Here is a 112357-nt window from a genome sequence, read left to right as displayed (position 1 = left end):
CGGCTGCGCGACCGCGATGCCGGCCTGGAAGACGGGCAGGAACTCCTGCCGGCTGTAGAGCCGCTCCCCGGTGGAGACCGGGGTGGTGGTCGACCGGACGAAGTCGCCGATCAGGTGGGAGTTCTCCGGGACGACCGGTTCCTCCAGGAACAGCGGCCGGTACGGCTCCAGCAGCGGCGCCACCCGGCGGGCGTTGGCCAGGGTGAACCGGCCGTGGAAGTCGACGGCCACGTCGCGGTGGTCGCCGAGCACCTCGCGGGCCGCGGCCACCCGGGCGACCACGCCGTCGAGCTCGGCCACCGAGGCGATCGGGCTCATCCGGCCGGAGGCGTTCATCTTGACCGCGGTCAGCCCCGCCTCGACCTGGGCGGCGATGTGGTCGCGGACCTCGCTCGGCTCGTCGCCGCCGACCCAGCCGTACACCCGGATCCGGTCCCGGACCGGGCCGCCGAGCAGCTGGTGCACCGGCGCCCCGAAATGCTTGCCGGCGATGTCCCACAGCGCCTGATCGAGGCCGGACACGGCGCTGGCCAGGATCGGGCCGCCCCGGTAGAACGAGCCCTTCGTCATGACCTGCCAGTGGTCCTCGATCCGCAGCGCGTCCCGGCCGACCAGCAGCTCGCCGAGCTGCTCGACCGCGGTCCGGACGGTCTCGGAGCGCCCCTCGCAGGTGGCCTCGCCCCAGCCGACGATCCCCGAGGAGGTCTCCACGCGGACGAAGAGCCAGCGGGGTGCGACGAGGAAGGTCTCGATGCGTGCGATGGTCGTCATGTTCAGCCCTTCGTCGCGCCGGCGGTGAGCCCGGAGACCACGTACTTCTGCACGAACAGGGCGATCAGCATGATCGGCAGGGTGACCACGGTGGCGGCGGCCATCAGCCCGCCCCAGTCGATGCTCGCGTAGCCGACGAAGTCGAAGATCGCCACGGGCAGGGTCTTGGTGTCGGCGCCGGAGAGCACCAGGGCGAACATGAAGTTGTTCCAGGAGAAGATGAAGGAGAGGATCCCGGCGGTGGCGACGCCCGGCACGGAGAGCGGCAGGGTGATCCGCCGGAACGCGCCGATGTGGGTCAGCCCGTCGACCAGCGCCGCCTCCTCCAGCTCCTCCGGCAGGCCGTCGAAGTAGCCCATCATGATGTAGACCACCAGCGGCAGCGAGACGAACATGTGGCTGAGGATCAGCACGCCGAAGCCGCCGACCATCTTCAGGTTGGAGAAGACGTAGTACCAGGGCACCAGCAGCGAGACGCCGGGGATGACCCGGGCCATCAGCACCACCAGCGCGGACTTCCGCATGTTGAACCGGCTCATCGAGTACGCGGCCGGCACGCCCAGGATCAGCGACGCCACGGTCGCGGCGAAGGCCACCCAGAGGCTGTTGCCGATGAACTGGACGTAGTTCGCCCGCTTGAGCACGGTGGCGTAGTTGTCCATCGTGGGCGAGAAGACCAGCGCCTTGCCGGTGTCGTAGATGTCGACGTTGGTCTTGAACGACGCCGCGACCATCCAGAGCAGCGGCGCGAGCAGCGCCAGCACCACGACGGCGAGCGCCACCACCCGGAACACCCGGTACGCGGGACGGGGCTTCATCGCTTGGCCTCCTTGCGGCGGGCGGTCAGCGCCCACATCGACCCGATGATGATCAGGAAGAAGATGATGAGGACGGTCGAGGAGACGCCGTACTCGTTGTAGTCGAAGCTGAGGCCGTAGGCGTACACGTTGAGGGTCTCCACCTCGTGGAACGATCCGCCGCCGCGACCCTTGGTGGCGTAGAGGATGTCGAAGGTCTTCAGCGCGTCGATGCCGCGCAGCAGGATCGCCACGATCACCGTGGGCATCAGCAGCGGCAGGGTGACGTGCCGGAAGCGCTGCCAGGTGCTCGCGCCGTCGATCCGGGCGGCCTCCTGCGGCTCCTCCGACAGCGAGGTGAGCCCGGCGAGCAGGATCAGCACCACCATCGGCGTCCACTGCCACACGTCGATGAAGATGGTGGTGGGCAGCGCCGAGTGCTGGCCGGCGAGCCACGGCTGGGGGCCGATGCCGACCCAGCCGAGCACCTGGTTGGCCAGGCCGATGTTCGGGTCGAAGATGAGCCGCCACATCATGCCGACGGCGACCGGGGTGGCGACCAGCGGCATCAGGATGGCCACCCGGACCCATTTCTGGCCGCGGAACGGCCGCCACAGCAGCAGCGCGACCGCCATGCCGAGGACGACCTCGAAGAGCAGCGCGACGACGGTGAACGCCGCGGTCCGCCCGACGGCCGGCCAGAACCGCTCGGTGTCCGACAGCACGTCGACGTAGTTCCGGAAGCCGACGAACTCACTCTCGGCGCGGACGGAACCCTCGGCGTCGGTGAGGCTGAGGTAGCCGGTCCAGGCCAGCGGGAAGACGATCAGCGCCGCGACGAAGATCATCGCCGGCGCGGCGAAGAGCCACTTGCGGTGCTCGTTGGCCCAGCGCGCCCAACCGGGCGTGTCGGGCATTTCCGAGGCGCCGCCGGGCGCTCGGGCGGGAGTGGTGACTGTTGCCATGGGATCTCCGGGGGTGGGCGGGGCCGGCGGGGAGACGCGGGTGGCGGGGCCGACCGGCCCCGCCACCCGCGCGCGGCTTACTTGGCCTCGTCGTCCAGGAACTTCTGGAACGCGGTGTTCGCCGTGTCGGCCGCGGCCGCGGCGTCCTTGCCGGCGATCGCGTCGACGATCGGCTGGCCGACGATCTCGCGGGCCTCGGCGACCTTCACGACCAGCGGCCGGTCGTGGCCCACGCCGACCTTGGTGCTGGCGGCGATGGCCTCGACCAGGTCCTTCGGGTAGGTCGCGGTGCCCTCCGGGTTGGCCCAGACCGAGGTACGGGCGCTCGGCACGCCGGCCTTCTGCTGGACGAGCGTCTGCTGCTTGCCGGTGGCCCACTCGATGAACTTCCAGGCGTTGCTCTTGTTCTTCGAGCTGTCGTTGACGCCCAGCGCCCAGGAGGGGATGTTGTACGGCTTCGAGCCGGCCGGGCCGGCCGGGAACGGCGCGAAGCCGACGGTGTCGGCCACCTTGGACTTGGCCGGGTCGGTGGCGTTCTTGTAGAGCGAGTCGGCCTCGGTGTAGAAGGCCGCCTTGCCCTGGGTGAAGATGGCCATCGCCTCGGGCCAGCTCATGTCGGTGCTGACGTTCGCCGGGCCGGAGTCCTTGATCAGCCCGCCGTAGTAGGCGTACGCCTGCTTGGCGGCGTCGCTGCTGACGCCGGCCTTGCCGCTGTCGTCGACGAAGTCACCGCCGAAGCTGTACAGGAAGCTGGAGAACTGGGTGACGGCCGGCGACTTGCCGGTCCGGGCGACGAAGCCGGCGACGCCCGGCTCGGCGGCCTTGACCTTGGCGGCGGCGGCCTTGAGCTCGTCGAGGGTCTTCGGCGGGGCGCTCAGGCCGGCCTTGGCGAGCAGGTCCTTGCGGTAGTAGAGGACCTCCTGCTCGGTGATGATCGGGACGCCGACCGGCTTGCCCTCGTACGAGGTGGCCTCCACCGGGCCGGCCTGGAAGTCGGCGAAGTCCCAGTCCTTGTTGGACTTCACCTGCTCCGACAGGTCGGCGAGGTACTTGTTCTTGGCGAAGAGCTTCCCCTCCTGCAGGGGGCGGTACATCATCACGTCGATGTCGGACGAGCCGGCGTTGAGCTTGACGTTGTACTGGTCGGAGAGCTGGTCCTCGCCGAGCTGGGTGATCTCGACCTTGAGGCCGCTCTGCTTCTCGAACTCGGGCAGGGCCTGCTTGATGTTCTCCGTCCACACGTGGTTCGCCAGGGTCACCCGGACCGTCTTGGACGCGCTGCTGTCGTCGCCACCGCCGCCGCACGCGGAGAGGCCCATGGCGACAGCCACAGCCAGAGAAGTACCGAATATCGATCGACGCCGCACGTCCATCTCTCCTTCTGTCGTGGCCGCCGCCCGGGGGGAGGGGCGCCACATCGTTGTAACGTCCGCTTAACGACCGGATGCTAGGCCCAAAAAGCTGACTTATTCAAGAGGTGATCTCTAACTGATATGCTCCGAGCCGTGGATCAGTCCTCCTCAGGGGTCGCACCCGCCCAGCACGCCCCTGCCGAGGCCGGGCTGCACGCCCGCGTTCTCGACCACCTCGGCACCGCCATCTGCGGCGGCGAGGTGGTCGCCGGCTCCGTCCTCAACATCGACGACCTGGTCGAGCGGTACGCGGTCTCCCGCTCGGTGATCCGCGAGGTCCTGCGGGTGCTCGCATCCATGGGACTCATCGAGACCCGGCGCCGGGTCGGGGTGATGATCCGACCGGCCGAGGTGTGGAACGTCTTCGATCCGCAGGTGATCCGCTGGCGACTGGCGTCGGCCGGGCGGATGGCCCAGATGCGCTCGATCACCGAGCTGCGGACCGCGGTCGAGCCGCACGCCGCCTGGCTGGCCGCCGGCCGGGTCGACCACGACGAGGCGAGCGACCTGGTCGGCCTCGCCGCCAAGATGTGGGCCGCCGGCAAGGCCGGCGACGAGGAGCGCTTCCTCAGCCTGGACATCGAGTTCCACCGGCGGGTGCTCGCCGCCTCCGGCAACGAGATGTTCATGAAGCTCCAGGAGCTGGTCGCCGAGGTGCTCACCGGCCGGCACCACTACCACCTGATGCCGCACTACCCCGACGAGCAGGCCCTGCAACTGCACGCCGACGTCGCCCAGGCGATCCAGCGGCGGGACGGCGAGCGCGCCCGGGAGGCCATGGTGCGGATCATGGAGCAGGCGTTCGACGAGATGAAGTCGATGTGGGAGCAGACCGGCGAGCCCGGCCGGTGAGCCTCAGCCGAAGGCCACCCGCTTGAGCCAGAAGTCGAGCAGCTGGCCGTCGCCGAGCATCTCGACGTCGGCGGTCTCCGGTCACCGCCGCCCGTAGACGAGCAGCAGCAGCTCGGTCAGCGGCCCGCGTACGGCCACCGCGCCGGCCAGCTCCGCCGCTCCCTCGACCAGCCAAGGGCCGACCCCTGCCGGATCCTCCCGAGTTAAGGCCGACAGGTCGCGGAAGTGCGTCGGAGGGCGGCCTCGCGGCCCGGGTCCGCACCGCCTCCGCCGCCCAACGCCGACCCCGCCGAGGTCAGGACTGCCTCCCGGTCAGGCCCCGCGCGGGACCGGCTCGGCCAGGGCGCGGATCTGCGCGGGCAGCTCCGACATGGCGTCCCAGAACTCCCGGTGCGCGACCACGCGGTGCAGGGTCTGCAGGACGGCCCGGGCGCCCCGCTCGGCGACGTCGTCCGCCACCCCCGCGCGCGCCGCCACCCGGCGCAGGAACTCGTCGTACGCGAACACCTGCGGCTCCTCCGGACGGGCCCTGGCCAGGAACGGGCGCAGCTGGTGCGCCACGTGGTCGGCCAGGTCCGCCGCCTGGCCGCCACTGATCCGCTCCGCGAGGGTGCGCAGGGTGGCCTCGGTCAGGGATTGCGCCGTCTCCGGCGGTACGCCCGCCCGGGCGGCCACCTTTTCGAAGAACTCCAGCTCAGCCATGCTCCGTCCTTCCCGTCCCGGAGACCGCGTGGCTACCCGCCGCCACCGGCCGCAAACGATCGGCGGCCTCTCGTTGCCCCGACGCCGCAGGGCGACGGGCGCCCGCGGTCGAGACGTGCCGGCGCGAGCGGAATGACCGGAAACCTGCGTCTCCGCGCGCGGGATTGGCCATGATCGAGGCGTGAGTGCCAGGATGCCGGGTCTCGTGCCGCCGATGCTGGCGTCCAGTGGCGCGCTGCCCGGCGGGCCCGGCTGGGCGTACGAGTTCAAGTGGGACGGCGTGCGCGCGATCGCCTACGTCGACGACGGGTTACGGCTGCTCAGCCGCAACGACCGCGACGTCACCCGGGCGTATCCGGAGCTGGACGAGCTCACGCAGCTCCTGGCCGGGCGGCGGGCGGTGCTCGACGGGGAGATCGTCGCGCTCGACGCCAACGGCCGGCCCAGCTTCTCGGCACTGCAACACCGGATGCACGTACGCGCGCCGAGCGCCGCGCTGGTCGACGCCACGCCGGTCCGGCTGTACCTGTTCGACCTGCTGCACCTCGACGGGCGGGACCTCACCCGCCTGCCGTACGCCGAACGCCGCACGGCGCTGCAGGAGCTGGGGCTCAGCGGGCAGAGCGTCGACACGCCGCCCCATTGGACCGGCGACGCCGGTCGGGACCTGTCCACCGCGGCGGCGGACCTCGGCCTCGAAGGGGTCGTGGCCAAGCAGATCCGCTCGCCGTACGAACCGGGTCGCCGCTCGCCGGCGTGGGTCAAGGTGCCGCTCAACGACACCGTCGAGGTCATCGTGGGCGGCTACAAGCCGGGCGCCGGCCGGCGGGCCGGCACCATCGGCTCCCTGCTGCTCGGCATGTACGACGAGCAGGACAGGTTGGCCTACATCGGACACGTCGGCACGGGCTTCACCCAGACCGTGCTGCGCGACCTGCAGCAACGCCTGGAGCCGCTGCGCCGGCCGGACCCGCCGTTCGCCTCGCCGGTGCCCCGCGAACACGCCCGCCATGCCGTCTGGGTCGACCCGGTCCTGGTCGGGGACGTCGCCTTCCGGTCCTGGACGCCCGACCGCCGGCTGCGCCACCCCTCCTGGAAGGGGCTGCGCAGCGACCGCGAACCCGCCGAGGTCCGGCTGCGGGCGTGACGCGGCCGGGCCTACGTGCCGATCCGGCGGGGTTCGAGCCGGGTGGCCGCCGGCCCCGTCAGCTGCCAGAACTCCTTCGGCAACTGGGCGATGGAGTCCTGGTACTCCTTCTCGCTGACCGCGTCCCGCAGCGTGTCCAGCACGGCGCGCACCCCGTCGGTCGCCGTCTGGAACTCCACCGCGGCGCGTTGCTGCACCCGCTCGAAGAACTCGGGAAGCTCGAACGGTTCGGCCTCCTCGTCGGGCTTGCGTAGGTCTCCCCGCAGCCCCTCGGGGAGCTGCGCGGCGAGATCCCGTGCCTGGCCGCCGCTGAGCCGCTCCGCCAACGTCGCGAGCGTGGCACGGGTGATCGGCTCGGCCAGCGTCGGTGACATCTTCGGTCGCGTCGCCACCGACTGGATGAACTCCGCGTACTTCACCTCGAACCCCCTCCTGCCGCGAATGCTGCGTCTACCCGCGCGCCCGGGGGTGAAACGGCGCCCGTCGCGTCAGCGGCCGGGGGCCTCCGCGGCGCGTGCCGCCGCGACGATGGCGCGCACCCCGATCCCGGCCTGGTCCATCAGCTGGGTCGGGGTACCGGAGGTGGGTAGGCCGCGTACCGCCAGGTGCGTCACCCGCACCGGCTCGGCGAGGTTGGCCAGGGACTCGAGGACCGCCGACCCCACACCACCCTCCGGGTAGTGGTCCTCGACCACCAGCAGCCGACCGCCGGTGGCCCGGACGGCGTCGAGCAACCGGTCCCGGTCCAGCGGCTTGACCGAGTACAGGTCGATGACCCGGGCCTTGATCCCCTCGCGCGCCAACTCGTCGGCGGCAGCCAGGCAGTTGTGCACCGTCACCCCGGCGCCGATCAGCGCGACGTCGTCGTCGTCGCCGCCACGGAGCAGTTTGCTGCCGCCCACCGGGAAGGTGTCCTCGTTGTCGTAGAGCACCGGGTACTTGCCTCGGGTGGTGCGCAGGTAGTTGACGCCCTTGCGGTCGACCATCTGCGCGACGAGGGCCGCGCAGGACACGGCGTCGCTGGGATACAGCACCGTCGACCCCTGCACGGCGCGCATGGCCGCCAGGTCCTCCAGCCCCATCTGCGAGGGACCGTCCGCCCCGATCTCCACCCCGGAGTGCGACCCGGACAGGGCGATGTCGGCCCGGGAGATGCCGGCCATCCGGATGAAGTCGTAGGCGCGGGAGAGGAACGCCGCAAAGGTCGCGGCGAAGGGCCGATAGCCGCGTACCTGCAGCCCGACCGCGGCGGCGACCAGTTGCTGTTCGGAGATGAACATCTCGAAGAACCGGTCCGGGTACGCCTCGCCGAACTTGTCGGCGCGGGTGGAGTCGCTGACCTCACCGTCCAGGGCGACCACGTCCGGCCGCGAGCCCAGCGCGCGCAGCGCGTCGCCGTACGCGTTCCGGGTGGCCACGTTCGCCCCCTTGTCGTACCGGGGCATGGTGGGTGGCTCGCCGGCGGGGGCGCCGGCGGGCGGGGCGGGCTCGGGCCGCGGCCCGGTGACGCGGATCTGGCGTACCCCGCCGAGAGTCTCCACGGCACGCTCGGCCATGTCGGGTTTCAGCGGCTTGCCGTGCCACCCCGGCTGGTTCTCGACCTCCGACACCCCCTTGCCCTTGAGCGTGCGGGCGAGCACCACGGTCGGACCCGTCGCCTGCCGGGCCCGGCCGAACGCCTCGTCGATCGCGACCAGGTCGTGGCCGTCGATGACGAGCGCCTGGCAGCCGAACGCCTCGACCCGGCGGCGGTAGGTGTCCAGGTCCCATTCCAGCTCGGTCGGGCCGCGCTGCCCGAACCGGTTGATGTCGACGATCGCGGTGAGGTTGTGCAGGCCGTAGTGGCCGGCCTTGTCCAGCGCCTCCCAGATGGAGCCCTCGGCCATCTCGCTGTCGCCGCACAGCGCCCAGACGTGGAACGGCAGATGATCGAGGTAGCGGCCGGCGAGCGCGATCCCGACGCCGGCGGGCAGGCCCTGACCGAGCGAACCGGTGGCGACGTCGACCCAGGGCAGGGCCGGCGTGGGGTGCCCCTGCAGGCGCGACCCGAACTGGCGGTAGGTCTCGACCAGCTCCTGGTCGGTGATGGCGCCCACGGCCTTGAAGACCGCGTACAGCAGCGGCGAGGCGTGACCCTTGGAGAAGATCAGGTGGTCGTTGGCGCGCCCGCGCGGGTCCGTCCAGTCGTAGCGCAGGTGCCGGGAGATCAGCACCGCGAGCAGGTCGGCGGCGGAGAGGCTGGAGGTCGGGTGCCCGGACCCGGCCCGGGTGCTGCACCGGATCGCGTCGACCCGGAGCTGGGCGGCGAGCTCACCCAGCCCGGCGAGGTCCTCCGCGCGCAGCGTGCGCTCTGCTTCCATCGTCACCGGCATCGCCTCCGCACCTACCGTAATCAGGAAAGAAACGGCCTTACCCGGTAACCACCGATTTGCCGGGCGCCGGCGCGTCCCGCCACGACCGGGAGCCGACCAGCCAGCCCGCCACCGCCAGGTACGGCAGGGCGGCCAGCGCGAAGGCGATCCCGTTGCCGGCCGCGCCGGCCACGACGGCGTACCCGCCGTAGAACGCGACGATGGTCAGGTCGGTCGCCATCCCGGCCACCGAGGCGACCGTCGCCCGGCCCGGGCCGGTGATCCGGGCCTGCAGGCGCACGTCCGCGAGCACCGTGGCGAGCTGGAACGCGGCGAAGGCGACCGCGAGCGGCAGGAAGCCCACCGGGCTGCCGACCAGGGCGCCCACCGCCAGCGCCGACGCGGCGAGCACCAGCAGGCCCGCGTACCCGCGGATGGTCAGCCGCTCCCCCGCCGGGGCGAGCAGCCCGCCGGCGGTCATCCCGGCCCAGAGCAGCAGGAGCAGCAGCGGCACGGTCGCGTCGGCGACGCCGGTCTCCCGGGCCAGCAGCGCGGTGTACTCGTCGAGCCCGCCCCAGATCGCGGTCACCGCCGGGACGAGCAGCACGGCGGCGCGTACCGTGCGGTCGGCCCGGGCCTCGGCCAGCCCGACGCGCAGGGTGGCCAGCCACCCCAGCTCGTCGCCGCCGTCCGGCTGGTCCCGCCGCTCGGCCGTGGCCGGTCCGGGAACCGCCGCGGGCTCGACGGGCCGGCCCGGTCGGTGCTCGGGCAACCGGGTCGCGGCGGCCGCGGCGAGCAGGCAGGCGAGGATGCTGGCCGCGCCCACCGCCGGGTAGCCGCCGACGGCGAGGACCGGCCCGGCCAGCGCCCCGGAGCCGGCCGCACCCAGCACCCCGGCGGTGTGCGCCCGGCCCATCAGGCGGGCGTACCGGTCGGTGGCGCCGAGCCGGTCGAGTTCGGTGAAGACCAGCGCCTCCAGCGCCCCGGAGCGCAGTGCCCCGCCGGCGCCCCAGAGCAGGAACCCCACCGCGAACGCCGGGTAGGACGGGGCGAGCACCCAGCAGGCGAAGCCGGCGGCGGGCAGCAGCGGCGCCAGGACGAGCAGCAGCCGCCGGGAGACGGCGTCGGCCCACGCCCCGGAGGGGACCTCCAGGACGATGCCGGTCGCCGACCAGATCACGAAGAGCGAGGAGATCTGCCCGACCGACAGGCCGTTGTCGCTGAACAGCAGCACGTACACCGGGTAGAGCAGGACGAGGTCGGTGAGGAACGCGTAGCCGTAGAGCGCGCCCGCCAGCCGGCGGGCCGCGGGTACGCGCGCAGGAGAGATGATCATGAGGCCTTCCCACGGGGACGGAACGGACGCCGGACGTACGGCGTCCGCGGCGGCCCGCGGCCACGGCCTCTAAGGCAGGATCAACATCGCCAGGTCATGAAGCCGATGCTAACGCTCGTCGAGTCTGCCCGGAACACACGTCGGGGTGGGACCCGGCTGGGCCCCACCCCGGTGCGCGTGCGGACGGTCAGCGGCGGAACTTCTCCACGTCCGCCTGCGGGATGACCATCGTGGACTCGTTGTCCACCGCCTGCTCGGCGGTGGGCTGCCGCGGCGTGGTCGGCTGGGTGCGCTCCGACTCGCCGTACGGCGGGACCGGCTGGGTGGGCTCCGCCGCGCCGTACGGGGCGACCGGCTGGGTGGGCTCCGCGCCGCCGTACGGGGCGACCGGCTGGGTGCGGTCGGCGTCGGTGTCCCGGGCGACCGGCTGGGTCAGCTCGGCCTCCGCGTACGGGCTGACCGGCTGGCTCAGCCGGGCCTCGACGTCGCGCCGGCCCGCCTGGTACGCCCGGGCGTGCGTGGCGATGGCCCGCGACTCCTGCTCGGCGCGGGTCAGCCAGTTCTCCCAGCGGCTCTGCATCGGCCGGACCAGCCCGCCGCCGACGCCCACGACGAGGATGCCGCCGACGGTCGCGAGCACCGCGATCAGCACCGGGGTGGTCACCGCGGTGGCGACGCCGATCTGGTTCAGGGCGGCGATGACGCCCAGGCCGAGGATGAAGATCGAGGCGATGTTGGCCAGCACCCGGCCGTACGACAGGCCACCGAGGGCGCTGGAGATGATGTCCTTGACCGCCTTGGCGATCGCGGCGGCCACCACCACGATGACGATGGCGACGAACGCGCGGGGCAGCCAGGCGATGACCCCGGCGATCAGGTCGGAGATCGGGTTCGGGCCCCAGATGCCGAAGGCGAGCTGGAGGGTCACCAGCAGCACCCCGTAGTAGGCCAGCTTCGCCACGATGTCGCTGGCGTCGTACTTGGACCGGGCCAGGGCGGTCTTGATGCCGCCGCGCTCGACCGCCTTGTCGAAGTGCACCCGCTCCAGGACCGTGTCCACGAGCTTCAGCACGGCCTTGGCGATCAGCCAGCCGACCACCAGGATCGCGATGAAGGCGACGGCCTTGGGCAGGAACAGCATCACCGAACGGAACGCGTCGCCCACCGCGTTCCCGAAGTTGTCTTTCATCGAAGGGCCTCCACACACGGATTCAGGTCGGTCCGCGGGGGACCTACCCGAACGCGGTGCGCGGGAAACGCGGTCAGCCCCGCCGGCAGCGGTAGCTGACCTCGGTGCCGGCCTGCACCGGCGACGGCTCGATGATGTTGACGGTGGCCGTCTCCTTCGTCGTGCCGACGCCGCTGAAGCTCCACCTGAGGGTCAGCAGGACGGTCCGCTGGCCCCGGCCGACCCGCTCGCTGAGCAGGCTGCCGGGCGCGGCGTCCGAGCGGAGCCACTGGTAACGGAGCACGCCGCCCCGGCCGTTGGTCCGTACGGTCGCCACCACGTCGACGGTGACGTCGCACCGGTCGCCGGCCGGCTGCGGCACGGCCACCGTCACGCCCTCGACCTCCAGCGGGCTGATCCGCTGCCACAGGTAGAACCCGACCGCCACCAGCAGGACGACGGTGAGCAGGGTGGAGAGCACCGAGACGACCCGGCGCCACAGCGGGCGCGGCCGGCGCGCCGTGGCCGCCGCGGGCCAGGCGGGGGCGGCCGGCGGGGTGGCCGGCACGCCCGGCCCGAAGCGGACCTCGCCGCCGGGCGCCGGCTGGGACCGGCCGGTCGCGGCCCGGGCGTCGCCCGCCACCCCCGGGTACGCGGGGCTCGCCCCCGCCGCGGGGTACGTCGAGGTGGCCGGGCCGGTCGCGGTGGGTTCGGTCCCGCCGCTCGCCGGGAAGTGGACCGTCGGCTCGGTGCCGCCGGTGGTGGCCGCAGCGCCGGCCAGGTGCACGGTCGCGTCGGTGGCCCCGAGGCGGGTCGTCGCGTCCGGCCCACCCAGGTGCACGGTGGCGTCCGGGGACCCGAGGTACACGGTGTCAGCGCCCAACCGCACTGTCGAATCGGGCGGACCGAGGTGGACGGTGGCGTCCGTGTCCCCAAGGTGCACGGTCGCATCAGTGCCGCCGAGGTGCATCGTGGAGTCGGTGGCATTCAGGTGCACGGTGCTGTCGGTGGCGCCGAGCGTCCGGGTGCGGTCCGGATCGACGGGTGCGGCCGGCAGCGGCACCGCCCGGGTGGGCAGTGCCTCGGTGGGCTCCTCCGGCCGGGTCACCCGAACCGTCCCGTGATGGAACTGTCGAACGAAGGCACGTCGCGCTCCTATCCGGGGGTGCAGTAGTTGTAGAGCGTCACGTACACCGGTGACGTCGAGCTGGTCGAGTTGCCGGCGGCGTCGACGGCGGTGACGAAGATCGGGATGCGGCTGCTCTGCTTCGGCGCGGTCAGCGGCCCGAGCGTGCCCTGGAACCGGCCACGCCCGACGGAGGTCATCTGCACCGTCGCGGTGGCCCCCTCCAGGGTGTAGCGGAAGCTGACCTTCAGGGCGTCCGCGCCGGTGCGATCGTCGGTGACGGTGGCGGTGACGGTGCTGGACTTGTACCCGTACGGGCAGCCCTTCGGCTCCAGCTCACCGGGGTTGACGCTGACCCCGCCGAGGGACGGGGCGGTGACGTCGGGCGGTGGCGGCGGAGAGGTGCTGGTGGACGGCCGGGGCGCCGGGGCGGTGGTGCGTACCGGGGAACGGTTCGGCGTGGCGGACGGCGACCGGCTCGGGGTCGCCGACGCGGCGGCGGCGGGCGTCGGGGTGGCCGGCGGGGTCGGCGTGGCGCTCGGCGGCTCCGCCGGGGTCGCGGCGGGTGTACCGGTGGGATCGGCGCCGGGCGGGTCGACGCCGGGCGGGCTGGCCGCGACGGCGGGCTCGCTGCGGGAGGCGTAGCTGTACCCGGCCCCGCCGACCAGCAGCGCCGCGACCAGTGCCCCACCGGCGAGCACCGCGGTCCGCCGGCGGCCCTGCCGGAACACCGACCGGCGCACCGGAACCGTCCCGCCGAGGACGGTGCTGGCCAGGCTGGTGGCGCCGCCGGACCCGTCGGGGAACGGCCAGAGGGCGGCGAGCAGGGCCGCGCGGCGGGCCAGCTCCCGCAGCCCGCGCTCCTCCCACTCCTCGCCGTACGCCCCGGCGGCCACCTGCTCCAGCACCTCGATGAAGACCTGGGCGGGTTGCGGCCGGTCGGCGGGCTGCTTGGCCATGCCGTGGCGCAGCAGCTCGTGCACCGGCGCGGGCGCCGGGTCGGTCGGGATCGGCGCGGTGGCGTGCTGCTGGCGCAGGGTGAGCAGGTCCCGTCCGTCGTACGGGGGGCGGCCGGTGAGGCACTCGAAGAAGGTGGCGGTGGCGGCGTAGATGTCGCAGGCGGGGCTGGCCGGCGCGCCGGTCCACTGCTCCGGCGCCATATAACGGGGGGTGCCGGTGACGGTGCTGTCGGCACCCTCGCCGATCGGCATCGCGATGCCGAAGTCGGCGAGCTTGCTGAGACCCTCGCCGGTGACCAGCACGTTCTCCGGCTTGTAGTCGCGGTGCACGACGCCGCGAGCGTGCGCGGCGGCGAGCCCGGCCAGCGATCCCTTGAGGACGCAGAGCGCCGACTCCGGGGTGGTCGGGCCGTGGGCGCGCAGCATCTGCCGCAGCGACACCCCGTTGACCAGCTCCATGACGATGGCGGCGCCGGCGGGCGACTCGACGTACTCGTAGAGCCGGGAGACGTGCGGGTCGTCGATCTCGCCCAGCAGCCGCGCCTCGGCCTGAAACGCGGTGCGGAACGACGGGTCCTCGCCGACGCTCTTGATCAGGTACTTGATGGCGACCGGGGTGCCGGTCCCGTCGTGGGTGGCGAGCATGACGCTGCCCGACGCGCCGGCGCCGAGCCGACGGACCGGCGTGTAGCCGGAGAGTTGCCAGCTCGCGCTCATGCGACGGACTCCACCGCGATCCAGGGGCGGCCGTCGGTCACCGCCACGCTGATCATTGTGGTCCCGCCGGGGCCGGCGTCCATCGGCGCAACGGCTGCTTCCGTCGCCCGGATGTCGCGCCGCGACCGGTCGTGGCGGCCGTGCGTGCCGCCGCCGCGGGGCCGGCCGGGCGAGGTGGACGAAGCATGGTCGGTTACGGACACGTCGCCACTGTTAGCAGACCCAGGCAAGCGGACGACGCTCCGGCGTCAGATCGCTGTCGCCTTGACGACCTTCCATTCCCCGTGGACCGGGACCATGGTGAGCACGACCCGGTTCTGGTCGACCTTCTCCCCCGCCGTGCTGACGTTGCGCCGGTACTGGTTGAGGTAGACGAGCAGTTCCACCCGGTCGGTGCCGGCGGTGACCACCCCGGTCGCGGAGACCTCGGCCAGGACCACCGCCTGCTGTCTGGTCGCGGTCTGCTTGAGACTGGCGGTGGTCCGGGCGTACTCGTCGGCGAAGTCGCCGGTGGCGAAGGTGCGTCCGTTGGCGACGCTGTCGTCGAAGGTGCGGTAGTCGTACGAGAAGATCGCCTTCGCGGCGGCGGGCGCGGCGGCCAGGGCCTGGCGGACGGCGCGGTCGCGCTGGCCGGCGCGGTGGTCGCCGGACCAGCCGGCGGCGGCGACGGCCGCCGCGACCAGGAGCGCGACGACGAGCGTCGGCAGCAGCGGGGGACGTCCGGGCCGTCGGCGCAGGACTGTGGGGACACGCATGGGACTCCTCCTCGGGTCAGCCGACGAACTGCAGGCGGGACACCAGCCAGTCGCCGGAGTCCTTGTCGCGGACCAGGTCCACCTGGATGCGGTAGTGCGACGGGCGGCCGTCGGGTGCCTTGACGTTTCGGACGGTGGCGTCGACGGCGACGAGCACGACGGCGTGCCGGCGGTCCCCGGAGACCAGCCCGGCGCGCAGCACCGACCCCTGCGACTGGACCTTGTTCTCCACCACCGCCGTGCGCACCTGCGCCTGGCCGCGGGTGAACTCGTCCCGGAAGTCACCGGTGGCGCCGGCGACGATGCGTTGCAGGTCCCGGTCGACGCTGGCGGCGCTGACCGAGACGAAGTTGACGCTGGCCTGCCGGGCGGCGGCCACGGCGTCCCGCCGGGCCTGGTCGGTGGCCCGGTCGACGTACCAGCGGTGCCCGTACACCCCGGCCGCCGCGAGGGCGGCGGCGAGCAGCACCGCGAGCAGGCCGGCCAGCGCCCGTCGGCGACCCGGCGGACCGGCGTCGTGGTCGGCGGCCTCGGCGGTCCGTGCCTTCGTCCCCGTTGGAGCTTCGTCGGGGTCCGGCAAGTCCTCGACCTCCGCCGGGTCGCCGAGCGCGGTCAGGTCACCGGGCTCGGTCGGGTCGTCGACCGGTTCCCGGTCGAGGCGTTCGAGCACCTCCTCGATCGGCTCGGCCGGTCGGGGCACCGGACGGGTGACGAGGCGGCGTCGGGTGGGCGTCGGCCCGCCGGACTTCGCTCCCTTGATCACTTTCAGGGTGGTGTTCCTGCGGTTGGGCACCGCCACCTCCTCCGGTACGCCGGTCACGGGGTCACCCCGGCGAGCAGCAACTGCTTCCATGACTGGTCACCCGCGGTCCGGTACTGCCCGCCGGTCCCGCCGAACTGCAACGGTCGCCCGTCCGGGCCGAGCACCAGGCCGGTCGCCGGGTCGTACCCGCCCGGGCCGGCCTGGTTCGACGGGGCGGGAGCGGGCTCGCGTCCGGACGGTCGCGGCGCATTCTGCGCCCCGCGTACGCCGGCGCCGGCGGCTCGCTCCTGGGCGCTGCACCGGGTGCCGCCGCCGCGATAGACGCAGGAGGGCGGGTCGTTCACGTTGACGACGAGGCCGAGGTGAGCGGTGCCGTCGCCCGGGGTGACGGTGAAGCCGCCGGCCACCGCGACCGGGTAGACCACCAGCAGCTGCTCGATGCCGGGCAGCCGGCGGGCGGCGATCCCGTTGACGGTGACCAGGTTGCCGAGCAGCGTGCCGATGCTGGGTTCCAGCCCGCGCAGCAGGGCCTGCAGCTCGGCGCCGGCCGGCGGGCCGGTGGCGAGCAGCCGGCGCAGGTCGGGATCGGCGGCGCGGACGGTGGCGGCGAGCTGCGCCAGGCCGGCGGACCAGCGGCGCAGCGCCTCGGCGGACTCCGCCTGGGTGGTGAGCACGGTGCGCCCGTCGCGGATCAGCGTCAGCGTCTCGGGCAGCCGGGCGTCGGCCTCGGCGAGCAGCGCGTCGCCGGCGTCGAGGATCCGCGCGAGGGCCCGCTCGTTGCCCTCGAACGCGGTGCCCAGCTCGCTGATCAGCACGGTCAGGTCGTCCGGGTCGATCGAACGGACCAGGGCGTCGAGGTTGGTCAGCAGCGTCTCCGGGGCGAGCGGGACGCCGGTGCGGTCGACCGGAATGACGGCGCCAGCGGCGAGGAAGGGGCCACCGTCGCGTTCGGGTCGCAGGTCGAGGTACTGCTCGCCGACGGCGGAGCGCTGGGTGACCACGGCCCGCAGGGCGTCCGGCACCCGTACGCCCCGGTCGATCCGCAGGTCGGCGCGGACGCCGTCGGCGCGCAGGGCGACGGCGGTGACCCGGCCGACGGGGACCCCGCGGTAGGTGACCGGGGCGTTGGCGAAGATGCCGCCGGCCCGGGCCAGGTCGACGTGGACGACGTAGCCGCCGCCGAAGAGCCGGTCGCCGAGGCCGACGTAGCGGAATCCGACGTAGCCGATGCCCAGCACGCTCACCAGCACGAAGGCGATGACCTGGAGCTTCGCGGTGCGTCCGATCACGGGATCAGCCCTCCTCCCAGGACGTCCGGCAGGCCGCCGACCTGCCCGGTGATCGCCCCGGTCACCGGCAGCACGCACTCGGCGGTCAGCACGGTGCCCGACGGCAGTTCGGTGCCGGCCGGGAAGACCGTGCCCGGCGGCACGAGCCCCTTGGGCAGCAGCAGGCCGCCGAGGGGCACCGCCGAGCCGGGCTTGAGCAGCACGCAGCCCTCGGGCAGCCCGCACTCCTTCGGCGGCGTCCAGCGGTCCGGGAAGTCCTTCGGGTCGGGCAGGCACTGCGTCAGCGGCAGGTCGGGGAGGCCGGTGCCGCCGGGCAGGCCGCCGGGCGAGGGCTTCGTGCCGCCCGCGGCGGGCGGCCGGGGCGCGGCGGGGGCGTTCGGCCGGGTGGCCGGCCGGGCCGGGGCCGGGGCGGCGGCCACCAGGTTGGCCAGGATGCTGGCGGCGTCGAGGTCGGCGGTGACGGAGAGGTTGACGAAGTCGCCGACGATCGCGCCGGTGACGTTGGGCGGGAACGGGTACGACAGCATGAAGTCCAGCGACTTCGGCAGGTCGTCGCCGGCCCGGGCGAGCTGCTCCAGGATCGGTTGCAGCGCCTTTACGCTGGCCAGGGTGTCGTCGCGGCTGCGGTCGACCACCCGGCTGCCGACCTCGCCGAGTTCGCCGAGGGCGGTCAGCGCCCCGGTGAGCTGGGCGCGTTGCTGGGCCAGCACGGTCAGGCCGGGGGCGAGGGAGTCCAGCGCGTCGCCGACGACCTGCCGCTGCCGGTCGAGCCGGCCGGTCAGCCGGTCGAGCGCGTCGATGGCGCGGACGATGTCGGTCTTCTGGCGGTCGAGTCCGCCGATGAAGGTGTCGAGCTGCCGCAGGGTGTCCCGGACGTCGGGTTCGCGGCCGTCGAGGGCCTTGCCGAGCTCCTGGTTGATGGTCCGCAGCTGGGCCAGGCCGCCGCCGTTGAGCAGCAGCCCGAGGGCGGCGAGCACCTCCTCCACCTCGGCGCCCCGGGTGGTGCGGGAGAGCGGGATGACATCGCCGTCGCCGAGGCGCCCGCTGGCCGGCCCGGTGGGCGGCGCCGCCACCGTCACGTACTTCTCCCCGAGCAGGCTGCTCTGGCGTACGGCGGCGGTGGCGTTCGCGGGCAGCCGCACCGCGCGGTCGATGCGCAGCCGGACCCGGGCGTGCCAGCCGGCGAGGGAGATCTTCTCCACGGTGCCGACGGTCACGTCGTCGACCTTGACGGCGGCCCGGGGCACCAGGTCGAGCACGTCGCCGAACTCGGCGGTGACGGTGTAGCCGTCGCCGGCCGGCGCCCCGCCGGGCAGCGGCAGGTCGGCGAGCTCGGGCAGCCCGCAGCCGGCGGGCAGCAGCGCCGCCACGACGACGCCGGCCAGCATCCGCAGCGCCCGGGCGGTCATGCCGGGCCCCGCAGGATGCCGCCGAGCGTCGGGTCGCTGGTGCTGGTGGAGCCGCCCGGCGCCTGGTCGGCGGTCGGCGCACCGGGGGAGCTGATGGAACCCGGTGGGGACCCGCCGGCCGCCGGGGCGCCGGGCGGCAGCTTGAGCAGCTTGCGCAGCTGGTCGGTCAGGGGCAGGCCGCGGGAGCGCAGGGTCTGCGCCAGCGCGGTGCACTTCGCCGGCACCTGGCCGGCGGGGAGCTGGTCCACCATCAGCGAGCAGACGAAGGTGGCCGGGTCGTAGGGGCCGAGGGCGTTGTCGCGGGTGTCGAGGGTGCCCGAGCGGGGGTTGTAGGCGAGGCTGAGGTTGTTCACCGCCAGCGGCGTCACGTCGAGGATGTCGATGACCGCCTGCTGCTGGCGGACCAGCACGCCGGTGATGTCGGTCAGCGCGGCCACGTTCGAGGCCAGCGCGGTGCGGTTCTGCCGCACGAAGGTGGTGACCTCGGCCAGCGCGGCGGAGAGGTTGCGCAGCGCGGCGGCCAGCTCCTCCTTCTCGCCGGCGAGCTGCTCGGCCACGTCGGCGAGCTGCTGGTTGAAGCCGCGTACCTGCTGGTCGCTGCGGGCCAGCGCGGTGGTGAAGCGTTGCAGGTTGGCCACCGAGCCGAAGAGGTCCTGCCGCCCGTCGGCGAGGGTGGTCAGCGCGCGGGACAGCCCGTCGAGAGTGTCGTGCAGGTTGCCGCCGTTGCCCTCCAGGTTGGCCCGGCCGGTGGCCACCAGGTCGGAGAGGGCGCCGTCGGCGTTGGCGCCCTGCGGGCCGAGGGTGCGGTTGAACTCGTCGAGCGCCTGGTAGATGTCGTCGATCTCCATCGGGGCGGCGGTCCGCTCGACCGGGATCTGGGCGCCGTCGGCCAGCGCCGACCCGCCGGTGAACGCCGGGGTGAGCTGGACGTACCGGTCGCTGACCACGCTGGGCGGGACGATCAGCGCCTGGGCGTCGGCGGGGACGTCCACGGTGGGGTCGTAGCGCATCTCGACGCGGACGGTGCGGCCCTGCGGGGTGACCGCCTCGACCTCGCCGACCCGGACCCCGAGCACCCGCACGTCCGAGCCGGGGTAGACCCCGACCGCCTTGGTGAAGTACGCGACCACCCGCCGCTGCGGTGGCTCGTGGCGCCACAGCACCACCCCGGCGGCGACGGCGGTCAGCAGCACGGTCGCGGCGGCCAGGGGGCGGCGCCAGCGCTGGATCGGGCCGGGCATCAGCGTCCTCCCGTCGTGGGCAGGTACGGCTGGAGCAGGCCGTCGACGTACGAGTCGAACCAGCGGCCGTTGCCGACCACGTTGGCGAACGCGGTGACGAACGGGGCCATCCGCCGGACGGTCTGCTCCAGGTCGTCGCGGTTGCGTTGCAGGATCGCCACCACGTCGTGCAGCTTGCGCAGCGCCGGTTCGAGCTGGGCGCGGTTGTCGGCGACCAGTCCGGAGAGCTGGACGCTGAGGTCGTTGGTGCCGACGAGCAGCCGGTGGATGGCGTCGCGGCGGCGGCTGACCTCGGCGAGCAGCTTCTCGCCGTCGGTGACGAGCTTGCGGAACTCCTCGTCGCGTTCGGCGAGCACGCCGGTGACGTCCCGGGTCCGGGCGAGCAGGGTCCGCAGCTCGGCGTCGCGGCTCGCGACGGTCCGGGACAGCCGGGACAGCCCGGTCAGCGAGGTGGTGACGCTGGCCGGGGTGTCGGCGAAGGTCCGGGAGAGGGTGTCGAACGCCTGGGCGAGCTGGTCGGTGTCGACCTTGTCGAGGGTGTCGGCGAGCCCGGTGACCGCCTGCACCACGTCGAACGGGGCGGCGGTGCGGGCGAGCGGGATCTGCCCGTCCTCGGGCAGCTTTCCCGGTCCGGCCGGGGACAGGGCGAGGTACTTCTGCCCGAGCACGGTCTTGATCCGGATGGTGGCGCCGGTGTCGCGGCCGAGCCGTACGCCGTCGTCGTCGACCCGGAACCGGACCCGCACGTACGGCTGGGCGCCGGGGGCCAGCTCCACCCCGGTCACCGCGCCGACCCGGACCCCCGCGACCCGGACCTCGTTGCCGGTGGCGAGGCCGCTGGCGTCGTGGAACGCGGCCTGGTACGTGCGGCCGGTGAGGGCGGCCAGCCGGTCGAGCTGGAAGGCGCCGAGCAGGGCGGCGAGGATCAGCGTCAGCGCGGTCGCGCCGACGACGACCGGGTTGCGTTCGCGGAAGGGTTTCACTGGCTGCCTCCGGTGGCGCAGCGGGCGGCGGGGGCGCTGAAGGTGGCCGGGTTCAGCGGGGCCCGGCCGGCGACGGCGACCCGCCCGTCGAAGTCGCAGAGGTAGAAGTTGAACCAGGAGCCGTAGGAGGCGACCCGGGTGAGCGACTCGTAGCGCTGCGGCAGCCGGCCCAGGGTGCCGTCGATGACGGCGGAGTTGCGGTTCAGGGTGCCGGCGAGGTCGTCGAGGGCGCGGACGTCGGCGGCCAGCGGCGGTCGCACCTGACCCAGCAGCGAGGAGGTCGTGGTGGTCAGCTCGCCCAGGTTGACCAGGGCGTCGCCGATGGCGGTGCGGTCGGCGGCCAGTCCGGAGACGAACTGCTGCAGCTGGGCGATGCTCTGGTCCAGCTCCCGGTCCCGGGTGGCCAGGGTCGCCAGGACCCGGTTGAGGTTGGTGACCACCCGGCCGATCACCGCGTCGCGGTCGGCGAGGGTGTTGGTCAGCGACGCGGTGCGGTGCAGCAGGCTGGCGACGGTGCCGCCCTCGCCCTGGAGGACCTGGATGATCTCGTACGCCAGCTTGTTGACGTCGTCGGGGTCCAGCGCGGTGAACAGCGGCCGGAACCCGTTGAACAGCACGGTCAGGTCCAGCGCGGGCGTGGTCTGGGTGAGCGGGATCAGCCCGTCGGCGCGCAGCGGCCGCCCCTCCCCCGGGCCCTCGCTCAGCGCCACGTACCGCTGGCCGACCAGGTTCCGGTAGCGGATCTTCGCGCGGACGCTGGTGGCCACCGGCACGTCGCGGTCGACGGTGAAGGCCACCTCGGCGACCGTGTCGTCGACCACCGCGATGTCGCTGACCTTGCCCACCCGCACCCCGGCGATCCGCACGTCGTCGCCGGGCAGCAGCCCGGTCACGTCGGTGAACCGGGCCCGGTAGGTGACGCCGTCGGGCGGGAACGCGCCGAGGGTCTGGGCGAGCAGCGCGGTGGCGAGCAGGGTCACCACGGCGAAGACCACGAGCTTGACCAGCGAACCGGTCGTCTTCCCGGTCATCGGGCGTTCACCACCGCTCCGCGCAGCAGCGGCCCCCAGAGCAGCACCGCGATGTCGGGCACCTCCGCCGCGGGCGTGCCGGTGAGCCCGCCGACGAGCGGTTTGACCAGGGCGCTCTCCTCGCCGGTGCCGGCCCGCCCCATCGCGGGGCCGGCGGCGGGGGCGGCCGGGCCGGCCGGCGTGCCGACCGGCAGGAGTGACCGGGTACGGGTGCCGCCGTGGTCGTAGCCGTCGGCGACCGGCACCTCGGGTGCGGGCACCTTCGGGTCGGGCAGGCCCCGGCAGTCGGGGCCGTCGTGGGCGGCGTAGACCGGCTCGTCGCGGCCCCGCTCGTACGGGCCGCCGTCGCGGGTCACCTCCAGGGTGATGTGCATCCGCCCGCCGGCGAAGACCTCCTCGACCCGGGGTTGCAGGGCGACCAGGCCGTGGGCCAGGCACGGGTACTCGGGGGCATAGGTGGCGAGCAGTTCCAGCACCGGGCGGCTGACGTGGCCGAGCCGGATGAGCTGGTCGCCGTGCCGGTCGAGGAAGCCCCGGGTGGTGTCGGCGGTGTCGGTGGTGTCGGCGAGGAACGCGGCGAGCTGCGTGCGCTGGTCGGTGACCGTGGCTGCGGTGACGGTGACGTCGCGCAGCAGGGCGAGCAGGTCCGGCAGCGCGGCGTCGTAGCCGTCCAGCGCGACGGCGAGCTGGCGGACGTCCTCGGCGATGGTGGGCAGCTCCGGGTTGAGCTGCCGCAGGTACGCGTCGAGCCGGGTCAGGTTCGCCCCGAGCTGGTCGCCGCGCCCCTCCAGGGCGGTGGAGATGGCGCCGAGGGTGGCGGCGAGCTGGTCGGGCCGGATGGACTGCAGCAGCGGCAGCGCCCGGTCGAGGACCCGTTCCAGCTCGACGGCGGTGCGGCTGCGGTCCTGGGTGATGACCGCGCCGTCGCGGATCGGCCCGGCGGTGCTGGTGGGCGGGGGGACCAGCTCCACGTACCGCTCGCCGAAGAGGGTCTTGGGCAGCAGCCGGGCGGTCACGTCGGCGGGGATCCGGTCGGTGGTGGCCGGGTCGAGCGCCAGCCCGATGACGGCCCCGCCGCCGTCGCTGCGTACCGAGCGGACGTCGCCGACGACGACGCCGCGGACCTTGACGTCGGCGCCGTCGAGCAGTTGCAGGCCGGCGCGGTCCGCGTGCAGGGTGACCCGCTCGACCGGGGTGAACGCCTTGCGGTACTGCAGCACGGAGGCGGTCAGCGCCGCGGTCAGCACGGCGATGAAGACGATGCCGAGGACGCGATGTCTCATGTTCACCCCGCGATCCGGACGGTGGTCGTGGCGCCCCAGATGGCCAGGGACAGGAAGAAGTCGACGACATTGACCGCGACGATGGCGGTGCGGACGGCCCGCCCGACGGCGACGCCCACCCCGGCCGGCCCGCCCTTGGCGGTGTAGCCGTACCAGCAGTGCACCAGCACCACGATCACGCTGAAGACCAGCACCTTGCCGAAGGACCAGAGCACGTCCCCGGGCGGCAGGAAGAGGTGGAAGTAGTAGTCGTAGGTGCCGGCGGACTGTCCGAAGTAGCCGACGGCGATGGTGCGGGTGGCCAGGTAGCTGGCGAGCAGGCCCACCACGTACAGCGGGACGACCGCGACGAAGCCGGCGATCATCCGGGTGGTGACCAGGAACGGCAGCGACGGCACGCCCATCACCTCCAGCGCGTCGACCTCCTCGGAGATCCGCATCGCGCCGAGCTGGGCGGTGAACCCGCAGCCGACGGTGGCCGAGAGCGCCAGCGCCGCCACCAGCGGCGAGATCTCCCGGGTGTTGAAGTAGGCCGAGACGAAGCCGGTGAAGGCGCTGCTGCCGATCTGGTCGAGCGCCTGGTAGCCCTGCAGGCCGACCTCGGTGCCGGTGAAGAAGGTGAGGAAGCAGATCACGCCGACGGTGCCGCCGAGCACGGCGAGCGCGCCGGAGCCGAAGCTGACCTCGGCCAGCAGCCGGACCACCTCGCGCTTGTAGCGGCGCAGGGTGCGCGGCGTCCAGGCGAAGGCGCGCAGGTAGAAGGCGAGCTGTCCGCCCAGGTCGTCGAGGTAGCGCAGCACCGCCACGTCAGCTCCCCTTCTGCGGTACGACCTGGAAGTACACGGCCGTGACGACGAAGTTCAGCGCGAACAGCAGCATGAAGGTGATGACGACGCTCTGGTTGACGGCGTCGCCGACGCCCTTGGGGCCGCCCTTGGCGTTCATCCCCTGGTAGCAGGCGACGAGCGCGGCGGTGGCGCCGAAGAGCGCCGCCTTGACCTCGCCGACCAGCAGGTCGGGCAGCTGCCCGAGGGCCTGGAAGCTGGCCAGGTACGCCCCGGGGGTGCCGCCCTGCAGCACCACGTTGAAGGTGTAGCCGCCGGTCACCCCGACCACGCTGACCAGCCCGTTGAGCAGCACGGCGACCAGCACCGAGGCGAGCACCCGGGGCACCACGAGGCGCTGGATCGGGTCGATGCCCAGGACCTGCATCGCGTCCAGCTCCTCGCGGATCTTGCGGGAGCCCAGGTCGGCGCAGATCGCCGAGCCGCCCGCGCCGGCGATGATCAGCGCGGTGACGATCGGGCCGGCCTCGCGGACGACGGCGAGCACCGACGCGGCGCCGGTGAACGACTGCGCGCCGAGCTGCCGGACCAGGGAGCCGAGCTGCAGGGCGATGACCGCGCCGAACGGGATGGAGACCAGCGCGGCCGGCAGGATCGACACCGAGCTGATGAACCACGCCTGCTGGACGAACTCGCGGACCTGCACCGGCCGGCGGCCCAGGCCGCGCAGCGTGTCCAGGCAGAACGCGAAGAACTCGCCGGAGCGGCGCAGCGCGGCCACCGGGGCGCTCATCCGGCCACCTCCCGGTGGTTGCGCAGGTCCACGCCGTCCAGCTCGACGGTGGGGCGCTCCGCGTCGTGCCGGCCCGCGAACGAACCGGGCGGCGGGGTGACGCCGTGCTCCCGGCACCACTGGCCGGGTGGGCGCTCGGCCCGCCGGGGCAGCCCGTCGGAGGGCGGGAGCTGCACGGGGATGGGCGGCAGCGGCGGCAGCTCGACGCCGGCCTGCGCCTCGGCCTCGAGCTCCTCGGCGTCCTTCTCCTCGGCCATGCCGATCGGCCCGACCCGTTGGGCGTTGAGGAACTGCCGCACCACCGGTTCGGTGCTGGACAGCAGCATCTCCCGGGGGCCGAACATGGCCAGGTGACCGTGGTAGATCAGGCCGATGTTGTCCGGCACGGTCCGGGCGGTGTTGATGTCGTGGGTCACGATCAGGAACGTCGCCTCGGTGCGCTGGTTGAGGTCGATGATGAGCTGGTTGAGGTACGCGGTGCGCACCGGGTCCAGCCCCGAGTCCGGCTCGTCGAAGAGGATGATCTGCGGGTCGAGGACGAGGGCCCGGGCCAGCCCGGCCCGCTTGCGCATGCCGCCGGAGATCTCGCCGGGCAGCTTCTTCTCGGCGCCGACCAGGCCGACCATGTCGAGCTTCTCGGTGACCACGGCGCGGATCTGCGACTCGGACTTGCGGGTGTGCTCGCGCAGCGGGAACGCCACGTTGTCGTAGATGTTCATCGAGCCGAACAGCGCGCCGTCCTGGAACAGCACGCCGAAGAGCTTGCGCACCTCGTACAGCGCCCGCTCGGAGAGGCGGGGCAGGTCCCGCCCCTCGATCACGATGGAACCCCGGTCGGGGCGGAGCAGGCCGACCAGCGTCTTGAGGAAGACCGACTTGCCGGTGCCGGACGGTCCGAGCAGAACGGAGATCTCCCCCGCCGGCAGGGTGAGGGAGACGTCCGACCACACGGGCTGCCCGCCGAAGGACTTGGTCAGCCCCTGCACGGTCACCTCGACACCCATCGACCCCTCCCTCCGTCGTCATCTGGGACATCGCGGGAGCGGCCGCCGGCGCAACACCTTTCTTTGCGTCAACCCTCCGTCACCCTCGGCGAACTAGGCAAAACGGGGGTGGGCTCGATAGCGTGCCGGTAACCGGCCGGTAATGAAGGTGCCTCGCAAACGCCATGACCAGAGTGATCGAGCCAGAGCTAGTCCGTCGGGCCGCCGCGGGCGACCGGGCGGCCACGTCGGCGCTGCTCACCGAGGTACGCCCCGGCCTCGTCCGCTACTGCCGGGCCCGCCTGGGTCGCATCGGCGGCGCGTACGCCACCGCCGACGACGTCGCCCAGGAGGTCTGTCTCGCGGTGCTGCGGGCGCTGCCCCGCTACCGCGACCAGGGCTCGCCCTTTGCCGCCTTCGTCTACGGCATCGCCGCGCACAAGGTGGCCGACGCGCAACGCGCGGCGATCCGCGACTCCGCCGTCACCCCCACCGACGCTCCGCTGGAGCAGCCCGACGCCGCTCCCGGGCCGGAGCAGCAGGCGGTCGCCACCGACCTGGCCCGACGGCTGTCGGTGCTGCTGAAGAAGCTGCCGGAGGCGCAGCGGGAGATCATCCTGCTGCGGGTCGCGGTGGGGCTCTCCGCCGATGAGGTGGGCGCGATCGTCGGGATGACCGCGGCCGCGGTGCGGGTGGCCCAGTCCCGGGCCCTGGCCCGGCTCCGTACCCTTGCCGGGGACGCACTGGACGAGGTGGCGGCATGAGTGAGCGCACGCCCGGCGGCGAGGACGCGATGGATCTCGAGCTCATCGCCCGCGACGATCTGCTGCTCGACGCGCTCGGCCGGGGTGCGGAGGCGCCGGCCGACGACGACGTCGCCGCCATGCTCGCCGCGTGGCACGCCGACGTCGCCGCCGACGCACCCGAGCCGGCGGAGGTGCGGCCCCCCACCCCGACCGGGGACGGCGGGACGCCCGAGCCGCCGGTTCCCCTGCGTCCGGCCGCCCGCTCCCGCCGGTCCCGCCCCTGGGCGCTGCGCCTGGCCGCCGCGGTGGTCGTGCTGCTCGCCCTGGTGTCGGGGCTCGCGATCGGCAGCCGCAACGCCGGGCCGAGCAGCCCGCTGTGGACCCTGACCAAGCTGCTCTATCCGCAGCAGGCCGAGGTGCGCGGCGTCGAGGAGACCATCGCGCAGGCCCGCGCGGCGCTGGTCGCCGGCCGCCTCGACGAGGCCCAGCGCCTCGTCGACCAGGCCCGCCGGGAGCTGACCGCGATCACCGACCCGGCCACCGTGGACCGGCTCCGCGCGCAACTCGACGCGCTGGCCCGCCAGCTCGTCGCCGCCCGGGCCGACGCCGTGCCGCCGGCCACCGCACCGGTCTCGCCCGCGCCCTCGGCGCCGCGGCCCGGCCCCACCGGAAGCGCCGCGACGCGCGCCCCGGCGCCGCCGCCGGAGCCGACGGAGCCGGGCACCGGACCGGCGCCGGGCACCTCTCCGACCGGCGACGGTGACGACCCGGTGCTGCCGCTGCCCCGGCTGCCGCTGCCGCCGGCCCCCAGCCCGTCGCTGCTGTCGCCGCTGCCCGGCCTGCCCCTGCCCCTGCCCACCAGCGGACTGCTCGGCTGAGCGCCCGCGCCCCCGACCCGCCGACCGAGCGTAGGTTAAGTGCTCCGACGACCCCGCTGTCGGCGGCGACGATCACCGGCGGGACTGCGGCTCCCGAGCCCGGCGCACCGAGGAGAGCGCGGCGGGCCGGACGGCCGGACCCGCGACGACGCCGCACGCCAGTCCCACGACGGCGCGCCCGCTCTCGGTTAGGGTGCTGCCGATGAGCAGCGCGACGACGGCGGGCCGGAGCCCCGGCGATGGCCGGCCCATGCGGATGACGACAAGCCGCTGGCTGAGCGTGATGATGCTGACGATGACCTTGCTGGTGCTGACCGGCGGCGCGGTCGGCGCGGCGGCCCTGTCGCACACCGCGGCGGTGTCCAACCGGCTGGCGGACCGGGTCGGCCCGGCCCGCACCGCGGTCGGCCGGCTGGAGAGCGGCCTGCTGGAGCAGGTGGCGGCCGTGCGGGGGTACGTCATCACCGGCAATCCGGAGCTGCTGCGCCCGTACGAGGAGGGGGTGGCGACCGAGCGCGCCACGGTGGACCGGGCGCGCGGCCTGCTCGCCGACGAGCCGGACGCGCTGCGCGAACTGGACGGCGCGATCCGGCTGGCCGACCGGTGGCGGACGGAGTTCGCCACCCGGCTGATCGGGGCGCGGCGGGCCGGGACGCCGCCGGAGCAGCTGGCCCCGGTGGTGGAGCGCGGCCGGCTCGCCTTCGACGCCGCCGGCGCCGCGCTGACCACCCTGGAGGCCCGGCTCGACCGGGTGCAGGCGGCCGGGCGCAGGAATCTGGACGATGCCCGGAGCGCGCGCGACGTGCTCTTCGTGGCGATCCTGGCGATGCTGCTGCTGTTCAGCATCGTCATCTCGGTGCTGGTCCGCACCACGGTGCTGCGCCCGCTTGGCCGGCTGGGCGCCTCGGTGCGGCAGGTCGCCGGCGGCGAGTTCGACCACCGGCTCCGGCCGGAGGGCCCGGCGGACATCGCCCGACTCACCGCGGACGTGGAGACCATGCGGCAGCGGGTGGTCGACGCGCTGATGACGAGCCGGGGGGACCGGGACGCGCTGGAGCAGCAGGCCGCCGAGCTGCGCCGCTCCAACGAGGACCTGGAGCAGTTCGCCTACGTCGCCTCGCACGACCTGCAGGAGCCGCTGCGCAAGGTGGCGTCGTTCTGCCAGATGCTCCAGCGCCGGTACGACGACCAGCTCGACGACCGGGCCCGGCAGTACATCAGCTACGCGGTCGACGGGGCGACCCGGATGCAGGAACTGATCAACGACCTGCTGGCGTTCTCCCGGATCGGGCGGGTCTACAGCGACGACCGGGAGGTGGACCTCGCGGAGGTCTTCGCCCGGGCCGAGTCGAACCTGTCCGGCCCGATCGCCGAGGCGGACGCCGAGATCGTGGCCGATCCGCTGCCGGTGGTGCACGGCGATCCGACCCTGCTCACCATGCTCTGGCAGAACCTGCTCGGCAACGCGGTGAAGTTCCGCAGCCCCGACCGGGTGCCCCGGATCCGGGTCACGGTGGCCGAGGACGCGACCGGGTGGACGTTCGGCGTGGCGGACAACGGCATCGGCATCGACCCGCGGTACGCGGACAAGATCTTCCTCATCTTCCAGCGGCTGCATCCGCGCGGCGGCTACGACGGCACCGGCATCGGGCTGGCCATCTGCAAGAAGATCGTCGAATACCACGGCGGCACGCTGCTGCTGGACGACACCTACGCCGAGGGCGCCCGGTTCACCTTCACGCTGCCGAAGCCGGCCGCCGCGGTCGTACCGGAGCAGGCGGGCGAGCGGGCGCCGGCGGTCCCGGCCTGAGCGCGGGACCGCCGGCGGCGGCTCAGGCCGCGGGTCGCTCCCGGTCGGCGTCGCGGCCGAGGGCGACCATCCGCAGCGTCTCCTCCCGGCGGCGGACGAGCAGCACCCCGGCGAGGAACGTCACCGCCGGCACGAGCACCAGCATCGCCCATTGCGCCGGTACGAGCGGAATGGCGTGCCCCATGTGCACGGTGGACACCGCCCAACCGGCCAGCGCGCTGTCGATCACCAGGGCCAGCGCGGCGACCGGCGCCAGCATGACGGCGACCCGCCGCCGGATCTCCGGGGCGAGGCCGGCCAGGCTGACCAGAACCACCAGGGCGGCGACGGCGAGCCCGGCGACGTAGAGCCAGATCACCAACTCGCTGCTGGCCTCCAGGTCGTACAGGACGTACACGGTGTACCCGGTGCTCGAGGTGACGGTGAAGGCCGGTCTGGCCAGTCGGTTGACCTCCAGGATCGATACCGCCGCGAGGGCCGCCAGCACGAGCGTCACCAGTGGGCGTACGCCCAGCACCGCGACGGCTCGGCGGCGCGGCGCGGGCACGGTGAGGGCGGCGGCCGCCACCACGGCGAGCGCGAGCTGCGGCAGGGTGTCCACCACGTACGTCGGCTGGTCGGCGATTCCCGGCGCGACCAGCACCACCCACGCGGCGACCCCGGCCCAGGCGAGCCCGGCGGCGACCCACCGCAGCCCGACCAGGGCGGTGACGATGACGCCCGCCCAGCCCATCACCCGCAGCCAGTCGACCGCGTTGGGACCGACGGGTCGCATCGGCGGTGGCACGGACGGGTCCGCCACGAGCTGGTCGAGCAGCGTCTTCCCGGCCAGGGCGAACAGGGCCAGCGCGACGAGCAGGCCCGTCACCGCGGCGGCGTCGGCCCAGGCCGGCTCGGTGAACCCCCGTGCGCTCACCCGCAGCCGGGCCCGCAGGCCGGCGCCGATCAGGTTGGCCGTGTCCGCGGCGGTGGGCCGGCGCTGCCCCGGTCGGGCGTCGGCGAGGAGGACCGCGAGCATCTCCTCCTCGTACGCCCGGCGGTGTTCCCAGGGGTAGACGGCGAGCAGCCGGCGGTAGCGGCGCTCCAGCTCCGCGTCGCTCACGCCGCTCCCCCCTCGGGGAGCAGGCCGGCGCGGCGCAGGCGGAGCCCGGCGGCCTCGGCGTTGCGGCGCAGCCGGGCGGCCTCGTCGGCGAGCCGGGTCGCGCCCAGCGCGGTGAGCCGGTAGTAGCGGCGCAGCCGGGACTGCACCACCTCCTCCCGCTCCACCTCGATCAGGCCGTCGGTGCGCAGCCGGTCCAGGACGGCGTAGAGGGTGCCGGCCCGCAGCCGCACCCGCCCGTCGGAGATGCGCAGGACGTCCTCGATGACGGCGTAGCCGTGCTGGGGTGTCTCGGCCAGCGCGGTGAGGACCAGGAACGTCGGTTCCCGGAGCGGGCTGTCGGTCATGTCGAGGAGCATATACCGCTTGTCGGTATATGCAGTGGCCTGTCAGTGCGGCGGTTCCTGCCGACCGCGGTGGCCGTCGCCCTCGGCTGCGGCGGCCACGTTCTCGGTGACCGGGCCGAGCACCGGCCCGACCGGCGTGGCCTGCTCCTTCGGCCCCGGCCGACCGGGAGCCGCCTGCTCACGGGCGCCCCGGGGGAACTCGCTGAAGAAGCGCAGCAGCTCCACCGGGATCGGCATGACCAGAGTGCTGTTCTTCTCCGCCGCGACTTCCACCACCGTCTGCAGCAACCGCAGCTGGTACGCCCCCGGCGTGTTCGCCATCGCCTGGGAGGCGTCGGCGAGGCGGCGGGACGCCTGGAACTCGCCGTCGGCGGCGATCACCCGGGCGCGGCGTTCCCGCTCGGCCTCGGCCTGGCGGGACATCGACCGCTTCATCCCCTCGGGCAGCGACACGTCCTTCACCTCGACCCGTTCGATGAGCAGCCCCCACGGCTTCTCGGTGGGCGCGTCGATCACCGCCTTCAACTCGGCGTTGATCCGGTCCCGGTCACGCAGCAGGGTGTCGAGGTCGGCCTTGCCGATCACCGACCGCAGCGCCGTCTGGGCCACCTGGAGCACCGCCGATGGGTAGTCCCGCACGTTGACCAGCACCTTCACCGGGTCGACCACCCGGTAGTAGACGACCGCGTCGACAGTGAGGGTGACGTTGTCCCGGGTGATGACGCCCTGCGCGGGCACCCCGATCACCGTGGTCTGCATGCTGACCCGGACCATCCGGTCGGCAACCGGAATGATCAGGTGGAAACCGGGCTGCCGGATGCGATCCAGCACCCGCCCGAAGCGGAACACGACACCGCGCTGGTACTGCTGCACCAGCCGAACGCTGAGCGCCAGCACGAGCACCGCGATCGCGATGACGATGACCAGGCCAACGACGACGGCGGCTCCCATTGTCCCCCTCGATCCCGGAGGCGCCCGCCTCCCGGCGCCGCGCCTACCCGTTCCCGAGCCGTTCACTCCCCCGACCCTGGCCGAGCGGAAGCGCGCCGTCACGGTCCGCACCCCGCGGGGCGGGAGACGGTGGTGGTGAACGTGCTGGCGCCGTGGGCGGTCGCGGGCTGGCGGAGAACAGCGGGCTGCTGGTCACCGCGTCCGGCGTCGGGGTGACCCTGGTGGCGCCCGGCCGGGTCGACACCCCGTTCCGGGCGGGCCGGGGCGACAGCGGCCCGCCGACCGACTCGACTCTCACCCCCGACGACGTCGCCCGGACCATCGGCTGGGCGCCGGCCCGGCCGTCCGGCGTGGACGGACGCCGAGCGGGGCGCCCGACGAGGAGCGAGTCCCCCGCATTCCCAACTACCGCCTGGCCATCTAGCGGTCCTGCCGAAGTCGATGGTCAGAACCGGCGAAGCGGCGGTATGTCATGGGTCTGCCGGCCCGGCAGGAGCCACGCCGGGTTGCTCACCCCCAGGAGCGCGCCATCCCTCCCCCTGACCTGGGTGCGGACGTAGGTGCCGTCGCCCGGTGTGATCCGCAGGTCGTACCAGCCCTGCCGAAGCTGCCGCCTGGAGATCCGGGTGGTCCGGGTGGCCGGGTTCAGGTCGCGGACGCCGGCCAGGTCGACCGTCCCGACGACCGCCTCCAGGGACGCGCCGGACGGCAGGTCGGTGGCGAGCAGTCGTACCGTCAGCTCCGGCGCGTCGGTGGCGGCGACCGCGCCCATCGCCGTACGGCCGTCGACCTCGATGTCCAGCGCGCCCCGGTAGCGGGCCAGGTCGGTGAACCAGGCCTGGCCGGCGCGCAGCGCGGCCACCAGGTCGTCCCGGGCGGTGGAGGACGCCCAGACGTACGTGATGTGCCGGTCGCCGCGTCCCCGCCAGTCGGTGCCGTCGTGGTCGTCGGTGACCCCGACGGCGGTGAAGAAGACGGCGTTGCGGGCGGCGACGTCGAGCGCCCAGAGGTGGTCGTCGAGGGGGCCGCGACCGATCTCGACCAGGTCGGCGCCGAGGTTGTTCCGCTCCACCATCAGCCGGGCCAGCGACTCCCGGCTCTCCACGTCGAGCGGGTGGTTCCAGCAGACCACGCCACCGTGCGAGTGCAGGAACTCGATCATCCGCTCGGTACGGGTCACGTCGTTGTCCCGGTACGGCGGCGACGGGAACGCCGGCAGGGTCTGGTCCCCACCGAACCAGTTGAGGTGCCGCACCATCGACACCTCGTACGCCCGGTGGTGGGTGACACCCGGGTACGCCCCGTCGTACGCGCGCAGCACCTCGGCCCGGAGCTCCTCGCCGGCCTGGCCTGCGCGACGGGCCCGGTCGAAGGCCAGCCGGTCGACGACGAAGCTGCCGCGCGCCGATCCGGTCACGCTGAGGCCGAGGCGCAGGCCGCGCAGGGAGTTGTCCCCGGCGACCAGGTCGGGCCAGAGCCGCCGGACGTCCGCCACCAGCGGGAGGGTGTGCCGCCGCCACTGCCCGGGCGGGGCGGGCAGGTCGACGGTGCCGACCAGGCCCTCAGTCCGGTGACCGGCGCGCCCGGCGCCGATGCGGTATCGCAGGATGTGCTGGCCGGCGCGGGCGGGATGGTACGAGAGGGCGATCTCGACGAGCAGCAGCGCGTCCGGCCCGGACGTCTCCGGCAGCACGTCGAGGTGGAGCGTGGTGTCCGAGATGTTGCCGGTGTGCGTCCAGTTCCAGGCCTTGCCGGCGTACCAGAGGATGCCCGCGCCGGCGGCCGTCAGGCGCAGGGCCTTCGCCGGGTCGTCGGTGGCGTGCGGGCTGTCCACGAAGTCGGCGGCCGACGCGGTGAGCCGGCCCTCGGTGGACGCCTGCCAGGTCCAGGCCAGCCCGCCCTCCAGCTCCTCCGCACCGTCGAAGTGCACCATCCGGCGGTGGTCGTGCGCGGCGACCCGGAAGTCGTGGTCGGTCCACCAGATCACGTCGACGTCGTTGCGCCGGGCCTGGTCGAGGTGGGCGGCGTAGCTGGCGATGCCCTCGCTGAACGAGGCGTGGATGTGCATGGCCATGCTGATCGGGCGACGGCCGAGGGCTGGGGGTGTCGGCGCCGTGCCGGACGACAGGGCGAGGCCGGCAGGGCCGGCGACACCCACCACCGCCAGGCCACCGGCGGCGGCGAGCACCGTCCGGCGGCGGAAGCGAGGCGGTGGCTGGGACATGACGACTCCAGGAAGGGCGTGCCGCGAGCCTACGGGACCGGACGCAGCGGCGATCGTCAGGATCCCGCTGGTGGGGATGTGGAGTGCCCCGAACCCACCCTCGCCGTCGTGGATCTGCACGTGGTGATGTGCGGTGCGTCGTGCGCCGCCGAGGTCGACGGCGAGGCCGCCGCCCTCGGCCAGGTGACCCGCCCCGAGGCTGAGGATCCTCGTCGGCTGGCGCCACTCGCCCGATCAGTCCGATTGGGGCACTCAGCTCTGCCTCATCGGCTCTTCTGACCGCCGATCTACACGTACCCAACGGCGTCGATCCGGCCCCAACGGCCAGGAATGTCGAGCAGCTCGATTCGACCGAATCTCGCGGGCAGCGCCGGCGCCACCACCAGGTCATCCCCGTACGGCTCCAGGCCGAGCACGGTTCGCAACAACAGGAGTGGCGCACCGGTGGACCGGGCCTGAGGGCTGGCCGCCGTCGGGTACTGGACGGGGTTCCTCGTCAGCTCGCGGTCGTAACCGCCGAAGGCCTCCGGCAGGCGCCCCTCGAAGTAGTGGGCGGCTTCGATGATGCTCTGGGCGATGTGCGCGGCTTCCTGAGCGAAACCGTAGCGGCGGAGTCCCCAGGCGATGAAGGAGTTGTCGAAGGGCCAGACGGTGCCGACGTGAAAGCCGAGCGGGTTGTACCGGGCCTCTCCCTTGGCGAGGGTGCGCACGCCCCAGCCGGAGAAGAGTCGGGGACCGAGGAGGTGTTCGGCGATCTTCGCGGCTCGGGACTCCTCGACGATGCCGCTCCACAGCAGGTGGCCGATGTTTGAGGACAGGGCGTCGACCTGGCCGCCGTCGGCGTCGAGGGCGAGGGCGTAGTACTCGCCGTCCTCGACCCAGAAGTCCCGGTTGAACCGTTCCTTGAGCTCGGCGGCTTCCCGTTCGAGGCGGTCGGCGTACGCCGGGTCGTTCCAGAACTCGCGGGCCAGGCGGGCGCCGCGGATCTTGGCGTCGTAGGCGTAGCCCTGCAGCTCGCAGGTGGCGCGGGGCAGCCCGGGCAGCCTGCCGTCGTGGTAGGAGATCGAGTCCCAGGATTCCTTCCAGCACTGGTTCTCCTCGCCGCTCTGCTCGTTGCGGCGCTGATACCAGACGTAGCCGTTGCCCATGATGTCGCCGTACTCGTCGATCCAGTGCAGGGCCGCCCGCGCCTCGTCCTCGAACTCATGCACCACGGCGGCATCTCCGGTCCACCGCTCGTACTCGTCGAGCAGGATCACGTAGAGCGGGGTGACGTCCGCGCTGCCGTAGTACGGCGACTGCGGGCGTTTTTCGAACGCGACCAGCTCGCCGTAGCGGAACTCGCGCAGGATCTTTCCCGGCTCCTCGTCGCGGAAGTCGTCCAGCACGGAGCCCTGATCGATCCCCAGCATGCGCAACGTGGCCACGGCGAGCTCCGGGGTGAAGGGCATCGCCTGCAGGCTGGTGAGGATGGGGTCACGCCCGGTGACGGTCGCGGACCACGGCAGGCCGGCGGCGGGCATCGCCTCCTTCGGAAGCGTCAGCGGCGAGTATCGCAACGCCGCAAGGTCGACGAGGCTACGCCGATACGTCCTCGTCAGCGGCTCCCAGTCACACGCCAGTTGCGGCGCCTTGTCGAGCCACTGGTCGAGATCCCGCTGGAGTTGCTGCTCGCTTCGCCTGCGGCGGCCGGGATACACATGCTCACGCACATCCTCGCCGTCCGGGCGCAGCACCAGTCCTCGGACCTGCAGTGTCGTGGTCCACTGTCCGTGCGGTCCGATCAGGATCTTGTACGTCAGCCCGCGTTCGTCGATCTGCGCCGGCTCGGTCGTGGAGATGACCGTCTCGCGCCAGAACTTCTCGCGCTCGTAGCCGAGATGCAGGGACCCGTCCTCGACACGCCGGTGGATCCTTCCCACTGGCTGCTCCGGCTGCGCGATCGCGAGCAGAGGCATGAAGTCGGAGTCCGCCTCGACGCGGACGGTGAACTCGGCCGATTCCGCGGAGTGGTTGAGGATGCTCAACCGCTCCTTGAAGCTGCCGGCGACCGACCGTTCACGGATGACCGACACCTTGGCGTCCAGGTAATGGGTCGGAGCGCCCGGAACCAGGAAGAAACGCACTTCGAAATACCGCGAGTCGTCCACCGCCAGCGCGTGCAGCCGCTCACCGTTGACGCTCAGCTGCCAGAGCGACAGGAATCGGGTGTCGAACGAGAAGAATCCGCACGGGACGGTGGGCGTCGCGTCGATGTCGCCACTGTCATAGCTCAACACGAAGATGTTGCCGTCCAGGATCCTGGCGAGCTTCGCACTCATCTACGCCCCCCACGTTCGCGGGCAAAGGCCCGCGGATGGCGCGCGCCGGGCGACTCGCGAAAGAGCCGCTCCAGCAGGACTATGAACCGAAATTTGCCTTCGCTCGTGATCTCGTTCCGCAGCCACGCCGGCAACGGTTTCTCCTCGCCGCGGGCCATGCGGTCGAAGAACGCGTTGTCAGCACGGATGACGCAGTCGGCGTCGCGCTTCTCCCTCGACACCTGAACATCACCATTGATGATGGTGACGAGCCAATGGTCGATCCCGTGATCGTGTTCGAGGTCGAAGCGTATGGTGCCGTTGGTCTTCTTCAGCAGGCGTTCGGACCCGCGGCGGTCGAGTTCGTCGAAGAACTCACTGGTCGCATCCGACATCAGCGCCACCCCTTACAGGTCGACCGGCTCAACAGGCAGCGTCGCTCACCCAGTGGTGCCGCGGCATCACCCGCAGCGGGTGAGATTGGAACACCGGTGTCGACCCGCACCAATCTCATCCGATACGGGTGATGCCGAGGTGCCCCGGCCTGGGTGATGCTGTGCTGGTCAGAACTGACCGAGGGAGTCTGATGTCGGATCCTACGGCGGAGTTCTTCGACGGGCTCGGCCACCGCGGCCACGAACCCCTGCTCCAGGAGGCCACCGGCACCATACGCTTCGATCTCGAGCACGATCACGGGGTCGACCGTTGGTTCGTGGTGATCCAGCAGGGTGATGTCCGCGTTTCGAGAGAGGAGCGCGAGGCCGACTCGGTCGTCCGCGTCGACAAGGGGCTCTTCGACCGGATCGTCAGCGGCGAGGAGAACCTGTACGCGGCGTGGGTGCGTAACGAACTCAGGGCCGAGGGCGAGGTGCGGCTGGCCCGCCTCATTCAGCGAGTCTTTCCGGGGCCGCCCGGCGCGCACGACCCGCGGATGTTCGCCCGGGAGCGGAGACGGCAGGCATGACTGAGGATCTCGTCAGGCTTCTCGACGGCAACACGTTCGTGGTCAGTGACGACACCGGCGACATCGACGCGTCTCCCACCATCCCGACCGGGCTGTTCTCGTTCGATACCCGGTTCCTGTCGAAATGGCTGCTCAGCATCGACGGTGAACGACTCAGCGCGCTCGCGGTCGACGACATCGAGTACTTCGAAGCGCGGTTCTTTCTCGTCCCGCCTGCTCCGACTCCCCTTGTCGACCCCAAGGTTTCGGCGATCCGCGAACGCTCGATCGGTGGCAGCTTCCACGAACGGTTGACTGTGATCAACCACCAAGATGAGCCGGTCGGCCTCCGGATCCGGTTCGAGGTCGGCAGCGACTTCGCCGATCTGTTCGAGATCAAGGACGTGCGGAAGAAGAAGGGAGAGTACTACGCGCGGGCCGAAGACGGGCGCCTGCGCCTCGGCTACAAGCGCAAGCAGTTCCAGCGGGAGACAGTCGTCTCCAGCACCGAGCCGGCCCGGATCGACGAGCACGGGCTGACGTACGACGTCAGGATCGGGCCACGTGCCGAATGGGTAACCGAGCTGCACGTGCAGACATTGGGCCTGGACGGACGTGATATCCGGGAGAGCCTCCAGGGCAGACCCGGTCGGGTCAAGACGGAGATGCGCCGGGACCTGGACCGGTGGCTCGCTGAAAGACCCCGCCTGGCCTGCGACTCCGGGTCACTGACGATGACCTACCGGCGTAGCCTCATCGACCTCGCCGCGCTGCGCTTCACGCCGCTGACGGCCGGCGGACGAACCCTTCCTGCCGCCGGTCTGCCGTGGTTCATGGCCATCTTCGGTCGGGACAGCATCTTCACCAGTCTGCAGGCGCTGCCGTTCGCACCGGATCTCGCCGCTACGACGCTGCGCCTTCTGACGCTGCTGCAGGGCGCCGTGCTGGACGATTTTCGCGAGGAGGAGCCGGGAAAGATCATGCACGAGTTGCGCTACGGGGAGACGGTCGGGTTCGAGGAGCAGCCGCACTCACCGTATTTCGGCAGCGCCGACGCGACGCCCCTGTACGTGATCCTCATCGACGAATATGAGCGGTGGACCGGAGACGCCAATGCGGTGCGGCTTCTCGAGCGCTCTGCGCGGGCCGCCCTCGACTGGATCGACGAGTGCGGCGACATCATGGGCAACGGCTACATCTGGTACCAGCGCCGCAACGAGGTCAATGGCCTGGAAAACCAGTGCTGGAAGGACTCCTGGGACGCGATCTCCTACCACGACGGCAGGCTGCCCGGGCTGCCCCGCGCCACCTGCGAGCTGCAGGGCTACGCCTACGACGCCAAGATCCGCGGCGCCCGCCTGGCCCGCGAGTTCTGGAACGACCCGGCGTACGCCGACCGCCTCGAACGGGAAGCCGCCGAGCTCAAGGAACGGTTCAACCGGGACTTCTGGGTCGAGGACGGCGAGTACTACGCCCTCGCCCTCGACGCCGACGGCGGCCAGGTCGACGCCCTGTCCTCAAACATCGGCCACCTGCTGTGGAGCGGCATCGTCGAGGAGTCCCGAGCCGCGAAGATCGCCGAACACCTCCTCGGTCCCCGACTCTTCTCCGGCTGGGGCGTGCGCACCCTCGCGGCGGGAGAGGCCCGGTACAACCCGCTCGGCTACCACGTCGGCACCGTCTGGCCCTTCGACAACTCCTTCATCGCCTGGGGACTCCGCCGCTACGGCTTCGCCCAGGAAGCCGCGCACATCGCCCAGGGCATCATCGACGCAGCCGAGTTCTTCGACGGTCGACTGCCGGAGGCCTTCGCCGGACATGACCGGGAGCTGACCAGGTATCCGGTGCGATACCCGACGGCCTGCAGTCCGCAGGCATGGTCGACGGGCACCCCCTTGTTGCTGCTGCGGACCATGCTCGGCATGGATCCGCGCGGGGAACACATGGTGACCAGACCAGCGGTGCCCAAAGAGATCGGCCGGATCGAACTGCGGGACATCCCGGGCCGGTGGGGTCGCGCCGACGCCTTCGGACGCGGGCGGATCGGCTGAGAGCCGGCGGCGCTCAAGCGGCGTACCGGGCGGCCAGGTCGACGATGCGGCGGGCGGCGGCCACCATCGCCCGGTCGGCGAACCGGCCGTCGGGCAGCACCACCGTGCCGGAGTCGCGGGCCTGCGCGTCGGCGACCGCGGCGAGGAGTTCCCGGGCCCGGGCCACCTCGCAATCGGCCGGCCGGAACGCCTCGGCGATCACCGGGAGCTGGCGCGGGTGGATGGCCGCCCGGCCGAGGAAGCCGAGCCGCCGGCCGGCCGCGCAGGAGGCGGCCAGCCCGTCGAGGTCGGCGACGTTCGCGTACACCGACATGGCGGGCGGCGGCAGGCCGGCCGCGCGGGCCGCGACCACGACGCGGCCGCGCGCCCAGAGCAGGCCGTCGTCGTCGGCGACGCCCAGGTCCGAGCGCAGGTCGGCCTCGCCGAGCCCGAGCGAGGCCACCGCCGGATGCGCGGTCGCGATCGGGTACGCGGCCTCCAGCCCGGCGGCGGACTCGATCAGCGGGTGCAGCGGCGTGTCGGTCCGGGCGGCGAGCGCGGCGACGGTCGCCGGGAACTCCACCTTGGGCAGTCGCAGCCCGGCCAGCCCCGGCGTGCCGGCGACGGCGGCCAGGTCGGCGTCGACGTCCGGGCCGGTCAGCTCGTTGACCCGGACCTGGACCGGTACCGGGTGCGGCGCGGCGAGGAACTCGGCGACGGCGGCGCGGGCGTACGCCTTGCGACCGGCGACGACGGCGTCCTCCAGGTCGAGGATGACCGCGTCGGCGCCCGAGGCGACCGCCTTGGCGAACCGGTCCGGCCGGTCGCCGGGCACGTAGAGCCAGGTGAGCAGCATCAGATCACCCCCCGCGCGCGCAGCGCGGCCAGTTCGTCGTCGGTGACGCCGAGCGCCCGGAACACCTCGTCGGTGTCCTGGCCGTGCCGCCGGCCCGCGTGCCGGATCTCCCCGGGGGTGGCGGACATCCGGAACGGCACGTTCTGCATCCGCACCTGGCCGAGCTCCTCGTCCGGGACGGTGGCGACGGTGCCGAGCGCCGCGTACTGCGGGTCGGCGAGGATGTCGCGGACGTCGTAGACGGGGGCGACGGCGGCCTGCGCGGCCTCGAACGCGGTGACGACCTCGTCCCGGTCCCGCTTCGCCACCCAGGCGGCGACGGCCGCGTCCAGCTCGTCGGCGTGCGCGGCCCGGCCGCTGCCGGTGGCGAACCAGGGCTCGTCGATCAGCTCGGGGCGGCCGACCAGCCGCAGCACCCGCTCGGCGATGCTCTGCGCGCTGGTCGACACGGCCACCCATCGCCCGTCGGCGCAGCGGTAGGTGTTGCGCGGGGCGTTGTTGTTGGACCGGTTGCCCAGCCGGGGCTGGACGTAGCCGAGCTGGTCGTACCAGGTGATCTGCGGGCCGAGCATCGCCATGATCGGCTCGATGATGGCCAGGTCGACGACCTGGCCCCGGCCGGTGAGGTCGCGGCCGCGCAGGGCCAGCATGACCGCGTACGCGGCGGCGAGCGCGGTCACCGAGTCGGCCAGCCCGAACGGGGGCAGGGTCGGCGGCCCGTCGGGTTCCCCGGTGGCGGCGGCAAAGCCGCTCATCGCCTCGGCCAGGGTGCCGAACCCGGGCCGGGAGGCGTACGGGCCGAGCTGGCCGAAGCCGCTGATCCGGGCGATGACCAGGCGCGGGTTGACCGCGTGCAGCTCGTCGGGGCCGAGCCCCCAGCGTTCCAGGGTGCCGGGGCGGAAGTTCTCCACCAGCACGTCGGCGTCGGCGAGCAGCCGGCGCAGCAGCGCCGCGCCCTGCGGGTCGGAGAGGTTGCAGGTGACGGTCCGCTTGTTGCGGCCGAGCACCTTCCACCACAGGCCGACGCCGTCCTTGGCCGGGCCGTGGCCGCGCGACGGGTCGGGCTTGGCCGGGTGCTCGACCTTGACCACGTCGGCGCCGAAGTCGCCGAGGAACGCGGCGGCGAGCGGACCGGCGAAGAGGGTGGCCAGGTCGACGACCTTGACCCCGTCCAGCGGCGCGGTCATCGGAGCTCCCCCGGCAGGTCGGCGGCGCAGCGGAAGCCGACCGAGTCGGAGCGGGTGAGCCCGGCCCCGGTCAGCAGCAGCTTCACCGACACGTCGGGCGGCTGCGGGCCGCCGTCGAGGTACCAGTCGGAGCCCTCCGCCCGGTACGCGCACCCGCCCTTGAGGATGACGAACCGGGTGCGCCCGTCGGAGTGCTCGCTCTCGGTCAGGTTCCAGACGAGGGGTTCCCGCCTGCTGAGCAGCCCCGCCTCGGCGGCGACCTGCCACTCGTCCTCGGTGGGCAGTCGCAGCCCCGCCCAGTCGGCGTACGCGCGGGCGTCGGCGAGGTCGACGCCGGTGACCGGGGCGTCGGCGGGTCCCCGCCCGGCGGTGAACCGTTCCGGTCGGACCGGTCGGTAGCCGGTGGCGGCGAGGAAGCGCGCGTACTGGCCGTGGGTGACCTCGTGGGTGTCGATGGCGAAGTGGCCGAGCCGGACCGGCCGGCGCAGCGTGCCGGTGTGGTGCAGCCGGGGCGGCAGCGGCTTCCACTCGTCGACGTAGGGCGCCTCCCCGTACAGGCCGGTCTCCCGGACCCGGTGGCGGACGGCCAGGTCGTGACGGCCGCCGTCGACGATGACCATGCCGTCGGGCAGGGCGGCGAGGGGCGCCCACGGGGTGCGGGTCCGCACCGCGGCGCGGGCCGGGAAGGACGGGTCGCCGGTCGGCGGCTCGTGCCGGTCGACGGGCTCGTCGGTGGCGACCACGGCGGCGATCGCGCCGGCCGGGAGCGGGCCGCCGACGGCGACCCGGCCGTCACCGGTCTCGCGGACGGTCAGGTCCGCGCCGGTGACCAGGTCGACGAAGCGCCGGCCCGGTCGGGCGTCGGTGAGCAGCCAGGGCCCGTCGTGGTCGTCGCCCCGGTTCACCACCGTCCACAGGGGTTCGCCCTGGTGGGTCCAGCGGGACGCGTACACCGGACCGGCGCCGGGGTGGTCGGCGAGCGGCACCCAGTCCTCGGCGCGCAGCCAGGCGGCGTGGCTGGCCTGCACCCGGCGCATCGCCCGCAGCACGGCCTTGTCCCGGTCGTTCCAGCCGACCCAGACGCCGAAGACGCTCTCCCAGACCAGCACCCCGCAGCCGTTGAGCCAGGCGGAGTGCAGCTCGTCCAGGTGGCTGCGGTGCCAGCGTCGGGTGTGGTGCAGGATGTGCCGCCGCTCGAACCACTTGGCCCGCAGCACCCCGGGCACCTCGGAGTCGGCGAACCACTGCGCCCAGGACATCGCGTGGTCCTCGACGCGGGCGAGCGGCACCCGGCTCTCCCCCTCCAGCACCAGGCCGGGCCGGACCGCGTCGAGGGCCTTGCGCAGCTCGCCGGCGCCCTCCTTGAGGGTGTCCAGGAAGACCCCGTCGACGCCGAGGGTGGCGGCCAGCGCGGCCACTTCCTCGGCGTCGGTGCCGGGCTCCCGTTTTGTGCCGGTGTCCCAGGGGTTGTAGTCGATGAACACCCGGACGCCGTGCGCCTGGAACGCGCGCACCACCTCGGGCAGCTCGGGCACGTCCCGGTACCAGTCGAACTGGTTGCGGTCGTCCAGCCCGATCACCGGGTACGCGTGCCAGAGCACCACCCCGCCGAAGCCGCCGAAGTCGCGCCGCGCGGACTCCAGGAAGGACTCGACGGTGAAGACCCCCCGCTCGTGGTCGTAGAGGGTCTCGTCCCAGAGCCAGGCGAGGCAGACGCTGAAACAGTCGCCGGTGATCTCGTCGTAGTGGCTGCCGGTGTAGGCGAGGCGGGTCCGGGCGTCGGCCCGCCACCGGGTGAGCTGGTCCCGCCAGGCGGGCCAGTCGGCCGGGTCGGCGGGGGCGGCGAAGATCTTCGCCTCGTCGAGGGTGGTCAGGTCGGCGTGCGCGCCGAGCGGCACGTCGGTCGGCCGGTCGATCGGCCGCGGCACGTAGGCGTTGAAGCTCACGCGGCATCTCCGTAGGTCGCGGCGTACAGGGCGTCGATCGCGGCCCGCCGCGGCAGGGCGGTGGACGCGCCGGGGCGCTGCGCGCAGGCCGCACCGGCGGCGCACGCCCAGCGCAGGACAGCGGGGGCGGTGTCGGCGGTGAGGGCGCCGCCGCGTTCGGCGAGGGCGACGGCGAGCGCGCCGGTGAACGCGTCACCCGCCGCGGTGGTGTCGACCGCGTCGATCTTCGGCGCCGGGACCTCGACGCGGACGTCGTCCCGGTCGGCGTACGCGGCGCCGCGCGCGCCCAGGGTCAGCACCACCCGGGGCACCAGGGTCACCAGGGCGTCGAGCAGCGCGCCCGGCTCTTCGGTGAAGACGCCGCCGACGACCGCCGCCTCGTGTTCGTTGACCACCAGCACGTCGACCAGGTCGAGCAGCTCGGCCGGGAGCGGCCGGGCGGGGGCGGCGTTGAGCACCACGGTGGTGCCGTCGGCGCGGGCCCACTCGGCGGCCTGGGTGACCGCCGCGAGCGGCACCTCGAGCTGGAGCAGCAGCACGTCGGCGGCGGCCACCGCTGTACGGTCGGCGGCATCGAGCGTGGTGAGGGCGGCGTTGGCGCCGGGGGCGACGACGATGAAGTTCTCCGCCGCGCCGTCGACGGCGATCAGCGCGACGCCGGAGGGCCCGTCGACGGTGCGCAGGCCCCGTACGTCGATGCCGGCGGCGATCAGGTTGTCACTCAGCAGCATGCCGAAGTCGTCGGTGCCGACGGCGCCGACGAAGGCGCAGTCCGCGCCGGCCCGGGCGGCGGCCACCGCCTGGTTGGCGCCCTTGCCGCCGGGCACGGTGCGGAAATCGCCGCCGAGCACCGTCTCGCCGGGCCGGGGCAGCTGCGGCGTGGTCACCACCAGGTCCAGGTTGGCGCTGCCGACCACGACCACCCGGGCGCTCACGCCGCACTCCCGGCGGTCAGGGCGAGGGTGCGGTCGGCGAGGGCGTCGAAGCCGACCCCGTCGAAGCCGGCGATGCTGCTGGCCAGCCGGTTGTGCAGCGGCGCGACCCAGCGGTCGGGCAGCCCGGACGCGCCGGTCAGCGCCCCGGTGACCGCGCCGACGGTGGCGCCGGTCGAGTCGGTGTCCCAGCCGCCGCCGACCACGGCGCAGATGGACCGCTCCAGGTCGCCGCGCCCGTACGCGAGGGCCGCCGCGACCAGGGCAGCGTTGTTGCGCACGTGCACCCAGTGCAGGTGGCCGTGCCGCTCGTAGAGGGTGTCCACGATGCTCTCCCAGTCGTCGGTGCCGGCGCCGAGCGCGCGCGCCTCCCGGACGGCGGCGGTGAACCGGCTGCCCGGGGGCAGCACCGACTCACCCGCGTCCAGCACCTCGTCGATGCTCCCGGCGACCGGCGCCGCCGTGGCGAGCGCGGCCACCCAGATCGCCCCGTACGCCCCGGCGCGGACGTGGCTGACGGCGGCGTCCCGCCAGGCCGCCTCGGCGGCCCGGTCGGGGCGGCCGGGGTTGGTCCAGCCGTACACGTCGGTGCGGATCTGCGCGCCGATCCACTCCCGGAACGGGTTGTGCCGGCGGGCGGTCTCCGGCGGGGCGTGGCCGAGCAGCAGGTTGCGGTAGGCGACCCGCTCGGCGGTGAAGACCCGCCCGGCGGGCAGCCAGTCCAGCCAGGCCTGCGCCACGTCGGCGCTGGTGAAGTCCGGGCCGTGGGTCTCCAGGATCCGCAGGGCCAGCAGCGCGAAGTTGAGGTCGTCGTCCTCCGGCATGCCGGCGATGTTCTCGGCCAGGCTGGTGGGGGCGCTGCGCCGGTTCCACGGCCAGCGGGCGGCGACCTCGGCGGGCAGCCCTTCGGCGGTGAAGTACCCGCGCAGGGGCCACCGGCCGGTGGCGGTGAGGATCTCCCGGATCCCGTGCCGGGGGATCTTCTCCACCGGCTTGCCGAGCAGGCAGCCGACGGCCCGGCCGAGCCAGGCGCCGTGCAGCCGGTCCCGCGTGGTGGTGGTCGGCAGGTCCCATGTCGCCGGCCAGCTGGCCCGGACGGCGTCGAGGTCGTCCGGCTCGTCCGCCGCGTGGGGCACGGGGAGGGCGTCGGCGGCGTCGAGCAGCTGGACGGCCAGGGCCCGCAGCTCCGGTGGCGCGGGCGCCGCCGACGCCCCGCCGACCGGGGCCTTGACGTCGCCGCCGGCCGCGGTCCAGCGATCGGCGAGGGCGGTGACGTCGCGGCCCTCGTCCCGGCTGGCCGCCAGCTCGTGCGGCAGCAGGTCCTCCGGCTGCACCCAGGTCAGCCGCGGCCCGCCCGCCGCGCCGGCCCGCGGGGCCGGGCCGCCCGGCCGACCGGCAGCCGTCGGGCCGCCGGTGGCCGGGGCACCCGCAGCGCTCATGCCAGCCCGCCGAACCGCTCGGCGCGGCGGGCGAAGCGCTCCCGGTCGCGCTCGAAGACCTCGGTGGCCACCTCGGCGAGCAGGCGCGCCGGCTCGACCAGGTCGGTGCGGGACGCCCCCGCCACCGTCTCGGCCCACTCGGCGGGCACGGCCGCCGTGCCACCCAGCGCCCCGGCGATCGCGCCGGCCATGGTGGCGGTGGAGTCGGCGTCGCGGCCGTAGTTGACCGAGCCGAGCACCGCCGCCCGGTAGTCGCCGCCGGCCACCACCAGCATGCCCAGCGCCACCGGCAGCTCCTCGATGGCGTGCAGCCGGCTGGGCCGGCGGGCGCCCAGGCCGGGGCTGCGGTACTCCTCCCCCACCGTGTCGTAGGGGGCGACCGCGGCGCGCAGCGCGGGGATGGCCGCCTTCCAGTCGTCGTACCCCCGGGCCTCCTTGACCACCGCGTCGATGGCGGCGCGGGTGCCGTCGCGGGCCAGGTCGAGCGCCGCGGCGAGCACGTCGTCGACGCCCGCGCCGGGGGCCGCGGCGGCGGCGACCGCGGCGGCGAAGACGGCCGCGGCCTCCCGCCCGTAGCTGTGCTGGTGCGCCCCGGCGATCTCCACCGCCTCCGCGTACGCCCCGGCCGGGTCGCCTGCGTTGACGATGCCGACCGGGGCCATGTACATGGCGGCGCCGCAGTTGACGATGTTGCCCACGCCGGCCTCGCGGGGGTCGGCGTGCGCGTGGTGCAGGCGGGTGACCAGCCACCGTTCGGCCGCGGCCAGCCGGTGGAAGGTCACCCCCTCCCGCTCCAGGTCGGGTATGTACACCACCCGCTCGATCAGGTCGGGGACGAGCAGTTCCACCACGTCGTACGCGTCGAGGTGGTCCCGCTTGGCCGCGTACGCCCGGACCAGGGCGTGGGTCATCAACGTGTCGTCGGTGATGTGCCCGTCGCCCTTGTGGTACGGCGCGAGTGGCCGCGCGGTGGCCCAGTCGGCGTGGTACGGGGGCACGATGCCCTCGACCCAGCCGCCGTAGCGGGCGCGGATCTGCTCGGGGAGCGCTGTCTCGGTGGCCCCGCCGAGGGCGTCGCCCACCGCGGCGCCGACCAGGCAGCCGACCGACGTGTCGAGCAAGAGTGACATGGTTACCTCAGAACCTGCTTGCCACCGTCGACCAGCTGCGTGCCGAGCTGGTCCAGGGTGATCTTGTTGGCGAAGTACTGCTGAAGGGCCGGGGTGGCGTACTTGGTCTTCCACTCCGGGTAGCCGTCGACCTTCTGGAACGGGGCGACGGTCAGGTCGGCGGCGCTGTCCGCGGCGACGTCCCAACCCTGCTTGCCGCCGGTGGCCTTGACCAGCTCCGCGTTGGCCTGCTTGCCGGTCGGCACCAGCCAGTCACCCTTGGCGAGGGTGGCCATGTTGGTCGGGTTGAGGAACCACTCCAGGAACCGCGCGGCCTGCTTCTTGTGCTTGCTGTCCTCGGAGACGGAGAGCGTCTGCGGGTTGGCCGCCTGCTTGGTCGACAGCCCCTTGATCGGCGGGAGGGTGACCCAGTCGAAGCCGGCGGGGGCCTGCTCGACCATCTGCTGGCGCAGCGACACCGAGCCGGGCAGCATGGCGTACTTGCCGCCGAAGAAGCCGGGGAGGGTGTCTGCGCCGCTCATGCCGAGCGCCTCCGGGGAGGCCGACTTGCTGGTGTAGATCATGTCGTGGATCCGCTTCGGCACCTCCTTCTCCGCGTCGCCGACCTTGACCTCGGTCCTGCCGCCGTCGGTGTAGAAGAACTTGCCGTCGTAGTTGAGGGCCAGGTTCATCACCCGGTTGGTGGGCGACTTCAGCGCCCAGGCCACGCCGTACTGGCCGGGCTTGGTGAGCTTCTGCGCGTTGGCCTGGAACTCGTCCCAGGCCCAGCCGCCGTCGGCCGGCGGCACGGCGACGCCGGCGGCGTCGAGCAGCTTCTTGTTGGCGATGACGACCTGCGACTCCAGCAGGAACGGCACGCCGGTGACCTTGCCGTCGAAGGTGGCGGTGTCCCAGACGCCCGGGTCGATCTGGCCCTTGAAGTCGTCGCTGAGCAGCTTGGAGACGTCGGCCAGGTAGCCCTGCTTGCTGAACTCGCCGATGGCGGAGGCCTCGTAGTGCACGATGTCGGCGGCGTCGCCGCCCTCGAACGAGGTCAGCAGCTGGTCGTGGACGGAGTTCCAGTCACCCTGGACGTACTCGACCTGGATGTCGGGGTGTTCGCTGTTCCACTTGGCGACCAGGTCCTTGTTGGCCTGGAGCGACTCCTTCTGCCAGGCCAGGCTGAGGAAGCGCAGCTTCACCGGGCCGGACGAGGCCTCGTCCGTGCCGCCGCCGTCACCGCACGCGGTGAGGGCGCCGAGGCCGACGACCGCGACCGCGGCGGCCGCGGCGAGTCGACGGAATCTGCTACGGAGCATGGGGGTTACCTCCTTGGTGGTGGGTGGGGGATGTGGTGCCGCTCGTCAGCCCTTGACGGCGCCGGCGAGCGAGCCGGAGGAGAGCCGGCGTTGCATGAACGCGAAGAAGATCAGGCTGGGCAGGGTGGCGAGCAGGGATCCGGCCGCGAGGGGGCCGAGCCGGGCGGTGCCCTCGATCCCGACGAACCGGGCCAGGGTGACCGGCAGGGTGGCCAGCTCGGGGGTCTTGAGCAGCACGAGGGCGAAGAAGAACTCGTTCCAGGCGGAGATGAACGAGAAGAGCGCGGTGGCGACGATCCCGGGCGCGAGCAGCGGGAAGACCACCCGGCGCAGGATCTGCAGCCGGCTGGCCCCGTCGACGCTGGCCGCTTCCTCCAGCTCGCGGGGGATGTTGCGGACGAAGCCCTGGAGCATCCAGAGCGCGAACGGCAGCGCCCACACCACGTAGATCAGCACCAGCCCGGCGTGGGTGTTGGCCAGCCCGACCTCGCGCAGGATCAGGAAGATCGGGATGATCAGCAGCACGAACGGGAAGAGCTGCGACAGCAGCACCCAGCCCAGCGCCGCGGTGCCGAGCTTCGTGCGGAACCGGGCCAGGGCGTACGAGGCGGGCAGCGCGACCAGGACGGTGAGCGCCGCCGAGGCGAGCGACACCTGCAGGCTGTTCAGCGCGGCCCGGCCGAGCTCCTGCTCGGTGAAGGCCTGCACGAAGTTCTGCACGGTCGGGTTGGTCGGGATCAGCGTGGGGTGCAGCTGGACCAGCTCCCGCGGCGGCTTGAACGCCGTGGAGACCAGCCAGACCAGCGGGAACCCGAGGAAGATCAGGTAACCGGTGAGGGCGACGTACTGCAGCGTCCGCCCGGTGCGGCTCGGCTTTCCGAACATCAGTTGGCCTCCCGGAGCCGGCGCCGCAGGTAGACCGCGAGCAGCGCGACGATGATCACGACCATGACGTTGCCGAGCGCGGCGGCGTAGCCGTAGTTGCCGTAGCGGAACGCCTCCTCGTAGGCGAAGAGCATCGGCAGCATGGTCTTGCCGCCCGGCCCGCCCGCGGTCAGCACGTAGACCAGGCCGAACGAGTTGAAGTTCCAGATGAAGTCCAGCGAGGTGATCGCGACGATCACCGGCGCGAGCGCGGGCAGCGTGACGTTGCGGAACCGGTGCCAGGTGCTCGCGCCGTCCACCGCGGCCGCCTCGTGCAGCTCGCGCGGCACGCCCTGCAACCCCGCCAGCAGTACGACGGTGGTCTGCGGCATGCCGGCCCAGACGCCCACGATGATCACCGCCGGCAGGGCGGTGCTGAAGTCGCCGAGCCAGTTGGTGCGCATCCCGTCCGCGCCGACCTGGTGGAAGAGCTCGTTGAGCAGGCCGGCGTCCGGGTGGTAGACCAGCTTCCACAGGATGCCGACCACCACCGGTGGCATCGCCCAGGGCACCACGGCGAGCACCCGGGCCGCGCCCCGGAAGCGCAGCTGCTGGTTGAGCAGCAGGGCCAGCCCGAGGGCGAGCACGAACTGCAGCACGGTCACCCCGACTGCCCAGAGCAGGCCGATCTTGAACGAGTTCCAGAACAGCTCGTCGCCGAGCAGCTCCCGGTAGTTGGCCAGCCCGGTGAAGCTCACCTCGACGTGGCGGCCGGCGCGGGCGTCGGTGAAGCCGAGGTAGATGCCGCGCAGCAGCGGGAAGACCGAGAGCACCACGATGGGCAGCAGCGACGGCAGGAGCAGCAGGTAGATGCCCATCCGGTCGGAGCGGGACCGGGCGGCCCGCGGGCCCTCGGCGCGCGCGACGTCCGGCCGTTCGGCCACGGTGGTCATGCGGTCACCTCCGGGGTACGCGGTGCGGGCGCCGGGTCCGTCGGCGCGGGTACGAACAGCGGCCCGACGTCGGGCACGGCCGCGCTGGAGGCGCGGACGGCGAGGTGGGGGGCGACCTGCTCGCGGCGGGGCGGCAGGGCCGGATCGGCGATCCGCTGCAGGAGTAGTTCGGCGGCGCGCCGACCACGCTCGGCGGAGCCGAGGGAGACGCTGGAGAGCTGCGGGAACATCATCCGGGCCAGCTCGGTGTCGTCCATGCCGACCAGCGCCACGTCCTCGGGGACCCGGCGGCCGGCGGCGAGCAGGGCGTGCAGCGCCCCGACGGCGATCAGGTCGTTGGCGCAGACCAGCGCGTCCGGGCGGGCCCGGGCGAGCAGCCGTTCGGCGGCGGCGCGGCCGGCGACGTACTGGAAGTCGCCGACCTCGACGAGCCGCTCGTCGAGGTCGATGCCGTGACCGGCGAGGGCGGCCCGGAAGCCGGCGTCGCGGGCGGCGCCGGGGACGGTGTCGAGCGGGCCGTTGACGAAGCCGATCCGCTGGCGTCCGGCGGCGACCAGGTGGTCGACCGCCAGCCCCACGCCGGCACGGGAGTCGGTGCGGACGTTGTCGACCGGGGCGTCGGCGCCGAGCTGACCGACCACCACCACCGGCGCCGGGCTGTCGACCAGCGCGGCCAGGTGGTCGTCGGTGACCCGGATCGGCGAGACGATCATCCCGTCGACGTAGCGGTGGGCGAGCCGGCGCAGCAGCGCCGTCTCGTTGGCGACCTGGCCGCCGGTGGCGTGCACCAGCAGCTGCCGGCCGGAGGCGGCGACCACCGACTCGATGGCCCGCATCATCTCGACGTACACCGGGTTGCCGATGTCCTCGACGGCGAGCGCGATCAGGTCGGTGCGCTGCGACTGGAGCGAGCGGGCGATGGCGTTGGGCACGTAGCCGACCTCGGCCGCCGCCGCGCGGACCTTGCGGATGGTCTCGGGGCTGCCGCCGACCCCGTTGAGCACCCGGGAGGCGGAGGCGATCGAGACGCCGGCCCGGGCGGCGACGGTGTGCACGGTGGGTCGACCGTCTCCCGTCTCCTGTAAACGTTTACGACCCACGCCCGCCACCTCCGCCTGCTTGCTGTAAACGTTTCCGGGAGTCTGCGCCTGAGCCGACGGTCAGGTCAAGGGCTCGTTACGAAAACGTTTCCAACCACGGAGAGCCGGCCCAGGCGCTGCGGGTCGGCGATCACCTCGATCGCCGTGATCCTGTCGGTGGAGATCGTGAAGGTCATGACCGTGACGAGACGTCCACGGGGTGTCACCAGGATTCCCGGCGCACCGCTCACGAGCCCGGTGTGGGCGTGCTCGGCCCGGTGCGAGAACAGCAGTGCCTGCCGGGCGACGGCACGGGCACCGCGCACGTGTGTCGGGCCCGGGGAGGGTGCCGCAAAACCGTCGGCGGAAACGGTGACATCGGGGTGGAGCAGGTTGAGCAGCGCCGCGAAGTCGCCCTTGCGCGCAGCAACCAGGAAGGCATCGACGGCCGCCCGCTGACGGGCCGGATCGGTGTCGGGCAGTTCGGCGGCCCGCACCCGGTGACGGGCGCGACTGGCGAGCATTTTCGTCGCGTCGGTCGAGCGCCCGACGATCGGTGCGATCTCCCGGTAGGGCACGGCGAAGATGTCGTGCAGGACGAGCGCCATCCGTTCCGCCGGCGTCAGCGTGTCCATCACGACCAGCAGGGCGAGCCCGACCGAGTCGGCCAGCACCGCCTCCTGCTCCGGGTCCGAACCGTCCAGGGGAAACGGTGCGGCGAGGGAGACCTCACGACGTGCCGTGCGCGACCGCAGCATGTCCAGGCACACGCGTGTCACCACGGTGGTGAGCCAGGCGCGGGTGTTCCGGACTTCGCCGGTGTCCGCACGGGCCGTCCGCACCCACGCCTCCTGAACCGCGTCGTCGGCCTCAGTTCGCGAGCCGAGCATGCGGTAGGCCACCGCGTGCAGGTGGCGCCGATGCGCCTCGAAATCGTCCACCGTTACCCTTTCGCCGCGCTCTTCGTCTTACCACTGACGGCTGCGAGCACGCACCGGTAACAAGGAGGGGCGATGGCACCACTGGTTTCCACGATCGAGATCGCGCGTCCACCGGACGAGGTCTTCGCCTACGCCACCGATCCTTCGCGGTTCGCCGAGTGGCAGCCCGATGTGGTGCGGGTGCGCCTTCTCGACGGCTCACGGTTCACCACCATCCGGAGGATCAGGGGAGCCGAGCGCACGATGAGCCAGCAGATCACCCAGAACGAGGCGCCGCACAGCTGGGCGGCCCGGGGCATCGACGGGCCCATCCGTCCGCACGCCACGATCACCGTGGAGCCGATCGAGGACGGCACCCGGTCCCGAGTGACGTTCACGCTCGACTTCGAGGGCCGCGGGCTCGGTGTGCCGCTGGTGCCGCTGGTGCGCCGGCAGGCGCGGCACGCCGCACCGACCAGCTACCAGAATCTCAAGCGACTCCTCGAGCGGGGCCACTAGGCGACCTCTCGTGGGTTGCCCCTGCGGTTACGAGGTCGCCGCCTGCCAGTGATAGGTCCACGGCGGGCCGGAGCCGGTGACCGGTTCGCGCACGTACAGGCCGTCGCCCACAACGTCGACCTCGCCCGGATGCAACTCGGCCGGCGGTCCACCGCGCTCGTCGAGCTCGACGGTCGCGGTACGTCCGTCGGCCGGTCCGCCCACGATCGGCACATCAGCTACGTCTCGCATACGTGCAGCATTGCGGTCCCGCAATGCTGTGCGGCCAGAACGCCGAAGTTCGGTCTCTTCGTTCTTCCCGGCGGCCTCTTGGTGACGGCACCCGCCACCGTCCGGGTTGACCACACTGGTTCGCATTCAACCCTCCGACCTGGACGGCGGCGGGCGGACACGGATTGATTCTTGTCGCCGTCGCCCCTAGCGCTTCGCGCATCCGTGGCAATATCCTCCGTCTCACGCGCGGCTTCTGAAGTTCCTTTTCACTGCTGATCCTCGCCCGCCGCGAAGGAGACGACATGCTCTTCAACCACCCCGAGCTGGACCGCCGTACGCTGCTGCGGGCCGGCCTCGGCGCCGCCGCGGTCGCGGTCGTCGGGACCGAACTCGCCTTCCCGGCCGCCGCGCAGGCCGCGCCGGGTGCGGACCTCGACTGGATCATCAGCTGCGACGAGTGGGGAGCCCGCCCGCCGGCGGACCCGCTGTCGATCAGCGCGATCGCCACCAACAAGATCATCGTGCACCACATGGCGTTCCCGAACAGCACCGACTACTCGGAGGAGCACGCCAAGCAGCTCGCCCGCGACTGCCAGGACCTGCACCTGGACGTCAACCACTGGTCGGACACCGGGCAGCACTTCACGGTCAGCCGCGGCGGTCACGTCCTCGAGGGACGGCACGGCAGCCTGGAGCGGCTGCAGGCCGGCGACCGCCAGATGATCTCGGCGCACTGCCCCGGCGAGAACGGCCGGGCGATCGGCATCGAGAACGAGGGCACCTACGTCACCGAGACCCCGCCGGAGCAGCTGCTTGACTCGCTGGTCAAGCTCTGCACCACCGTCTGCGAGCAGTACGGCCTGCACGCCCACGACATCTTCGGCCACTGGGACTTCCGGGCCACCCTCTGCCCGGGCGCGATGTTCTACCGGGAGTTCCCCGCCCTGCGCCGGCGGGTCTTCGCGAAGCTCGGCACCGACCTGGCCGACGTCCCGGCCCGCCGCTGGCCGGACATCTGGCGCTTCGTCGGCGGCCCGGTCGTCCGCGTCGCGCAGTACCTGCTCACCTTCCGCGGCTACACCGTGCCGGTCACCGGTGTCTTCGACGCCGCCACCGTCGCGGCCGTGCAGGACTGGCAGGCCCGCAACGGCATCCCGGTCGACATCGACGCCACGCTCACCGCGCCGACCTGGGAGACCCTCGCGCCGGAGCTGGACAAGGACGCCACCGGCATCCCGGTCAGCGCGGTGCAGTTCATGCTCAACTCCAAGGGCTACGCCGACGTCGCGATCACCGGCGAGTACGACTACGCGACCAAGAAGGCGCTCCAGGACCTGCAGGAGCTGCACGGCCTGGACACCAACGGAAAGGTCAGCACCACCACCTGGTGTGCTCTGGTGGGCGGTGTGGTGCGTCAGTCGTTCCAGGTGGACTGACGGCGCACCGGCGGGGTGCGGTGGGGGCGGCAACGGCGCCGCCCCCACCGCGCCGTTCGGCGCGCCGCCGCCCCGACCTGATTCGGTTGCGATCCGCGAGTCTCGTTGTTCACCCTCGGCCGCTCTGCCACGATGAGCCTGATCAGGACCGAGGAGGATGCTGTGACGTCTCGTCTCAACCCGTACATCAGCTTCACCGACGATGCCCGGCAGGCGATGGAGTTCTACCAGCGGGTGTTCGGCGGCACCTTGACGCTGAACACCTTCGGCGAGTTCGGAAACCCAGATCCCGCCCTCGCCGACCGGGTCATGCACGCGATGCTCGAGACCGACCGCGGGTTCACGCTGATGGCCTCCGACACCCCACCCGGGATGGAGCGCACCGTCGGAAACAACATCGCGATCAGCCTGAGCGGGGACGACGCCGACGAGCTGCGGGGTTACTGGGAGCAGCTGTCCGGCGGCGGCACGGTGCAGATGCCCCTGGAGAAGCAGATGTGGGGCGACGAGTTCGGCATGTGCGTCGACCGGTTCGGCATCGGCTGGCTGGTCAACATCAGTCAGCCCCAGTCCTGATCCGCTGCGACCAGGGGAGAGGTCGCCCGAACGGCGGTATCCACAGTGGCCCTCCCGGCGTTACCGTACGCAGGCTTCCCGCCGAAGCGGACCCCGCCGGAGAGGACCAGAGGCATGGACGGCAGAAGACGCACGCAGCGCCGGCAACTGACCCGGCTGGTCACCGCCGCCCTCGTGGTGGCCAGCCTGGGGCTCCTCGCCCCGCCCGCGCACGCGGAGGCCGGGCCCGAGGTCGCCGTGATGACCCGCAACCTCTACCTGGGCGGGGACCTCACGCCGTCGATCGGCGCGCCGACGCTGCCGGCGTTCCTGGCCGCGAACTCGGCCCTGCTCGGCCACGTGGACCTGGTCGACTTTCCCGCCCGGGCCGCGCTGTTCGCCGAGGAGATCCGCGAGCGCAAGCCTGACCTGGTCGGCCTGCAGGAGGTGGCGCTCTGGCGTACCGGGCGGATCGGTGACCCGGCCCCGGCCACCGAGGTCCGGTACGACTATCTGGCGCTGCTGACGGCCGAACTGGCCGCGTCCGGTCACCCGTACGACGTCGCCGTGGTGCAGGACGAGGCGGATCTGGAAGCCCCGGCCGGCGCGCCGTACAACGTGGATGTCCGGCTCACCATGCGCGACGTCGTCCTGGTCCGCCACGGCGGCCGGGTGAAGGTGACCGACACGTCATCGGGGAACTTCGTCCAGAACCTGGTGTTCCCGCTCGCGGCCACCGGTGGCACCGCCACGAGCACGCGCGGTTGGACGGCGGTGGACGCGGTGCTCGGCACCCGGGCGTTCCGGTTCGTCAACACCCACCTGGAGGCCTTCCACCCCGGCGTCCGGGTGCTGCAGGCGCAGGAGCTGCTCCGGGGCCCGCTGAACGTACCCGGCCGGGTGATCCTCGTCGGGGATCTCAACACCGGTCCCGAGCTGCCCGATCCGAACAACCGGATCGCCTACTTCACCCTGGTGGCCGGCGGACTCGTCGACACCTGGCCGATCCTGCACCCCGGCGAGCCCGGATACACCGCGGGGCTGGGCGACGACCTGACCCAGCCGGCCGACGACGTCGAGCACCGGATCGACATGGTCATGGTCCGTGGCGTGGTCGTACCGGTGGCGAGTGAGGTCTTCGGCACGGAGCGGCAGACCCCCGACGGCCGCTGGGCGTCGGATCATCTGGGTCATCTGGCGGTACTCGCGCTGCCGTAGACCTTCGTCCCGGAACCCGGCGCCTCCCGGCGGCCGGCCGGCGCCCGATCCGGCCCGGGTCCGGGGCGGCGCGCATAAGATCCGCAGGTGACCGGCGCGGAGGACATCAGGGACGAGCGGTTGGCCCGGTCCGCGGGGCGGCGATGACCGGCGGCGCGGTACCGATCGGACCGGCGCTGGTCGCCGCCCTGCTCGGGCTCACCCTCGCGGGCGCCGCGGTGCTCCGGCTGAGCGGCCTGGGCCGGGCCCGCGCGATCCTGGGCGCCGCCGCCCGGGCCACCGTCCAGCTCGGCGTCGTCTCCCTGGTCATCGTCGCCGTGCTGCGCCAGTGGTGGAGCACCGGCGCGTTCATCCTCCTCATGTACGCGGTCGCCAGCGTCACCGCGCGCCGGCGGATCGGGGCCGGCTGCCCGGCCCGGGTCGCCCCGCTGGCGATCGCGGCCGGGGTGGCGCCGAGTCTCGGCGTACTGCTGGCCAGCCGGGCGCTGCCCGCGACGCCGCTGGTGGTGCTGCCGACGGCGGGCATCCTGATCGGCGGCGCGATGACCGCGACGAGCCTGGCGGGCCGGCGGACCCTGGACGAGCTGCGCACCCGGCACGGCGAGTACGAGGCGGGACTGGCCCTGGGGCTGCTCCCCCGCGACGCCGCGCTGGAGATCTGCCGGCCGGCCGCCGGGCAGGCCCTGATCCCGGCGCTGGACCAGACCCGCACGGTCGGGCTGGTCACCCTGCCGGGGGCGTTCGTCGGGGTGCTGCTCGGCGGGGCGGGGCCGATCCAGGCCGGGGCGACCCAGCTGCTGATCCTGCTTTCCCTGCTGGCGGTGGAGGCGGTGGCGATCGCGATCGCCCTCGAGCTGCTCGTCCGCGCCCGGGCCCGCACCGAGCCCTGACGGGCGACCCCCACGATCCGGGTGTACCGGCGCGGCAAAGGGGTACCGGCGCGGGGTGACCGACGGCCGCGTGCGCGATGACCAGGGTCCGTAACCTGCGGGTGCGGCCCGACCTGCTGTACGTGGCGAGCGGGTGGAGCACGCTGGTCACCGACGTGCGGGGCCGGATCACCGGCACCGACCCGCAGGGCTTCTTCGCCCGCAACACCCGGGTGCTCAGCGTCGAACGGATCATTGTCGACGGCCGCGAGCCGGTCCCGTTCAGCACGGCGAACGTGCAGGGACACGCCCAGCTCTCCTACGCCGAGCTGGGCGACGGTGAGACGCTGCCGTCGCGGGCGGCGTACCTGCTGACGGAGCGGTTCGTCGGCGACGGGCTGCGTACCCGGCTCACCGTGGCCAGCTACGCCCCGCAGCCGCTGCGGATGGCGGTGGAGCTCCGCCTCGGCGCCGACTTCGCGGACACCGGCGAGGCGGAGCAGGGCCGCCGGCTGCAGGTCGGCGGCGTCGGCACGAGCTGGGACGCCGCGACCGGGGAGCTGCGGCTGAGCTACCTGCGCGACGACATCGACCGCGCGGTGGCCGTCCGGGTCCGCGCCGACGGCGTCCCCGTCCGGTACGCCGACGGCGCCTTCGCCGTCGAGGTCGTGGTGCCGCCGCGCGGCACCGTCCGGCTGGACGTGGTGGTGGAGCCGGTCTTCGACGGGGAGCGGCTAGTCGCGCCGCCGGCGACGTTCACCGAGCCGGCCGACGCCGCCGGGGCGGCGCGCGCCCGGCTCGCCGGTGAGCTGACCCGGCTGAGCAGCAGCAACTTCGACGTCACGGCCGCCTGGCGGTGCGCGGTGGAGGACCTGTCGGTGCTGCCGCTCGGGGAGCCGGCCGGCCCGACCGCGCCGATCGCGGGGCTGCCGATCTACCAGGAGATCTTCGGGCGGGACACGATGACCGCGTCCTGGCAGGCGCTGCTGGCCGGGCCGACGATGCTGGCCGACAGCCTCCGGCTCAACGCCCGCCACCTCGGGCGGCGGATCGACGACTGGCGGGACGAGGAGCCCGGCAAGCCGCTGCACGAGGCCCGCCGGGGACCGGTCTCCGTGCTGGGGCTGGACCCGTTCGCCGGCTACTACGGCGACTGGTCGACCGCGCCGGACTTCCTGGTCTTCCTCGGGCAGTACCTCGCCTGGACCGGTGACCTGCGCACCGTACGGGAGCTGCTGCCGACGGCGCGGCGCGCCCTGGCCTGGATCGAGCGGTACGGCGACATCGACCGGGACGGCTTCCTCGAGTACCACTGCCGCTCTCGGGCGGGGCTGAAGAACCAGGGGTGGAAGGACTCCGACACCGCCATCGTCGACGAGCACGGGCGGGTGGTGCCCAACCCGATCGCGACCAGCGAGCTCCAGGCCTACTGGTACGCCGCGCTGCGGCACGGCGCCGTGGTGTTCACCGCGGCCGGTCACCCCGCCCGGGGCGCCGCCCTGCTGGCCCGGGCCCACGCCCTGCGCTGCCGCTTCCACCGCGCGTACTGGCTGCCCGAGCGGGGCTGCTACGCGATGGCGCTCGGGCCGGACAAGCGCCCGGTCCGCTCGGTCAACTCCAACGACGGGCACCTGCTCGCCACCGGCATCGTGCCGACGCGGGTCGCCCCGGTGGTCGCCGGCCGGCTGCTCGCGCCGGACATGTTCAGCGGCTGGGGGGTGCGGACGCTGTCGGCCGAGCATCCGGCGTACAACCCGTTCAGCTACCACCGGGGCAGCGTCTGGCCGGTGGAGGCGGGCACGATCGGCCTCGGGCTGGCCCGGTACGGCTGCTGGCCGCACCTGCACCGGCTCGCCGAGGGGATGTTCGCCGCGGCGGCGCTGTTCGAGGAGCACCGCCTGCCCGAGGTGCTCAGCGGCCTGCCCCGCGACGCCGCCCACCCGCACCCCGGCGTGTACCCGAACTCGTGCTCCCCGCAGGCCTGGTCGGCCAGTTCGATCATCGCGCTGGTGCAGGCGCTGCTGGCGCTGCGCCCGGCCGCGTCGCTGCGGACGATCTTCGTGGATCCGCACCTGCCCGAGTGGCTGCCCGACCTCAGGTTGGAGGGTGTGCAGGTCGGTGGGGCCACCGTCGACCTGACGGTGCGGCGCCGCCGCGGCGGGCGGACGTCGATCAGCGCGCGCGGGGATCGGGTGGCGGTGGTCCGCCGCCCGACGCTGCAGGCGTTCGCCACCCGCCACCGGCGCTGACCGGCCCGGGCGGGACGTCGGCATCACCCGCAGGTGTAGTGCCGCCGGGACGGGGAATCCGGCGGCACCTGGGGGGAGACAGGAGTGCTGCCATGGAAAGTCGCGCGAAGGCCATGGGCCACGGGATCCACCCCATTCTGATCGTGTTCCCGCTGGGCCTGCTCGCCACCTCGGTGATCTTCGACATCCTGTACCTGATCACCGACCGGCCGGGTTTCCAGATCTCCGCCGCGTACACGATCGGCGCCGGCATCGTCGGCGGCCTGATCGCCGCGGTGTTCGGCCTGATCGACTGGCGGGCCATCCCCAGCGGTACGCGGGCCAAGCGGGTCGGCGCGGCGCACGGTCTGGGCAACGTGGTGGTCCTGCTGCTGTTCGCGGTGAGCTGGCTGCTGCGGCGCGCCGCCGACAACTGGGATCCGAACGCGCTGGCGTTGATCTGCAGCTTCGCGGGGATCCTGCTCGCCGGGGTGACCGGTTGGCTCGGTGGTGAACTGGTCGAGCGGCTCGGGGTCAGCGTGAGCGACGAGGCGGGCGTCAACGCGCCGAGTTCGCTGTCGCGCCGGTCCACCGGCCGGCCCCGCGCCCGCGGGGTCTGACCCGGGCAGGCGGGTGGCCGGCCCGCTCACGGCGCTACCGCGGAATCCGGGCGCGCAGGGCCCGGATGAACCAGTCGAGCGCCGGCGCCAGACTCTCCGGGGCCGTCCAGCCGTTGATCACCGAGAGCAGTTGGAGGTACCGCTCCCGGCGCGGGTCGTTCGCGGTCTCCAGCAGGGTCGTCAGCCGGCGCCGCACGTCGACGTCGTCGGGACGACCGGAGAGCTGCGCGTACCGCGCCGTGACCGCCGCGACGACCGGATCGGCCTCGGGCGAGGCCGGATCGAGGCCGGCCACCAGGGCGGGGCCGACCAGGTCACGGACCAGCGCGGCGGCGTCGCGGCGCACGACCGGGCCGTCGCCCCGGGCGCGCTCGGCCGCGTGCTGCTCGGCCATCCGTCGCATGCGCGCGCGGAAATCCGGGTCCTGGGACAGTTCGGCCAGCTCGACCCACGCCTCGACCTGCTCGGCCCCGGGGTCGTCGGGCAGTTCGGGGGTCATCGAGCGCCTGATCCCCACGAATCCGGCGTCGGCGTCCAGGCCGCCGAAGACGGTGTCGAGGAACTCGCCGACGAGACGTCGGCGCTCCTCCTCGGAGAGCTTGGCCAGCTGGTGCATGAGATCCATCTCCTCGGGGGTCGACCCGCGCCTGGCCACCGCCGTCAGCACCGCACGCCGCAGCCGCAGCGTGCGGATCTGCACCGCGAGCGCCTCGGCGTGCGCCGCGGCGACCTCGGCGAGCGAGATCTCCCGGTCCACGACCTTCCGGATGGTGGTCAGGTCCAGTCCCAGGTCGCGCAGGGTCCGCACGAGCTCCAGGCGGGCGAGGGCGTCGAGGTCGTAGCGGCGGTACCCGGCCGGGCTGCGGCCGGTCGGCGGCACGATCCCGCGGTCGGAGTAGAAGCGGATGGCCTTGACCGTCAGCCCGGTCCGCCGGGCCAGCTCACCGATCGAGTAGAGCGTGTCGCCGTTCATGCCCCCACCCTCGCGCCTCCCCCTACCGGAGACGCAACCCGTCCGGTTCTGCCGGGTCCGGTCGGTGGCCTCCGCGCCGCCGCTGAGGGTACGGGCTGTTCAGGAGGGTGGGAGCCACCGGTCGAGGTAGCCGACCAGCGCGGTCCAGCCCTCGGCGCCGGATCGGAAACCGATGTGGCCGTCCGGTCGGACCAGGTACAGCGCGGCGGCGTCGGCGCCAAGGCCGAGCCGGTGCAGGGCGCGGCCATCCGGGTCGTGCAGGGTGCCGGGCTCGTCGCCGAGGCCGAGGCGGTGGACCGTGAGACCCCGGCCTCGGCACAGCTGCTCGACCCGTTCGGCGGCCCAGGCCCGACCCGGCCCGCACAGCAGCAGGTGCCAGCCCGGCGGGCCGGTGACCTGGTGCAATGTCGCGGATCGCCCGTCGCGCACCACAGGCCCGTCGGGCAGCCGGTCGCCGGCCCGGGGCCCGCGCCGGGGCGGGCGCGGCCCCTCCACCGACAGGGGGCTGCGCCGGTACCGGATGTCGAGCTCGGCGACCGTGCGAAAGGCGAACGCCCGGCCGGCCCGGGCCCGCGCTGCCAGCGGGATGACGGCGGGGGCGAGGCGGGTACGGGCGAAGCGGACGAGCGGGTTGGTGGAGGTGGCGATGGTGAAGGCCCGGTCGGTGAAGCGCAGCACCATCCGCCCGATCGGGGCGCGTTCGGGTTCGTAGGTGTCCAGCAGCCCGGCCGCGCCGCCGCGGAGGGTGTGGGCGAGCTTCCAGCCGAGGTTGATCGCGTCCTGGATGCCGGTGTTCATCCCCTGGGCCCCGACGGGGCTGTGGATGTGCGCGGCGTCGCCGGCCAGCAGGATCCGCCCGGCCCGGTAGTGCCGGGCGGCGCGGTGGTGCAGCTTGAAGTTGGTCATCCACACCGGGTCGTGCAGCCGCACGGTCCCGCCGGTGTACCCGTCGGCGAGCGTCTGCACCTGGTCGAGGGTCACCGTCGCGTCCGGTGGGGTGGGGTCGGCCGGTGGTCGCATCACCAGCAGCCGCCAGCTGGCCGGCCGGCCGAGCGGGAAGAAGAGCAGCATCCCGGTATCGGAGAGGAACGCGTGCGCCGCCCCGGTGGCGGGACCGTCGGCCTCGACGTCGGCCAGCACGAACGTCTGCGGGTAGGAGCTGCCCTCGAAGGCGATCCCGGCGTCGCGGCGAACGGCGCTGTGCGCGCCGTCGCAGCCGACCACGTACCGGGCGCCGACCGTCTCCTCCCGGCCGTCGCGGTGGCGCAGCTGGCAGGTCACCTGGTCGGTAGTGCTGCGCAGGTCGACCAGCTCCACGCCGCGCTCGACGGTCACGCCCGAGGCCCGCACGTGTTCGGCGAGGACCCGTTCGGTCTCGGCCTGGGACAGGAACAGCAGGTGCGGGTAGGCGGTGTCGGCCAGGCCCAGGTCGAACATCGGCAGGGTCAGCACCCGGTTCCGGACGTGCAGGTGCAGCCGCACCGCCGGGTTGCCCTCGGCGATGAGCTGGTCGGTGACGCCGAACCGCGCCAGCACCTCCAGGCTGCGCGGCTGGATCGCCAGGGCGCGCGACTCGTGGACCCGGTCGAGGCTGCGGTCGATCAGGCGTGGCCGGACGCCGTCCGCGGCGAGTTGCGCGGCCAACGCCAGGCCGGTCGGGCCGGCACCGACGATCAACACATCCACCGCGGCGGTCATGGCGTCAACCTACGGCCTGGTCGGGGTTGGCGGGGGCCACGCCACGGTTCGGCTGCTGCCTCGGGTCGCACCTGCCGCCTGATCAGTACGCGCCGGCCCGCCCCACCTGCGCGGTCACCCGGTCCCGCAGCTCGGTGAGGCCGGGACTGACCGTCGCGGTGAGCGGGGTCGGGTCGGCCAGCCGGCGCGCCGCCTCGGGCAGCCAGGCGAGGTCCGCGTCGAACCGGCGGCGCGCGGCCTGCACCTCACCGGCCGGATCGGCGGCCTCGACGCGAACTCCGCCGCGCATAACCGGCACGAGCAACGGCTCGCGGCCCGCCGGTGGCGGTTCGTCGCGCAGCCCGACCACGTCGCCGCTCGCCCCGGTGGGGTCACGGAAGACCTGCTTGGGGCCGGGCAGGGTGGCCTTGCCGGGCGACAGCTTGAGCACCGGCCGGTCGCCGAAGGCGACGAGTTTGTAGGCGCTGTCCAGGGACGGGGCGTCGAAGGAGACGCCCATCCGGGTGCCGACGCCGTAGGCGTCGATCGGTGCGCCCTGTGCGACGAGGGCCGCGATGAGGTCCTCGTCGAGGCTGCCGCTGGCCACGATCTTCGCCTGGGTGAGCCCGGCGCCGTCCAGGATCGCGCGGGTCTGCTCGGCCAGGTCGGCCAGATCGCCCGAGTCGAGCCGGACACCGAGCGGCCCGGTCACCCCGAGCTCGGTGATGACGTCGACGGCGGCCCGTACGCCGGCGGGCGTGTCGTAGGTGTCGACGAGGAAGATCGGGTTGGCGGGAAAGTCGGCGGCGAACGCGCGGAACGCGGCCCGCTCGTCGGGAAACGCCTCGACGTACGAGTGGGCCATCGTCCCGGACGGTCGCAGGCCGTAGCGTCGGGCGGCCTCGACGTCGCTGGTGGCGGCGAAGCCGGCGATGGCCGACGCCCGCGCCACCCCCGCCCCCGCCTCGAGCCCGTGCGTACGGCGGAAGGCGAAGTCGACCAGCTCCGCGTCCCCGGCGGCGAGCCGGCAGCGGGCGGCCTTGCTGGCCACCGTGGTGTGGAAGGTGATCAGGTTCAGCACGCCGGTCTCCACCAGCTGCGCCTCGGCGATCGGCGCGGTCACCTCCACCAGCGGCTCGTCGGCGAAGACCACGCGTCCCTCCGGCACGGCCCGGACGTCCCCGGTGAAGCGCAGCCCGGCGAGCGCCGCGACGGTCGGCTGGTCGAGACCGACGACGTCGCGCAGGTAGCCCAACTCGTCGTCGTCGAAGGAGAAGGTCTCCAGGAACGCCAGCGCCTCGGCCAGCCCGGCGGCCACCAGGAAGCCGCGCCGGGGCGGCAGCCGGCGGACGAAGAGGCTGAACGTGGCGGCTTCCACCATGTCACGGCGCAGGTAGCTGGCCGCCATCCGCAGCTCGTACAGGTCGGTACGCAACCCGGTCATGCCACCTCCACCCGCTCGGCGCCGCCACCGGCGGACCGGCGACGTCGACCCGATCCCCGCCCGGCCTCGCTCCCACTGTCTGCGATCCGGTGGCGGTGCGTGCGGGAAATGGAACATCGTCGTCGACGCTCGGGGGCGACGTCTCCAGCGGTGGGCGCTCCGCGCCCGTCCGCGGTCTCGTCCCTACGCGGGCCGGCGCCCGTCGAGCCGGACGGTCCACGGCTCGACGGTGTCGACCTCGAGGTGCGAACCGCTCCACGGATCACGCGCGAGCGTCGCGCGCACGGCGCCCTCCGACTCGGCCTCGACGGCGAGCGCCACGCGGCGCTCGTCGGCCAACGGGCCGCCGAGGACGACGAAGCCCGACGCCACGAGCCCGTCCATGAACGCGGCGTGTGCCGACCAGTCGAGCTGCTCCTCCACCGGCCGCGCCGGGTCCCACCGGGGGCCGGACCGCCGGAGCGTGACGAGGTACATCGCCATGCGCCGATCGTAGGACCCCGGCCTCCGCGCGTCGCGGCCCGAGCCGCCCGACCGGCTCGAGGAAGGCCTCCGGCAGTCACCATTTCGGCAGGTCAGCGCAGTACGGCGAGCCCGCCATGCGAACATGTGTTCGTGTCGGGCGACGCCACCATCCTGCACGCCGACCTGGACGCGTTCTACGCGTCGGTCGAGCAGCGGGACGACCCACGGCTGCGCGGCCGGCCGGTGATCGTCGGCGGTGGCGTGGTGCTGGCGTGCAGCTACGAGGCGAAGGCGCTCGGGGTACGCAGCGCGATGGGCGGGCGGCAGGCGCGGCGGCTCTGCCCGGACGCGATCGTCGTGCCGCCGCGGATGGCGGCCTACACGGCGGCGAGCCGGGCCGTGTTCGAGATCTTCCGAGGGACCAGTCCCCTGGTCGAGGGGCTCTCCATCGACGAGGCGTTCCTCGACGTCGGCGGCCTGCGCCGGCTCGCCGGCCCGCCGCGCGACATCGCCGTGCGACTGCGCCGCGAGGTGCGGGAACGGGTCGGCCTGCCGATCACCGTCGGGGTGGCCCGGACGAAGTTCCTGGCGAAGGTGGCCAGCGGGGTGGCGAAGCCGGACGGGCTGCTGGTCGTCGCGCCGGACCGCGAGTTGGAGTTCCTGCACCCGCTGCCGGTGGAGCGGCTCTGGGGCGTCGGCCCGGTCACCGCGGCGAAGCTGCGCGACCGGCGCATCCGTACCGTCGGTCAGGTGGCCCGGTTGGGCGAGGCGACCCTCGTGTCACTGCTCGGCGCGGGCGCCGGTCGGCACCTGCACGCCCTGGCGCACAACCGCGACCCGCGCCCGGTGCAGGTCGGCCGGCGGCGGTCCTCGATGGGCGCGCAGCACGCCCTCGGTCGGGAGCCGCACTCCCCCACGGACCTCGACGCCGTCCTGGCCGGGCTCGTCGACCGGGTGACCCGACGGATGCGCGCCGCCGGGCGGACCGGCCGCACGGTAATGCTGCGACTGCGGTTCGGCGACTACACCCGGGCGACCCGTTCGCACACCCTGGCCAAGGCGACGGCACAGACCGGGCCGCTGCTGGCGGCGGCGCGGGCGCTGCTGCGGACGGCGCTGCCGGAGATCGACGCCCGGGGCGTCACGCTGATCGGGGTGTCGGTCGGCAACCTCGACGACGGGCACGAGCAGCCGCCGCTGCCGTTCGACCGTGATCCCGGCGCCGACCTCGACGCCGCGGTGGACGCGGTCCGGGACCGGTTCGGGTCGGCGGCGCTGACCCGGGCGGTGCTGCTCGGCCGCGACCCGGGCCTGGAGATGCCCCGCCTGCCGGACTGACCCCCCGAGCGGCCGTTGTATGGTCCACGGGTGTCGATGTTCCGCACGCCGCAGGTCATCCTGTTCAGCGAGGACGTCACCCGGGCGGCCGCCTTCTACGCGCGGCTCGGGTTCACCGAGACGTTCCGGGTGCCCACCGAGGGTGAGCCGATCCACGTCGACCTCACCCTCGACGGCTACCGGATCGGCATCGCGTCGGTCGACTCCACCCGCAACGACCACGGCCTCGCCCCCGTCCCGTCGGGTCAGCGCGCGGCGGTCGTCCTGTGGACCGACGACACCGCCGCCGCGTACGAGAAGGTCACCGGCGACGGCGCGCCCGCCCTCGCGGCGCCGCACATCTGGCTCGACCGGCTGCTGATCGCCTGGACCGCCGACCCGGACGGCAACCCGATCCAGCTCGTCCAGCACCTGCCGGCCCGATAACCGGTCGTCGCCACCCACGCCGCTGCCGCACAATCGGCGGTCATGAGTACGCGGCTGCGGGCGATCGCCCGCGACACCCTGGACATCCTCGACGCCGGCCACTACCGCAACGCCGCCGGCGCACGGGTCGACCTCGCGGGCCGGGTGCGTGCCGCCGTCGCCGGCACCCGGCTGCACCTGCCCGCCGACCCGCTGCCCACACCCCCGACCGGCGGTGGCGCGCCGGCCGTCGAGGTGACCGGGGAGAGCACCCTGGTGGCCGCCCGGCGGCTCGCCGAGGACGGGGACGTCGCCGCGCTGGTCTTCGCCTCGGCGAAGAACCCGGGCGGCGGCTTCCGTACCGGGGCGCAGGCTCAGGAGGAGAGCATTGCGCGGGCCTCCGCGCTCTTCCCCTGCCTCACCGCCGTCGGCGCGTTCTACGAGTTCCACCGGGAGCAGCGCGACCTGCTCTACAGCGACCGGGTCATCCACTCGCCCCGGGTGCCGGTGTTCCGCGACGACAAGGGCCGACTGCTCGACGCCGCCCACGAGGTGTCCTTCCTGACCGCCGCCGCGCCGAATCGGGGCGCGGTGCTGCGCAACCAGCCCGCCGACATCGACCGGGTGGCGCCGGTGCTGCGGACCCGGGCGCGCCGGGTCCTCGCGGTCGCCGCGGCGCACGGACACCGGCGGCTGGTGCTCGGCGCGTGGGGCTGCGGAGTGTTCCGCAACGACCCGGCCACCGTGGCGGAGGCGTTCGCGCTGGCCCTGGCCGACGCGGCCGGCTGGTTCGACCAGGTGAGCTTCGCGGTGCTCGACCGGGCCGATGGTCCGGTGTACGCCGCCTTCGCCGCCCGCTTCGGCGCCGCGCCCGCTGGCCCGCATCCTGGTAGCGGACCAGCCTGAGCGTGCCAGTGCGTCGCCGGCCAGCGGCCGACGACAACGGCGATGCATCCGATGCAGGCGCTGGTGTCGACCCCATCCGCGCTGGGGCTTCCGAGCCTGCGTGAGGCGCCGGGTCCACCGGGCCGTACCGGCTGTTGGCATGCAGCATCGATCAGGTTTCCTGGTCGCCGCCGCTGTCCGCAGCGCCGGTGGTGACGATCGGCGGGTATTGCGAGAAGAGGTCCCCCGACCGCCGCCGGTAATCGGCGACGAGGTCGCGCAGCTCCCGACCCCTCGGCCGTCGACCGGGTCGGATGTCGCAGGTCCCGACCTTGCTCTCCTGGATCAGTACATTGGGGTCGAGCGTGATCCCGAACAGGTCGTTGGCCGAGTCGCCTCGGGTGAGGCCCTCATATCCCCAGTGATAGGGCAGCCAGATCTGGTGGATGATCCGGTCGTCGATCCGCAGCGGCGTGAGCCGGTCGGTCACCATGACGCGCGCCTCGATGGCGGCGCGCGCGCTGACCAGGTGGGCCCAGCCCAGGTGGGTCAACCCCCGCTCGACCGCCAACTCCGGCGACACCTCGACGAACATCGCTGGCTGCAGCTCGGCGAGGTGTGTCACCGTCCGGCTCATCCCGCCCGCCGTGTGGTGCTCCGTGAGCCGGCTGACTGTGAAGACGTACGGAAAGATCTCGCTGTGCGGCTGCGGCGGGCTCGGGTTGAGCGAATTGACCGGGTGCACATAGACCTTGCGGGTCGGGTTGGCCTGCTGGCCGTAGAGCGGGTTACTCACCGGCGACTCGGCCGGCTCGTAGTGGGTGGGCAATGGCCCGTCGAGCACCCCGGTCGGCGCGTACAGCCAGCCCTTGCCGTCGCCCTGCATGATGAACGGGTCGTCGCCGGCGAGCCCCTCCACACCAGTGGCTCCCTCGGGCGGCCGATAGGACGGCGGCTTCGTCTTCTCGAAGTCCGGCACGTCGTAGCCGGTCCACTCGCCCTTTCCCTCGTCCCACCAGACGTACTTCTTCCGCTCGCTCCACGGTTTACCATCGGGATCGGCCGAGGCACGGTTGTAGAGGATCCGCCGGTTGGCCGGCCAGGCCCAGCCCCACTCCGGGGCCACCCAGGTCTGCTCCGAGCCGGGCCTGCGGCGGGCAGCCTGGTTGACACCGTCGGCGAACAGCCCGCAGTAGATCCAGCACCCGCCGGCTGTGGAACCGTCGTCCTTCATCTCGGTGAACAGCGACAGGGGCCGGCCGGTGGCCACCTCGTAACCGTTGATCTCGCGCAGCACGTCCTCGGCGCTCGGCTCGGCGTGCGGGCCGTGCGTCGGATAGTTCCAGTTGAGGTCGAGCAGCGCCCGATCGCGCGGCCGGGTCGAGTCCGCCAGCCGCTCGCGGATGATGCGGCCGAGGTGGTAGAAGAACCACAGCTCGGAGCGGCAGTCGCCGGGCGGGTCGAGGGCTTTCTCCCGCCACTGCAGCAGCCGCTGGGTCTGGGTGAACGTGCCCTCCTTCTCGACGTGCGAGGCGGCGGGCAGGAAGAAGACCTCGGTGCGGCACCGCTCGGTCACGAGCTCACCGGTCTCGATCTCAGGGGCGTTCTTCCAGAACGTCGCGCTCTCGATCATGAACAGGTCGCGGACCACCAGCCAGTCCAGGTTGGCCATGCCCAGCCGCTGCGCGCGGCCGTGCGCGGAGCCGACCGCCGGGTTCTGGCCGAGCAGGAAGTGGCCCTTCACCTTGCCGTCGATCATGTTCAGCACCTGCTGGTACGTCCCGTGGTCGCCGGTCATCCGCGGCAGGTAGCCGTAGCAGAAGTCGTTCTCCGGCGTGGCCGCGTCACCCCAGTACGCCTTGAGCAGGTTGACCCCGTATGCCTTCGCGTTGCCCCAGAAGCCCTTCTGGCCCGGATGCTGGATGCTCTCGATCCAGTCGTCGAACGTCGGGTGGTCGGCGTGGTGCGGCATCGGCAGATAGCCGGGCAGCAGGTTGAACAGCGTCGGGATGTCCGTCGAGCCCTGGATGTTGGCGTGTCCCCGCAGGGCCATGATCCCGCCGCCCGGGCGGCCCACGTTACCCAGCAGCAGCTGGATGATCGCGCCGATGCGGATGTACTGCACCCCCACGCTGTGTTGCGTCCAGCCCACCGAATAGACGAGCATGCTGGTCCGGTCCCGGCCGGAGTTCTCCGTCCAGGCGCGCGCCAGCTCCAGGAACTTCTCCGGCGGGATGCCGCAGACCCGCTCGACCATCTCCGGGGTGTAGCGGGCATAGTGGCGCTTGAGGATCTGGTAGACGCAGCGCGGATGCCGCAGCGTCTCGTCCCGCTCGGCCTGCCCGACGATCGGTGCGCCGTGCGACTCGTGCTCCAACCCGGCCGCGGTCTCCCGCTGGGTCTCCGTGTCGCGCACCGCGCCGATGGGCTCGTGCCCCTCGTACAGCCAGCTCGCCTGGTCGTAACTGGCGTTGTTTGGTTTGAAGCCGGAGAACAACCCGTCCAGATCCTCGGTGTCGCGGTAGCCCTCGGTGAGGATCGTCGCCGCGTTGGTGTAGGCGACCACGTAGTCACGGAAGTCCAGTTCGTTGTCCAGGATGTACCGCACCACGCCGCCGAGCAGCGCGATGTCGGTGCCCGCCCGGATCGGCAGGTACGTGTCGGCGAGCGCGCTGGTCCGGGTGAACCGCGGGTCGACGTGGAAGACCTTGGCGCCGCGCTTCTTCGCCTCCATCACCCACTGGAAGCCCACCGGATGCGCCTCGGCCATGTTGGAGCCCTGGATGACGATGACGTCAGAGTTGATCAGGTCCTGCTGGAAGTCCGTCGCGCCGCCACGACCGAAGCTGGTCCCCAGACCGGGGACGGTGGCGGAGTGTCAAATCCGGGCCTGGTTCTCGATCTGGAGCGCCCCCATCGCCGTGAACAGCTTCTTGATGAGGTAGTTCTCCTCGTTGTCCAGCGTCGCCCCGCCCAGGCTGGAGATGCCCAACGTCCGATTCAGCGGCCGACCGGAGTCGTCGACGTCCTCCCAGGTCTCGTCACGGGCGGCGAGGACCCGGTCGGCGATCATGTCGAGCGCCACGTCGAGCTCCAGGTCCTCCCACTCCGTGCCGTACGGCCGGCGGTAGCGGACCTTGGTCTGCCGCAGCGGACTGGTGACCAGGCTCTTGCTGGCCGACCCCTTCGGGCAGAGCCGACCACGGGAGATCGGACTGTCCGGGTCACCCTCGATCTGGGAGACCTGCCCGTCCTTGACGAACACCCGCTGCCCGCAGCCCACCGCGCAGTACGGGCAGACCGAGCGGGCCACCGAATCGGCGGTCTCAGTGCGGGCGGTCAGCGACGTGGAGCGCGCGGACTTGGCCGCGGCGCCCCGGCCAAGCGGATCGGTGCCGGTGAGCTGGCGATAGACCGGCCAGCCCTCGATCCAGGTGCGCACACCCATCTCGGAATCTTTCCGACGAAACGGACTAGAACGCGGACGGTCCGACACTAGATGAGTTGCCAGCCGGGCGCAGCGCGTTGACAACGGCGACCGCTGCCCAGCGGCGCGCGGTCTGACGCAGGGCCGCCACCATGATCTTCGTCGGCCTCCCGGTAGACCTGGCAGAGATCTCGGAGCAGCGCCTCCAGGAACTGGTCGAGCACGCGTGGCGCAACAAGGCACCCAAGCGGCTGGTGGCCGCGCACGACGCCCGGTAGTTTCGCGCACCCGCCGGCCGGGGAGAGAGGCGGGCATGAAGTGGGCCAGTCGTGCCGTACCCGTCGTCTCCGCCGCCGTCGCCGCCCTCGCCGCGCGCGACCTGCTCCAGCGCGACCACGCGCTGCTGCGCAACTTCCCGGTCATCGGCCGGGCCCGCTACCTGCTGGAGGCGATCGGGCCGGAGCTGCGGCAGTACATCGTCGCCGGGAACAACGAGGAGCGGCCGTTCACCCGGGACCAGCGCCGCTGGATCTACGCCTCGGCGAAGAAGGAGAACAACTACTTCGGCTTCGGCACGGACAACGACATCGAGTACACCCCCGGCTATCCGATCATCAAGCACCGGACGTTCGGCCGGGCGGTGCCGCCGTCGACGCCGACCGCCGGGCACGAGGTGGAGCTGCCCTGCGCCAAGGTGCTCGGCGGGCCGCGGGGCCGGGCGAAGGCGTTCCGGCCGGCCTCGGTGGTCAACATCTCCGGGATGAGCTTCGGCTCGCTCTCCGGCCGCGCGGTGGAGGCGCTCAACAAGGGCGCCGCGCTGGCCGGCTGCCTGCAGAACACCGGCGAGGGCGGCCTGTCGCCGTACCACCGCAATGGCGGTGACCTGGTGTTCCAGCTTGGCACCGCGTACTTCGGGTGCCGGGACGAGCGGGGGCGGTTCAGCCTGGACCGGCTCAAGGACCTGGTGGCCGGCGCGCCCGTGCGGGCGTTGGAGGTCAAGCTGAGCCAGGGCGCGAAGCCGAGCCTCGGCGGGCTGCTGCCCGGGGCGAAGGTGTCGGCGGAGATCGCCGCGACCCGGGGCGTCCCGCAGGGCCAGGACTGCGTCAGCCCGTCCCGGCACGCCGAGTTCTCCGACTGCGACAGCCTGCTCGACTGGGTGGAGCTCCTCGCCGCCGAGACCGGACTGCCGGTCGGCGTCAAGTCCGCCGTCGGCGACCTGGGCTTCTGGGACGAGCTGACCACGCTGATGCGGGACACCGGCCGGGGCGTGGACTTCGTGAACGTCGACGGCGGCGAGGGCGGCACCGGCGCCGCGCCGCTGATCTTCACCGACTCGGTGTCGCTCCCGTTCCAGCAGGGCTTCACCCGGGTCTACCGGACCTTCGCGGAGAAGGACCTGCACGAGCGGACGGTCTTCGTCGGCGGCGGCAAGCTGGGCCTGCCCGACAACGCCGTCGTCGCGTTCGCGCTCGGCTGCGACATGGTCAACGTCGGCCGTGAGGCGATGCTGGCGATCGGCTGCATCCAGGCGCAGAAGTGCCACACCGACACCTGCCCGACCGGCGTCGCCACCCAGAATCCCTGGCTGGCCCGGGGCCTCGACCCGACCCTGAAGTCCGTACGCGCCGCCAACTACCTCCGTACGCTGCGCCGCGACCTGGTCAAGGTCGCCGAGGCCTGCGGCGTCGAACATCCCGGCCTGATCGACACCGACGCGGTGGAGATCCTCGACGGCCGGACCGCGTCCACCCCGCTGCGCGAGGTCTACGGCTACCGCCCCGGGTGGGGCCTGCCGTCGGCGGCCGACCGGGCGGAGATCGTCCGGCTGATGACCGCCGAGGCGCCCCGCGGCGGCAGCGCCCCGCCGTCCCCGACCGCGGTCGGCTGAGGCTCACTCCTCGATCGCCCCGCCCACCGTGCGCAGGTGCGCGCGGAAGGTCAGCGCCGGATCCTCGACCCGCCCGGCGAGGTAGGCGGCGAAGCGCACCTGGTCGCGCAGCGCGACGCCGGCGCGGATCCGCTCGGCCTGCCGCCGCTCGGCGTCCCGGATCGACGCGGCGAGGGTGAGCAGCTCACCGGCGCGGCGCGCGGGCACGAAGAGCACACCGTCGTCGTCGCCCAGGGCGACGTCCTCGGCGTCCACCGTCCACTCCCCCACCGCCGCCGACTGCAGCGCCAGCGGCGGACGGGCGTCGAGGCGCTGCGGGCCGGTGGGGATCGCGCCCAGGCTGAACACCGGCAGCCCAACCGCCCGGATGTCGGCGGTGTCCCGGTGCAGCCCCCAGACCACCGCGCCGGCCAGGCCGGCGGCCTGCGCCTCCAGCACCACCAGGTCGCCGACGCAGCTCTCGTCGGTGCGGCCGGCGTTGTCGACGACCAGCACGTCGCCGGGGGCTGCCCGGTCGATCGCCTCCAGGAAGATGTCGACGCTGCCGACGTGCCGGGTGGGCGCGACCCGACCGGCCAGCCGCGCACCGGGCAGGACCGGCCGTACGGCGGCGGGCGCGCAGCGGACCGGGACCGCCGCCCGCAGGCAGGCGTCGGCCACGTGCGCGGCGGTCAGCGACGCGAACCGGGTGCGCAATTCGTGCGGATCGAGGCTCATGGCCCGACCGTAGTCAGCGGGGCCGGATCCGGTGGCGGGCCACTTTCACACTCGTGGCCTGTGCCGGCCCCGGCGTCGGCCGTGGGTCCGGCGGGTCGACCGTCGGTGCCGCCGGGTGCGGGGCGTCCCGGTGTGCGGGCGCGGCCGGTGCAGGTGGGCCCGCGCCGGCGGTCGCACCTCCGCCTGCCCCCGGCCGGCCGCCTCGCGCACCACCCGGTTGGCGTCGTCCGGTTCGTACTCGATCGCCCGGAGCAGTTCGCTGTCCGCCGTCCGCAGGTCGGTGATCAGCGCGTCGCCGTAGGACCGCACCCCCTCGGCCCAGGCCCGGCCGGCGAGCTCGGCGCTCTCCCGGACGAGCCGGCGGGTGCGCTCCGGATCCACGTCCGCCTGGTGGTCCTGGCGCAGCTGCCGTATCGCGTCGCTGAGCCGGGTGACGGCCACCGGCAGCGACGGCGGGATCGGCTCGTCGTACTGCAGCGCGGTGGCGGACCGGCGGGCCACGGACCGGGCGTACAGGATCAGCCGTTCCAGGTGTTCGGCGCCGCGGGCGTACCGGTGGTACCGCGCCCGGCGGTGCCAGCGGGCCGGTGCGAGGGTGACCACCTCACCGGCGCCGCTGAGCGCCTCGTTCAGCCGCCCGACGTCGGCGTCCATTCCGCGAAGCTGGTCCAGGGCGCGGATCGCCGCGTCGGCGTCCCGCGCGGTCAGGGCGTGCGCCACCGCGTCCAGCTGGCCAGTGACGGTGGCGAAGATCGGCGCCGCCGCCCGGTCCAGCACCCGCAGCGGGTTGATCGGCAGCAGCAGGGCCACCACCAGGATGCCGACCAGGGCGCCAACCAGGGCGTCGAAGATCCGGGGCACCTCCAGGCCGGGCTGCATCGGGGCGAGGGTGGAGATCAGGACGGCCGTACCGCCGGCCTGGCCGACCAGGGCGCCGCCCCGGCCGGCGACCAGCAGCGCGGTGGCGATCGCCAGGGCGACGACCAGGCCGGTCTGCCAGGCCCCGGAGCCAAGCATGAAGCGCAGCAGGTCCCCGACGACGATGCCGAGTCCCACGCCGCCGAGCAGCTCGAACGTCCGGCGGGCCCGCTGGCCGATGGCGGTGGCGATCGTGCCGACCGCCGCCGCCGGGGCGAAGACGTGCGCGCCGGGGCCCAACAGCTTCTGGGCGATCAGCGCCGCCAGCGCGGCGGCCAGCCCCGCCTGCACGGCGATCACGATGGTGACCTCCAGCTGGCGCAGCCGGACCCGGCCGGCCTGCCCGCCCTGCCGGCGGGCCTGGGCCACCACCCGGCCGCCCCGCTCGACGACCTCGTCCAGCGGCGACCGGACGGAGTCGGCGGCGGGGCGGTCGTCGGGCATGGCGGCGGTTACCCGGCCGGTGGCGGGTGAATCGTCCCCGGGCGGGTCATCTGCGCCGGGTGGCGGCCCCGCCGGCGGCGGAGGTCAGCGGTGGACCGTGCGGTCGAGCAGGTCGAACAGGGCGTTCCAGTGCCGCTCGGTGGCCTGCTCGTCGTACATGGCGGTGTCGGCCATGGTGAAGCCGTGCGGCGCGCCCGCGTACAGCTCGGAGCGGTAGGTGACCCCGGCGGCGTCGAGCGCCTTCTCCAGAGTGGCGATCTGCTCGGCGGTCATCGACTGGTCGTTGTCGGCGTGGGCGAAGTACACCTCGCCGGTGACCGACCCGACGCCCAGGTGCGGGCTGTCCGGCGCGTCGGTGACGACCCGGCCGGCGTGGAAGCTGGCCAGCGCCGCGATCCGGTCCGGGTACGCCTCGATCGCGCGCAGCGCGTTGGTACCGCCCATGCAGTACCCGGTGATGGCGACCGGCCCGGCCGCGACATCCTCCCGCGCCTCCAGGACGTCCAGGTACGCGCCGGCGTCGCGGGCGACGGCGTCCGGGGTCAGCGCGCCGATGAACGGCATGAGCTGCCCGAAGATCGCGCCCCGCCGCTCCGGGTCGGCGAGCCCGGACAGTTCGACCAGCGGCGCCCGGCCGGCCCGGTAGAACAGGTTGGGCACCAGCACGACGTAGCCCCGGGCGGCGATCCGCTCGGCCATCTCGGCCAGCCGGGGCCGCAGCCCGAACGCGTCCATGAAGACCAGCACCGCCGGGAACGGCCCGTCCCCGTCCGGCCGGACGAGATACGCGTCCGCGACACCGTCGCTGGTCGGCACGTCCACGGTCGTGGTTTCCACCCCGGAGCCTCCTCGCTGATCGTCTCGCCGTGCACGCTACCCGCGGCGCTGCCGGTCCGCCCGGTTCGGCTGGCGGGGCCACCGGCGGGCGCTCACACTGGGTGCGGCCGTCCGTACGACAGTTGGGATTCGGGTGCCGGTGGACGTGGTGTCGGAGGTGGTGATCGACCGCCCGGTCGCCGAGGTGGCCGCGTACGCGGGCGACCCGTCGAACGCGCCGGACTGGTACGTCAACATCAGGTCGGTGCAGTGGCTGACGCCGCCGCCGCTGCGGGTCGGCTCCCGGGTCGCCTTCGTGGCGCACTTCCTCGGCCGGCGGCTCGCCTACACGTACGAGATCGTCGAGCTGGTCGCCGGCGAGCGGCTGGTCATGCGGACGGCCGAGGGTCCGTTCCCGATGGAGACGACCTACCGTTGGGAGCCGGTCGGCGAGGGTCGAACCCGGATGACCCTGCGCAACCGCGGTGAGCCGAGCGGCTTCGCGACGGTCGCCGGGCCGGTGATGGCCGCCGCGATGCGCCGGGCGAACCGCAAGGACCTGGCCCGGCTGAAGGCCCTGCTGGAGGGGCTCGGGGACTGAGCCGCCCGCCGCCGAAAATCGGGCGCGTGCCGCGTCCCGGTGCGCCTATCGTGTCCGCGATGCTGATCAGACGCGAAACCCCCGCCGACGTCGACGCCGTCCGCGCCGTGCACACCGCCGCCTTCGCGAAGGACGACGCCGCGGGCGCCGTACCGGTGGAGGCAACCCTGGTCGACGCGCTCCGCGCGGACGACGACTGGCTGCCCGCGTTCTCCCTCGTCGCCACCGATGCGGGCGGCGAGGTCGTCGGCCACGTGGTCTGCACCCGCGGCACCGTGGCCGGCGCGCCGGTCGCGCTCGGCCTGGGGCCGCTCGGCGTGCTGCCGGCCTGGCAGCGCCGCGGTGTCGGCTCGGCGCTGATGCACGCGGTGCTGGGCGCCGCCGACGCGCGGGACGAGCCCCTGGTGGTGCTGCTCGGGCACCCGGAGTACTACCCGCGGTTCGGCTTCCGGCCGGCGGTGGACCTGGCGGTGACGCCGCCGGGTCCGTGGGGGCCGCGCTTCTTCATGGCCCGCCCACTGAGCGCCTGGCAGCCGACGATCCGGGGCGAATTCGCGTACGCGAAGCCGTTCGCCGCGCTCTAGCCCCGCACAGCAGGCTCGGGCATGCTGGGTGGATGGGAGAGGTGCGACCGATGCCCAGCTTCGGTGACCTGTTCACCGACCTGCGCGGCGAGGACCGGACGATGCGCGTCAGCTACCACCCGGACCGCGGCGCGGTGGTGGTGTCCCTGTGGAGCGGCACGTGGTGCCGGGGCTCCTTCCGGATGCCCGTCGACGACGTGCGGAGGCTGACGACCCTGCTCACCGAGATCGAGGCGTCGGTGGCGGGGCCGTCGGTCGCGCCGGCCGGCGACGGGCCCGCGGCGAGGGCCGCCGTCGCGGTCGAGGCCGCGTCGCCGGAGCCGGCCGTCGACCAGACCGGCGACATCTCGGGTACGACGCACCGCGCGGCCCTGCCGATCCTGCCCACGCCGCGGGTGGCCTAGCTCAGGGGCGGAACTGACGCAGGGACCGCACCTGCCGGAACTCCAGGCGGGCCCTGGTGATCAGGCACGGCCCGCTGGCGCGGTTCTCGAACGTCACGTCGAGGTGCGGGCCCCACAGGTCGTTCTCCTTGTCGGAACCACCGTTGCCGTTGCGCGAACTGCCCGCGATGCCGTCCTTGATGTAGGCGCTCACCCTGGCCACCTTCAGCGCCGGCAGGCGGGCCGCCTCCGACGCCTGGAGTTGCTCCTGCCTGCCGTCGCTCCGTGCCGACTTCCAGGCGGGATACAGGGCGACCGCCGCCACGACGAGGGCGAGCGCGACGACGTCGGCGCCCGGGGTCCGCCACGACCAGTCGGCATCGCGCCGCGCGGCTGGAGGCGGGGTCGGCCTCTTCTTCCTGCCGCGGGCCGGGTTCCTCACGCGGTGCCTCCGATTCGTGACTGGGCGGCATGGGCGTCTCCTATTCGGACCGGGTAACCGCGTGGGAGCGGCTGATCTCCGCCCTCCGGCGGATTGAAGCGGTGCCGGTCTCGGGCCGGGTCGCCGGGGGCGGTGCGGGCCGAGCCCGCCGGTAGCATCGGCGGGATGTCGATCAGGCCGGCGCTGGTCCGGGTGCTCATGCTGGTGGCGGCGGCCCTGTTCCTGGCGGTCGCGCTCACCATCCGGGCCCTTTCCGACGGCCGCCTCGAGCAGTACTCCGGCACCGCCCTCTATGCGTCGATGGTCTACGCCGGGGTGCTGTTCCTGTGGCCAAGGATGTCCCCGCTGCCGGCGGGGGCCGTCGCGGTCGCCTTCTGCTGGGCGGTCGAGTGCGCGCAGCTGACCGGCATCCCGGCCGCGCTGTCGGCGCGCAGCCTGCTGGCCCGGCTGGTGCTGGGCGTCCAGTTCGACCCGACGGACCTGCTCTGGTACCCCGTCGGCGTGGCACCCCTGGTCGCGGCCCACTGGATGCTGGCGGCCCGCCTCCGGCCGGCCGCTCAACGGCTGACGCCGACGTGACGGATCAGTCAGCCGGGAGCGACGGGGCGCCGGCCGCCCACCGGCAGGACGGCGGGGGCTGGCGATCAGCTCTCCTCGGCGGCAGGGCCGCCCGGCTTGCCGGAAGCCAGCCAGGCGAGCACCTCCGCGGTGTGCTCACCGAGCCGGGGCGGTCGCCGGTGGTAGACCGCGGGCGCACCTGACAGCGTGATCGGGTGGGCGACCTGACGCACCGGCTGCGGTCGTTCCGGCCCGGGGATCTCCACGACCGGCGCCAGCCCGAGCTCCGTGGCGAGGCTGAAGGCTCCGGCGAGGTCGTTGACCGGCCCGCACGGCACGCCGAGGCGGCTGAGCGCCGCGGCCAGGTCGTCGGCGGACCGCAGCGCCGTTCGCTCGGACAACGTGGTGATGAGCGTTTCCCGGTGGCGTACCCGGTCGGCGTTGCTGACGTAGCGCGGGTCCTCGGCGACGGCGGGGATGCCGAGTGCCCGGCACAGCGCGCCGAACTGCGCGTCGGTGCCGACCGCCACCGCGAGCGGCCGATCGGCGGTGGGCAGCAGCTCGTACGGCACGATGCTGGGGTGCGCGTTGCCCAGGATGCCCGGGACCACGCCGGCTGCGACGTAGCCGGATGCCTGGTTGACCAGCGCGGACAGCAACGACGAGAGCAGGTTGACCTCCACGTGCTGGCCGGCGCCGGTGACCTGGCGGTGGCGCAGCGCGGCCAGGATGCCGACGGTGGCGTGCAGGCCGGTGATCACGTCGACCACGGCGACCCCGACCTTGACCGGCTCGCCCGGCCGGGTGCCGGTGACGCTCATCAGCCCGCCGACGGCCTGGACGAGCAGGTCGTATCCGGGCCGGTCGGCGCCCGCGCCGGAGCCGAAGCCGGTGATCGAGCAGTAGACGGCACGCGGGTTGGCGACGGCGATGTCGGCGTGACCCAGGCCGTAGCGTTCCATCGTGCCGGGGCGGAAGTTCTGCACGATCACGTCCGCCCGGTGCGCCAGGTCCCGAGCGACGGCCAGATCGTCCGGATCGGTCAGATCCAGCGTCACCGACCGCTTGTTGCGGTTGACGGACAGGTAGTACGTAGCGGTGCCGTCGTGGTCGTACGGCGGACCCCAGGCGCGGGTGTCGTCACCCGCACCGGGACGTTCGACCTTCACCACGTCGGCGCCGAGGTCGGCCAGGAGCATGGTGGCGTACGGCCCGGCGAGAACCCGACTGAAGTCGGCGACGAGCACCCCGTCCAGAGTCCCGGTCATGCGGCCCACTCCTCAACGACTGCGACGTGGTGGCGTCATCGGCGGCGCCGTCCTGGCGCAGTCGCTCACCCTAGTGAGGCCTCCAGGAGATCCCGGAACGGGTCGCCCCGCCGGTGGCGCTCGCGCGCTTTCCCGTTTGAGGTGGCGGTGCGCGGGAAGACGCCGCTGACATCCGAGAGAAAGGCCCTGAAGGTGGACGACAACGAGTTCATCGGCTTGGTGGCGAAGCGCTCAGGGACGTCATCGGAGCAGGCGACCGCGGTCACGCGGGCCACCCTGACGACCCTGGCGGAACGGATCGACGGCGGCGAGGCGCGTGACCTCGCCGGCCAGCTTCCCGAGGGGCTGCGGGCGTACGCCTTCGGCTCGGGCGAGACCGCCGAGCGGTTCGGACTCGACGTGTTCCTGGCACGGGTCAGCGGGCGCGCCGACGTGGACGTGACACAGGCGAAGGACGGGGTGACCACGGTGTTCGACGTCCTCCGCGAGGCCCTCACACCCGAGGGGTACGACGACGTCGTGTCCCAGCTTCCGGCGGAGTTCGGGGAGGTCGCCGACCCGACCGCGCCGTTCGTGCAGCGCACGCGCGGCTAGCACAGGGACGGACGTGCGGGGTCGGCCCGCACCGGTGAGGGCCGGGCCGAGGTACGTTGCTGCGCTGGGAGGACGAGGTGCCGGACTATCCCAAGGCGATCACCCCGGTCGACCACATCGAGCCGGCGCCCCGCCGGATCCGCGCGTTCCTCGCCGGTGAGCAGGTACTGGACACCACCCGTGGCCGGTACGTGTGGGAGTGGCCGTTCTACCCGCAGTACTACATCCCGATCGCCGACGTGGCCCGCGATCTCCTGGTCGATGAGGAGCGCACGGAGGGGTCCGGGCGCGGCACCGCCCGGCTGCACGGGCTGCGGGTCGGCGAGACCTCCCGTCCGTCGTGCGGGCGGTGGTACGGGGACGACGCGCTGCCCGGGTTGAGGGACACGATCCGGTTCGACTGGGCCGCGATGGACCGCTGGTTCGAGGAGGACGAGGAGGTCTTCGTCCACCCCCGCAACCCGTACGCCCGGGTGGACGCGCTGCGCTCCACCCGCACCGTACGGGTGGAGCTCGACGGGACGGTGCTGGCCGAGTCGACGTCGCCCGTGCTGGTCTTCGAGACCGGGCTGCCGATCCGCTACTACCTCAACCGCACCGACGTGAACTTCCGGCACCTCGTGCCGTCGGCGACGACGACCGCCTGCCCGTACAAGGGCCGGACCGGCGCCTACTGGTCCGTGCGGGTCGACGGCACGGACCACCCGGACCTGGCCTGGTCGTACGACTTCCCCACCGGGGCACTCCTGCCGATCGCCGGCCTGATCGCCTTCTACAACGAGAAAGTCGATCTGACCGTCGACGGGGAGCGGCTCGCCCGCCCGAAGACGCACTTCTCCTGATCAACCGTGCCGGCGGGTGGCGCCCGCCGTGGAGCGGGCCTGCGGTCCGATCACCGAAGTTCCGTCCATAGAGGAGGGACCACCTCGGACCGGGGCGGCGAGTTGCGATGTGTCATCAACCGCGATCGCGGCCCGGGGGCTGGTGATACTCGCCAGCAGGCCCCACAGGGCGGTCATGGCCGCGATGGTGGCTTTGCTGGTGACCGACCACGCGGTCAGGGTACGGACGACTCGGTCCGGCGCGGTCCGATCGAGCCGGTAGGTGGCGGGCACCGGGTTGAACACACCCATGCAGGTGATCAGCCCGAGCTCGACGGCCATGACGAGCACGAGCCCGGCAGCGCCGGGGCGGATGAAGGCCAACCCGAGGGACCAGCACCTTCGCAGCGCCCCAGCAGTGACCATGACCTTGCGCTGCCCGAACCGCGCGACAAGTCGGCGGGCCAGTCGTGAGCCGATCAGACCGCCGACGCAGGGCACGGCGAAGGCCAGGCCGTACTGCCAGGGGGCGAACCCGAGGTGGCCGAGCATGAGGACGGCGAGCAGCGGCGAGGTCGCCATGATCAGGCTGCTGACCAGGATCGTGTTGAAGAACAGCGGACGCAACGCCGGGTGGGTGAGGATGTACCGCCACCCGTCGAGCAGGTCGCCGGCTCGGAGCCGTGGCGGTGCGTCGGTTCGCGCGGTGCGCGGTTCCCTGCCGCCGGTCGCACGGATGCCCACTGCTGGGCACAGTGATCACACCGTCGCGTCAACCCAGCGGCAACAACGTCATGAGCCGTAGCACCTAACGGTCCGGGCTGTCGGCGGCAGCCATGACGCGCAGCGCGTTGGGGTCCAGGCCGATCCGGATCGGCGTCTCGCCGTACGGCTCGCCGTCGACCTCGACGCGCGCCGGCGGGTCGGTCTCCAGCCAGAGTTGGCGGACGGCGAGGAACGGGTCGTCGCCGAGCGTGCGACGGTGCCCGGTCGCCGCGTTGCGGGCCGTGTCGCGCAGCAGCTCGCGGCGGCTCGGGCCGCCCACCGGGTACGCGACCAGGAGCCGGTCGTCGGCGTTCGCGTCGGCGGTGATCGGCCGGCCGGCGTGGAAGCCGCCGTTCGCCACGTACAGCTGGTGGGTGACGAACTCGTGCTCCCGCCCCTCGGCGCGCACGGTGGCGCGCAGCGGCCGGTGCCGGCGCAGCAGCGCCAGGGCGGTGACCGGATACGCGAGCCGGCCGGTGACCCGTTTGAGGCGCGGCGGCGCCGTGAGCATCACGTCGGCGGAGAGGCCGATGCCGACGTGGTTGGTGAAGCGCATGTCGCCGACGAGCCCGAGGTCGACGTCGATCACCTTGCCGTCGGTCAGGACCGCGACCGCGGCGTCCAGGTCGAGCGGGATGCCCACCGTACGGGCGAAGTTGTTGGTGGTGCCCAGCGGCAGCAGGCCGAGCGCGATGTCGCGGTGGGCGAGCAGGCGCGCGGCGGTGCCGATCGTGCCGTCGCCGCCCCCCGCGACCAGCAGGTCCGGCCCGAGGTCGGCGGCCTCGGCGAGACTCCGCTCGAGCTCGTCGGGCCGGTCGACCGGGTACGTGCCGAGCAGGGTGAAGCCGGCCGCCGTCAGCCGCGACCGGGCGCCCTCGTAGAGCCGGCGGCCCCGGCGGGAGTGGGCGTTGACGACGAGCGCCGCGCACCGCTCCCGCCGGATCGCCGCCCCCAACTCCTGCTTCGTCCGCACAAGGCCAGACCCTATCGCCGATCAGAGGTCAGGAACCGTCGGTACGTGGACCGTGGCCGCAGGTCGACCACGAAGGCGTCAGATCGATATCGATGGCGGTGCGTTTGACAGTTATCCTTTGCTCCCGCGGACTACCGTCGAATCCTGGCAGTTCGGAAAGGAGGGACGATGATTTCCTTCGCACGACGCACCACTCATCAGCGCCACGGCCGTTCACGTACCGCCCTCGGGGTGGCAGTCCTGGTCGCCACCGGCGGCCTGTTCATCCCCGCCAGTTCGGCGTCGGCCGGCGTCCGCACCACGGCAGAGGTGAGTACGGCTCACGTCGCCGCTCAGACTCTGGCCGCGACAACGTCTCAGCCGGTGCTGCGGCAGGGCTCGCGCGGCACGGCGGTGACGACCCTTCAGCGCCGGCTCGCCGCGCTGCACTACGACGTGGGCCCCATCGACGGGATCTTCGGACCCTCCACGTACCACGGGGTCGTCGCCTTCCAGAAGGTGAACAACCTGGTCCGGGACGGGATCGTGGGGCCGCAGACCTGGGGGGCCCTCGCCCGACCGCTGATCCCGAAGCCGAAGTACACGCACTCCGGCTACTCCATCGAGGCGAACCTGACCAAGCAGGTCCTGTACCTGGCGCGCCAGGGGTCCGTCGTACGGATCCTGGACGCTTCCAGTGGCAAGGCCAGCACGCCGACGCCGACCGGCAACTTCAAGATCCAGCGCCGGATCGACGGTTGGCGGCAGAGTTCGCTCGGCCTGCTGTGGCGGCCGAACTACTTCTACTACGGCTACGCGGTGCACGGCGCCACGTCCGTCCCGACCTACCCGGCCAGTCACGGCTGCGTCCGGGTGCCCATACCGGCCATGAACCGACTGTGGTCGATCATCGGCATCGGCACACCGACGCACATCTACCGCTGACTCCCCCATGACGGTGGCCCCCGGTCCTCCCGGGGGCCATTGTCATGCGGCGTTTACACCCGCAGGAGAATTTCGACAAGATCTGCTGGTGATAAACTTTCGGCATGGCAACGGCCCCCTGGCAGGCAGTGACGGCCCTCGTCGACCAGGTACGACGGGCGCTGTATGACTACGTCCGCAGCCAGGACCACCCGGTGACGCGGGACGAGGCCGCCGAGGCACAGCACATCTCGCGCAACCTGGCGGCCTTTCACCTGGACAAGCTGGTCGGCGCCGGGCTGCTGCAGGCTCGGTACGAGGCGCCGACCGACCAGCCGCGCGGCCGTGGTCGCACGCCGAAGGTGTACGAGGCGGCGCCGGGCTGCATCGCACTGACCATCCCGGAGCGCCGCTACGACCTGATCGGCGAGATCCTCGCCCAGGCCGTCGCCGAGGATCCCACCGATGCCAGGTCGGCGGCGCTACGCCTGGCAGCGCACCGGGGCGTGACCATCGGCCGTCAGGTCGCCGGTGGCGGGCCGGTCGCGGCCGTCCTGGCCGAACTCGGCTTCGAACCGGCCGACGACGACGTGCTGATCCGGCTGCGGAACTGCCCCTTCCACGAACTCGCCGCCCAGCAGACCGAGCTGGTGTGCGGCCTGAACCAGGCCTTCATCGCCGGCCTGCTCGACGGGCTCGGCCGGACGGACCTCCACGCGCGGCTGGCCCCCAGCCCCGGCGCCTGCTGCGTACAGATCCATCCGGCCTGACCCGGCTCGCCGCCGCTTCCCGCTCGGCGGCACGCCCGCTCAGCTCAGCACATCGCCGAGCGGCACCCGCGGGTCGGCAAGCCTGGCCAGGTCGACGGCCCGGCCCCCGTGGCCGGCCCGCACCAGCGTCTGGATCTGGTCGGTCACGTCCCACACGTTGGCGTTCATCCCGGCCAGCACCCGACCGTCGGAGACCCAGAACGCCATGAACTCCGGCGCCCTGCCATCCACCACGGCCGGATCCCCCCGGAACACCACCCGGTCGTAGCCGTCCGGGGCCACCCACCCCGAATACTCCATCCCCAGGTCGTACTGGTCCGAGAAGAAGTACGGCAAGCGGGCGTACTCGACCTGCTGGCCCAGCATGGACCGCGCCGCGGCCGGGCCGCCGTTGAGCGCGTTCGCCCAGTGCTCCACCCGGATGTGTCGGCCCAGCAGCGGGTGGTAGGCGTTGGCCACGTCCCCGGCGGCGTGGATGTGCGGGTCGGAGGTGAGCAGCCGGGCGTCGGTGACGATGCCGTTCTCCACCTTCAGGCCCGCCGCCTCGGCCAACTGCACGTTGGGCTGGATGCCCACGCCGACGACGACGGTGTCGGCGGCCAACTGGGTGCCGTCGGTCAGCACCACCGAGGACACCCGGCCGGTGCCCCCCAGTTGTCGGACCCCGACGCCGAAGTGGAAGGCGACGCCGTGGCGGCGGTGCAGGGCGGCGAAGACCCGGGCGACCTCGTCGCCGAGGACCCGCTGCAACGGCAGGTCGGCGGTCTCCACCACGGTCACGGCGGCGCCGTGCCGGCGGGCGGCGGCGGCGATCTCCAGACCGATCCAGCCGGCACCGATCACCACGAGCTGGGCCTGGTCGGTGAGGGCTTCGGCGATCCGATCGGAATCCGCCAACGAGCGCAGGTACAACACGCCGCCCAGGTCGGCGCCGGGAACGTCCAGGCGGCGGGGCGTCGAGCCGGCGGTCAGCAGCAGCTTGTCGTACCCGAGCCGTTCGCCATCGGCCAGGACGACCTGGCGGTCGTCGCGGTCGATGCCGGTGACCCGGGTCGCGGTACGCAGCTCGACGTGGTTCGCCTCGTACCAGCCGGCGTCGTGCACGTACACGTCGCGCCGCGGCGTGGTTCCCAGCAGCAGGCCCTTGGACAGCGGTGGCCGCTCGTAGGGCCGTTCGGGTTCCTCGCCGAGCAGTACCACTCGGCCGTCGAAGCCCTCCTCGCGCAGGGTCTGGGCGGCCTTGGCGCCGGCGAGGCCGGCCCCGACGATGACGAAGTTCTCCATGCCGCGTCTCCGAATCGTGTCAGTGGGCTCCGGTGAGGGAGAAGAACTCGGCCCGGGAGCGGGCGTCGTCCCGCAGGGTCCCGAGCAGGGTGGAGGTCACGGTGGTGGCGCCGACGGCCCGCACGCCGCGCAACGTCATGCACAGATGCTCCGCCTCGATGACGACACCGACGCCCTTGGGCGCCAGTTCGAGGGCCAGCCAGTCCGCCACCTGCTTGGTCAGCCGCTCCTGAACCTGGGGACGGTGGGCGAAGAGTTCCACGACGCGGGCGAGTTTGGACAGGCCGAGGATCCGGTCGCCCGGCAGGTAGCCGACGTGCGCGACGCCGACGAACGGCAACAGGTGGTGTTCGCACACCGACCGGATCGGGATGGACCGGGCCAGCACCAGTTCGTCGTAGCCCTCGTCGTTGGGGAAGGTGGTCAGGTCGAACGGACGCGCGGTGAGCAGCTCGGCGTACGCCCTGGCCATCCGGCCCGGCGTGTCCCGCAGGCTCTCGGAGTCGAGGTCGATGCCGAGTGCGGCCAGAAACCGGGCGGCGGCCTGTTCGGCGGCGACCAGGTCGCGCGCTGGTTGCTGGTCGACGCGACGTGCGGCCGGTGCGATGGTCACGTCAGGTGCCCTCTCCAATGGTCGTCGCCTTCAGTCGCCATCCTGGGCCTTCAGGTCCGGAATTTCAATAGCGGACGCTGGTGAAATTACACGGGTTATCAGTTCGCGGCGCTGGCGCAGCTGGTCAAGCGTGGTGGATCGGGGTCTCGAGGTCGGCGAGAGGGCGGCCCGAGCCACCCCAGGCCTGGGCGATGATCTCGGCGGCGATCGCCACGGCCGTCTCCTCCGGCGTCCGCGCGCCGAGGTCCAGCCCGATCGGGGAGGAGAGTCGGGCCAGGGCGGCCTCGTCCATACCTGCCTCGCGCAGCCGGCGCAGCCGGTCCTCGTGGGTGCGACGGCTGCCCATCGCGCCGATGTAGCGGGCCGGGGTGCGCAGGGCGACCTCGAGCAGCGGCACGTCGAACTTCGGATCGTGGGTCAGCACGCAGAGCACTGTGCGCTCGTCGACGGCCGTCGACTCCAGGTACTTGTGCGGCCACTGGACGACGAGGTCGTCGGCGTCCGGGAAGCGCTTGCGGGTGGCGAACACCGGGCGGGCGTCGCAGACCGTGACGTGGTAGCCGAGGAACCGGCCGATCCGGGCCACCGCGGCGGCGAAGTCGATCGCACCGAAGACGATCATCCGGGGCGGGGTCACGTATGACTGGACGAAGACGCTCGTCTCGTCGCGCCGCTGCTCCCCGTTCGCACCCAGGTGGACGGTGCCGGTGGTGCCGAGCGCGAGCATGCCGGCCGCCTGCTGCGCCGCCGCGTGGTCCAGGTCGGGGTCGCCGAGGCTGCCCGCGACCCGGCCAGACCAGATCACCAACTGCGCGTCCTCAACCGACGCCGTGGCGACCGGCCGGCCGTCCCGGATCGCGGCGAGCACCTCGTCGGGCTCGGTCATCGCGGCGTCCGGCTGGACCAGGATCTCGATCGTGCCGCCGCAGGTCAGGCCCACATCGAACGCGTCGTCGTCGCTTACGCCGTAGGTCTGGGTCCGGGCCTTACCGGTCTCGATCGACGCCAGGCAGAGCTCGTAGACCGCGCCCTCGACGCAGCCGCCCGAGATGCTGCCCAGGACCTCGCCGTGGGCGGAGACCGCCATGGCCGCGCCCGGCTGCCGGGGCGCCGATCGCCAGGTCCGTACGACGGTCGCCACGGCGAATGCGACGCCGGCGGTGCGCCAAGCCATCAGCCCGTCGACGATGTCCCGCATGGCCGCACGATCCGTGAGCCGCGGCGGCACCGTCAACGCCGACCTAAGCAATTACTTAGGTCGGCGTTGACTTTGGTACGTGCCGGGGCCAGATTTTGCCGGACTGCGGAGGTGCGACATGCAGGTCCCGGCACCGTTCGAGTACGAGCGAGCTACCAGTGTGGATCAGGCCATCGGCCTGATGGAACGGCTGGGCAGCACAGCACGACTGATCGCCGGCGGGCACAGTCTGCTGCCGATGATGAAGCTGCGCCTGGCCAACTTCGACTATCTGATCGACATCAACGACCTGCACGCGGAACTCGGCTACATCGAGCCGGGCCCCGACGAGGTGCGGATCGGCGCGCTCACCCGGCACCGGGAGCTGCTCGAGTCCGCCGGGCTGGCCGCGGCGTTCCCGATCTTCGCCGATGCCGAGCGGGTGATCGCCGACCCGGTCGTGCGGAACCGGGGCACACTGGGCGGCTCGCTCTGCCAGGCGGACCCGTCCGAGGACCTGTCCGCGGTCTGCACGACGCTGGACGCGAGTTGTGTGATCCGCGGGCCCGGCGGCGCCGAGCGTGTCGTGTCCATGGAGGAGTTCCACGTCGGGCCCTACGAGACGACGGTCGGCGACGCGGAAATCCTGATCGAGATCCGGCTGCCGGTGCGGCCGGGCGGCGGCAGCGCGTACGAAAAGGTCGAGCGCCGGGCCGGCGACTGGGCCGTGGTCTCGGCCGGCGCGGCGGTCTGGCTCGACGGCGGCGCGATCGTGGACGCGCGGGTCGGGCTCGCCGCGGTCGGGCCGAACACCACGGGCATCCCGGAGATCTCGGCGGCGCTGCGTGGCCGGGAGCCCACCGAGAGCCTCTTCGAGCAGGCCGGGGCGATCGCGGCGCGCAGCTGCGACCCGGTCACCGACCAGCGCGGCAGCGCGGACTACAAGCGGCATCTGGCCGCCGAGCTGACCAAACGGGCCCTGCGCCGGGCCGTCGAACGGGCGAGGAGTTGAGCATGCAGGTCACGATGACCGTCAACGACGTCGAGGTCACCCGGGAGATCGAGGGTCGGCTGCTGCTGGTGCACTTCCTGCGGGATGTGCTTGCCCTGACTGGCACGCACTGGGGCTGCGACACCAGCAACTGCGGCACCTGTGTCGTCCTGCTGGACGGCGAGCCGGTGAAGTCGTGCACGGTACTCGCCGCGATGGCCGGCGGCCACGCGGTGCGCACGGTCGAGGGCCTGGCCAAGGGCGCCGAGCTCGACCCGATCCAGCAGGGCTTCATGCAGTGTCACGGCCTGCAGTGCGGCTTCTGCACCCCCGGGATGATGATGACCGCTCGGGCGCTGCTCAACACCAACCCGGACCCGACCGAGGCGGAGATCCGCGAGGCGATCTCGGGCCAGATCTGCCGGTGCACGGGCTATGCCACCATCGTGCGCTCGGTCCGCTGGGCCGCCGTGCACGAGGCGGCCGCTGCGGCCCGGGTCACCGAGACCACCGAATCAGCCGAAGCCGGCGAGATCGCGGACGCCGGCCAGCCCGCCGGGAGCGTCGCATGACGACCGTGCACGAGCGCGTGGACACCTTCCACGACAACGACCAGAAGCCGGTCGGGCATGGCCGGATGCTGCGCAAGGAGGACCCGCGGTTCGTCCGCGGTCGCGGCCGGTACGTCGACGACATCCAGCTGCCCGGCATGCTGCACCTCGCCATTCTCCGGGCGCCGGTCGCGCACGCCCGGATCGTCGGCATCGACACGAGCGCCGCCGAGGCCTCGCCCGGGGTCAAGGCGGTCGTGACCGGGGCGATGCTGGCGCAGCAGGGCCTGGCCTGGATGCCGACCCTCTCCAACGACGTGCAGGCCGTGCTCGCCACCGACAAGGTGCGCTTCCAGGGCCAGGAGGTGGCGTTCGTCGTAGCCGAGGACCGATACGCGGCGCGGGACGCGCTCGAGCTGATCGACGTCGAGTACGACATCCTCGACCCGGTCATCGACGCTCGCCGCGCGCTGGAGCCGGACGCCCCGCTGATCCGCGACGACCTCGAGGGCAAGGCGAACAACCACTGCTTCGACTGGGAGACCGGCGACGAGGCGGCCACCGCGGCCGTGTTCGCGCGCGCGGACGTGGTGGTCAGCCAGGACCTCGTTTATCCCCGGGTGCATCCGGCACCGTTGGAGACGTGCGGAGCGGTCGCCGACTTCGACGCGGTCGACGGCAAGCTGCGGCTCTGGTCCACCACCCAGGCGCCGCATGCGCACCGCACCCTCTACGCCATCGTGGCGGGCATCCCCGAGCACAAGATCCAGGTGATCTCGCCGGACATCGGTGGCGGGTTCGGCAACAAGGTGCCGATCTATCCCGGGTACGTCTGCGCGATCGTCGCCTCGATCGTCACCGGCAAGCCGGTCAAGTGGATGGAGGACCGCTCGGAGAACCTCATCAGCACCGGCTTCGCCCGCGACTACATCATGCGCGGCGAGATCGCGGCAACCCGGGACGGCCGGATCCTCGCCATCCGCACCAATGTCCTCGCCGACCACGGCGCGTTCAACGGCACCGCCGCGCCGGTGAAGTACCCGGCCGGCTTTTTCGGCGTGTTCACCGGCAGCTACGACATCGAGGCCGCCTACTGCAAGATGACCGCGGTCTACACCAACAAGGCGCCTGGCGGCGTCGCGTACGCCTGCTCGTTCCGGATCACCGAGGCCGTCTACCTGGTCGAGCGGATCGTCGACTGCCTCGCCGACGAGCTGGGCATGGACCCGGCCGAGCTGCGGTTGAAGAACTTCATCAGACCGGAGCAGTTCCCATACACGACGAAGACCGGCTGGGTGTACGACTCCGGCGACTACGAGCCCACCATGCGGCTGGCGATGGAGATGGCCGGCTACGCCCAGTTGCGCCGCGAGCAGGAGGAGAAGCGGGCCCGAGGCGAGCTGATGGGCATCGGCATCTCGTTCTTCACCGAGGCCGTCGGCGCCGGGCCCCGCAAGGACATGGACATCCTGGGACTGGGTATGGCGGACGGCTGTGAGTTGCGCGTGCATCCGACCGGCAAGGCCGTGGTCCGGCTCAGCGTGCAGTCCCAGGGCCAGGGGCACGAGACGACGTTCGCGCAGATCGTCGCCGAGGAGATCGGGATCCCGCCGGCCGACATCGATGTGGTGCACGGCGACACCGACAACACGCCGTTCGGCCTCGGCACGTACGGCAGTCGCTCGACGCCGGTGTCGGGCGCGGCGGCGGCCCTGGTCGCCCGCAAGGTCCGCGACAAGGCCCGGATCATCGCCTCAGGCATGCTCGAGGTCTCGGTCGCCGACCTGGACTGGGAGAAGGGCGCATTCCACGTCAAGGGCGACCCGGGCAAGTCCGTCACGATCCAGGACATCGCCATGCGCGCGCACGGCGCCGGCGAGCTGCCCGAGGGCGTCGAGGGCGGGCTCGAGGCGCAGATCTGCTACAACCCGTCGAACCTGACCTACCCGCACGGCGCGTACATCTGCGTGGTGGACGTCGATCCCGGCACCGCGCAGGTGAAGGTGCGGCGGTTCATCGCGGTCGACGACTGCGGCACCCGGATCAACCCGATGATCATCGAGGGGCAGGTGCACGGCGGGTTGACCGACGGGGTCGGCATGGCGCTGATGGAGATGATCGCATTCGACGAGGACGGCAACTGCCTCGGCGCGTCGCTGATGGACTATCTGATCCCGACGGCGCTCGAGGTGCCCGACTGGGAGACCGGCTTCACCGTCACCCCGTCGCCGCACCACCCGATCGGCGCGAAGGGCGTGGGTGAGTCGGCCACGGTCGGCTCACCGCCGGCGATCGTCAACGCGGTCGTGGACGCCCTCAAGCCCTTCGGCGTACGGCATGCCGACATGCCGTTGACGCCGTCGCGGGTCTGGGACGCGATGCGCGGTCAAGCGCGCCCGCCGGTCTGAGGGGCCCATCATGACGACTATCGCCGACCGCACCCGCGAGCTGACCGTCTCGCGCGAGCCGTTCGTGCACGCCACCGTGGTCCGCGCCCAGGAGCCGACGTCGGCGCAGCCGGGCGACGCCGCGGTGATCCTGTCTGACGGCTCGATCGAGGGCTTTGTCGGCGGGGTGTGCGCCGAGAGTTCGGTGCGGGCGGCCGCGCTCGACACCCTGCGGGACGGCAACACGCTGCTGCTGCGGGTGCTGCCAGACGGCGCGGCCACGTTCCCCGAGACCTCGGGGGCGCGGGTCGTGGTCAACCCGTGCCACTCGGGCGGCGCGATCGAGATCTTCCTGCGGCCGGTGCTGCCCGCGCCCGTGCTGGGGCTGGCCGGCAGCACGCCGATCAGCGCCGCGGTGGCGACGCTGGCGGCGTTCCTCGACTTCGAGGTCTCCGTATCCGGCGACTACGCGGGCGCGACCGCGGTCGTGGTGGCCGGGCTCGGCAAGGGCGAGCATGACGCGATCCGGGCCGCGCTGGACGCCGGCGTGGGCTTCATCGCGCTGGTCGCCAGCCGCAAGCGCGGCGCGGTCCTGCTCGACGAGTTGGAGCTGACCGACGCCGAACGGGCCCGCATCCACTCGCCGGCCGGGGTGGACATCGGGGCGCGTTCGCCGCAGGAGATCGCCCTGTCGATCATGGGTGAGGTGGTCCGGGCGATCAGGGTGGACGGGCTGGCCGCGTCCTCGGGCGCGCCCGTGGCGCGGCCGCAGCAGGTCGTCGACCCGGTGTGCGGGATGACCGTGCTGGTCGGGCCGGAGACGCCGCACGCGCGAGTCGACGGGCAGGACTCCTGGTTCTGCTGCGCCGGCTGCCTCGCGAGCTTCACGGCGGCGTAGCCGTGTTCGTGACCGGCCTGGTGCTCGCCGCAGGGGCATCCGTGCGCCTCGGCGAGGCCAAACAGCTGCTGCCGTACCGCGGGCGGACACTGCTCGACGCGACCCTGGAGCTGGCCCGCTCGTGCCGCTTCGACCAGCTGCTCGTGACGCTGGGCGGCGCGGCGGACCTGGTCCGCGACCGGGTGGACCTGACCGGGGTCCAGGTCGTCGAAAACGCGGCGTTCAGCACCGGGTGCGGGTCGTCGATCAGCGCGGCGGTGAACGTGGTGGACCCGCGCGCCGACGGGCTCGTCCTGCTCCTCGGCGACCAGCCCGGCGTGCGCGCCGCCGACGTCCGGCGGGTTGCCTCGGCGGCCACCGAGCTGGGCGTGTGTCGGTACTCCGACGGGCTGGGGCATCCGTTCCGGTTCGGCCGCGAGGTGTTTCCCGAGCTGCGCGGCCTGCACGGCGACAAGGCCGTCTGGAAGCTGCTGCACTCCGGCCGCTACCCGGTGACCGAGGTGCCCGCCGAGGGTCCGGTGCCGATCGACGTGGACACCCGCGCGGACTACGAGCGGCTGCTGGCGGGCGAGGCGCGGTGAAGGATCCCCTGGCCGTCCGGCGCCGCCTCGACGCCGTCGACTACCTGGTCGACGACGGCATGGCGATGGCTGTGTTCCTGGCGCTGAAGCTCGGCAAGCCGCTGCTGCTCGAGGGCGAGCCCGGCGTCGGCAAGACCGCGGCTGCCAAGGCCCTGGCCCGGGCGCTGGACACGACGCTGATCCGGCTGCAGTGCTACGAGGGCCTGACCGCCGGCGAGGCGCTCTACGAGTGGAACTACCAGCGGCAACTGCTCGCGATCCGGCTCGCCGAGGCGCAGCACGCGAAACTCACCGACGCCGACCTGTTCAGTGCCGAGTTCCTCCAGGAACGGCCGATCCTGCGGGCCGTACGTCATCAGGGGCCGGTCCCGCCGGTGCTGCTGATCGACGAGATCGACCGCGCCGACGACGAGTTCGAGGCACTGCTGTTCGAGTTCCTCGGCGAGGCCGGCATCACGATCCCCGAACTCGGCACGTTCGCGGCGAGCACGCCGCCGATCGTCGTGCTCACCTCCAATCGCAGCCGGGAGCTGCACGACGCGCTGCGCCGTCGCTGCCTGTACCACTGGATCGACTTCCCGGAGCCGGGCCGGGTCGCCGAGATCGTCCGCCGGGCCGTACCGGGTGCGGCCGAGCCGCTGATCCGCACGGCGACCGATTTCATCGGCGGCGTGCGCGACCTGGAGCTGGACAAGGCGCCCGGCATGGCCGAGACCATCGACTGGGTCGCCGCGCTGCGCGTGCTCGGCGCCACCGACCTCGCCGCCGGCGACGTCCTGCGGACCATCGGCACCATCGCCAAGACGCCCGACGACCGCGCCGCCGTCGCCGCCGCGCTCGGCACCTACCAGGAGAGTCAGCCATGAAGATCACCAACGAGTTCGCGGTCAACACCCCGATCGAGCGGGCCTGGGCTGTCCTCACCGACCTCGAAGGGATCGCGCCGTGCCTGCCGGGCGCCCAGCTGACCGGCGTCGACGGCGACGTCTACCAGGGCAAGGTGAAGGTCAAGGTCGGGCCGGTCATCTCCGAGTTCGCGGGCACCGCGCAGTTCGTCGAGAAGGACGACGCGCGGTACCGCGGAGTGATCGACGCGAAGGGCCGCGATGCCCGGTCGGCGGGCAACGCGGCCGCGCTGGTCGCCGCCCAGCTGCGGCCGGACGGCGACCGGACGCTGGTCAGCGTGGACACCGACCTGAGAATCTCGGGGAGGCTGGCCCAGTTCGGCGGCGGGATGATCAAGGAGGTGTCGGGCAAGCTGCTGGCTCAGTTCGTCATCAACCTCGAGGCCAAGCTGGCGGCCGAGGAGACGGGCAGGGCGGCGCCGGCCGCCGAGCCGGCGGGCACTCCGGCCGTGTCCGCCGCCCGGCCCGAGCCTGAGCCCGTCACGGCTGCATCCGCCGCGGCCGTCGCCACCACGTCCAGCACCACCGCCGTCGAGCCCACGCCCGTCGAATCCCCGGCCACCACCACCCTCGCCGAGCCCGCCGCCGAAGCTGAGGCGCTTGACCTGCTCGGCATTGCCGGTCGCTCGATCTCCAAGCGGCTCGTGCCGGTGCTCGTCGGCCTCGTCGCGGTCGGCGCGGTGATCGCCTGGCTGGTCGCGCGCCGGTGAACTCCGCCGTGCTGCGCGGGATCGACCGAGCCGCGTTCGCCGTGGCTTTCGCCGACCGGCTGCGGCACGCCGGCGTTCCCGCCGGGCTCACCGAGGTCGACGACTTCGTTCGGGCGCTCGCCGCCAGCCCGCTCGTCTCGATGTCCACGCTCTACTGGACCGCCCGGATCAGCCTGGTCCGCCGGCACGCCCATCTCGCCGCGTTCGACCGCGTCTTCGCAGCCGTCTTCGCCGACGCGCCGCCGCTGCCGCTGACCCGGTCCGCGGCCCCGCCGGGTCGCCGTGACGACGTGCACGTGCCGGTGCCCGCGGACACCGACAACGCGGGCCCGGGCGGTGGGCTGCCGTGGGCGACACTGCCACCGGCCGTCGCCGAGGCGCGGGAGTCCAAGGCCTCGATGCGGCTGCCCGAGCGGCGCCCCAGCGCCCTCGCCGTCCTCGCCGACCGGCCGTTCGAGGAGCTCGACGCCGCGCAGGTCGCGCTACTCGGCGACGCCCTGCGCGCGGCCGTCGCCGGCTGGCCGACCCGGCGCACCAGGCGGCACGCCGTCGGCCCGGCCGGACGGCGGGTCGCGCTGCGGGCGACGATCGCCCGGGCCCGCCGCACCGCGTGGGAACCCGTCGAGGTTGTCCGCGAGCGGCCGGTGCGGCGACCGCGCCGGGTCGTGCTGCTCTGCGACGTCAGCGAGTCGATGCGGGCGCAGGCGACCGCTTACCTGCACCTGATGCGGGCGTTCGCGGTGGTCGCCGACGCGGAGGTGTTCGCGTTCGCGACGACGCTGACCCGGCTCACGGTCGCGCTGCGACACACCTCGGCGGCCGCGGCGGTCGCGCAGGCCAGCGCGGCCGTGTCCGACCGGTTCGGCGGCACCCGGATCGCGACGAACCTGCGCGCCCTGCTCGCGTCCCACCACGGTGACGCCGTCCGCGGGGCGGTGGTGGTGATCGGCTCGGACGGCTGGGACAGCGACCTGCCCGGCGAGCTCGCCGCCATGATGGCCCGGCTGCGCCGCCGCGCGTACCGGATAATCTGGTTGAATCCGCGGGCCGGCGCCCCCGGCTTCGTCCCTCGGGTGGCGGGCATGGCCGCCGCGCTGCCCTACTGTGATCGGCTGCTGCCGGCCGGGACGTTCCGGGACCTGGTGGACGCCGCCAGTCAGCTCCAGAGCGTCACGTGCACCGACGGTCTGAAATGGCCCACGCTGACACCCGCGCCGCGCATCATCGCCTGAATCGCCCGCGGCGTCGACGCGAACCGCGACAGCTCGGCCGCGGCCGACGGGGTGCCCGGGTTGGTGAGCACCAGCGAATGCCAGACGGCCTCGAAGGTCGCATGCGGCCCAGCCAGCAGCAGGAGATGGCCCTTGCGGACGTCCGGCGCGACGGTGAACGACAGCGCCGGCGCGACGCCCTTGCCGCGCTTCGCCTCCCCCAGCGCGGCCGCGTGGCTCTGGAAGATCTGCTGCCGGTCGTCGGGCACGGCGAGCCGGCGCAGCATCGCCGGGACCGCGCCCAGGTCGGTGGCCGCCGACGGCCCGAGCAGCCAGGTCTGGTCGCGCAGCTGCCCCGGCGACGCCTGCACGCCGGCCAGCGGATGGTCCGGGCCGACGACGATCACGAGCCGGAAGTTCATCACCGGCCGGCAGGCGATCGCCTTGTCGACGACCGGGGGCTGCGGCCCGATTGCGATATCCGCAGCCCGGGTCAGCAGCAGCGTCTCGAACGATCCCGGGTTGGGCACGCTCAGCTCGACATCGAGGTCGGCGGCGCGCTTCGCGAACAGCTCGATCAGCCCCGGCGCGGCGAGTTCGGCGAACAGGCTGGACGCGGCGACCCGCAGCAACCGGCGGCCGCGTCCCGCGGCGCTCACCTCGAGCACCGTGCGGTCCTGCAGGCCCAACAGCTCGGCCGCGCGGCTGGCCAGCCGCAGCCCGCCAGGGGTGAACGCGAGCCCCGCCGCCGTCCGGGAGAACAGCTGGTCTCCGAACTCCTTGCGCAACTGTCCGATGTGCATCGAGACGGCCGCCTCGGAGACCTCGAGCTGCGCGGCGGCCTGCTTGACGGATCCCAGCCGGACCACCGCGACATATGCGCGCAGCTGCGTCGGGGTCATCGGCGTCGACCCACTTCCCCGCCCCCGATCGGCTGATCCGGAGTTTCCTCGCAATGAACCTCGATCATCCCCGCTCAGCCACTTCGCCGCCAGCGTCAGTTCAAGCCCGGCTGGGGCGCCCGCACCCTGGTAGCCCGGCCCGGCCGGGGCCGGTGAGGCGCCCGCCGCTGTACGGGGTCCCACCGCGGCCCGCAGCGTGATGTGAACTACCGCCTGCCCGCAGTCGGGGCAGGCGGTAGTTCTGCAGGGATTGGGGTCGAATCACGCTCCGACTCGGCGTACCGGATGAAGCAGCTGCCGGATGTCCTTTGGCAGCTCGGATTCCAGGTCCTTGAGTTCTTCGGCGCTCACCGCCTCGCGCAGGGTGGCCAATACCGCGCGGGCTCCCTCAGCGGCCCGCTGGTCATCCATTCCCGTGCGCGCCCGTACCTCATTGAGGAACTCCACGAGATCGAGCCGTTCGCCGAAGTCCACTTCCTTGTGCAGGTACCCTCGGAACTCCTCGGGGAGCTGCGCGGCCAGGTCGCGGGCCTCGCCGCCACTGACCCGTTCCGCCAATGTCGTGAGGGTGGCTCGGATGACGTTCGCCGCCTCCGCCGCTGGCATTCCCGCCCGCTTTCCCACCGCTTCGAGAAACTCGGCGTAGTTCACGGGTTCTCCTTCCGGACCGTGGGTCGCGTCCTCACCGTTGAGGCGACGAGCGCCGCTTACCCGAGCGATGTCTGGCAAAACGGCGCCTGCGGAGGCCGCGCGGCCAGGGTCAGGCGGAGGCGGCCCGACCCATCTCGGCGAGGATCCCGGTGCCCTGCCCCAGCTCGATCAGGTAGCCGTCCGGATCCCGCAGGTAGCACCGGATCTCGACGCCATGATCCTTCGGCTCGGTCAGGAACTCCCCACCCCGTGACCGCCACTGCTCATAGACCGCTCGGACGTCAGTGACCCGGATGTTCATCGCGCCGCTGAGCGTGTTCGGATCCGGCGGCGCCTGTGCCCGTACGCCCGGCTTGTCGTCGGTCGGACCGCCTTCGCTGTTGATCACGATGTAGCTGTTGTGGAACCGCAGGATCGCCGGCTGGCGTTCCCGCACCACCGTCGCTCCCAGCACCCGCCGGTAGAACTCCCGTGAACGGTCCACATCCCGCACGATCAGCAGATGCGTGAGCACCAGCCCACCCTCGGGCTGGAAGTAGTCCGGCGCCTCGATCGCCATCCACGCCTCCCCGGGTCCCAGTCGGCAGGGCGCGTACCCGCTTGCGGCGCCGGCACACCCGCGGAATTGCTGGGCCGGTGTCGCGAGGCCGGGTCAGCGCCGCAGCCGGCGGGTGCGGGGGCCGTCGTGGTCGGGCACGGAGCAGGCAGCGCCGGCCGCCGGGCATCAGCAGGTCGCAGAAGACCCGACGGCGTACGTTCTGGTCGTCCTCGGCGGAGACGGTGGTCTCCGCCCGGTCCGGTGGCGGCTGACGCGGCGGCGCGGCGGAGCATTTTGACAAACGCGTTAGCCACCACTAACGTGTTTTAGGTGATCGACGCGTTGTCTGCCGCTGCTGAGCCCACCCGGCGACGGATCCTGCAGCTGCTCGCGTCGCAGCCCCGCACGGTGAGCAGCATCGCGGCGGAGTTCACGGTCACCCGGTCGGCGATCTCCCAGCATCTGTTGCTACTGGCGGAAGTCGGCCTGGTGGAGGCCGAGAAGGTCGGCCGGGAACGCATCTACCGGGTCGTTCCCGACGGACTCCGTCAGCTGCAGGCCGAGATCGACCGGTTCTGGACCGCCGAGCTCGACCTGTTGGTCGCCGACGCACGCGCCCTGAAATCTCAACGGATCGAGAGAGGTCACTGATGTTCACCAAGACCGTCGTCCTCCCCGTCGACATCGACGAGGCATTCGCCCTCATCACCGAGCCGGAGCGGCTGCGCCGCTGGCAGACCGTGTCGGCCCGCGTCGACCTCCGCGTGGGCGGTGACTACCGCTGGACCATCACCCCCGGCCACGTGGCGGCCGGCACGTTCCGGGAGGTCGAGCCCGGCAAGCGTGTCGTGTTCGGCTGGGGTTGGGAAGGCAACCCGGACCTCGCCCCCGACGCCTCGACCGTCTCGATCACGATCGAGCCGGTCGCCGACGGCACCCGGGTCACCCTCACCCACGAGGGGCTGACCGACGAGCAGGCGGCGATGCACGCCGAGGGCTGGAACCACTACTTCGGCCGCCTCGAGAAGGCCGCGATCGCCGGGGACGCCGGCCCCGACGAGTGGTCCGCCGCTCCCGAGCGGCTCGACGAACTGTCCGCCGCCGACGCCACCCTGGCCGTGCTCCAGACGGTCCTGCGCCAGCTGACCTCCGAGGACCGCCCCAAGCAGACCCCCTGCGCGGACTTCACCTGCCACGACCTCGCCGAGCACCTGTTCGGCTCCATGGTCGCCTTCGGCTCGATGGCCGGCGTCGAGGTCGTGAACCCCGAGACGGGTTCGCTGGAGAACCGGGTCGCCACCATGGGGGCGCAGGCCATCGAGGGATGGCGCGCCCGCGGACTCGACGGCACCGTCCCCGCCCCCGGCGGCGGCGAGATGCCGGCCACGTTCGCGGCGGGCATCATGCCGGTGGAATTCCTGTTGCACGCGTGGGACATGGCCCAGGGCAGCGGCACGCCGCTGGTCGTCAGTGACGAGGTCGTGGCCTACGTCCACAAGCTCGCCGAGCAGCTCGTCCCCGGCGCCCGCGGTTCCTCGTTCGCCGAGGAGGTCGCCGCGCCCAAGGGCGCCGACCCGATGGAGCGGCTGGCCGCTTTCACCGGCCGTCGCCCCGTGGCCGGATGACAGGATCCGACGATGCAGATGCCCAAGCCCACCGACGCTGACAAGCAGTTCTTCCGGTCCGTCATCCCTGACGACCCAGGGGTCGAGGTCAAGCCGATGTTCGGCAATCTCGGCGCGTTCGTCAACGGCAACATGTTCGCCGGGCTGTTCGGCTCGTCGGTCGGGGTGAAGCTCGCCGCCGACGACCTGGCCGAGCTGGCGACGATCGAGGGCGTGGAACCGTTCGGCCCAGCCGAGCGCCCGATGGGTGGATACCTGTCGCTGCCCCCGTCGTTCACCACCGAGCAGGCGACCGGGTGGGTCAACAAAGCTCAGGCGTACGTCGCGACGCTGCCGCCCAAACCCAAGAAGAAGCGGTAGTAAGGGCGCCTGAGTCGGAGGACTCAGGCCCACTCACCCGTGAAGAGCGGAGCGACGGGGCGCTCCCGGCGTCCGATCCGCAGATCCCCGAAAATCGTGCTCCGCTCCGCTCGCTCGACCTCCGCGTCCAGGTCGATCCGCAACTCCTCGGAGGCGTCGTGGGCCGCACCGATGAGCACCATCTCGGTCCCGGGGTGGTCGAGAAAGTCGGGCGGGTCGAGCGGGGCGAAGCGACGATTGTGGAACTTTCCCTGCAGCGCGGCGGGCAGCTTGACCTTTTGGGACCCACGCAGGCCGACTCCGGGCGGGGAGGGTGCCTGCGGATTCTTCACCGTGACGATGTAGCTCGCCTCCGGCTCGATGCCGAGTTCGTGCTGCGCCTCGCCGGGACGCGTGGGCAGTTCGAGTTCGTACGCGAGATGGGTGTGGTCGTCGTGCCGCGCGATCACGTACGCCCCCTCCGCCGCCGGCCGGGCGGGCGGCTGCTCCCGCCTGCCACGGGTCCTCGTCCGGTACTCCCGTGCCTGCAGGGCCTCGTGCAGCTGCTCAGGCCGGTCCACCACCGCGTCGACGAACGCCCAGAAGCGGTCGTGCTCGTCGATCTCGGGCATGCGCTTACGCCCGACCACGAGTAGCCGCAGATGGCGGCCGTGCCACGGGTGCATCACCACCAGCAGCCGCTGGACCTCCTCCAGGGAGTCGACGTGCTCCTCCTCGACCCTGGGACGGTAGAGGAAGTAGATGTCGCCGTCCTCCAGTAGCTCGGCCATTCGCGCCGCGTACCCCGAAACGGGCAGCGGCCAACGCTGCAGCTCATGCGTCTCCGGCGGGGCACCTGTCCGAGCGTCCCGTACTCCTGGCTCCGGGCCTCAGGCGTTTGCTCGCGTACGCCTCGGGCATTCGCGCGACGAAGCACCGTCACACGGGAGGAGCAGGTTATGAAGATCCACGACCCGGCCAGCCAGGCGACGCAGAAGGACTACGAGATTTCCGACATCGAGCGTCTGATGGGCAAACGGGACTGGAAGAACTACGACGAAGTGATCAACTGGCTGAAGAAGGAGGGCGACGCGGACCGACGGTTCACCCCCGGCGAGGTGCAGCACATGATCGACGACCTCTCCCGGGCGCGGGACAAACGAATGGACTTCGTTCGTGATCCTGAGAAACTCCACCGGAATCTCAAGAGCAGCCGGTAGGCCCCCGTCGGGCCTCGACCCGCCGTCGACATGCCCGGGTCGCGCTGAAGGACACCTTCCGCGGCCCGGTCATGCGGAGGCGCCTCGACCCGTCTCGGCGAGGATCCCCGTGCCCTGACCCAGCTCGATCAGGTAGCCATCCGGATCACGCAGGTAGCACCTGGATCTCGACGCCATGATCCTTCGGCTCGGTCAGGAAATCCGAACTCCTGTCGCCGAATGCCGGGCTATCCCCCGGCCATCGCCCCGAGGACGATGAACGGTTCCTCGCCGGCGATGACCTGCTCAGGCAGTGGTGCGTCGGGCGAGTCGTTGGACAGGTCCTCCTCGCACGCGTAGAAGCGGACGAACGCGCGGCGCTTGCCGCTGTGGCGGTCGCGGATCGTGCCGAGCAGCATCGGGTATCGCGCCTCGAGGGTGTCCAACACCAGGCGCTGGGTGACCGGGCCGGTACCCGGATCGGGCAGCTCGAGACGTACCTCGCCGCGGACGTGAGCCAGGTTCTTCAGGTGCGCCGGGAGGACGACCCGGATCACGGCAGCACCTGGACTTCCACGGAGAGCACGGCCGGCAGGTCCCGTACGATGGGCGCCCAGCTGTCGCCTCCGTCCGCCGAGTGGTAGACCTGGCCACCGGTGGTGCCGAAGTAGATCCCACACGGGTCGAGCGTGTCGACCGCCATCGCGTCGCGGTACACATTGACATAGCAGTCGGACTGGGGCAGGCCCTTGGTCAACGGCTCCCAGTGCTCGCCACCGGTGCGGCTGCGGTAGACGCGCAGCTTGCCCTCCGGCGGGAAGTGCTCGGAATCGCTCTTGATCGGCACGACGTAGATGGTCTCCGGCTCGTGCGCGTGCACCGCGATCGGGAACCCGAAGTCCGACGGCAGGTCGCCGCTGACCTCGCGCCAGTTCGCCCCGGCGTCGTCGCTGCGCATGACGTCCCAGTGCTTCTGCATGAACAGCGTGTCCGGCCGGGACGGGTGCTGGGTGATGTGGTGCACGCAGTGGCCGACCTCGGCGTCCTGGTCGGGGATCTCCCCGGACCGCAGGCCCTTGTTGATCGGCAGCCAGCTGGCGCCGGCGTCGTCGCTCCGGAACGCGCCCGCCGCCGAGATGGCGACGTAGATCCGGTCCTTGTTCGCCGGGTCCAGGATGATCGTGTGCAGGCACATGCCGCCGGCGCCAGGCTGCCACGTCGGCCCGGTCGGGTGCGTACGAAGGGCGGTGAGTTCCTTCCACTTCAGACCGCCGTCCGTGGACACGTAGAGGGCGGCGTCCTCCGCACCCGCGTACACGGTGTCGGGGTCGTCGCGGGACGGCTCAAGGTGCCAGATGCGCTTGAACTCCCACGGGCGTGGGGTGCCGTCGTACCACAGGTGCTCGCCGACCTCGCCGGAGTAGGCGAAGTCGTTGCCGACCGGGGTCCAGGTCTTGCCGCCATCGTCCGAGCGCTGGATCAACTGACCGAACCAGCCGCCGGACTGGGACGCGTAGAGCCGGTTCGGGTCGGCCGGCGACCCGGCGAGGTGGAAAATCTCCCAGCCGCCGAAATGAGGTCCGTCGACCATCCAGTCGCCGCGCCTGCCGTCCGACGTCAACGTGAACGCACCCTTGCGCGTGCCTACCAACACCCGTACGCCGCTCATGCCCTCATCCTTCCGTTCTGTCTGACGATCCGCTCCGTTAGACCGTCCACCACGCCGACACTCATCGGTCTCAGTCGGTCGTACTCTCCGGGTACGACGAATCGGCTGCCTGGCGTCGGACACTCGTCGCCCGTCGAGGACCCGGATGGCGGGACAAAGGCGCTGGAGCAGCTCCTCGACGAGTCCGAGCCGACAGGCCATGACGGCCGGGGCGTGCACAAGCCGCCGGATCAGCGCTCCGCTGGGCGGGGCCTGTCGGAGGGGCCGGGTAGCGTCCCGCGCGTGACTGGCCCTGGAGACGTCCCACCCGAGATCCTCGACCGGCTCCGGCCCGTCTGCCTCGGGCTGCCGGAGACCTACGAGGAGCCAGCGTGGGTGGGAACGCGCTGGCGGATCCGCAAACGCACGTTCGCCCACGTGCTCTCGGTCGACCCCGACCACCAGCTGGCCTACGCCCGAGCTGCCGCGACCGACCAGCCGATCTGCGTACTGACGTTCCGGTCGCCCGGCGACGAGATCGCCGGGCTGATCGCCAGCGGCCACCCGTTCTTCAAGCCGGGCTGGGGCGCCGACGTCGTTGGCATGGTGCTCGACGAGGGCGTTGGCTGGGACGAGGTCGCCGAGCTGCTCACGGAAAGCTACTGCGTCCTGGCGCCGAAGAAGCTGACCGCCCTGGTCGACCGGCCGTTCGAGCTCGGATAGCGGAACTACCGGCCCCTGGCCGGAACTCCTCGGCCTCTCGCAGCGAGGATCCGAAAGATTACCGGCGAAGGACCCGGGCCTGGGTAGCCGGTCGGACGGCGGCGAGGAACAGGGCCAGGGCGACGGCCTGGATGCCGGCCACGGTGACGATCACGGCGGTGATCGAGTAGTCGTAGAGGGCGCCGGTGAGCAGCCCACCGACCAGGGTTGCCGCGCCCAATCCGGCGGCGAAGATGCCGTAAGCGGTGCCCCGCCGAGCGGCGGGGACGATGTCGGCGATGGCCGCACGCATGGTGGATTCCTGGATGCCGAGCACGGCGCCCCAGGCCAGGACCCCGGCGACCGCGGTCGCCACGGTGGTGGTGAACGCGGCCAGCGGGATCAGGGCGGTCAGGACGGGTACCGCGACCAGCACCCGGAAGCCGGCCCGGTCGTACAGCCACCCGGAGGCCAGCGCGGCGAACGCGTCGATGCCCATCGCGCCGGCGTACACCACAGGGACCACCGCCAGCGGTACGACGTGCCGCGTGGCGAGGTGGAAGCTGAGCACTCCGAAGGTGGCGTAACCAGCCGTGGTCAGCACCGTGAACGCCAGGTAGGTCCAGAACACGCGGGGCAACCGGCCGCCCGATGGGGCGGGCGCCGCGCCGGGTCGAGGGCCTGGTTCGAAGCGACGCGGGTCGGGTACGCCGGCGCGCAGCCACAGCAGCACGAGCATCCCCGCCACGGCGGGTACGGCCAAGGTGAGGAACGCGGGCCGGTAGTTGTAGGCGGTGGCGGCCAGTACGGCGGCGACCAGCAGCGGCCCGGCAACGCCGCCGGCCTGGTCGAGCGCCTCATGAACGGCGAAGCCCTTGCCACGGCCTACTGCCGCAGCGGCGTGGGAGAGCATGACATCCCTCGCCGGACCGCGGATCGCCTTGCCGGCACGCTCCGCGATGAACAGCGCCGCAGCCAGCCACAGCGCGGTGGTCAGCCCGAGGGCGGGCACGGCGACCATGGTCACGGCGTAGCCGACCAGGACGAGCGGCCAGTAGGCCCGGGTGCGATCGGCGAGGGGTCCGGTGGCCAGCCGCCCGGCCAGGGCGAACGCCTCCCCCACGCCGGTGACGAGCCCGACGAGGGTCGCGGATGCGCCGAGGGTGGCCAGGTAGGGGCCGATGACTGACCGGGCGCCCTCGTACACCACGTCCGACAGCAGGCTGACCACACCGAACGCGGTCACGAACCGCCACGGCGTCCACCTGACGGTGAGCGCGGTGCTTTTCACCCATGCAGTCTGGCCTACCGGCAAGCTGGCCGGGCGTGGATCAGCGCAGCGCCCCGGTGAACCGCCGGGGCTGGTTATGCATCGCGACGGGTGGCGGGCGACAAGCTTCGGCTGTTCGTTGCGCCCGACGACGGCGAGGAAGTCGGCGGCACTGAGCTGTTGGTGTACCGAGGCCTTCTGTCTCGTGCGCCTACCTGCGTGCCGTTCCACGCTGGCGCGCACCCCAAAGGGCTGGCGTACGTCTTAGAACCTTTCGTGAAGCTGCGCCAGCACGGCATCGCGCTTCATCGAGCGATGTCTGGCGAAACGGCGCCTGTGCGGGCCGGGCCGGCCGAGGTCGGGCGCGCCCGCACCGGTCAGGGCCCGGAGGACCCGGTACGACCATTAGGCGGAGACGGCCCGATCAATCTCGGCGAGGATCCCGGTGGCCTGACCGAGCTCGATCAGGTAGCCGTCCGGATCCCGCAGGTAGCACCGGATCTCGACCCCATGATCCTTCGGCTCGGTCAGGAACTCCCCACCCCGACCCTCGGGCTGGAAGTAGTCCGGCGCCTCGATCCCATCCACACCTCCCCGGTCCAGCCGGCAGCGGCGTACCCGCGTGCGGCGCGGGCACACCTGCTGCTGCCTCGACTGTGCGTGCTACCAGCGGAGGTGCCGCCCGCCACCGGCACCCACCGGTTCGATCACCTGCCAGAACTCCTTCGGAAGCTCGGCCACCGTGTCCTCGAACTCATCACGGGTAACAGCCTCACGTAGCGTGGTGAGCGCCGCGCGGACCCCGGCACCGGCGAGCGCAGGGTCGACGCCCGGGCGTTCCGCCACCCGCTGCACGAAATCTTCGAGCCCGAGCAAATACTTGGCCTGTTCGTGTCTAAGCGGTTTGCGCAGGCAGTCGTCAAGCCCTTCCGGAAGCTGATAGGCAAGGTCCTCAGCCTGGCCGGAGCTGATCCGACATGCCAATGTCTCCAACGTCGCGCGGGTGAGTGCCGCCGCCTGATCGGTCGACACCTTTGCCCGCGTGGCCACTGCGTTGATGAAATCCTGGTATTCCACCTGATTCTCCTCTCCGGCCCGATCGCCGTCGAACCACCAGTTACGAGCCCCTGACCTCAATGCGCCGCGGTTCGGTTCGGTGCGCCTTGCCCACGCATACGGTCAACACCCCGCCGGAAAGACCCGCGTCGACGCTGTTGGGGTCGACGTCGCCCGGCAGCGTCACGCCGTGTTCGAACTGGCCGACCCTGCGTTCCCGGCGACGGAGGAAGGATCCCCCTGCGTTCCCGCTCCTTGATTTCACCCGTGATCCTCAACTGGTTGTCGCGCAGCGAACTGGTACCTCGACAGCCTTCCGGGGCGGGGGGTGACCGTGCCTCATCCCGATCGGGCGAATCACGAAGGCGCCCTACGGCGACATCCTCGACATTCCGACGGACCGGGACGGGAGGGCGAGGTGATGGCGAAGCTGCGCCGGCGCGCTACGAGGTCACCCGCGACGACGACGTCATCAACGTGCTCGACGGCAGAGACTTCCGCCCTGAGGCCGGCGGTGGGCCCGTCGCGAATTCCCGCCGCGAATTCTGCTGGGCAGGCATCGCGACGCCGGGTCAGCGGCGCAGCCGGCGGGAGCAGGGGCCCTCGTGGTCGGCGCGGAGCAGGCAGCGCCAGCCGCCGGGCATCAGCAGGTCGCAGAAGACCCGATGCCGTACGTTCTGGTCGTCCTCGGCCGGGACGGTGGTCTCCCCCTGGTCGGTCTGTGGCAGGACGAGCAGCCAGCGGCGACTGTGTCTCACACGCGACCTCTCCGGTACGTGACCTGCTCGACCCTCGCGCCGTAGCGGCCCTGCTCGCGCGTACGGACTTCGCAGCCGACCACGCCCGCGGAATCGACAGTCCGGCATCTGCGCCGCCACCCCGATTGGCACTAGCGCCAATTGGTTTGTTATGGAAATCTGTCGGCATGACTACTGACTCGATGGCCGCGGGGGGCGACCCTCGCCGGCTGCTCGCGCACGTGCGGCACCTCACGCGGCGGGTCCGGGTCGCCCAGCGGGTGACCTGGCTGCCGCTGCTGGTGCTGGCCGTGGTGACGTTCGCGGCGATGCCGGTCCACCGCTACGGCACCCAGGTCTACGGCTGCAAGGCGATCGCCGACGGCGAGGTCTGCGAAGTGCGCAACGTCGCCGCGACCGTCTACTGGACAGTGGGGCTGGCGGTGTCGTACGTGGCGATCGCCTACGGCTACCTGCGGGCCGCCCGGGCACGGGGGCTGGGCGGCCGGGTGGTGCCGTACGTCGTCACGGGCATCGCGCTGGCCGTCCTGTCCACCGCCGTGGTGCTGCTCGTCGTGCACGAGGGCTGGGGGCTGCCCGAGCCGCCGAACCGGCCGGACGGGCTGACGCTGTTCCTGTTCCGCGTCATCGACGTGGGCTCCGCGATCGGCGTGGCGCTGCTGGTGCTGGCCTGGCTGGAACGCCACCTCGCGCTGCTGCTGTTCACCGCCGGATACCTGGCGGTGGTGCTGGTGCCGGTCGACTTCGGCTGGGGCGCCCAGTGGGCGAGCAACTGGGGGTTCCCGTCGCTGGTCATACAGGGCGGCGTGCTCCTGCTCGGCGGGCTCGGCTTCGCCCTGGCGCAACGACCGTGGCGGAACCGATGAGCGCCCCGGCTGACGAGCCGGAGCCGACCGCCGCCACGCACCCGACCACCGGGCTCGACGACGTGGTGCACCAGCGGGTCCGGCTGGGCATCCTCACCATCGCCCACGAGGCGCGGCGGGTCGAGTTCGGCTTCCTGCGCACCCAGCTGGAGCTGACCGGCGGCAACCTGTCCCAGCACCTGGGCGTCCTCGAGTCGGCCGGGCTGATCGAGGTCGAGAAGGGGTACGCCGGCCGGCGCGCCCGCACCTGGATCACGCTCACCCCCGCCGGGGACGCCGCGCTCGCCGAGGAGATCGCCCGGCTCAAACAGCTCATCGTCCGGGTCGAGACGGCCGACGGCCGGTAACGACCACCAGCACCCAGCACACCAACCCAGCACCCAACACCGACACCGGCCTCCGCCCCGCGCCAAACGGCGCGGCGGCGCGCCCGGTGCTGCCCACCTGACCACGGGAGGACTCATGACCACCACGACGGGCGACACCCACCTCACGCGCCGGCGGCTCATCGGGGCCGCGCTGGCCGTCGGGGTCGCCGCGCCGATCGGCCTCGCCGGCCGCGCGTCGGCGGCGCCGGCCGCCCCCGGCCCGGTGCGACTCACCCTGCCGCCGCCCACCGGCCCGTGCCCGGTCGGCACGGTGTCGCTGCCCGTTGCCGGAGTTCGTGGTGAACGAACTGAAGCCCTGCGACCACCGCCGCAACATCTAGCCGTCCGTCCGGTATCGAATAGCCCCAGGTGTTCAAGCGATGCTCGCGTTCCGGGTCGTCGGGCAGCAACATCCCTTCGTCGGCGGGATTCCGGGGTCAGCGAGGGTCAGACCGGACAGACGGACTTTCGGCGCACAAAGCAGAGCGCCGACCGCGTTTCCGCTGGTCGGCGCTCCTGTAGCCCGGCGAAAGGCTATGTGGCCAGGGGCGGGGTCGAACCGCCGACCTTCCGATTTTCAGGCACCCACATTTCCGCAGGTCAGAGTGCTGCCCGAGGCCGCCGTGCAACCGTCGTGCGACTGCGACCTTTGACACCCCTTCGATCATGGGCGCATGAGCCTGGATGACGGGGACCCGGTCATGATCGCTTTGAGCCTTGTGGCCGTGGTCCTCGGCCTCGCCTCGGTTGTACTAGGCGTGCGTGTGGCCACGTCACGACGGTTTCCCGCAGCCTGGATTCGGTTGGCACGCCTGACGCCGAGCCAGCGTTCCCAGCCCGTGCGCATGGGCAGCGCTCAGGCCATGATCGGTGCGGGCCTCGTTGTCCAACAGGCACCCTTTCTCATCCCCATGCCCTATCCGGTTGGAGTCGCCCTGTTCGCGGTGTCACTGCTGTTTCTGGTGACTGCGGCGGGATCGTTTGCGTTGCTCCGCCGCTAGCCGCGCATGGTGATGTGCCGGCGCAGTCGCGCGACATCACCGTGCGCGGCGAGCTCCGACAGGGCTTTGGCGATCTCACGGTCGCGCCCGTCGACGGCGTGCAGGTACCGGCGAGCCGCCGCCATGGACGAGTGCCCGAGTCGCTTCATCAGGTCGGCCAGGGTCGCCCCTGTCTGCGCGGCCAGGGTCTGCCCGGTGTGCCGCAGATCGTGGAAGGTCAGATCATCAAGGCGGCCCGCAAGCGGGCCGCGCCGGCCCGGCCCCGGCCTGCTGGCGACCTCCGGCCGGCATCGGCCGGGCCGGCCGGCCACGCTGACGGACGACAAGAACCTTTGAAGCCCTCGGGGCTCCGCCCCGAACCCCGACCCTCCTCAGAGATCAGCCGCGGATCAGCCGGCTGTCGCGACTAGGCCGTAGCCGATCGGCCCAATAGACCCCGAGCAAAAGCATGCCGAACCCGAGTAGAACCCACCATGAGCCCCAGCCGGCGCAGGTGACGATGCCGCCGACCAGGACGAAAAGCAGTCCCGTGTACCCGACTTCGACGCGACGCCGGTCACCGAGTTCTTCGTACTCATGCAGCTTCGCCGTGTTGCGGGTGATCTTTCGCCGAAGCCGCCGATATTCGTCGGCTCCCTGGGGCAGCGATCCGAGCAGAACCCGATCTCGTTCGATTTCCTCGCGCAACTCGGCGAGGTTTGGGATGCCCGGCTCGGCGCTGATGATGATCTCCTCCGTGTCCGATGGCAGCCGACCTCGGGACACAACTGTCCCGGTTCCCGAGGTGATCCCATCGTATGCCGACAAGTGCACGCCTCGCGCCGACGGATCACTGTCGCTCGCTGAGCCCGGCCGCCCGACTGCGCGAACCAGCGGCCCGCCAGCCATTGTGGGGAGCGCTGGCCAAGACCCGGCGGCGAGGCGAGCCGAGTCCCGCGCGGACATCGAATGCTCCTACGGATCTGTGAGCAGGACAGGCCCTAGTTGACGTGGTCGGCATGGGGCACGGTGCGGAGATGGAGGAAGTCCGTCACGCCGATCATCCCGACGAGCTGGCGGACGACCGGCGGCATGTCCCGGCGGGTGGGGTCGTGCACGACGCGGGGATCGGTGAGGGGCACTCGCCGGCCGCGGATCTCCAGCTCACAGCCGCCGGCCGCCAGCACGTTTCTCGCCCAGTCGGTGACCCCGTAGGTCAGCGCGGCGACGTAACCGTCGGACGTCCGGAAGATGTTGATCGGCGTCCGGTACTCGCGACCGGAGCGGCGGCCCCGATGGATGATGACGCCGAAGCCGGGCAACCGCCCGGCCAGCGGACCGGTCACGCGGTTGGTGACGACCCGGTTGAACCGCGCCAACCGTCTGGGTAACACCATGGCTACTATCTTCCCCGAAAGGCCCATCGAAGCATCGGCCGACACTTCGATCGCTGCAGCAGTTTTGCCAGCGGCCGACGATGGCCGCCCACTCGCCTGCGCGTGACTTCAGCGCCATTCGCGACGACCGGCAGGTGGATGACGTACCGCTGGGTCTCTCGCCTAACGCGTGCACCGGCCGCGGCGTGGAGCGTTGCACGATCGACGGGTCATGCGAACCGCACTGTCACGTCTCCGATGTTCGAAAAGACGGCACGCCAGGTGCCCGGACCCTGCACGCTCTGGTTGCAGAACGATCCCGTGATCACCCGTTGGCCGGCTTCGAGCCCGCGGCCGTACCGGTGCAGCAGCGCGCAGAGGCGCGACAGTGACAGGAACGGGTCGTCCATGGCATCACCGGGGGTCCGGGTGGCGACCAGGGCGTCCTCGTGCCGCAGTTCGACCGTGGTCCCGGTGAGGGCGGACCGCACGGGCGCCTCCGGGCCGACCACGATGCCCCAGTTGCCCAGGCCGTCGGCAATGGTGGTCGGGTCGTCCGCCTGCGCACTCAGCCGGCGTTCGTTCAGTTCGAACGCCGGCGCGACCGCCCGCACGGCGGACCTCGCGGCTGCCGGATCGAGGTGGTCGCCGCGCAACGGCGCGCCCAGCACGAGGCACAGCTCCGGCTCCAGGTAGCACGACCTGATCCGGTCATGCCCGAGCACGTCCCCCGAGCCGAGCGTACGGCTCTCCAGGAGATAACCGAACGGCCGGAAGCCCTTCCCCATCACATCCCGACGCGGGCCGGAGGTGAGTCCCACCTTCCAGCCGGCCAGTCGCTCGCCTGCGGCCACCAGCCGGTCGAGGACGGCCAACTGCAGGCCCAGTGCCTCGTGGACCTCGTGAGTGGCGGCGGTCGCGCCGGGGCTGGCAACGCCGTTCAGTCTCGCCTCGACGAAGGCCCTCACCAGTTGCTCGTCGTACACGTCGCGTCCTCTGTCGGTTCTGCGGCGGCCGGCTTCCACCGCCCTCGGTCGGCGACGGGGAGCGGGGAGGGATGGACCGCCCGTCCCTCCCCGCTGCCCCGTCAGGTCAGCCGTCGGCAGATTGCCGAGTGTGCCGGGTGCGGATCAGAGCCAGCCGGGCACGACGAAGATGAGCCAGGTGACGATGGGGATGATCACCACCATGCTGAAGCCCCAGCGCATGAGGCCCTTGTACACGTAGTCCCGCTGTTCCTCGTTCGCGTTGGCGACGGTGAGGGCACCGCTCGTCGAGTACGGGCTCGAGTCGACGATGGACGACGAGAGCGCCAGAGCGGTGATCAGCCCGACCGCCCCGACGGCGTTGTTGCCGGTCAGGAACGGTACGGCGAGCGGAATCAGGGCGCCGAGGATGCCGGTCGTCGAGGCGAACGCGGACACCGCACCGCCGATGAAGCAGATGACGAGCGCGGCCATCAACGGGGCGCCGATGGTGGCGACCTCCTTACCGAGCCAGTCGATCGTGCCGATGCTCTGCATGACGCCGACGTACATGACGATGCCGCAGACGAGCAGCACGGTGGGCCAGGCGACGTGGTTGACGGCGTTCTTGGCCGACTCCGGTGAGAGCAGGGTGAGGATCGCGGCCACGGTGACGGCGACCATGCCGACGTTGAGGTCGAAGAAGAGCGCGGCGACGGCGAGGCCCAACAGCCCGACCACCGTCATGATGCGGTCCCGGTCCAGCTGGAGCGGCGCCTCCGCCTCGGCCGGCACGGTCGTGGTGGTGGCGGCTCCCCCGGACGACCTGGTCGCCTGGGCGGGCACGGGCGAAGGGGCCGCGCTGACCGCGACGGTGCCGCCAGCCGGACGGGCGCCGGCGGCGCCTTCGTTGGCGAGGCTGACGCCGGAGTCCGAGGCTCCCTCCGTGGCGGGGTCGGTGGCCGGCTCCGCGCGCCGGTCCCTCGTCGTACCGGTGGGGGTGGCGCTGACCAGATCGGCTTGGTCGATCGTGCCGGTGCCGGTGTCGAGGGCCCGGCGGGTGAGCAGTTCGCGGCCGCCCCACATGAAGTACGCGACGAGGCTGATGGCGAGGTTGACGAGGAACGAGGCCAGGAAGAGCAGCGTCGGGTTGCCCGGCAGGCCCGCCTTCTCGACCACCCCGTTGGTGATGCTGCCGAAGATGCTGATCGGCGAGAAGCCGCCGGCACTGGCCCCGTTGATGATCAGCAGGCCCATCATGAGGGGGTTGATCTTGTACCGCCTCGCGAAGCCCAGGCCGATCGGGGCGATGATCGCCACCGCCGCCGGGACCACGGCCCCGATCGCGGTGAGGCAGGCGGTCACCAGGAACATGATCCACGGGATCAGGCCGACCCGGCCGCCGACCAGTCGGACCGCGGTCTGGATGAGCCAGTCGACCGTGCCGTTGGCCTTCGCGATGGCGAACAGGTACGTGACGCCGACGAGGATGACGAACAGATCGCCGGGGAAGCCGGCGAAGACGGCATCGGTCTTCTCGCCGAGGTCCGCCCCGTCGAGGACGGAGATGCCGACGATGAAGGCGGCGACGATCGCGAGCGCGCCGAGGTTCACCGGTCGGACCGTGGCTATCAGGAATATGAGGGCTAGGACGAGGATCGAGACGAGCTCTACCGACATGGGAGCCTCCCGGGTGAGGGGTCGGAGGTCAGCGGGTTGGTGGGGCAAGAGCCGTGCCAGCCGGCAACTCGGTCTTCTTCCGGCGGTGCGCCGTCTGCCTCCCTCGGACTCGAGCTGGCAGAGGTCCGTCCCGCTTGGACGAGCGGAGGCGACATCTGGACGGACGCGTACCAGTGGCGGGAGCTGGGGCTGCACCCGCCGCGGCACGGATCGCATAACACGGTCCTGTTTCCGCAATGCGAAAACTAAATTTCGTTCTCGGGAGTATGTGCCACATCACATCGACCGTCAAGACCACCGACCGGCCGGCCCGCGAACCGTCCAGCCGGGACAGACCGCGGCGTCCGCAGGACGGTCGGATGCTTGCGCTCTCCCGGCTGTTCGTTGATACGGTCTCCGTCATGCGGTAGACGACTTCCGCATGGCGGACTTTGTTACCTGAGAGGCAGCCTCGGTATGACCCCCACCGGCCGTCACTTCCTCCAGATCCCGGGCCCCACCAACACGCCGGACCGGGTGCTGCGCGCCATGGCCGCGCCCACCATCGACCACCGCGGCCCCCGGTTCGCCGAGCTCGCACTGGAGGTGCTCGAGGCCGTCAAGCCGGTCTTCGGCACCACCCAGCCCGTCGTCATCTATCCGGCGTCGGGCACCGGTGCCTGGGAGGCTGCCCTGGTCAACACGCTCAGTCCCGGGGACCGGGTGGTGTGCTTCGAGACGGGCCACTTCGCGACGTTGTGGCAGGAGATGGCGCGCAGACTCGACCTCGAGGTCGACTTCGTGCCCGGCGACTGGCGGCACGGCGTCGACCCGCAGACGGTCGCCGACAAGCTGCGCGACGACACCGGCCATCGCATCA

At 72.5% G+C, this 112357-nt stretch carries 115 protein-coding genes and 1 pseudogene (2 of these 116 only partly in view); 44 read left to right on the top strand and 72 right to left on the bottom strand.

The window, feature by feature from the left end; translation table 11 throughout:
* The 4 genes from dgoD to EV384_RS20845 all read right to left on the bottom strand — a co-directional run.
* Positions 1-771: the 5' portion of a galactonate dehydratase gene (gene dgoD, locus EV384_RS20860; protein WP_130335800.1), read on the bottom strand. Its footprint begins 378 nt before the window's first position; 771 of the gene's 1149 nt are visible here — the first part of the coding sequence; the start codon lies at positions 769-771; its stop codon lies beyond the left edge, outside the window.
* A 2-nt stretch (positions 772-773) separates the two neighbouring features.
* Positions 774-1589 carry a carbohydrate ABC transporter permease gene (locus tag EV384_RS20855; protein WP_130335798.1) on the bottom strand — a complete coding sequence of 272 codons (816 nt, stop codon included), beginning with the start codon at positions 1587-1589 and terminating at the stop codon, positions 774-776.
* Positions 1586-2533: a carbohydrate ABC transporter permease gene (locus tag EV384_RS20850; RefSeq protein WP_242624182.1), complete on the bottom strand. Its 948-nt coding sequence runs from the start codon at positions 2531-2533 to the stop codon at positions 1586-1588. Before EV384_RS20850 ends, EV384_RS20855 begins: the two co-directional genes overlap by 4 nt.
* 77 nt (positions 2534-2610) lie before the next feature.
* Complete coding sequence (locus tag EV384_RS20845; protein WP_242624181.1) at positions 2611-3852, bottom strand: ABC transporter substrate-binding protein; 1242 nt, start codon at positions 3850-3852, stop codon at positions 2611-2613.
* Between the two features lie 186 nt (positions 3853-4038).
* Between EV384_RS20845 and EV384_RS20840 the strand changes: the two genes are divergently transcribed.
* Entirely contained in the window at positions 4039-4797 is a 759-nt protein-coding gene (locus tag EV384_RS20840) for a FadR/GntR family transcriptional regulator (protein WP_242624180.1), read from the top strand.
* A gap of 312 nt (positions 4798-5109) precedes the next feature.
* On the opposite strand, the gene EV384_RS20835 is transcribed toward EV384_RS20840, so the two are convergent.
* Positions 5110-5499, bottom strand: coding sequence for a DUF2267 domain-containing protein (locus tag EV384_RS20835; protein ID WP_130335792.1), 390 nt, complete (start codon positions 5497-5499; stop codon positions 5110-5112).
* 181 nt (positions 5500-5680) lie between these two features.
* On the opposite strand from EV384_RS20835, the gene ligD reads away from it, so the two are divergent.
* Positions 5681-6646 carry a non-homologous end-joining DNA ligase gene (gene ligD / locus EV384_RS20830; protein WP_423202910.1) on the top strand — a complete coding sequence of 322 codons (966 nt, stop codon included), beginning with the start codon at positions 5681-5683 and terminating at the stop codon, positions 6644-6646.
* 11 nt (positions 6647-6657) lie between these two features.
* On the opposite strand, the gene EV384_RS20825 is transcribed toward ligD, so the two are convergent.
* From EV384_RS20825 to EV384_RS20740, 18 genes are all read right to left on the bottom strand, one after another.
* Positions 6658-7065: a DUF2267 domain-containing protein gene (locus EV384_RS20825; protein ID WP_242624179.1), complete on the bottom strand. Its 408-nt coding sequence runs from the start codon at positions 7063-7065 to the stop codon at positions 6658-6660.
* A gap of 69 nt (positions 7066-7134) precedes the next feature.
* On the bottom strand, positions 7135-9006 hold the full coding sequence (locus tag EV384_RS20820; protein WP_165440160.1) for a transketolase: 1872 nt from the start codon (positions 9004-9006) through the stop codon (positions 7135-7137).
* Positions 9007-9055: 49 nt separating this feature from the next.
* Positions 9056-10333: an MFS transporter gene (locus EV384_RS20815; RefSeq protein WP_130335788.1), complete on the bottom strand. Its 1278-nt coding sequence runs from the start codon at positions 10331-10333 to the stop codon at positions 9056-9058.
* 187 nt (positions 10334-10520) lie between these two features.
* Positions 10521-11522, bottom strand: coding sequence for a mechanosensitive ion channel family protein (locus EV384_RS20810; RefSeq protein WP_130335786.1), 1002 nt, complete (start codon positions 11520-11522; stop codon positions 10521-10523).
* 73 nt (positions 11523-11595) lie between these two features.
* Positions 11596-12609, bottom strand: a complete 1014-nt coding sequence (locus tag EV384_RS20805) for a hypothetical protein (RefSeq protein WP_130335784.1) — start codon at positions 12607-12609, stop codon at positions 11596-11598.
* Between the two features lie 47 nt (positions 12610-12656).
* The gene (locus EV384_RS20800; RefSeq protein WP_130335782.1) at positions 12657-14303 is read right to left on the bottom strand and encodes a serine/threonine-protein kinase; all 1647 of its coding nucleotides are present in this window, start codon (positions 14301-14303) and stop codon (positions 12657-12659) included.
* Positions 14300-14506: a hypothetical protein gene (locus tag EV384_RS20795; RefSeq protein ID WP_130335780.1), complete on the bottom strand. Its 207-nt coding sequence runs from the start codon at positions 14504-14506 to the stop codon at positions 14300-14302. Before EV384_RS20795 ends, EV384_RS20800 begins: the two co-directional genes overlap by 4 nt.
* A 45-nt stretch (positions 14507-14551) precedes the next feature.
* The gene (locus tag EV384_RS20790) at positions 14552-15058 is read right to left on the bottom strand and encodes a hypothetical protein (protein ID WP_130335778.1); all 507 of its coding nucleotides are present in this window, start codon (positions 15056-15058) and stop codon (positions 14552-14554) included.
* Between the two features lie 16 nt (positions 15059-15074).
* Positions 15075-15878, bottom strand: a complete 804-nt coding sequence (locus EV384_RS20785) for a hypothetical protein (protein ID WP_130335776.1) — start codon at positions 15876-15878, stop codon at positions 15075-15077.
* Positions 15875-17110: an MCE family protein gene (locus EV384_RS20780; RefSeq protein WP_165440000.1), complete on the bottom strand. Its 1236-nt coding sequence runs from the start codon at positions 17108-17110 to the stop codon at positions 15875-15877. The genes EV384_RS20785 and EV384_RS20780 overlap by 4 nt, the downstream gene beginning before the upstream one ends.
* Positions 17107-18519 carry an MCE family protein gene (locus EV384_RS20775; protein ID WP_130335772.1) on the bottom strand — a complete coding sequence of 471 codons (1413 nt, stop codon included), beginning with the start codon at positions 18517-18519 and terminating at the stop codon, positions 17107-17109. Before EV384_RS20775 ends, EV384_RS20780 begins: the two co-directional genes overlap by 4 nt.
* Positions 18516-19760, bottom strand: coding sequence for an MCE family protein (locus EV384_RS20770; RefSeq protein ID WP_130335770.1), 1245 nt, complete (start codon positions 19758-19760; stop codon positions 18516-18518). The genes EV384_RS20775 and EV384_RS20770 overlap by 4 nt, the downstream gene beginning before the upstream one ends.
* Entirely contained in the window at positions 19760-20743 is a 984-nt protein-coding gene (locus EV384_RS20765; RefSeq protein ID WP_130335768.1) for an MCE family protein, read from the bottom strand. The genes EV384_RS20770 and EV384_RS20765 overlap by 1 nt, the downstream gene beginning before the upstream one ends.
* Positions 20740-21774, bottom strand: coding sequence for an MCE family protein (locus tag EV384_RS20760; protein ID WP_130335766.1), 1035 nt, complete (start codon positions 21772-21774; stop codon positions 20740-20742). The genes EV384_RS20765 and EV384_RS20760 overlap by 4 nt, the downstream gene beginning before the upstream one ends.
* Positions 21771-23057 (bottom strand): MCE family protein, encoded by a 1287-nt coding sequence (locus EV384_RS20755; protein WP_130335764.1) that lies wholly within the window; start codon positions 23055-23057, stop codon positions 21771-21773. Before EV384_RS20755 ends, EV384_RS20760 begins: the two co-directional genes overlap by 4 nt.
* A 2-nt stretch (positions 23058-23059) precedes the next feature.
* On the bottom strand, positions 23060-23863 hold the full coding sequence (locus EV384_RS20750) for an MlaE family ABC transporter permease (RefSeq protein WP_130335763.1): 804 nt from the start codon (positions 23861-23863) through the stop codon (positions 23060-23062).
* Position 23864: 1 nt separating this feature from the next.
* Positions 23865-24635 carry an MlaE family ABC transporter permease gene (locus EV384_RS20745; protein WP_130335761.1) on the bottom strand — a complete coding sequence of 257 codons (771 nt, stop codon included), beginning with the start codon at positions 24633-24635 and terminating at the stop codon, positions 23865-23867.
* On the bottom strand, positions 24632-25639 hold the full coding sequence (locus EV384_RS20740) for an ABC transporter ATP-binding protein (protein ID WP_130335759.1): 1008 nt from the start codon (positions 25637-25639) through the stop codon (positions 24632-24634). Before EV384_RS20740 ends, EV384_RS20745 begins: the two co-directional genes overlap by 4 nt.
* Positions 25640-25803: 164 nt before the next feature.
* Here EV384_RS20740 and shbA point away from each other — a divergent pair, with 164 nt between their 5' ends.
* From shbA to EV384_RS20725, 3 genes are all read left to right on the top strand, one after another.
* Positions 25804-26382, top strand: a complete 579-nt coding sequence (gene shbA, locus EV384_RS20735; protein ID WP_130335757.1) for an RNA polymerase sigma factor ShbA — start codon at positions 25804-25806, stop codon at positions 26380-26382.
* The gene (locus EV384_RS20730) at positions 26379-27242 is read left to right on the top strand and encodes a hypothetical protein (protein ID WP_130335755.1); all 864 of its coding nucleotides are present in this window, start codon (positions 26379-26381) and stop codon (positions 27240-27242) included. The genes shbA and EV384_RS20730 overlap by 4 nt, the downstream gene beginning before the upstream one ends.
* Before the next feature lie 202 nt (positions 27243-27444).
* Positions 27445-29052, top strand: a complete 1608-nt coding sequence (locus EV384_RS20725; protein WP_130335753.1) for a sensor histidine kinase — start codon at positions 27445-27447, stop codon at positions 29050-29052.
* A 22-nt stretch (positions 29053-29074) separates the two neighbouring features.
* On the opposite strand, the gene EV384_RS20720 is transcribed toward EV384_RS20725, so the two are convergent.
* The 6 genes from EV384_RS20720 to EV384_RS20690 all read right to left on the bottom strand — a co-directional run bounded on the left by EV384_RS20720 (position 29075) and on the right by EV384_RS20690 (position 36368).
* Complete coding sequence (locus EV384_RS20720) at positions 29075-30154, bottom strand: hypothetical protein (RefSeq protein ID WP_130335751.1); 1080 nt, start codon at positions 30152-30154, stop codon at positions 29075-29077.
* Positions 30151-30498 (bottom strand): PadR family transcriptional regulator, encoded by a 348-nt coding sequence (locus EV384_RS20715; protein ID WP_130335749.1) that lies wholly within the window; start codon positions 30496-30498, stop codon positions 30151-30153. Before EV384_RS20715 ends, EV384_RS20720 begins: the two co-directional genes overlap by 4 nt.
* 42 nt (positions 30499-30540) lie before the next feature.
* On the bottom strand, positions 30541-31449 hold the full coding sequence (locus EV384_RS20710) for an SPFH domain-containing protein (RefSeq protein ID WP_130335747.1): 909 nt from the start codon (positions 31447-31449) through the stop codon (positions 30541-30543).
* A gap of 445 nt (positions 31450-31894) precedes the next feature.
* The gene (locus tag EV384_RS20700; RefSeq protein ID WP_130335745.1) at positions 31895-33673 is read right to left on the bottom strand and encodes a CehA/McbA family metallohydrolase domain-containing protein; all 1779 of its coding nucleotides are present in this window, start codon (positions 33671-33673) and stop codon (positions 31895-31897) included.
* A 287-nt stretch (positions 33674-33960) separates the two neighbouring features.
* Positions 33961-35994, bottom strand: coding sequence for an amylo-alpha-1,6-glucosidase (locus EV384_RS20695; protein WP_130335743.1), 2034 nt, complete (start codon positions 35992-35994; stop codon positions 33961-33963).
* A complete protein-coding gene (locus EV384_RS20690) occupies positions 35991-36368 on the bottom strand; it encodes an SCP2 sterol-binding domain-containing protein (RefSeq protein ID WP_130335741.1) in 378 nt (125 codons plus the stop codon). Before EV384_RS20690 ends, EV384_RS20695 begins: the two co-directional genes overlap by 4 nt.
* 191 nt (positions 36369-36559) lie before the next feature.
* Between EV384_RS20690 and EV384_RS20685 the strand changes: the two genes are divergently transcribed.
* Positions 36560-36937, top strand: coding sequence for an SCP2 sterol-binding domain-containing protein (locus EV384_RS20685; protein WP_165439999.1), 378 nt, complete (start codon positions 36560-36562; stop codon positions 36935-36937).
* On the top strand, positions 36934-38967 hold the full coding sequence (locus EV384_RS20680; RefSeq protein WP_130335737.1) for an amylo-alpha-1,6-glucosidase: 2034 nt from the start codon (positions 36934-36936) through the stop codon (positions 38965-38967). Before EV384_RS20685 ends, EV384_RS20680 begins: the two co-directional genes overlap by 4 nt.
* 13 nt (positions 38968-38980) lie before the next feature.
* Here the strand turns inward: EV384_RS20680 and EV384_RS20675 are convergent, their stop codons facing one another.
* The 11 genes from EV384_RS20675 to EV384_RS20625 all read right to left on the bottom strand — a co-directional run bounded on the left by EV384_RS20675 (position 38981) and on the right by EV384_RS20625 (position 51571).
* Positions 38981-39802, bottom strand: coding sequence for an HpcH/HpaI aldolase/citrate lyase family protein (locus EV384_RS20675; RefSeq protein WP_130335735.1), 822 nt, complete (start codon positions 39800-39802; stop codon positions 38981-38983).
* Positions 39802-40989, bottom strand: coding sequence for a CaiB/BaiF CoA transferase family protein (locus EV384_RS20670; RefSeq protein WP_130335733.1), 1188 nt, complete (start codon positions 40987-40989; stop codon positions 39802-39804). Before EV384_RS20670 ends, EV384_RS20675 begins: the two co-directional genes overlap by 1 nt.
* The gene (locus tag EV384_RS20665) at positions 40986-42935 is read right to left on the bottom strand and encodes a formylglycine-generating enzyme family protein (protein WP_130335731.1); all 1950 of its coding nucleotides are present in this window, start codon (positions 42933-42935) and stop codon (positions 40986-40988) included. Before EV384_RS20665 ends, EV384_RS20670 begins: the two co-directional genes overlap by 4 nt.
* Positions 42932-43870 (bottom strand): ribokinase, encoded by a 939-nt coding sequence (locus EV384_RS20660; RefSeq protein ID WP_130335729.1) that lies wholly within the window; start codon positions 43868-43870, stop codon positions 42932-42934. The genes EV384_RS20665 and EV384_RS20660 overlap by 4 nt, the downstream gene beginning before the upstream one ends.
* Positions 43867-45306 carry an ADP-ribosylglycohydrolase family protein gene (locus EV384_RS20655; protein ID WP_130335727.1) on the bottom strand — a complete coding sequence of 480 codons (1440 nt, stop codon included), beginning with the start codon at positions 45304-45306 and terminating at the stop codon, positions 43867-43869. Before EV384_RS20655 ends, EV384_RS20660 begins: the two co-directional genes overlap by 4 nt.
* Entirely contained in the window at positions 45303-46436 is a 1134-nt protein-coding gene (locus tag EV384_RS20650; RefSeq protein ID WP_130335725.1) for an ADP-ribosylglycohydrolase family protein, read from the bottom strand. The genes EV384_RS20655 and EV384_RS20650 overlap by 4 nt, the downstream gene beginning before the upstream one ends.
* 2 nt (positions 46437-46438) lie before the next feature.
* Positions 46439-47734, bottom strand: coding sequence for an ABC transporter substrate-binding protein (locus EV384_RS20645; protein ID WP_130335723.1), 1296 nt, complete (start codon positions 47732-47734; stop codon positions 46439-46441).
* Positions 47735-47779: 45 nt separating this feature from the next.
* Positions 47780-48619 (bottom strand): carbohydrate ABC transporter permease, encoded by an 840-nt coding sequence (locus EV384_RS20640; protein ID WP_130335721.1) that lies wholly within the window; start codon positions 48617-48619, stop codon positions 47780-47782.
* A complete protein-coding gene (locus EV384_RS20635) occupies positions 48619-49551 on the bottom strand; it encodes a carbohydrate ABC transporter permease (protein ID WP_130335719.1) in 933 nt (310 codons plus the stop codon). Before EV384_RS20635 ends, EV384_RS20640 begins: the two co-directional genes overlap by 1 nt.
* A complete protein-coding gene (locus EV384_RS20630) occupies positions 49548-50651 on the bottom strand; it encodes a LacI family DNA-binding transcriptional regulator (protein ID WP_242624178.1) in 1104 nt (367 codons plus the stop codon). The genes EV384_RS20635 and EV384_RS20630 overlap by 4 nt, the downstream gene beginning before the upstream one ends.
* A gap of 65 nt (positions 50652-50716) precedes the next feature.
* Positions 50717-51571, bottom strand: coding sequence for a sigma-70 family RNA polymerase sigma factor (locus EV384_RS20625; RefSeq protein ID WP_278045622.1), 855 nt, complete (start codon positions 51569-51571; stop codon positions 50717-50719).
* A 72-nt stretch (positions 51572-51643) separates the two neighbouring features.
* Between EV384_RS20625 and EV384_RS20620 the strand changes: the two genes are divergently transcribed.
* Positions 51644-52069 (top strand): SRPBCC family protein, encoded by a 426-nt coding sequence (locus tag EV384_RS20620; protein ID WP_130335717.1) that lies wholly within the window; start codon positions 51644-51646, stop codon positions 52067-52069.
* Positions 52070-52096: 27 nt separating this feature from the next.
* Here EV384_RS20620 and EV384_RS20615 read toward each other — a convergent pair whose 3' ends face one another.
* Entirely contained in the window at positions 52097-52426 is a 330-nt protein-coding gene (locus tag EV384_RS20615; protein WP_130335715.1) for a hypothetical protein, read from the bottom strand.
* Positions 52427-52584: 158 nt separating this feature from the next.
* Between EV384_RS20615 and EV384_RS20610 the strand changes: the two genes are divergently transcribed.
* The 6 genes from EV384_RS20610 (at position 52585) to EV384_RS20585 (ending at position 59208) form a co-directional block, all read left to right on the top strand.
* Positions 52585-53718 carry a peptidoglycan recognition protein family protein gene (locus EV384_RS20610; protein ID WP_130335713.1) on the top strand — a complete coding sequence of 378 codons (1134 nt, stop codon included), beginning with the start codon at positions 52585-52587 and terminating at the stop codon, positions 53716-53718.
* Between the two features lie 162 nt (positions 53719-53880).
* Positions 53881-54294, top strand: coding sequence for a VOC family protein (locus EV384_RS20605; protein ID WP_130335711.1), 414 nt, complete (start codon positions 53881-53883; stop codon positions 54292-54294).
* A gap of 114 nt (positions 54295-54408) precedes the next feature.
* Complete coding sequence (locus EV384_RS20600) at positions 54409-55491, top strand: endonuclease/exonuclease/phosphatase family protein (protein ID WP_130335710.1); 1083 nt, start codon at positions 54409-54411, stop codon at positions 55489-55491.
* 143 nt (positions 55492-55634) lie between these two features.
* On the top strand, positions 55635-56381 hold the full coding sequence (locus tag EV384_RS20595; protein ID WP_130335709.1) for an ABC transporter permease: 747 nt from the start codon (positions 55635-55637) through the stop codon (positions 56379-56381).
* A gap of 77 nt (positions 56382-56458) precedes the next feature.
* The gene (locus tag EV384_RS20590) at positions 56459-58609 is read left to right on the top strand and encodes an amylo-alpha-1,6-glucosidase (protein ID WP_130335708.1); all 2151 of its coding nucleotides are present in this window, start codon (positions 56459-56461) and stop codon (positions 58607-58609) included.
* Between the two features lie 92 nt (positions 58610-58701).
* Entirely contained in the window at positions 58702-59208 is a 507-nt protein-coding gene (locus tag EV384_RS20585) for a DUF2231 domain-containing protein (RefSeq protein ID WP_130335707.1), read from the top strand.
* A 34-nt stretch (positions 59209-59242) separates the two neighbouring features.
* On the opposite strand, the gene EV384_RS20580 is transcribed toward EV384_RS20585, so the two are convergent.
* From EV384_RS20580 to EV384_RS20565, 4 genes are all read right to left on the bottom strand, one after another.
* Complete coding sequence (locus EV384_RS20580; RefSeq protein ID WP_130335706.1) at positions 59243-60181, bottom strand: MerR family transcriptional regulator; 939 nt, start codon at positions 60179-60181, stop codon at positions 59243-59245.
* A 99-nt stretch (positions 60182-60280) separates the two neighbouring features.
* On the bottom strand, positions 60281-61879 hold the full coding sequence (locus EV384_RS20575) for an FAD-dependent monooxygenase (protein WP_130335705.1): 1599 nt from the start codon (positions 61877-61879) through the stop codon (positions 60281-60283).
* A gap of 82 nt (positions 61880-61961) precedes the next feature.
* A complete protein-coding gene (locus tag EV384_RS20570) occupies positions 61962-63302 on the bottom strand; it encodes a nicotinate phosphoribosyltransferase (RefSeq protein WP_130335704.1) in 1341 nt (446 codons plus the stop codon).
* Between the two features lie 183 nt (positions 63303-63485).
* Positions 63486-63785 carry a YciI family protein gene (locus tag EV384_RS20565; RefSeq protein ID WP_130335703.1) on the bottom strand — a complete coding sequence of 100 codons (300 nt, stop codon included), beginning with the start codon at positions 63783-63785 and terminating at the stop codon, positions 63486-63488.
* A gap of 132 nt (positions 63786-63917) precedes the next feature.
* Here EV384_RS20565 and dinB point away from each other — a divergent pair, with 132 nt between their 5' ends.
* From dinB to EV384_RS20550, 3 genes are read left to right on the top strand one after another with little or no spacing between them, the layout of a single operon-like run.
* Entirely contained in the window at positions 63918-65105 is a 1188-nt protein-coding gene (dinB, locus tag EV384_RS20560; protein WP_130335702.1) for a DNA polymerase IV, read from the top strand.
* Between the two features lie 36 nt (positions 65106-65141).
* Positions 65142-65531: a VOC family protein gene (locus EV384_RS20555; RefSeq protein ID WP_242624509.1), complete on the top strand. Its 390-nt coding sequence runs from the start codon at positions 65142-65144 to the stop codon at positions 65529-65531.
* A gap of 42 nt (positions 65532-65573) precedes the next feature.
* Positions 65574-66416 (top strand): TIGR02452 family protein, encoded by an 843-nt coding sequence (locus EV384_RS20550; protein WP_130335698.1) that lies wholly within the window; start codon positions 65574-65576, stop codon positions 66414-66416.
* A gap of 163 nt (positions 66417-66579) precedes the next feature.
* Here EV384_RS20550 and fdh read toward each other — a convergent pair.
* A pseudogene (gene fdh, locus EV384_RS20545) lies at positions 66580-69843 on the bottom strand (formate dehydrogenase); the annotation flags it as partial.
* 131 nt (positions 69844-69974) lie between these two features.
* On the opposite strand from fdh, the gene EV384_RS36790 reads away from it, so the two are divergent.
* Positions 69975-70100, top strand: a complete 126-nt coding sequence (locus EV384_RS36790; RefSeq protein ID WP_278045620.1) for a hypothetical protein — start codon at positions 69975-69977, stop codon at positions 70098-70100.
* A 35-nt stretch (positions 70101-70135) separates the two neighbouring features.
* Positions 70136-71710, top strand: coding sequence for an FMN-binding glutamate synthase family protein (locus EV384_RS20535; protein ID WP_130335692.1), 1575 nt, complete (start codon positions 70136-70138; stop codon positions 71708-71710).
* A 3-nt stretch (positions 71711-71713) separates the two neighbouring features.
* Here the strand turns inward: EV384_RS20535 and EV384_RS20530 are convergent, their stop codons facing one another.
* The 3 genes from EV384_RS20530 to EV384_RS20515 all read right to left on the bottom strand — a co-directional run bounded on the left by EV384_RS20530 (position 71714) and on the right by EV384_RS20515 (position 74626).
* Positions 71714-72427 carry an RraA family protein gene (locus EV384_RS20530; RefSeq protein WP_130335690.1) on the bottom strand — a complete coding sequence of 238 codons (714 nt, stop codon included), beginning with the start codon at positions 72425-72427 and terminating at the stop codon, positions 71714-71716.
* A 45-nt stretch (positions 72428-72472) separates the two neighbouring features.
* Positions 72473-73789 carry an FUSC family protein gene (locus EV384_RS20525; RefSeq protein WP_130335688.1) on the bottom strand — a complete coding sequence of 439 codons (1317 nt, stop codon included), beginning with the start codon at positions 73787-73789 and terminating at the stop codon, positions 72473-72475.
* 84 nt (positions 73790-73873) lie between these two features.
* A complete protein-coding gene (locus EV384_RS20515; RefSeq protein ID WP_130335686.1) occupies positions 73874-74626 on the bottom strand; it encodes a dienelactone hydrolase family protein in 753 nt (250 codons plus the stop codon).
* Between the two features lie 133 nt (positions 74627-74759).
* Here EV384_RS20515 and EV384_RS20510 point away from each other — a divergent pair, with 133 nt between their 5' ends.
* The 3 genes from EV384_RS20510 to EV384_RS20500 are packed head-to-tail and all read left to right on the top strand — an operon-like array spanning position 74760 to position 76194.
* Positions 74760-75206 carry an SRPBCC family protein gene (locus EV384_RS20510; RefSeq protein ID WP_130335684.1) on the top strand — a complete coding sequence of 149 codons (447 nt, stop codon included), beginning with the start codon at positions 74760-74762 and terminating at the stop codon, positions 75204-75206.
* Positions 75207-75265: 59 nt separating this feature from the next.
* The gene (locus EV384_RS20505; protein ID WP_130335682.1) at positions 75266-75790 is read left to right on the top strand and encodes a GNAT family N-acetyltransferase; all 525 of its coding nucleotides are present in this window, start codon (positions 75266-75268) and stop codon (positions 75788-75790) included.
* Positions 75791-75822: 32 nt separating this feature from the next.
* A complete protein-coding gene (locus tag EV384_RS20500; protein WP_130335680.1) occupies positions 75823-76194 on the top strand; it encodes a hypothetical protein in 372 nt (123 codons plus the stop codon).
* A 1-nt stretch (position 76195) separates the two neighbouring features.
* On the opposite strand, the gene EV384_RS20495 is transcribed toward EV384_RS20500, so the two are convergent.
* Positions 76196-76615: a hypothetical protein gene (locus tag EV384_RS20495; RefSeq protein ID WP_130335678.1), complete on the bottom strand. Its 420-nt coding sequence runs from the start codon at positions 76613-76615 to the stop codon at positions 76196-76198.
* A gap of 165 nt (positions 76616-76780) precedes the next feature.
* Between EV384_RS20495 and EV384_RS20490 the strand changes: the two genes are divergently transcribed.
* The gene (locus EV384_RS20490; RefSeq protein WP_130335676.1) at positions 76781-77194 is read left to right on the top strand and encodes a ribosomal maturation YjgA family protein; all 414 of its coding nucleotides are present in this window, start codon (positions 76781-76783) and stop codon (positions 77192-77194) included.
* A gap of 65 nt (positions 77195-77259) precedes the next feature.
* Here the strand turns inward: EV384_RS20490 and EV384_RS20485 are convergent, their stop codons facing one another.
* Positions 77260-78441: a CaiB/BaiF CoA transferase family protein gene (locus EV384_RS20485; RefSeq protein ID WP_130335674.1), complete on the bottom strand. Its 1182-nt coding sequence runs from the start codon at positions 78439-78441 to the stop codon at positions 77260-77262.
* A 192-nt stretch (positions 78442-78633) separates the two neighbouring features.
* Between EV384_RS20485 and EV384_RS20480 the strand changes: the two genes are divergently transcribed.
* Both EV384_RS20480 and EV384_RS20475 read left to right on the top strand, forming a co-directional pair.
* Positions 78634-79035 carry a DUF2267 domain-containing protein gene (locus EV384_RS20480; RefSeq protein WP_130335672.1) on the top strand — a complete coding sequence of 134 codons (402 nt, stop codon included), beginning with the start codon at positions 78634-78636 and terminating at the stop codon, positions 79033-79035.
* Positions 79036-79091: 56 nt separating this feature from the next.
* A complete protein-coding gene (locus EV384_RS20475; RefSeq protein WP_242624177.1) occupies positions 79092-79877 on the top strand; it encodes a DUF427 domain-containing protein in 786 nt (261 codons plus the stop codon).
* Here the strand turns inward: EV384_RS20475 and EV384_RS20470 are convergent, their stop codons facing one another.
* On the bottom strand, positions 79878-80600 hold the full coding sequence (locus EV384_RS20470) for an MFS transporter (protein ID WP_242624176.1): 723 nt from the start codon (positions 80598-80600) through the stop codon (positions 79878-79880). It lies immediately after the preceding gene.
* 64 nt (positions 80601-80664) lie between these two features.
* Positions 80665-81594, bottom strand: coding sequence for a diacylglycerol/lipid kinase family protein (locus tag EV384_RS20465; protein ID WP_130335668.1), 930 nt, complete (start codon positions 81592-81594; stop codon positions 80665-80667).
* Between the two features lie 168 nt (positions 81595-81762).
* Here EV384_RS20465 and EV384_RS20460 point away from each other — a divergent pair, with 168 nt between their 5' ends.
* Both EV384_RS20460 and EV384_RS20455 read left to right on the top strand, forming a co-directional pair.
* Entirely contained in the window at positions 81763-82518 is a 756-nt protein-coding gene (locus tag EV384_RS20460) for a L,D-transpeptidase family protein (protein WP_130335666.1), read from the top strand.
* Between the two features lie 104 nt (positions 82519-82622).
* Complete coding sequence (locus tag EV384_RS20455) at positions 82623-83267, top strand: helix-turn-helix transcriptional regulator (protein WP_130335664.1); 645 nt, start codon at positions 82623-82625, stop codon at positions 83265-83267.
* A gap of 39 nt (positions 83268-83306) precedes the next feature.
* Here the strand turns inward: EV384_RS20455 and EV384_RS20450 are convergent, their stop codons facing one another.
* The 3 genes from EV384_RS20450 to EV384_RS20440 all read right to left on the bottom strand — a co-directional run bounded on the left by EV384_RS20450 (position 83307) and on the right by EV384_RS20440 (position 86362).
* Positions 83307-84551: an NAD(P)/FAD-dependent oxidoreductase gene (locus tag EV384_RS20450; RefSeq protein WP_130335662.1), complete on the bottom strand. Its 1245-nt coding sequence runs from the start codon at positions 84549-84551 to the stop codon at positions 83307-83309.
* Between the two features lie 19 nt (positions 84552-84570).
* Complete coding sequence (gene folE, locus EV384_RS20445) at positions 84571-85164, bottom strand: GTP cyclohydrolase I FolE (RefSeq protein WP_130335660.1); 594 nt, start codon at positions 85162-85164, stop codon at positions 84571-84573.
* A 124-nt stretch (positions 85165-85288) separates the two neighbouring features.
* Positions 85289-86362: an XdhC family protein gene (locus EV384_RS20440; protein ID WP_130335658.1), complete on the bottom strand. Its 1074-nt coding sequence runs from the start codon at positions 86360-86362 to the stop codon at positions 85289-85291.
* A 118-nt stretch (positions 86363-86480) separates the two neighbouring features.
* Here EV384_RS20440 and EV384_RS20435 point away from each other — a divergent pair, with 118 nt between their 5' ends.
* From EV384_RS20435 to EV384_RS20400, 8 genes are read left to right on the top strand one after another with little or no spacing between them, the layout of a single operon-like run.
* Positions 86481-87353 (top strand): FAD binding domain-containing protein, encoded by an 873-nt coding sequence (locus EV384_RS20435; RefSeq protein WP_130335656.1) that lies wholly within the window; start codon positions 86481-86483, stop codon positions 87351-87353.
* 2 nt (positions 87354-87355) lie between these two features.
* Positions 87356-87904: a (2Fe-2S)-binding protein gene (locus tag EV384_RS20430; protein ID WP_130335654.1), complete on the top strand. Its 549-nt coding sequence runs from the start codon at positions 87356-87358 to the stop codon at positions 87902-87904.
* On the top strand, positions 87901-90291 hold the full coding sequence (locus EV384_RS20425; protein WP_130335652.1) for an aerobic carbon-monoxide dehydrogenase large subunit: 2391 nt from the start codon (positions 87901-87903) through the stop codon (positions 90289-90291). Before EV384_RS20430 ends, EV384_RS20425 begins: the two co-directional genes overlap by 4 nt.
* A 10-nt stretch (positions 90292-90301) precedes the next feature.
* A complete protein-coding gene (locus EV384_RS20420) occupies positions 90302-91168 on the top strand; it encodes an XdhC family protein (RefSeq protein ID WP_130335650.1) in 867 nt (288 codons plus the stop codon).
* A gap of 2 nt (positions 91169-91170) precedes the next feature.
* The gene (locus EV384_RS20415; RefSeq protein ID WP_130335648.1) at positions 91171-91749 is read left to right on the top strand and encodes a nucleotidyltransferase family protein; all 579 of its coding nucleotides are present in this window, start codon (positions 91171-91173) and stop codon (positions 91747-91749) included.
* Positions 91746-92615: an AAA family ATPase gene (locus EV384_RS20410; protein WP_130335646.1), complete on the top strand. Its 870-nt coding sequence runs from the start codon at positions 91746-91748 to the stop codon at positions 92613-92615. The genes EV384_RS20415 and EV384_RS20410 overlap by 4 nt, the downstream gene beginning before the upstream one ends.
* Positions 92612-93364: an SRPBCC family protein gene (locus EV384_RS20405; RefSeq protein WP_130335644.1), complete on the top strand. Its 753-nt coding sequence runs from the start codon at positions 92612-92614 to the stop codon at positions 93362-93364. The genes EV384_RS20410 and EV384_RS20405 overlap by 4 nt, the downstream gene beginning before the upstream one ends.
* Positions 93361-94596 (top strand): vWA domain-containing protein, encoded by a 1236-nt coding sequence (locus EV384_RS20400; protein WP_130335642.1) that lies wholly within the window; start codon positions 93361-93363, stop codon positions 94594-94596. The genes EV384_RS20405 and EV384_RS20400 overlap by 4 nt, the downstream gene beginning before the upstream one ends.
* Here EV384_RS20400 and EV384_RS20395 read toward each other — a convergent pair.
* The 3 genes from EV384_RS20395 to EV384_RS20385 all read right to left on the bottom strand — a co-directional run bounded on the left by EV384_RS20395 (position 94521) and on the right by EV384_RS20385 (position 96687).
* On the bottom strand, positions 94521-95477 hold the full coding sequence (locus tag EV384_RS20395) for a LysR family transcriptional regulator (protein ID WP_130335640.1): 957 nt from the start codon (positions 95475-95477) through the stop codon (positions 94521-94523). The two genes, EV384_RS20400 and EV384_RS20395, sit on opposite strands and share 76 nt — an antisense overlap.
* Positions 95478-95738: 261 nt before the next feature.
* A complete protein-coding gene (locus EV384_RS20390; protein ID WP_207232387.1) occupies positions 95739-96128 on the bottom strand; it encodes a DUF2267 domain-containing protein in 390 nt (129 codons plus the stop codon).
* Between the two features lie 109 nt (positions 96129-96237).
* A complete protein-coding gene (locus EV384_RS20385) occupies positions 96238-96687 on the bottom strand; it encodes a VOC family protein (RefSeq protein WP_130335638.1) in 450 nt (149 codons plus the stop codon).
* 309 nt (positions 96688-96996) lie between these two features.
* On the opposite strand from EV384_RS20385, the gene EV384_RS20380 reads away from it, so the two are divergent.
* The 3 genes from EV384_RS20380 to EV384_RS20370 are packed head-to-tail and all read left to right on the top strand — an operon-like array spanning position 96997 to position 98651.
* Positions 96997-97317, top strand: a complete 321-nt coding sequence (locus EV384_RS20380; protein WP_130335636.1) for an ArsR/SmtB family transcription factor — start codon at positions 96997-96999, stop codon at positions 97315-97317.
* The gene (locus EV384_RS20375; RefSeq protein ID WP_242624175.1) at positions 97317-98291 is read left to right on the top strand and encodes a TIGR03086 family metal-binding protein; all 975 of its coding nucleotides are present in this window, start codon (positions 97317-97319) and stop codon (positions 98289-98291) included. Before EV384_RS20380 ends, EV384_RS20375 begins: the two co-directional genes overlap by 1 nt.
* Before the next feature lie 12 nt (positions 98292-98303).
* Positions 98304-98651, top strand: coding sequence for a TfoX/Sxy family protein (locus tag EV384_RS20370; RefSeq protein ID WP_130335632.1), 348 nt, complete (start codon positions 98304-98306; stop codon positions 98649-98651).
* 23 nt (positions 98652-98674) lie between these two features.
* Here EV384_RS20370 and EV384_RS20365 read toward each other — a convergent pair whose 3' ends face one another.
* A complete protein-coding gene (locus EV384_RS20365) occupies positions 98675-99421 on the bottom strand; it encodes a hypothetical protein (protein WP_130335630.1) in 747 nt (248 codons plus the stop codon).
* A gap of 168 nt (positions 99422-99589) precedes the next feature.
* On the opposite strand from EV384_RS20365, the gene EV384_RS20360 reads away from it, so the two are divergent.
* The gene (locus EV384_RS20360; RefSeq protein WP_130335628.1) at positions 99590-99850 is read left to right on the top strand and encodes a hypothetical protein; all 261 of its coding nucleotides are present in this window, start codon (positions 99590-99592) and stop codon (positions 99848-99850) included.
* Between the two features lie 227 nt (positions 99851-100077).
* Here EV384_RS20360 and EV384_RS20350 read toward each other — a convergent pair whose 3' ends face one another.
* Positions 100078-100386 carry a MoaD/ThiS family protein gene (locus EV384_RS20350; RefSeq protein WP_130335626.1) on the bottom strand — a complete coding sequence of 103 codons (309 nt, stop codon included), beginning with the start codon at positions 100384-100386 and terminating at the stop codon, positions 100078-100080.
* Positions 100383-101498, bottom strand: a complete 1116-nt coding sequence (locus EV384_RS20345; RefSeq protein WP_130335624.1) for a WD40/YVTN/BNR-like repeat-containing protein — start codon at positions 101496-101498, stop codon at positions 100383-100385. The genes EV384_RS20350 and EV384_RS20345 overlap by 4 nt, the downstream gene beginning before the upstream one ends.
* A 282-nt stretch (positions 101499-101780) precedes the next feature.
* Between EV384_RS20345 and EV384_RS20340 the strand changes: the two genes are divergently transcribed.
* Positions 101781-102200: an MmcQ/YjbR family DNA-binding protein gene (locus EV384_RS20340; RefSeq protein ID WP_130335622.1), complete on the top strand. Its 420-nt coding sequence runs from the start codon at positions 101781-101783 to the stop codon at positions 102198-102200.
* A 58-nt stretch (positions 102201-102258) separates the two neighbouring features.
* On the opposite strand, the gene EV384_RS20335 is transcribed toward EV384_RS20340, so the two are convergent.
* The 5 genes from EV384_RS20335 to EV384_RS20315 all read right to left on the bottom strand — a co-directional run bounded on the left by EV384_RS20335 (position 102259) and on the right by EV384_RS20315 (position 105263).
* Complete coding sequence (locus EV384_RS20335) at positions 102259-103470, bottom strand: MFS transporter (protein WP_130335620.1); 1212 nt, start codon at positions 103468-103470, stop codon at positions 102259-102261.
* Positions 103471-103854: 384 nt separating this feature from the next.
* Positions 103855-104037: a VOC family protein gene (locus EV384_RS20330; RefSeq protein ID WP_242624174.1), complete on the bottom strand. Its 183-nt coding sequence runs from the start codon at positions 104035-104037 to the stop codon at positions 103855-103857.
* A gap of 75 nt (positions 104038-104112) precedes the next feature.
* Positions 104113-104526 carry a DUF2267 domain-containing protein gene (locus EV384_RS20325; protein WP_165439997.1) on the bottom strand — a complete coding sequence of 138 codons (414 nt, stop codon included), beginning with the start codon at positions 104524-104526 and terminating at the stop codon, positions 104113-104115.
* A 40-nt stretch (positions 104527-104566) separates the two neighbouring features.
* Positions 104567-104770, bottom strand: a complete 204-nt coding sequence (locus tag EV384_RS37325; RefSeq protein ID WP_207232386.1) for an Hsp20/alpha crystallin family protein — start codon at positions 104768-104770, stop codon at positions 104567-104569.
* 307 nt (positions 104771-105077) lie between these two features.
* Positions 105078-105263 (bottom strand): hypothetical protein, encoded by a 186-nt coding sequence (locus EV384_RS20315; protein ID WP_130335616.1) that lies wholly within the window; start codon positions 105261-105263, stop codon positions 105078-105080.
* 167 nt (positions 105264-105430) lie between these two features.
* Here EV384_RS20315 and EV384_RS20310 point away from each other — a divergent pair, with 167 nt between their 5' ends.
* The 3 genes from EV384_RS20310 (at position 105431) to EV384_RS20295 (ending at position 107498) form a co-directional block, all read left to right on the top strand.
* Positions 105431-106129: a hypothetical protein gene (locus EV384_RS20310; RefSeq protein WP_130335614.1), complete on the top strand. Its 699-nt coding sequence runs from the start codon at positions 105431-105433 to the stop codon at positions 106127-106129.
* Complete coding sequence (locus EV384_RS20305; protein ID WP_130335612.1) at positions 106126-106476, top strand: transcriptional regulator; 351 nt, start codon at positions 106126-106128, stop codon at positions 106474-106476. Before EV384_RS20310 ends, EV384_RS20305 begins: the two co-directional genes overlap by 4 nt.
* A gap of 695 nt (positions 106477-107171) precedes the next feature.
* On the top strand, positions 107172-107498 hold the full coding sequence (locus tag EV384_RS20295) for a hypothetical protein (RefSeq protein WP_130335610.1): 327 nt from the start codon (positions 107172-107174) through the stop codon (positions 107496-107498).
* On the opposite strand, the gene EV384_RS20290 is transcribed toward EV384_RS20295, so the two are convergent.
* From EV384_RS20290 to EV384_RS20270, 5 genes are all read right to left on the bottom strand, one after another.
* The gene (locus tag EV384_RS20290; protein WP_130335608.1) at positions 107495-107809 is read right to left on the bottom strand and encodes a tyrosine-type recombinase/integrase; all 315 of its coding nucleotides are present in this window, start codon (positions 107807-107809) and stop codon (positions 107495-107497) included. The genes EV384_RS20295 and EV384_RS20290 overlap by 4 nt on opposite strands.
* 67 nt (positions 107810-107876) lie before the next feature.
* On the bottom strand, positions 107877-108263 hold the full coding sequence (locus EV384_RS20285) for a hypothetical protein (RefSeq protein ID WP_130335606.1): 387 nt from the start codon (positions 108261-108263) through the stop codon (positions 107877-107879).
* A 215-nt stretch (positions 108264-108478) separates the two neighbouring features.
* Complete coding sequence (locus EV384_RS20280; RefSeq protein WP_130335604.1) at positions 108479-108874, bottom strand: nitroreductase family deazaflavin-dependent oxidoreductase; 396 nt, start codon at positions 108872-108874, stop codon at positions 108479-108481.
* Positions 108875-109083: 209 nt separating this feature from the next.
* Entirely contained in the window at positions 109084-109878 is a 795-nt protein-coding gene (locus EV384_RS20275) for a 2-keto-4-pentenoate hydratase (protein ID WP_130335602.1), read from the bottom strand.
* Positions 109879-109983: 105 nt separating this feature from the next.
* Positions 109984-111498 (bottom strand): SLC13 family permease, encoded by a 1515-nt coding sequence (locus tag EV384_RS20270; protein WP_130335600.1) that lies wholly within the window; start codon positions 111496-111498, stop codon positions 109984-109986.
* A 456-nt stretch (positions 111499-111954) separates the two neighbouring features.
* On the opposite strand from EV384_RS20270, the gene EV384_RS20265 reads away from it, so the two are divergent.
* A protein-coding gene (locus tag EV384_RS20265; RefSeq protein ID WP_130335598.1) for a pyridoxal-phosphate-dependent aminotransferase family protein crosses the window boundary here: on the top strand, positions 111955-112357 show its 5' portion. Its footprint extends 761 nt past the window's final position; 403 of the gene's 1164 nt are visible here — the first part of the coding sequence; its start codon is at positions 111955-111957; its stop codon lies off the right edge, out of view.

Origin of the sequence: Micromonospora kangleipakensis (assembly GCF_004217615.1) — a bacterium.
GTDB lineage: Bacteria > Actinomycetota > Actinomycetes > Mycobacteriales > Micromonosporaceae > Micromonospora > Micromonospora kangleipakensis.
This window is presented reverse-complemented; position numbering and strand designations above follow the sequence as displayed.

Coding starts and splice junctions, on each gene's coding strand:
- EV384_RS20550 (WP_130335698.1), top strand. CDS start 65,574: ATGAGTACGCGGCTGCGGGCGATCGCCCGCGACACCCTGGACATCCTC.
- EV384_RS20430 (WP_130335654.1), top strand. CDS start 87,356: ATGCAGGTCACGATGACCGTCAACGACGTCGAGGTCACCCGGGAGATC.
- EV384_RS20345 (WP_130335624.1), bottom strand. CDS start 101,498: ATGAGCGGCGTACGGGTGTTGGTAGGCACGCGCAAGGGTGCGTTCACG.
- EV384_RS20815 (WP_130335788.1), bottom strand. CDS start 10,333: ATGATCATCTCTCCTGCGCGCGTACCCGCGGCCCGCCGGCTGGCGGGC.
- EV384_RS20555 (WP_242624509.1), top strand. CDS start 65,142: ATGTTCCGCACGCCGCAGGTCATCCTGTTCAGCGAGGACGTCACCCGG.
- EV384_RS20690 (WP_130335741.1), bottom strand. CDS start 36,368: ATGTCGGATGCGACCAGTGAGTTCTTCGACGAACTCGACCGCCGCGGG.
- EV384_RS20650 (WP_130335725.1), bottom strand. CDS start 46,436: ATGTCACTCTTGCTCGACACGTCGGTCGGCTGCCTGGTCGGCGCCGCG.
- EV384_RS20680 (WP_130335737.1), top strand. CDS start 36,934: ATGACTGAGGATCTCGTCAGGCTTCTCGACGGCAACACGTTCGTGGTC.
- EV384_RS20450 (WP_130335662.1), bottom strand. CDS start 84,551: ATGGAGAACTTCGTCATCGTCGGGGCCGGCCTCGCCGGCGCCAAGGCC.
- EV384_RS20525 (WP_130335688.1), bottom strand. CDS start 73,789: ATGCCCGACGACCGCCCCGCCGCCGACTCCGTCCGGTCGCCGCTGGAC.
- EV384_RS20760 (WP_130335766.1), bottom strand. CDS start 21,774: ATGACCGGGAAGACGACCGGTTCGCTGGTCAAGCTCGTGGTCTTCGCC.
- EV384_RS20695 (WP_130335743.1), bottom strand. CDS start 35,994: ATGAGTGCGAAGCTCGCCAGGATCCTGGACGGCAACATCTTCGTGTTG.
- EV384_RS20485 (WP_130335674.1), bottom strand. CDS start 78,441: ATGACCGGGACTCTGGACGGGGTGCTCGTCGCCGACTTCAGTCGGGTT.
- EV384_RS20420 (WP_130335650.1), top strand. CDS start 90,302: ATGACGACTATCGCCGACCGCACCCGCGAGCTGACCGTCTCGCGCGAG.
- EV384_RS20270 (WP_130335600.1), bottom strand. CDS start 111,498: ATGTCGGTAGAGCTCGTCTCGATCCTCGTCCTAGCCCTCATATTCCTG.
- EV384_RS20310 (WP_130335614.1), top strand. CDS start 105,431: ATGACTACTGACTCGATGGCCGCGGGGGGCGACCCTCGCCGGCTGCTC.
- EV384_RS20620 (WP_130335717.1), top strand. CDS start 51,644: ATGGCACCACTGGTTTCCACGATCGAGATCGCGCGTCCACCGGACGAG.
- EV384_RS20845 (WP_242624181.1), bottom strand. CDS start 3,852: ATGGGCCTCTCCGCGTGCGGCGGCGGTGGCGACGACAGCAGCGCGTCC.
- EV384_RS20570 (WP_130335704.1), bottom strand. CDS start 63,302: ATGACCGGGTTGCGTACCGACCTGTACGAGCTGCGGATGGCGGCCAGC.
- EV384_RS20675 (WP_130335735.1), bottom strand. CDS start 39,802: ATGCTGCTCACCTGGCTCTACGTGCCCGGCGACCGGCCGGACCGGTTC.
- EV384_RS20615 (WP_130335715.1), bottom strand. CDS start 52,426: ATGCGAACCAGTGTGGTCAACCCGGACGGTGGCGGGTGCCGTCACCAA.
- EV384_RS36790 (WP_278045620.1), top strand. CDS start 69,975: ATGATCTTCGTCGGCCTCCCGGTAGACCTGGCAGAGATCTCGGAGCAG.
- EV384_RS20775 (WP_130335772.1), bottom strand. CDS start 18,519: ATGACCGCCCGGGCGCTGCGGATGCTGGCCGGCGTCGTCGTGGCGGCG.
- EV384_RS20500 (WP_130335680.1), top strand. CDS start 75,823: ATGGGAGAGGTGCGACCGATGCCCAGCTTCGGTGACCTGTTCACCGAC.
- EV384_RS20635 (WP_130335719.1), bottom strand. CDS start 49,551: ATGACCACCGTGGCCGAACGGCCGGACGTCGCGCGCGCCGAGGGCCCG.
- EV384_RS20655 (WP_130335727.1), bottom strand. CDS start 45,306: ATGAGCGCTGCGGGTGCCCCGGCCACCGGCGGCCCGACGGCTGCCGGT.
- EV384_RS20745 (WP_130335761.1), bottom strand. CDS start 24,635: ATGAGCGCCCCGGTGGCCGCGCTGCGCCGCTCCGGCGAGTTCTTCGCG.
- EV384_RS20790 (WP_130335778.1), bottom strand. CDS start 15,058: ATGCGTGTCCCCACAGTCCTGCGCCGACGGCCCGGACGTCCCCCGCTG.
- EV384_RS20590 (WP_130335708.1), top strand. CDS start 56,459: ATGACCAGGGTCCGTAACCTGCGGGTGCGGCCCGACCTGCTGTACGTG.
- EV384_RS20385 (WP_130335638.1), bottom strand. CDS start 96,687: ATGGCGATCGAGGCGCCGGACTACTTCCAGCCCGAGGGTGGGCTGGTG.
- EV384_RS20455 (WP_130335664.1), top strand. CDS start 82,623: ATGGCAACGGCCCCCTGGCAGGCAGTGACGGCCCTCGTCGACCAGGTA.
- EV384_RS20685 (WP_165439999.1), top strand. CDS start 36,560: ATGTCGGATCCTACGGCGGAGTTCTTCGACGGGCTCGGCCACCGCGGC.
- EV384_RS20460 (WP_130335666.1), top strand. CDS start 81,763: ATGATTTCCTTCGCACGACGCACCACTCATCAGCGCCACGGCCGTTCA.
- EV384_RS20440 (WP_130335658.1), bottom strand. CDS start 86,362: ATGCGGGACATCGTCGACGGGCTGATGGCTTGGCGCACCGCCGGCGTC.
- EV384_RS20305 (WP_130335612.1), top strand. CDS start 106,126: ATGAGCGCCCCGGCTGACGAGCCGGAGCCGACCGCCGCCACGCACCCG.
- EV384_RS20730 (WP_130335755.1), top strand. CDS start 26,379: ATGAGTGAGCGCACGCCCGGCGGCGAGGACGCGATGGATCTCGAGCTC.
- EV384_RS20725 (WP_130335753.1), top strand. CDS start 27,445: ATGAGCAGCGCGACGACGGCGGGCCGGAGCCCCGGCGATGGCCGGCCC.
- EV384_RS20375 (WP_242624175.1), top strand. CDS start 97,317: ATGTTCACCAAGACCGTCGTCCTCCCCGTCGACATCGACGAGGCATTC.
- EV384_RS20505 (WP_130335682.1), top strand. CDS start 75,266: ATGCTGATCAGACGCGAAACCCCCGCCGACGTCGACGCCGTCCGCGCC.
- EV384_RS20575 (WP_130335705.1), bottom strand. CDS start 61,879: ATGACCGCCGCGGTGGATGTGTTGATCGTCGGTGCCGGCCCGACCGGC.
- EV384_RS20700 (WP_130335745.1), bottom strand. CDS start 33,673: ATGTCCCAGCCACCGCCTCGCTTCCGCCGCCGGACGGTGCTCGCCGCC.
- EV384_RS20365 (WP_130335630.1), bottom strand. CDS start 99,421: ATGGCCGAGCTACTGGAGGACGGCGACATCTACTTCCTCTACCGTCCC.
- EV384_RS20715 (WP_130335749.1), bottom strand. CDS start 30,498: ATGACCGACAGCCCGCTCCGGGAACCGACGTTCCTGGTCCTCACCGCG.
- EV384_RS20835 (WP_130335792.1), bottom strand. CDS start 5,499: ATGGCTGAGCTGGAGTTCTTCGAAAAGGTGGCCGCCCGGGCGGGCGTA.
- EV384_RS20395 (WP_130335640.1), bottom strand. CDS start 95,477: ATGACCCCGACGCAGCTGCGCGCATATGTCGCGGTGGTCCGGCTGGGA.
- shbA (WP_130335757.1), top strand. CDS start 25,804: ATGACCAGAGTGATCGAGCCAGAGCTAGTCCGTCGGGCCGCCGCGGGC.
- EV384_RS20770 (WP_130335770.1), bottom strand. CDS start 19,760: ATGCCCGGCCCGATCCAGCGCTGGCGCCGCCCCCTGGCCGCCGCGACC.
- EV384_RS20580 (WP_130335706.1), bottom strand. CDS start 60,181: ATGAACGGCGACACGCTCTACTCGATCGGTGAGCTGGCCCGGCGGACC.
- EV384_RS20640 (WP_130335721.1), bottom strand. CDS start 48,619: ATGTTCGGAAAGCCGAGCCGCACCGGGCGGACGCTGCAGTACGTCGCC.
- EV384_RS20610 (WP_130335713.1), top strand. CDS start 52,585: ATGCTCTTCAACCACCCCGAGCTGGACCGCCGTACGCTGCTGCGGGCC.
- EV384_RS20585 (WP_130335707.1), top strand. CDS start 58,702: ATGGAAAGTCGCGCGAAGGCCATGGGCCACGGGATCCACCCCATTCTG.
- EV384_RS20850 (WP_242624182.1), bottom strand. CDS start 2,533: ATGGCAACAGTCACCACTCCCGCCCGAGCGCCCGGCGGCGCCTCGGAA.
- EV384_RS20600 (WP_130335710.1), top strand. CDS start 54,409: ATGGACGGCAGAAGACGCACGCAGCGCCGGCAACTGACCCGGCTGGTC.
- EV384_RS20800 (WP_130335782.1), bottom strand. CDS start 14,303: ATGAGCGCGAGCTGGCAACTCTCCGGCTACACGCCGGTCCGTCGGCTC.
- EV384_RS20370 (WP_130335632.1), top strand. CDS start 98,304: ATGCAGATGCCCAAGCCCACCGACGCTGACAAGCAGTTCTTCCGGTCC.
- EV384_RS20405 (WP_130335644.1), top strand. CDS start 92,612: ATGAAGATCACCAACGAGTTCGCGGTCAACACCCCGATCGAGCGGGCC.
- EV384_RS20820 (WP_165440160.1), bottom strand. CDS start 9,006: ATGGAAGCAGAGCGCACGCTGCGCGCGGAGGACCTCGCCGGGCTGGGT.
- EV384_RS20645 (WP_130335723.1), bottom strand. CDS start 47,734: ATGCTCCGTAGCAGATTCCGTCGACTCGCCGCGGCCGCCGCGGTCGCG.
- EV384_RS20810 (WP_130335786.1), bottom strand. CDS start 11,522: ATGAAAGACAACTTCGGGAACGCGGTGGGCGACGCGTTCCGTTCGGTG.
- EV384_RS20295 (WP_130335610.1), top strand. CDS start 107,172: ATGAGCCTGGATGACGGGGACCCGGTCATGATCGCTTTGAGCCTTGTG.
- EV384_RS20535 (WP_130335692.1), top strand. CDS start 70,136: ATGAAGTGGGCCAGTCGTGCCGTACCCGTCGTCTCCGCCGCCGTCGCC.
- EV384_RS20755 (WP_130335764.1), bottom strand. CDS start 23,057: ATGAGACATCGCGTCCTCGGCATCGTCTTCATCGCCGTGCTGACCGCG.
- EV384_RS20530 (WP_130335690.1), bottom strand. CDS start 72,427: ATGAGCCTCGATCCGCACGAATTGCGCACCCGGTTCGCGTCGCTGACC.
- EV384_RS20710 (WP_130335747.1), bottom strand. CDS start 31,449: ATGGGAGCCGCCGTCGTCGTTGGCCTGGTCATCGTCATCGCGATCGCG.
- EV384_RS20565 (WP_130335703.1), bottom strand. CDS start 63,785: ATGGCGATGTACCTCGTCACGCTCCGGCGGTCCGGCCCCCGGTGGGAC.
- EV384_RS20425 (WP_130335652.1), top strand. CDS start 87,901: ATGACGACCGTGCACGAGCGCGTGGACACCTTCCACGACAACGACCAG.
- EV384_RS20670 (WP_130335733.1), bottom strand. CDS start 40,989: ATGACCGCGCCGCTGGACGGGGTCAAGGTCGTCGACCTGGCCACCCTC.
- EV384_RS20360 (WP_130335628.1), top strand. CDS start 99,590: ATGAAGATCCACGACCCGGCCAGCCAGGCGACGCAGAAGGACTACGAG.
- EV384_RS20595 (WP_130335709.1), top strand. CDS start 55,635: ATGACCGGCGGCGCGGTACCGATCGGACCGGCGCTGGTCGCCGCCCTG.
- EV384_RS20490 (WP_130335676.1), top strand. CDS start 76,781: ATGTCGATCAGGCCGGCGCTGGTCCGGGTGCTCATGCTGGTGGCGGCG.
- EV384_RS20435 (WP_130335656.1), top strand. CDS start 86,481: ATGCAGGTCCCGGCACCGTTCGAGTACGAGCGAGCTACCAGTGTGGAT.
- EV384_RS20280 (WP_130335604.1), bottom strand. CDS start 108,874: ATGGTGTTACCCAGACGGTTGGCGCGGTTCAACCGGGTCGTCACCAAC.
- EV384_RS20740 (WP_130335759.1), bottom strand. CDS start 25,639: ATGGGTGTCGAGGTGACCGTGCAGGGGCTGACCAAGTCCTTCGGCGGG.
- EV384_RS20855 (WP_130335798.1), bottom strand. CDS start 1,589: ATGAAGCCCCGTCCCGCGTACCGGGTGTTCCGGGTGGTGGCGCTCGCC.